A 102,506-nucleotide genomic window follows, 5' to 3' on the forward strand; every position below is an offset into this window, starting at 1 on the left:
TAAGGACCAACACAAGCAGCATGACTCTTCAAATACTGATTTCCCAAATCACCATCTTTTTCGTGTTTCATAATCGTGTTACGATCAAGCAAAGCTGTTGCAGGACTTGCAACAATATTATTAAGAATAAGTTCTGCTGGATAAGGTTTATCAAATTTCATCACAACTGTTTTCTTATCAGGAGCTTGCAAAGCATCATCAACATTTTGTTCTACAATTCCATATTCATTAAAAATTGCCGCATTACCCATCTTCAATTTGACAACCCGCTTCATACCCCAAACAAGATCATTGGCATTGGCTGATCTGCCATTATTAAACTTCAAACCATCACGCAAATGAAAAGTAATCATCGTACTGTGATCATCACCTGAAACATCCCAATGCGTTGCTAAAGCAGGAACCATTTTAGCAGGATCATCTGTCGCAGTACTCACCAAGTTATCACAAACATTGCGAACAATTTCACTTCCATAAACATCATTGAGCTGCGCAGGATCAAACGTACTGATTGCATCAAGATTCCAAGCCATCACAAGGGTATCAGCCGGTGTTTTTGCTGAAACCTGTTGTCCAACTACCCCCAGTGCAATAAAAGCAGAAACAAGAAAGCTGCTCCCTTTCAATATTTTTTTCTTCAAGTTCATAACTTTTCCTTTTAAATAAAGTTTATTATATAAATTTCCCACGCAACAAGAACATGCTTAATCATAAGGTTAGACGATCCATAGGCCCCTAAAACAAAGTATTAAAACTTTCAAACAGCACCACTTTCCAACCTTTTCTCCTGTCCATACTTAACAAGCCCCCAATATGCACCGAAAAGCAATTTAATATATGATGAATGACATAACCCATCACAAATCTATTGATAATATTACAACGTCTACCATTGAACGCGATAAGACAAAGACTTCTTCTCTATTATCAGGCAAGCTTGTCACTTCTTTCTTCTAGCGTTTTTATGCCATCAAAGGGCTCTCCCCTGTTAACTCAAGCGCCTTAATAACGAAGAACCCTAATAATAATTTGATATTTTAACAAAACAGAAAAATTCACCCATCGGCTAACATGAAACACCTCTACCCCTTCTGCAAGAGGAATTTTGAATTTTTCCATAATTCCCCACTAAATAACCGCTTCTAATTATATCTTATTTCCAAATAAAAGGAGCACGGGCACCACAAACCTCTTACATTCCCTCACGCGGATATACATAACAAAACTTTTTTCAATATCGTATTTTTAATATCTTTGCTCCTTTAACAACACTCAATTCATTGCTTATCATTGCTTACATTTTTTCAGAAAAAAAGATCTTTTCAATGCACCAAGGTTGAAATATCTAAATATAATACTTATATAAGCACACCCTTATTAGAATAGATAGTCTTTTTTTAAGTAAACTGTCTTGAAATATTATTTCTATACACGACAATAATAAGTTCGTTACAAAATCTTCAATATACTAGAACTCTCACTCTGATGTGAAATATCGAAACGTTATAAAATTTCTCTACAAATTCTCAGAAACGAAAGAATATCCCTTTATTTAATAAAAAAGGGCCATGAAAATATCGCAAAAAATGCAATAAAACATGTGTATATTTCAAAAACCAGCACCGTTAACCAGACTAAGGTGATAAACTCAAAAAGTAAGAAAAAATAAAAAAATGTTTTTCCTTTATGATAATAACATCGCTGTACCATGATAATACAATAAAAAACACGATCTTTGAAAGTATATTAAAATGAAGCGAAAAAAAAAATTATTAGATTCTTTTCATGCGTTTCTTGGAGAAAAATCAAGCCGCGTTAGTCTAAAATTGCTTATCCTTTCATTCTTCATTGGTATCGTAATGAATTTTTTGGGATGGACACCTCGAAACCTCATACAAAAAATAGTCGATTTTTTTCAATCACTATGGGAAGCAGGATTTATAACGCTTACAAATTTCTTCCATATAACTATGACAGGAGCTATTGTTGTTGTGCCTATTTTTCTTATCTTACGAATTTTTCATAAAAAATAAAAGCCTTAACATTTTCCTTGCGTTAATCTTTTCGAAAAATCAAACGACACAAAAATCCTGTAGTAATAGCAATAATCACTGCAACAATACCATATAAAAAACGATACTTGTGCGCTGCATAAAAAATTGTATAGGTGATATGTGCTTTAACAATTTCAAGAGTCGTTGTTGCACTATCAATAAACTGTCCATCACGAAAAAGATAAGCACGAACTTTATAATGTCCAACCGGGATATTTGCTGGCAAACGAAAATGCGCTGTGAAAAGTGTGTCAGAACCAAAACGAACCCCACCCACTTCCTCATAATAAAGGCTTTTAGCTTTTTGCAATTTTATAAGTTCATCGCGAAAGATTTGTATTTTTTTCTGATCTTGTTCATCCGTCTGCAATGGCAAATAGAGTAATCCTAACCCTAAGCGTTTATAATCTTCAATGCTCGTAATATCGTCAATTTCACGTGTTGTGACCATAGAGTAAAAAAGAGGAACCTTTTTAAAAATAAGAGAATCTGTATTGACCCATACACCGGCATTGCGTTTTTTTTCTCGCATCACCATTGTCCGATCTTGTCCCTCCAAGCTTACAACAATATCATAACGGTTCTGTCGAGAATATAACGGATCAATATTTTCCAAAACACCAGCAATATAAAGATCACGACCAGCAAAATTTGCATCCACAGTAATCGTATTCGTTGTTACAATAATTTGGACAGTTTCGTGGTCAACTTGATCAATGAATGTAGCTGGCGTCCCAACATGTGACCATGTAGAAAAAGAAATAAAACAAAAGCAACCTGTAATGATGTATAAAGAAAATAATCTACCCATTTTTATCTCATAAGAATATCCAGAGAGAAAAGATTATCAGGGCGTATAAATAATTGAAAAGCAAGACGCATACACACAATCAACACTAAAAATGCAAGTGCCATACGCAATTGTTCAGCCTTTAACTTCCGTCCAACCCGTGTTCCATATTGCGCACCAATACTTCCTCCAAGCATTAACAAAAAAGCCAAGACAATATCAACGGACTGATTAGTCATACTTTGCAAAACTGTCGTGAAAGAAGACACAAATGTAATCTGAAAAAGTGAAGTCCCAATCACCACACTGGTTGGAACACGCAGAAGATAAATCAATGCTGGTATCATAAAGAACCCCCCACCAATTCCCATAATAGAAGACAACAACCCCACAATGAGACCAATCCCTAAAACTGGAATAATGCTAACATATATCATAGATGTCCGAAAACGCATTTTTAAGGGTAAGCGATGAATCCAATTATGTCGACCAGCAAGACGAATATTGGCTTTTCCTGCCTTACGCTTGCGCATCATATCATACCAACTTTCAACGATCATCAAGCTTCCTACACTTCCAAGAAGAATCACATAAAGAAGCGAAATCATTAAGTCTAATTGACCTAACTTTTTCAAAACAGAGAAAACCTGAATCCCGATTAAAGAACCAATCCCTCCTCCAATCGCCAAAAGAATACCAAGTTTAATATCGAGCGTACGTCTTCTAAAATGTGTAATTGCTCCTGTTACAGATGACGCAATCATCTGGTTAGCACCTGTTCCAACAGCAATAGCAGGAGGAATATTATAAAAAATCAATAACGGCGTGATGAGAAACCCACCACCGATTCCAAAAAGTCCTGAAAAAAAACCAGCAACGACTCCCATACCAATCAAGATCAGCATATTGAGTGACATTTCAGCAATTGGTAAATAAATACTCACTTACAGAACCTTCAAGATAATTTGAGTTTTTTTACAATTAGAGAATCCTTCTCCAATTATCCTCTTTTCCAATAATCTCTGTTGCGTGTTTAAAAGGATAATTTTAGTTGCTATAGCTTCCGCACAAACACGAATGCGCAATACATTTCACATCTATTAACATCAACATCATAAAAATTAAAAAAAACGAGCTCCTTTTAAAAAGCTATAAAAACATAACGTTATCGCTACCACAAATGCAACGGTTAAAAAACAAAGAACACCTTTTTTTAGCAAATAAGATAAAAACGACACATGTTCCCGAGACTGCGTCCTTAAAGAAGAAAAATCATTCTCAATACAATGATTAGATGCCTGAGCACCCATCATACCTTTTTCTTCTATCACAGCATGCTCCACTACCCCCTCAACCTTTTTAAAAGAAGATTTCAGAGCATCACTGGGCAAAGGGCTTCTATCTTCTTGCTGCACCGTATTTTCAACATTTGTTTGGAGTGAAATTATGCTGTTTTCTTTCGAAAAATTTTGCACCTTTTGAAGTAATAAGCGTTCTTGATTTCCCTCACATTCCATGTGAGCAAGTTTTTGTACAACAGAATCAGGTGATTTTGAACGAGACACCCGTCGTGTTACCGCTGCTTCTTCTAAGCTTTTTTTTTCACTCTGCAAACTTTGAACAATTGTTTTAATCTGCTCTAAAGACTGGAAAAGCTTTTTTTCTCTTTGACGACGTATATAATGTTCAGCCAAAATGGCCCGACTAATATCATCTAAGTAAGATTTAAAATGCTCTTCTACCGAACTCTGCTGCATTAAAGAACGAGGCGAATGCTTCATTTGCATTTGCGCATAAACGGTGCGTAATTTTTGAGCAATATCCGACATCGTTACTTCTACAGAAGTATCCATGCTCTCTTTCTGTTCAACAAAAGAAAAGACTTTATCGTTCCTAACCTGTTTGGTTGCCTGGCCGATCGTATGACCCTTCGTATTCACAAACGCCTACCCCTCATTAACCTTTTTGAAAAGAATCGCAATAAATGATGAGAAAGTGTGCTCTATTTTAGTAAATAGAGCTTTAAGAACTCCCAAAAACTTTTTTGTTAGAAATATTTTCCCCAATCTTTATCTAAAATATTTGAAAGAAAGATCTTTAATTTTTCTGTATTCAAGATTTGAAGAGAAAAATCATTCCCCCATTTTTATCTTTTTTACTTAATTTTTCATTGCATAAAGGACCTATTGCACCATCATAAACAAAGCATAAGGAACTAAAAAAATATTCTCACAAGACAAATTGATTTTTTTACTTTTTATTCAAGCAAATAGGGCAATTATGGCAATGCAAAAATATGAAGATTGAAAATGACGACGAGAAAGTACAAGTAAACGTAAAAAAAGCTTATATGAAAGAGAACACAAGTTATAAATTGAGACTTCATTCTAAACAATTTGGTTTCTTATGAGTATTGCTATAAACTTATGACATACAAACAAAGAGGATCATTATGAAGATAATTGTCGCTGTCAAACGTGTTGTTGATTATAACATCAAGATACGCGTCAAACCTGATAATACAGGCGTTGATCTGTCTCACGTAAAAATGTCTATGAATCCTTTTGATGAGATAGCCGTGGAGGAGGCCATTCGCCAAAAAGAATCCGGTAAAATTTCAGAAGTTCTTCTTGTTTCAATTGGCCCAGAAGCAGCCAAAGAAACTCTACGAACAGGACTTGCAATGGGAGCTGATCGCGCACTTCTTGTCACAACGGATCAAACACTTGAACCCTTAGCAATTGCTAAGGTTCTCAAAACCATTGTTGATGAAGAAAAACCTAATATGGTCTTTTTAGGAAAACAAGCAATTGATGACGATAGCAACCAAACAGGACAAATGCTCGCTGCTCTTCTTGGGTGGGGACAAGCAACTTTTGCCTCACATCTTAACATAGAAAATGGGCATGCTACAGTTACTCGTGAAGTTGATAATGGAACACAAACCCTTTGTCTTCCCCTTCCCATTGTTATGACCGCCGATCTACGGCTCAATGAACCGCGTTACACCTCTCTCCCCAATATCATGAAAGCAAAAAAGAAAATCATTGAACAAAAATCTCTTACTGATCTTGGCGTCGATACGAAAGCACGCTTAACAATTTTAAGCGTTGAAGAGCCAAAACCCCGTCAATCCGGTATAAAAGTGGCAAATGTAGTAGAACTTGTTAGAGCCTTAAAACAGAAGAACTGCATTTAATATTCTCACCACTAGAGTAAAAGCAACACTCACATAAAAGGGCAAAAACTTATGGCAATTCTTTTATTGGCCGATCATAATACAGAAGAAACAGCAAAAGCACTCACCGCTGCACGCGTACTCAGTAATGATATCGATATTCTGGTTTGCGGAGAAAAAATTCAAACGATAGCGGAAAATAGTGCTAAACTTAATGGTGTGCGGCAAGTTCTTATTGCAAAAGCAGACTATTTAGCCCATCAACTTGCCGAGCCTATGGCAGATACAATTCTCACGTTAGCAAATGATTATGATGTGATCATGGCAGCATCCAGCAGTACTGGGAAAAATGTGATGCCGCGCGTAGCAGCTCTTCTTGATCTTATGCAAATTTCAGATATTACCGCCATTCTTTCACCCAATACCTTCAAACGACCAATTTATGCAGGCAATGCATTTGAAACTGTCCGCACCAATGATTATAAAAAGATTATAACAGTTCGCACCGCTTCTTTCACCCCAACGCCTTCCCAAAATAATTCTGCTCCCATTAAAACAATAACACCAGCTCCCAATCCAAATCTTTCTTCTTTCGTAAAAGCAGAGACAAACAAAAGTGATCGTCCTGAGCTCACCTCAGCACGTGTTATTATATCAGGCGGGCGTGGTCTTGGTTCTCAAGAGAAATTTATGGCCCTGCTTCTTCCTCTTGCAAACAAATTAAATGCTGCTTTAGGTGCCAGCCGCGCAGCAGTGGATGCAGGCTATGCTCCCAATGATTGGCAAATTGGACAAACAGGAAAAGTCGTTGCCCCTGAACTCTATATCGCCGTTGGCATTTCCGGTGCAATCCAGCATGTAGCCGGTATAATGGATGCACAAATTATTGTTGCCATTAATAAAGATGAAGAAGCTCCCATCATGCAAATTGCCGATTACACCCTTGTAGGTGATCTCCACCAAATTATTCCAGAATTGGAGAAAGCTTTATAAGCCATGAAAGCACCTCTGCATGACCAACGTGAAAGTATGGAGTTTGATATAGTCATTGTCGGAGCAGGACCTGCAGGGCTTTCTGCCGCAATTCGTTTTAAACAAATTAATCCTGAGCTTTCTGTCACAATTGTTGAAAAAGGGACCGAAGTTGGTGCACATATTCTCTCTGGCGCAGTTGTTGACCCCATTGGTATCGATACACTCTTACCAGAATGGCGAAATGATAACGACCATCCCTTCACAACCCCTGTCACACAGGACCAATTTTTTTTTCTAAAGCCTCAAAAGTCCACAGTATTTCCCAATATTTTGCACCCTAAAATCTTATCAAATAACGGATGTTATATCGTTTCGCTTGGGAGCATCTGCCGCTGGCTAAGCAAAAAAGCTGAAGCGTTGGGTGTTGAAATCTATCCTGGTTTTGCAGCAACAGAACCCATCATCCAAAAAGATAACGGAGCTATTATTGGTGTTCTCACCGGAGATATGGGGCTTAACAAAGATGGAACCCCTGGAAAAAATTATATGCCTGGGATGGCTTTATTGGCAAAATATACTCTGATTGCGGAAGGAGCACGCGGCTCAATTGCAAAACAACTGATACAACATTTTAATCTTAGCAAAAATCGAGAACCACAAAAATTTGGTCTTGGTCTCAAGGAGCTCTGGGAAATTGCCCCCAACAAACACCAACGCGGTTTAGTACAACATTTCACTGGTTGGCCCTTAGACAATAATACCGGTGGCGGTGGCTTTATTTATCACCAAGAAAACAATATCATTTCTGTCGGTTTTGTTGTGCACTTAGATTACAAAAATCCTTACCTTTCTCCCTTTGAAGAATTTCAACGTTTTAAAACACATCCAAAACTCTATAAAATCTTTAAAGGTGCAAAGCGTCTTTCCTATGGTGCACGTGTTATCAGCGAAGGAGGTTGGCAATCTGTACCAAAACTCACCTTTCCTGGTGGGGCGCTTATTGGCTGCTCTGCTGGATTTGTCAATGTTCCTCGTATCAAAGGATCACACAATGCCATCTTATCTGGCATATTAGCTGCCGATAAAATTGCTACCGCTCTTGCACAAGGGCGTGCCCATGATGAGGTTAAAGAAATCGAAGAACAATGGCGAAAAGGGCTCATTGGAAAAGATCTTTATAAAGTGCGAAATGCCAAACCGCTTTGGGCAAAATATGGGACAAAATATGGAATTAAACTTGCTGGTTTTGATATGTGGTGGCAACAACTGTTCGGATTTTCCTTATTTAAAACACTCTCCCATGGAAAGGAAGATTATGCATGCCTTGAACCAGCAGAAAAATTTCAACCCATTTCTTACCCAAAACCAGATGGCGTTGTAACCTTTGATCGCCTTTCAAGTGTTGCCCTTTCCAATACGCATCATGAAAAAAATCAACCTTGTCATTTAAAAATAGCCTCATTAAAAAAACAAAAAGACTCTGAATATGCGATCTATGGAGGACCCTCTACACGCTATTGTCCCGCCGCTGTCTACGAGTGGCTAGAGGATAATGATCATCTGACTTATATGATCAACGCTTCAAATTGCATACATTGTAAAACATGCGATATCAAAGATCCAAACCAAAATATCACTTGGATCTGTCCGCAAGGCAATGAGGGCCCCTTCTATCCCAATATGTAATTCCCCAATGTATAATCATTGTTCATTTTCCTAAAATTGTAATATATAAAACACATTGAATAAAAATATTTCCCAGATCAGAAATCTATCAATCACCTTCCTTCATACGTTCTTTCACAATGTAAAAAGAACTCTATTCTCATATAAAATACTCTCTTCACCACATGACTTTTTTCAATAGAAAAACATAACATATTTTTATCAAAATTTTTTTATCTAAATGGCAAAACAATAATGAATATATTCTTGAAAATTCTGCAATAAAGGAAAAACCGCGGTTCTCGAAAATCTGAAAGGAAATAAGCCCGTTCTACTTTACCCCCTCTCCCACATGATCCAAAATGCTTTTAGCCCTCTCATAAGAAACATCAATCGTTTTAACTAGCCAAGAGCAAAACCTACGGAGGTACACTTCAAGTTTATTTTTTCTCCTACACTTGGCAAGTAATGCTCACTCAAGAAAACCACAAACAAATGTAGAAAAAACATTGCGAGATAAAGAGATAAAGAGCATGCTTGCTCAAGCCCTTTTTATGTTTCTAATGATAATGACACGAAAAAATCTTACATTAACCTTTTATTTTTGCATTAAAGATAATCGTCTTGCATCTAACCTTTACCAATATACTGCCCTTTACCAATATACTGCAATGAATGTATGCAAATACCGTAAGAATAAGCAGATACCAAGCCATGGAGACTATCGCTATTAGCAAAACATCTGATAAAAACCAAAATAGCTTTCATAACCACTCTATGACGCGTTTTATAGAGTTGTTTGTTTATAAAGCTTGTGCTTTCGCTGTTGCTTGTAAATCAACATCCAAATTGAACATAGTGGTATATTTAAAAGAAAGATTAAGATGAATGAAAGCTCTGCACGCCGTTCCAGATTTTGTAGCTAGAGCAAAAATATTGCATATTCTATTTGAGTAATCTCTGAAACGAAAATACAGTTTCATTTAGCAAGAATATGAAACCTGAAAGGAAAAAACCTGTTTTCCTCTTTACTATCATCTGTCCATTTGGTTTTTAAACTTTCAAAAGCATCACAATATCCTCTAAAAAGAAGAAATAACGTATTGTCCCCGCTTTTATTACTTAAGTTTTTTTATAGGAGCATATCCTTAAAAAAAATAAGGTATCCAAAATTAAAGCAGACTTGTGTTGTTCAATCATGGGCTTGTTTTTAAGAGATAGCTCTCATATCAAACAATTATTTCGCGACACTATCCGAAAAAGGTATAATACACTCCTGTGAACGAACAGTTCTATATTTACGAAATAAAAAGTACAAGCTAGCAGCATCATTTTCTCTGCGATCCCCAATGATGCGATAATCTTTGCTTTGAGAAAGTTTCAAGATGCACGAAAATAATTTTGATTAATGACTATAAGAAGAGCTGAGATAATGTTACGATATTTAAAGCTCCTAATTAATAGGCAAAATAATAAATTTTCCATTACAAATCAAATCTTTAAGATAAAAATTAGCCTTAAACGTTTCTAAGGTACTCATTATACTGTTAAAGCTATAGAGAATATGAAAAAATAAAGTATTTTGCTGATAAGAGCTTATATTTAATCAATAACAATACAGTCAGCTGCCAGTTAACTGTTTGTGCTTCAAAAGAGTCTGTTTATATTTGCTCAGAAAAACAGTTTGGATATCAATAGAATATTTGAAAAATCGGCATTATGAAAATAATCTAAAAAGCTTAGCTTTTAAAAGAGCATAACCAAGCATGAGATGATAACATGGGTAAAATTGTTTTTTGGTTCTCGAAGGAAAAACTTTATAGAAAATCATGGGGCTGATAGAATATTGATTACATTTGGAATTTGTTTTACTGGAAAAAATAATGCGGACCAAAATAGATAATAATGTTAAATTAAGACGTTAAATATGAAATTATCTTATTGTAGTGTAATCGATTATTCGAGTAAGGTAAGCCTTTGTAATGATAAAAAATGTGCTGGTAAAAAATAAGCCAAAATGGCTTATGAGTATGGATAAAAATCTTGTGGTGAGGAGAATTTAATGAAAAGAAAAGAGCATGTGTGAAAAAGCATATTTTATAGGTGCGCATGCTTATTCTGCACCCGTTATAGAATCAGGGCTTTATCTTGTGGCAACACCTATCGGAAATCTTGCAGATATTACGCTTCGTGCTTTGCAAGTGCTTGCAGGAATTGATATTTTAGCGTGTGAGGATACGCGAGTAACACGTGTTTTGTTAGAACGTTACGGTATTCAAAAAAAAACTTTTCTCTATCATGAATATAATGCGCAAAAAGCGGGTCCAAAGCTCTTAGCGGCTTTAGCAGAAAACAAAACAGTAGCACTTGTTTCAGATGCCGGAACACCACTTATTTCTGATCCCGGATTTCGATTGGTGGAAGAGGCCCGTAAAGCTGGTCATAAAATCATTCCTATTCCTGGAGCATCCGCTCTTTTAGCCGCTCTTATACCGACAGGGCTTCCTACTGATAGCTTTTTTTTTGCAGGTTTTTTGAGTGCACGAAAGCTACAACGCCGAAAACGGTTGGAACAATTAAAAGAGATTCCAGCAACTTTGATTTTTTATGAATCACCGCATCGTCTTGTTGAAACTTTACAGGATATGGTCACACTTTTTTCGGCTGATCGACCTGCTGCCATTTGTCGTGAATTAACAAAAAAGTTTGAAACAGTAGATGTTTCCAATTTGGGGAACTTGTTGGAAAATTACAGAAAACAAGCACATATTCGTGGAGAAATTGTTGTAGTTGTAGGAGAATCATCTTCTTCTTTAAATGTGATAAGTGATCAAGAAATTGATGAAATGCTACTAGAACGCGCACGGACATATTCTGCTGCTCAAGCGGCAGCTTTTGTTGCAAAAAAAACCGGTTTAAAAAAGCAGGAACTTTTTCAGCGATTAATCTTTTTAAAAAATGCATAAAATGATGCAAAAAAAACGCAGACAAAAGTCTTTTTATCGAGGGGTACGTGCAGAAAAATTGGCAGCTTGGTGGCTACGTTGCAAAGGGTTTCACATTGCCGAAAGGCGTTTTAAAACAAAATGTGGGGAAATTGATTTAATTGCACGACGCGGAAATCTTGTGTTAATCGTTGAAGTTAAAGCACGTTCAACGTTGGCTGAAGCAATGGAAGCGGTTTCCCGAATGAATGAAAGGCGAATTGAAGCAGCTGCCGATATTTGGCTCGCACGGCAAAAAGATTATGCCCTTTTGTCTGTGCGCTTTGATTTGGTTGCAATTTTACCTTGGCGTTGGCCACAGCATATCCCTGCATTTTTTACATCTGATCAATAAAAGACACCCCCCGTTTTAACCATATTCAATAAAAAACATTTCGTTTTTATGTGCATATGCGTTAAAAAGTGTGTAATAATTGAGCGCTATAAGGAGCAAAATATGGATGATTATGAAAAGTTTGCAACAGGTTTACTCATTATTTTTGGAGCGCTCATTATTGGTGGTTTAATGGCAATGCATATTGTGCTTATGAATAAACCAGGTTTTTTATTTGCATTAGCCGCAGCTGTTGTTGGTTGGTTTTCTGCTTTTGCCGTTCTCTTTGACAAGCCTAAAATCTATTTGGGCTTGATTATTCTTGCTATGTTATGTGTTGCTTCTTCAATTAGCGTTTATGTTAGTTAAAACACCTGAAATGTTGATTGAGATTCCTTTAAAAATATAAAACTGAGAAATAGAAATGAAACTTGGCTTTTTAGGAACGGGTACAATCAGTGCTTCAATGGTGAATGGCTTAATGACAAGCACCTTTGATGTTTCTTCCATTATTGTTTCGCCTCGCAATGCACAAACAGCAGAGCGCCTTTCACGCACCTATGATACGGTTATGATTGCTGAAAATAACCAAGCGTTGCTCGATGTTAGTGATTGTGTTTTTCTTTGCTTGCCCAATCAAATTGCAGAAGACGTTTTGCGCTCTCTTTGTTTTCGTCCAGAACAGCTGGTTATTTCCGTACTTGCTATGGCAAAAGCAGCAGAAATAGAAGAGTGGATTAATCATAAAGTTTATCGTGCTGTTCCATTACCTTTTGTTGCAGAATGCAAAAATTTGACACCAATCTATCCCGATCATCCCTTTTTACGCACTTTATTTGATGCATTGGGGGGCACATTAGTGCTGGATAAGGAAGAGCAGTTTAATCTTTTTATGACAGCAGGTTCACTTATGGGAGTATATTTTAATTTTATAGAAACTGCCCATCAATGGTTTATAACACAAGGGTTAAAAAAACAGCAATCAGCAGAATTCCTTACTATGATGTTTGGAAATCTTACGGATGAAATGCGTAAAATTACAGCAACGGATCATTCTGCATTTCTCGATTTTGCACTGCTTGAAAAAGAGTTTTCAACAAAGGGTGGAACAAATGAATTTTTGTCAAATTACTTTTCTCAACAAGGGGGAAGGAATGCTTTAACAACCGCTCTTGAGGCTACTTTGCAAAAAATGAATGCTTCTAAAAAGACTTGACCAATATTTTTATCATCTCAATAAGAAAAAACTAAATGTTGAAGATGTATATCAAGAAAACTCACATCGAAAAATGCTTTTTTACACCTGAAAAAATACTATTTTATGAAAAAATTGATTATTAAAATATTTTTTACAACCTTTTACAATTTTTCTAAATTACTTTTATTTTCTGTCTTCTTTTAGCCTCAAGTCCAATATTTTTTTCTACCTCACGGCTCCAACTCTTCAATTTGTGTCCCCTTCAGGTTATCCAAACGCATGAATAATTTTTTATTTATTTAACCTAATATACTCCATTCTCGCATTAAAACTTCTCCTTACAAAGAAGAAACTATTTTTATGTCTTTCATGATTGTGTTTTAATAAACTCTCTTAAAAAAACATTCAAAAGAGTTGATTTTTTATTTGATCAACAATTTTACGATATAGTTTAGCATGCTCTTCACTAGGCTTAGCAACAAAAATAGGGACCCCCTCATCTGAAGAAAATCTTAAAGCCGCATCAAGCGGTATTTCCGCTAAGAAAGGGACTTCTCGACGTTCCGCTTCTGCCCGTGCACCACCATAGCCAAAAATATCATAGCGTTTTCCTGTATCAGGAGCGATAAAATAACTCATATTCTCAATGAGTCCTAAAATAGGAACATTGACTTTCATGAACATTTCTATTGCTTTACGCGCATCCACTAAAGCAAGATCTTGGGGCGTAGAGACAACCAACGCACCTGTTAATTGTACCTGTTGAGCAAGCGTTAATTGTGCATCCCCTGTACCGGGCGGCATATCAACGACCAAAATGTCCAGAGGTCCCCATACAACATCTCGTAACAATTGCGTTACAGCTGCCATAACCATAGGACCACGCCATACTACCGGCTTTTCTTCCTCAACCAAAAATCCCATCGACATCAATTTAAGTCCGAATTTTTCAAGAGGTTGAATCTTTTTTTCTCCAATAAGCTGTGGTTTTTGATTAACAAGTCCTGTCAAACGTGGCAACGAAGGACCATAAATATCAGCATCCATCACCCCCGTCTTGAAACCAGAATCTTGTAAAGCTAAGGCGATATTTACTGCCATCGTAGATTTTCCTACCCCTCCTTTTCCAGAAGCAACAGCAATCACATGCCGCACACCTTCTATGGGCATTTTGATCGGTAAGAGATTTGCTCTCCGTCTAGGTACTGCATTTGTTGTTTTTTCTGCTGTAAGTGTGACAACAACAGATTTCACTCCTTCCAAGGCACATACCATCTTTTCAGCAGAACGACGCAATGATTCCCATTCTTGCACACCTCCATCAGGAACTGTAATAGAAAAGAAAACCTTACCATCAGCAATCAATATTTCTGAAAGAAGACCCAACGACACAATATCGCTTTCAAGATCTGGTCCTTTGATTGTACGTAATACGTTGCGGACAGCTTCACTTGTGATAGGATCCACGTTCTTTCCTCTCTATAAAAATACCAGCAAATACAAGCATAAGAACAAAAAATACTTACAGGTTTATCACCTGATAATTTTCTACTTTACTCAGCATTATAAAGTATACATTACTTATATCTTACTCTCTTTAAAAATATGAAATCATCCTTAAATAAAGAAGCTCAAACATAAAATCTGATATAAATCCTATTAATCATGTTTGTGCTACAACCACTTTAATGAATATTCTGATAAAAATTTTGTAAAAAAAACTCTTAATATTAAAGGATATTTTAAATTGAGCATACAGTAATCAGTCACACTTTCTTTAATTCTTTAACGCCCTAGCCATTTACGTTCTGTAGATTCAATTGTTATTTTCTAACACTCTTACAGTATTGTAAATAAAGTGTCACAGACAGTTATAAGGTGTTTTGTATTCTTTCAAGAGAGAGAAAAACAATCTAAGATTGACTTTTTTTATATTTTTCCTTATGGGTTAACAGCCGTATGATAGGATAAAATTATCCCTCTCGCGCATAACTGCTCATAAAACGAAGATTAAGAAGGGCCGCACTCCGCGGTATTTAAATAAATGAAACGTACTTACCAACCCTCTAAACTTGTCCGTAAACGCCGCCATGGGTTTCGTGCACGCATGGCTACAGCTGGAGGACGTAAAGTTATTGCTGCAAGACGTGCTCGTGGACGTAAGCGGCTCTCTGCCTAACCATTTAAATTTTCACAACCGTTGAGAATTGCTCATCATTTCTTCGTTGTGAAACTTTCATTATGAACCTCTAATGCCTGCTTGCAGGCATTTAGTGAAATTGCGAAATGTTCTTTTATGAAGAAAAAACATCCCTGCCGTATTCGCAAAAGAGCAGATTTTTTGGCTGCCCGTACAGGAGAAAAACGACGTGGTCCTTTATTTTTGCTCGAAGTTAAATCTCGTGAACAAACAACAGAAAGAAAAGATTCTCTTTTTGCACGTGTAGGCTTCACTGTTACTCGTAAAAACGGTAATGCTGTGAAACGTAATCGTATTAAAAGGCGCTTGCGTGAAGCCGTGAGAGTTGGTGTAACAAACCACATGGAAGCAGGAACAGATTATGTCATTGTAGCGTACCGTGATGTGTTACATGCGCCTTTTACATCCTTGATTAGTGAATTAAATCGGCGAATAAAACCAAAAATAAAACATCAGCAACAACAACAAGGGTGTACGGATGGAATATAACCGCAATTTCTTTATCGCTATTGGCTTATCTTTCGTAGTGCTCATCGCATGGCAATTTCTTCATGTTGCTCCCAAACAAGCAAAGTTACAAAAACAACATGTCATCACACAGCAATTGTCAAAACAACAATCAGCCCTTTCTACTACCACGACGGATTTTTCTGACGATACCTCAACGCATCAAGCAACATCTATCATCGAACAGCCAATGACACCTGAAATCCGGAAAGCTGTATTGGCCAAAACAGAGCGTATTGCGATCCAAACCAATGAACTGGAAGGCTCTATTAATCTTGTTGGTGCACAATTTGATGATCTTCACCTCAAAAAATATCGTTTAACAGTCGATAAAAAATCACCGGAAATCGATTTGCTAAACCCTAAAGGTTTCAAAACGACCTACCTTGCTGAATTTGGTTTTGCAAGTGCGTCTTTGCCAGCAAAAGCCTTGCCACAATCGGATACAAAATGGCAAGTAGAGGGAAACAATACAATCCTGACTCCTTCAACACCTATCACTTTAATTTATAATAATGGACAGGGACAAATCTTCCGACGGACCCTTTCTGTTGATGATCATTTCATGTTTACCATTGAGGATTCTATCAGCAATGAAAGTGATCAACCAATACATCTCTCGTCCTATGCCCGCGTTGCACGTGCTGCACCACCAGAACATACAAATGCAACCTATTTACTTCATGAAGGTATGATAGGTATTGCTGGAGATTCGCTCAAAACTGAAAAATATAAAACCTTAGCAGAGCTTGACCCAAATCCTGATAATGGGCAAAAGAGCGTGACTTTTTCCAAAGTAACAGGAGGTTGGATTGGTATTACCGATAAATATTGGGCTGTAGCAGTTATTCCCCCGCAAAATAAAGAATATACAAGCCGTTTTATTTATTTTGATCGTTTGCAAACACATTATCAGTCTGACTTGCTAGGGTCGCTTTTAACGATTGCCCCAAATGAAACAAAAACTGTTACAAATCGTCTTTTTGCTGGTGCAAAACAAGTTGAAATTATTAATAGTTATCAAAATGACCTAAAAATCAAAAAGTTTGCTCTTTTAATTGATTGGGGCTGGTTTGATTTCATCACCAAACCAATGTTTTCCCTCATTGATATTCTTTATAAACAAACAGGGAATTTTGGTATAGCCATCCTTCTTGTCACAGTGCTCTTAAAAACTCTTCTTTTCCCTCTAGCCAATAAATCTTATAAATCTATGGCACGCATGAAGCTTTTACAACCGCGGTTGCTAGAAATAAAAGAAAAGTATCCCGATGACCAAACCAAACAACAAAAGGCAATAATAGAACTATATAAAACCGAAAAAATAAATCCCCTTGCAGGCTGTTGGCCGATGTTGGTTCAATTCCCAATATTCTTTGCTCTTTATAAAGTTCTCTATATCACCATTGAAATGCGCCATGCCCCTTTCTTTGGCTGGATTAAAGATTTAGCGGCACCCGATCCAACTTCTCTTTTTAACTTGTTTGGTCTCTTGCCATATACAACGCCAACATTTCTTATGATTGGTGCATGGCCTTTGATTATGGGAATAACGATGTTTTTACAAATGCGTATGAATCCCGCTCCTCAAGACCAAACCCAAGCGATGATATTCACATGGATGCCTGTTGTCTTTACTTTTATGCTCGCCTCTTTCCCTGTTGGTCTCGTCATCTATTGGGCATGGAACAATATATTATCAATCATTCAGCAAAGTATCATGATGAAGCGCCAAGGAGTTAAAATTGAGCTTTTTGATAATCTGAAAGCCATCTGGAGAAGATCACCCAAAAAAGAAGTGCATGAATGACAAGAGATTCTTCCCTTTCTGGAATTTTTTCTCGCAATTGGATTTTTATTCGTGGTGTACCAGCAATACGCTTTCTCCCCCCCGAAGGACCACCAGAAATTGCATTTGCAGGACGTTCCAATGTTGGAAAATCATCTTTAATCAACGCACTCGTTCAACAAAAAAGCTTAGCACGTACCTCAAATACACCAGGACGGACTCAAGAGCTTAATTATTTTGTCCCCGATGGCTTCAGTGGGCAACTAGGAGACCTTCCCCCTCTAGCATTAGTAGATATGCCTGGTTATGGTTTTGCTGCTGCTCCTAAAAATCTTGTTGATGAGTGGAAAAATTTGATTTTTAGCTATTTACGGGGGCGCACAACGTTAAAACGTGTATATATCTTGATTGATTCACGGCACGGAATCAAAAATAATGATGAAGATGTTCTTGCTCTCCTTGATAAAGCAGCCGTTTCTTATCAAATTGTTTTGACAAAAAGCGATAAAATCAAATCAAATGCCTTGGAAAAATTAATTATGAGCACACAAACAAAGCTTCTTAAACGCCCAGCAGCTTATCCTGAGCTTCTTGTAACCTCTTCAGAAAAAGCTATCGGTTTAGAAGAATTACGTGCTGCCATTTTGCAAACCATCGCATAAGAGAACAATTCCTAGTCATTAACAATTTATTAATTATAATTACTAGCAGCTACTAATGATCTTGTACTTCTAGTCAAGCATCTTTATAAAAATGATTACTTGAAAGAATTCTCTTCAACTCTATTTGATAGTGTAAATTATGCTGACACTTTTTCACTCTCCCCTATCCGCTGCCTCGCGCTTCATACGCCTCATTCTTGGGGAATATGGTGTAACCACTCAACTGATTGAAGAATATGAATGGGCAAGAAGACACGAATTTCTAGCCCTCAATCCCGCTGGTCATGTTCCTGTTTTTCTCGATGAACACGAGGTTCCATTATCAGGTCCTCTTGTTATCTGCGAATATTTAGACGAAACACATGGAAGTTTACGACAAGAAAATAAGCTCTTTCCGGAAAATCCTTTAGATCGTGCGGAAGTACGCCGTCTCAATGACTGGTTCTTAAATAAATTCGAAAATGAAGCAACGCGCCATATCGTACGAGAACGAATCCATAAACGTGAAATGCCACTTGCCATTGGCGGTGGTGCCCCTAATTCACAAATTTTACGCAATGCACGTGCCAATATTTTACCACATATGAACTATCTCAATTGGCTCTGTGCCTCTCGCGATAGCTTAGTCGGTTCTGCCTTGTCCTATGCAGATCTAGCAGCAGCAGCCTCTATTTCTGTACTTGACTTTCTAGGGGAAATTGACTGGGAACAATCTCCTGCTGCCAAAGACTGGTATATGAGAATAAAATCACGCCCTTCTTTTCGTTCTCTTTTAACAGATCGCATCCGCGGAATTGTTGCAAGTGCTCACTATGCAGATCTTGATTTCTAGCCTTCTCTCACAAACAAAAATAAAAGTGATATTTTATCTAAAGGATATTTATAGGTTTATGAATTTTTATGCATGCGTATAAACGATATAATGATTTATAATCGTATTCAACAGGGAATAAGACCCATTATAATTGAATCAAAAAAAATACTTTCTTATCGTGTCACAAAAAAAGATTAGCACAGGAATAAAAAATATTTAAGAAAGCATTTTAACGACTCTCTTTAAATACAAGAGCTGTAGCATCATTAGAAGCTAGGCAAATAAAATAACAATACTTAACGCATGTTATCCTCAAGTCTCCCCAATATATGAAAAAACGCGTTGCATAACATATATACTATTTGCTCTATAATAAAAAAATCCTCATCATGCGTTTTTACAACATAACAATTTTTTAAACTGACTTTCCTAAAAGATGAAGAATCCGACCAACTCTCGTGTGAAAACAATCCAACTTCTTGTTAGCCCCTTGTTTTTATCCCCTTTTTACGTGATTTTATTTATGGATAACATATTGATATACAATGATAAATAATCGTTTTTTTACTTTAATCATCAATTCCAAATACCTTTTTCTCATTACCTTCATCACATTTAAAACAATCAAAATCGCTTTCTTATGCGTCACAAATGGAATTGGTAAATGAAAGAATATTAAAGAAAAGAATGAAAATGCCTAAGTGCCAAGAATTATTAAAACATTAAAGGCTAACAAAACGTATGATAATGCTAATTTTCTCTATTTATGAAGCATAAAGATAGTGGCGCAGAATAGATGTTATATTATTCATGGATACTCTCTCGTGATACCACTCACGAGCACTATCATAAAATAAGTTTAGAAGAATTGATAAATATTTCTTTAAGAAAAGCGCATGAATTGACAACATAGGTGTATTTTGTTTTGGAGATCTTGTTTTGCATGAAGAACGCTCCCCCCTTAAAGAACGAAAGAAACAAAAGCGTAAAGTAATACACAATCTCCTTTAGGTGACATAAGCAAACCTTACTTAGGAATATTCATCACACACTCTAACGAAAAACATCTCTATTTAAATTTGCAGATCTTATATCACTTGCTCTAAACAACAGTGTTTTACAGCACAACAAGATAAATTAAAGCAGGAAAAAATTTTTTCTATAAAGAAAAAGAACCATTGGAAAGAAGGCAAGAATTTGCCTATACTGCACAGTAAAGTATTATAAGGAGATAAAAATGCGCCTTACAGTTGTTGGTGCAAATGGAAGAATGGGACGTGAACTCATTACAGCAATCCAGCAGAGGAAAGATGTAGAGCTTTGTGCTGTTCTTGTACGCAAAGGCTCACCGTTTGTAGGAAAAGATGCCAGTGCCTTAATTGGTTCAGATTCTCTTGGGATTGGTATCACTGACGATCCCGAAAATGCCTTTTCTAATACAGAAGGTATTTTAGATTTTTCACAACCAGAAGCCAGTATTCTTTATGCTAACTACGCTGCTCAAAAAAGCCTTGTCCATATTATTGGCACCACAGGATTTAGCAAAACAGAAGAAGAAAAAATTGCAGATTTTGCGAAATATACAACAATTGTCAAATCCGGAAATATGAGCCTTGGAATAAATCTTTTAGCCAACCTTGTAAAGAAAGCCGCTAAAGCATTAGAAGCCGATGATTTTGATATCGAAGTTTATGAAATGCATCACGCTAACAAAGTTGACGCCCCTTCTGGAACAGCCCTTCTTCTTGGCCAAGCAGCAGCTGAAGGGCGCAATGTTATGCTTAAAAATGTGCGTGTCAACGAACGCAATGGTCATATAGGTAAACGCAAAAAAGGCACCATTGGCTTTTCCTGTTCACGTGGTGGGACAGTTGTTGGAGAACACAGTGTCATTTTTGCCGGCTCCAATGAGCGCATTGTTCTTTCACATACAGCGCAAGAACGCTCTATCTTTGCCAATGGCGCATTAAAAGCAGCTTTATGGGCACAAAATCATGAAAGCGGTCTTTATTCAATGTTCGATGTTTTGGGATTGAACAATGAATTTTAAACAATCAATAGAATAGAGGCAATTCATAATGGGACGCATACTTACACTAATTCGTCATGGACAAAGTGAATGGAATCTCAAAAACCTTTTTACCGGTTGGAAAGATCCTGATTTAACAGAAAAAGGTCATGCCGAAGCGATAGCAGCAGGAAAAAAACTAAAAGAATATGGTTTGAAGTTTGATATCGCTTATACATCAGCCTTACAGCGTGCTCAAAAAACCGCTCAGCACATTTTAGAGCAAATGGGACAATCAGATTTAGAAGTGATAAAAAATCCTGCATTAAATGAACGTAATTATGGTGATCTTTCTGGTTTAAATAAAGATGAAGTACGCCAACAATGGGGGCAAGAGCAAGTGCAAATGTGGCGCCGCTCCTACACAATTGCACCCCCGAATGGAGAAAGCCTACGCGACACCGGTGCGCGCATCTGGCCTTATTATCTTTACCATATCCAGCCTCATATTTTGCGCTCCCAAACTGTTTTAATCGCAGCGCATGGAAATTCTCTTCGTGCTCTTATTATGGCGCTTGAAGGTCTCTCCGGTGAGGAAATTATATCTCAAGAATTAGCGACCGGTATTCCTATTATTTACACATTTAATCCGGATTCAACAATTTTATCAAAGAAAGTCCTCACACCTTAAACTTCTAAAATCATGATCTCCCCAAAAATTCAATTCAATCGTTTTAAGCTGAAAAAATAAATTCTATAATTTTATTGACAGAATTGCGTCATGCGCTTAGATGAATTTTATGAGCCCAGATGGCGGAATTGGTAGACGCGCAGGTTTCAGGTACCTGTGCCGTAAGGCGTGGAGGTTCGAGTCCTCTTTTGGGCACCATTTTGTATCTTTAATATATTCAAATATATAGATTTTTTCTTTAAATAGCCATTTTTAGACCACCTTCTACAGTTTATATAATTTTATCTAATTTGTTTTTATTTGCTCCTTATTTTTCTTTGGAGTGAAGGTTAAGATCTCTTTCTTTTCTCCACCTCACTGCTCTCCCTAGCTTATATGGCTCCGAGAAACACCCCCTTGAAGCACCCAATTGCGAATCGTTGTTGTGGATACACTAAAAAGCTGTACACACTCACGTGTCGTTACATAATAATTATATTCTTAAAATAATATAAGAACTTTATCTTATATTATTTTAAAATTCCCATCTATCTCCATCATCAAATATCATCTCATTACCTTTCTCTTTTTTATATTAATTAAATGGGTGGGGGTGCTTAGGAAAGAGGAGAAGGAGAGAGCACCCCCATAGGTTTAAGCGGCTTTTGTCAAAATCTTTTGCATCTCTTGTTCTATTTCCCCTAAAAAGATTTCGACCGCTTTATTAATCTCTTCAATGTGTTTCTCATCACGGAGAATGCGTTCTATTTTCATTCTCAAACCAGTAGATTTGCCTACAAAGTTTGGATTATAGCTCATGAAATCACACCATTTGCGTCCAGTGCATGCCATTTGGAATTGCATTTGTGCGTGATATTCTGGTTTGATTTCGTCATACATAAAAAAACGCAAATGCGTGGTTGATTGTGGATATTTGACTTCGATTAAACCGTCCTCTCCAATCAACCCATCAGGACTAGCCCCCGCCATTTCCATTTTTGGGTGTGGGATAAACCCGCATCTTGTGACTTCTGCGTCATAAATGAATTCATATTCTCTTAAGGCATTCTCTTCATGTTCAATGCCCCATTGCATAGCAGGTGTTGTATAAGATTGACTTATTTCCTCTATTAAGCGTTCTGTCATGAGTTTCGTTTTGTAGTCTTCATATTTGCTTGTAGGCAAACCTTTTGCTGTCTTACTGAGTACGTTGTAGACATTAGATGCGGTGACTTTCCCTAACCTTGCTTGAAAACATTCTGCTGTTCTTTGTCCATCTCACACCGCCGTTTGTTGCTCTTATTGTGCTTGATTCATTTGCGAGCATTGCTTTTTTTTCAAAGAAAACAAAGCGATCTTGGCTTGTTTATAAGACATATCTGTTAGATTTTTTTGCTCCTATGAAGGCATCCTCTAATAAAATCTTTAGGTGTATTAAAATATTCACTTGCATCAAATTTAGTAATTTCCATGTTTTATTTTCTTTACTAATTGAAGAGCTTTTTCGATATCCTTTTGTTGTATAGATTTATCACCAACATTCAGTAATAAGATAATCTCTTTATCTTTATTTGAAAAAATAAACACGATAGCCTGGTTCGTGATTTAGTTTTAATTCTCCAATTTCACGAAAATATTTCATATCACCTAAAAGACCATATTCAAGGCGAAAAATACGTGCAGCAACCTTCTTTTGCGCTTGTTTGTCTTTTAATGAATCTAACCACTTTATAAAATATAGTGTTTTTTTGACAACAAACATCTGTGTTTATATGCTACATAGATTTTAACAAGCTATCTTTCCGAATGAGAAAGATGTCAATTTTTTAATCCAGCTCTGCTTTTTGCGGAGCTTTTTTTATGGAGAATCACATGCAAAAAATATCATCAGAAGGACTAGCACTTATTAAACAATGGGAAGGTTTGCGTTTGAACGCCTATAAAAATGCCATTGGGGTGTGGACAATAGGTTATGGACATACAAACAGTGCTGGAAAACCTTTTGTTCACAAAAGCATGACAATCACTGAAAAGCAAGCAGAAGAACTTCTTTGCCAAGACTTAAGACAATTTGATAATGCTGTTGAACGCGCGGTTACAGTTTCATTAACGGATGAACAATTCGCGGCGTTAGTGTCCTTTTGCTATAATGTAGGAACAGGAGCCTTTTGTAACTCGACACTGTTAAAAAAGCTCAATCAAGGTGAATATGAAGCTGTCCCTGCCGAGCTACAGAAATGGACCAAAGCAGGCGGTAAGCGTCTTGAAGGTCTAGCACACCGGCGTGCGGCAGAAACAGGCTTATGGGCGAAAGGGGCTTTTGTTTCCTCCAATTATCAAACAGTAGAAACGCAAGCATCAACGGGGGTTTTCAAAGCCGAAGCCCTTGCACCGATTATTGGTTCTTTTTCTGGGCTTGGAGGCTTATTAGCAGGAAATGGACCAATCCAATGGGCTTTGGCCACCATTATGATTTTAGCCGCATGTGCTGGTATTTTCTTTGTTGCTAAACGCTTTCAGGAGCATCGTCTATGATCTTATGGATGAAAAGAAATCTGATGCTAACAGGTGCGGCTTTAGCCGCTTTTTTTATTGCCTTGGCAAGAGCTTTTACTCTTGGGAAAAAAGCAGAGCAACAAAAGCAAACAGAAAAAGCTTTAAAAGCAGCCACAACACGGCTGGAGGTGGAAAGTGAAGTTAATCAAAAAAGTGATGCTGATGTGCGTGCTGCTCTCTCTGACTGGTTGCGCGACAAATAAATATGTTTCTTCTTGTGTTGGCTGGTTGCCAATTTATTTAAGCCAGCAAGATCTGAACGCCTTCAGTTTAAACTTAGCCAGAGAGATCTTAAAGCACAATAATCTAGGTGAACGCTTGTGTGGTTGGAAACATGGTTAGAAAAAAAACACAAGACGATATAGAAATTACAGAAGCAGAAAAAAAATCCTTCAAGAAATCATCATGACCTACAAAAGTGTAAAAGTGATGTCACGTTATACAAAATGGATTGTATTCATCCTCTTTTTGCTTATCCTTGATTTTGCTCGTCTTATGGATGTGATAGACAATGTCTGTGCACGTTTAAAACAGTGACTAACCAAAAACTGAAAGCTTTACCCTTCCCCGCTTTTAACACAAGGAATGAGAGATTATATCGTAATCTATCCGCTAATCGCTTAAGTGTTTCTTAGACACCTGACTTGATAATAGACATATTATCAAGCCTCTCCTGATATAAAAGACGCCCATTGTTCTAAGGGGACACGGCGCTGTTCTAAAAAATCCGTCCGCATGTAAGCCTTTGTCACTGACTTCTCAACTGAATACGCAAGAACAGATTCTGCAATTTCAAATGATGTTGACGTTGTCTCTGCTATCCAGTCCCGCAGAATCGATCTGAAACCATGAAGTCTATAATCAAAACCTTTGTCTTTCATGAAGTTAGAAAGTGCTACATCCGATATAGGCTTTCCAGAACTCTCAGCAAATAAAAAAACATTTTTTTGCTTTTTCAATAACAGCAAGCGCTTCAGCTGTAAGCGGCACATGAAAGTCAGAAACCTTTCCAACAATTCTCTTCATATTTTCTTTTGGGATAATCCATATTGATCTATAAATCTCTTCTGACCGAATATGCCTGATTGGAATAGAACGCCCTCCCCCCGTCAAAATAAGAAGTGTTAAGGCTAGATTTGATACAAGCTCATCATTTTAAGATTGAAAAAACTTAGGCATTTTTTCCATGGCATTGCTGGATATTTTTGGTATTTTGAATAAACTTTTCTAATAAAGCTTTTGCTTTTAATTGCATATCCACATCTATACCAAGTGCCGCCGCATGTTTTATAGCTATATTCAAGTGGGATAGAGTTTTACTTGCTGTTTCGTTTTTTGTCTTCCAAATGGGAGAAATGCATCCTTTTATATCAATTTGCGTCAGTTCAGTAATTGGCGTATCATCAAATTTAGGAAAAACATGTTACTCAAGAGGTATTAGCCACCTTGCTGCTTTTCCTTCATTTTTCAATTCGTTTTTTTGCTTAAAACGCACTGGAGGCAATTTCTCGTAAAGAAATACCACCCCTGCCCGACGCAAATTTTCTTTTTGTTTTCGGCAAATTGGGTCAATTCCTTGATCCAAAAGATCACAACAAGCTGAAGTTTTGAACCATGCTTCTTTTAAAGGTATCTTGCTACAAGAGCCTAATCCCATTTCTCGTCGTCTTTTATTGAGGTAAAATCTAAAAAACTATCATCCTTGATCTGGTGTAGTTTTGATAAGCCATAAACCAGCTTTGTCAGCATATTTGCCTTTAGATAGATACAGATAAGACAGACAGTCTATCACGTGTTCTTGTTCTTCGAACCACCTTTTAAAAACCATCTTTTGAATCGCACTTAGAGCACTTTCATCTGGTACAAAGATTATATATAAAAGGCAATTTAATAAATAAAATAAAAACAATGAGTTATTAAATAGAACAAAGATAAACCGCGCTATCAGATGATATTGTAGAGAGTTCTAAGGGAAGAAAAAATTGGTGCACAAACGTGCACGCCGCCCGCATCGCTCTATGTGAATTTTCTTTATTTTCTCATTACTTAGATAGTAAAAACTCTCTTTAAATTTACTGTTTGCAACTCTATAACGATATTATAAAATGATAACTGTAATAATATGAAAGACGAATTAATCCTTCTTTGCTAACAAATATTTCAACCACACCTCGTGAACTAAAAATTTTTCATTCTTAACAATTAAGAATCTGAGTAACTCTTCCTTACCTCCTCATTCTCACTCAAAGTCAAAGCTCCCTTTTTTCACCATAAAATAGTATTTGCAATGCATAAAATTAAAAAATAAAGGCCCTATCAAAGAAATAGGACCTCTTAAATTTAAGCTCCTTTATCCTACAAAACTAGAATTTGTAAGCTATTCCTGCGCGAAAATCATTCGTCTTATACTTAACTTCAATCTCGTCTTTAAATTTCTTTTTACCAAAATCTGAGTAACGGTATTCCGCACGCACAACAAAATGGTCTGTCATTGCAAAATCAACACCACCACCGAGAGTATAACCCATCATCGTTTTTGTTACATCCGATGTCCTATTAAATGGCTCACTTCCCGTAATTACTGTCGACAAAATATCTTGAAACTGTCCATAAGCAACACCACCAGCAATATAAGGCATCACACGCCCTGCAGAAAACCCAACACGCACCCGTGTAGCACCTGTCCATTTTTGTTTTAACGTATGATTAAAAGTTAAACTGTCTTTCTCTTCTTTAGCCTCTGTAGCAGAACGAGAAAAGCCTCTACCCTGTCTCCTGACAAGTTTTGCCCTTTTTTGACTTTTTTTTTCTGTACTTGCATCAGTATCACTACCCGATTCTTTAGTACCCAATCCTTCAGTGTCCTTTCCATCAGTATCAGTCCCACCAGCACTCGATTCATCAGCCTGAAATTTTGTTTTTGTATCCTTTTTTTCCGTTAAAACGATATCCGTATCAACCCCCATAATAAAATTATTACCGAGATCAAAATTAACACCCGCATAAAAACCACCTATAAACCCAGAAAGATCGGGCAGATACTGTTTCTCGATGGGGATCCATGGTTTACTTTTACTCTCCTCATCAGGATGGAGAGGAATATCAACATGAGGCGTTATTGCAGAAATTTTACTTGAAAATCCCCCAACTTGCCCCCCAAAATAAAAACCTGCCCAAGAAAAAGGTGAAGAAGCAACAACTTCTGAGGCAACATGTACTGGCTCTTCGTGAGCTACCACATCTGCAGCCTGTACTATAGAAGGTGAAATTAACGAAAAAACAGATGCTGTTATAAATTTTGTATTCATAAAATTATACCCCATTGCTAAATTTAAATATAATCAAAAATCACATTTAGAAAAACAAAGTTTTATAAAATCTTATGCCGCAAAATCGCATGTACTCCTTTATAGTTACATTTAAATCTATCACTATACTAATATATCATTACATCAAAATTTAATATTATCAAATAAATTTTAAAATATTATAATAATCAATACTTCATATAATAAATATTTAATAAAAAAACCTATTATATTTTTAAAAGGAAAAAATATAAAACATTTTGTACCAATAATACTGCAAAAAAATCACAAAATAGTACATTTTATGCATTTTTTATGAGAAAAAATTCTAAAAATGATGTAATAATTTTTAGAAAATTGATATCCATTAAAAATATTATAAATACCTCAATAATCTTACATCAAAAATGCATAACTGTAGATTCTACATAGTATAAAAAATCACACCTATTTTATACTAAAATCATACCTTTTTTCTACCATTTTCTAAAGGATGAGATTATTAATTACGCACAATATCATTATCCTTCTAAATCTTGTCCCCAAACAAAAATTCTCAATTATTTTATTTAAAAATTGCTCTTCCCCTATTGATTTCTATATTATCATCTGCCTTTATTGCAAAACGGTCTTTATTAGGAAAAGTTATAAAACATCCCTTCATACAAATTGTAATTGTTTGATGAGTATTTAAAGAAATTTTTGAAGGTATACTTCCTTCAACAACAATGAGAGATTGTATCTTTAAATCAGTATTCTTCACTGTTGCAGCAAAAGCTGTTATGGTAAAAATACTTAACAGAATAACTGTAATCAAAACATAAGTATATTTCAGCATTCTAAGATTCCTTCCTCAGCAAAACGCTTATATAGGCTAAATCGAAGAGCGTTGGTTATATGAGAAGGTGAAATAATATTAGGCACATAAATAGCTAAATTAAAGGAAAAACTCTTACGATCAAATGCCGTAAAACTCACCTGTGGGATAGGATTTTTTAAAACGCCTTCTGTCGAAGAAGCAATCTCTAACAAAATTTCAACAACATGCTCTGGAGTAACCTTAGATGATACAATAACTGGTATATCAATTCGTCCTACTTTATTGCGTCGTGTCCAATTACTAACATTATTATTAATAAGGCTTGAATTGGGAATAATAATCGTCTTACGCTGAATAGTCTCAAGTTCCGTTGCACGCACACTAATACGCTTAACAATACCAGCTACTGATCCAGATTCTATATAGTCTCCTATTTTAAATGGTCTTCCAACTAAAATAATAAGTCCAGAGACAAAGTTTTGGACAATATTCTGTAAACCAAAACCTATACCCAGTGAAAGTCCTCCAGCAATAAGAGCGAAATTTCTAAGATCCAAACCTGCCATTGATAATCCCGTCAAAGCAGATACAACAATGCCTCCATAACTTATCACTGTTTTGATAGAATTACGTATACCAGAATCGAACTCTCCATGAACCAACACCACACTATCTAACCAACCAATAAATCGGCGAATAAGAAACCAGCAAACACAAAAAGAAATCATTCCTGTTACAAGAGAAATCAAAGAAAGAGTAATATTTCCAATCTGAAAACCGGTCACCGATTGCCACAAAACTGCTTTTAAATCAGAATAGGAAAATCCAAACTGTACAGCAATTGGTATTGCACAAAATATAACAACAAATAAATTGAGAAAAACGCTCACAAAAACTCCCAATTGATTCATCGTTTTTTCTTCTAAATGAAACCTCTGCATCAAAAGGTGACCAACCGTTGTTTTCATAAATTGGTCTTTAGTTCCAAGTGCTTGAGCGCTTTGTATTCCTAAATACATGAGAACTAAAAATGCTCCATCAATCATAATTTGCTGCATAATAAAACGCGCAAGACCAACATAACCTAAAAAATTCAACACAAAGAGCAGTAATCCCAAGCCAATAAGAGGAATGCGTATGTAAAATGGACAAAAGTATGGCTCTTTTTTTTCTCCTTGAAAACGCCTACGTCTAAACCGCAAAGGTACAAATGATATTATAAACAGCAATATTGCTACAAGAAAAACAGCAATAAAACTTTTAGCAATTGTCAAAGATAGAGGCGCTGAAATGATTTCATAAATACTATCAAGAACAGCGTCAAATGCCAAAACACCCCCTAAAGAAGTGAGTAAAATCACTAATTGATAAGCAGATGATGGTGCAACACTGAGAAGACGCACATGGGGCATATTCGATGATAAAAGAACAATCGCTAAGCGATTGATTAAAAATACTAAAATAATTTGACAACCTATCATATCAAAAACTGTTGTAAGCTTACCTAGATCTAAGTTAAAACTACGAAACAAAAATAACACAAGATAAACGCAAAGAATACATACAAGTGAAGGTAAGAGAACTGAAATAAAGGCAATCAATAAGCGTTGTAAATAAGATATTTCCTCATTAGACTTCGTAAAGTGGCAATACACATGAACAAGAACTTTTTGAGAAAAATACGAAAGACCCAAAGTAATAAAAAGTGGAATTAAAAAGCAAAGAAATAGTTGTAAAAACTTGAAATAAAATATAAAATTCCACCAAGAATCTAACAACAAAAGAAAATCTGATGAAGCCTCTTTTGTTTTTTGGGCGAGATTTTTAACCATCGGAATCGAAAACTCAAGCCTATACGTAAGCGTGCGTTTAAAAAGCTCCCGAGATTGAGAAATAGAAAGTTCAGCTATTCTATTTGCTGCTAAGAAAATTGCTTCAAAACGAAGCACGATACTGTTAATTTTAGCTTTTTGCTCTATCAAGTAAGAATATTCCTTCACTGAGCTTTTCAGTTTTTTCACGTCACGATGGAGCTCCGTTAATTGATCAAGAAGTGTATTAATCTCATTAAGAGGAGGACGCAAAACAAATGCTGCCTCAATAGCACGTTCACTGATATCTTGTGCACGTAACCGCAATTCTTCTAAAGCACGCTCATCTTCTGGCTTTCTGTCAAAATCTCTTTTTAAAGTTTCAGTATTTTCTTCAAGAGTCTCAATAATCAACAGTTGTTGTTGAATAATTTCATCAACTGAATAAGAAGCTATCGTTTGTTCCACAATTGTATTTTGTGCCCCCCTATTCCCCCATGCACCAGAATTAAATACAAAGATAATCCCCAAAAGGAGGAAAAGTATGTGGATGTTTTTTCTACAAAATGAATACATATCTACCTTACAAGCACAAAAAGGATTTTATTCCTCTCTTTTAAATATGGTATAAAGCAGCTATTTTCAACTTTTATAGAATAATCTTATAAAAGCTTTCCCTTATCCTATAATACTGATAATAAGATAAAAGAATAATAAATAATATGAACTCAATAAGATTAACGAAGGCACTCTAGCATGTTTTTTTTGCACCTTTATTGCAAAAAAGAAGATTTTCTTCCTTTGACAACCTGGATTTTTCTATCCAGTTTAGGTGTATTCTTGACGAGTACCTTAGGAACGCGTGCTTACTTAATCAAACAATCACACACCAATAATATCATTAAAACGAATAGATTTGATTTACAAAATAAGTGTGATCAGTTGAATGCTACCACAACTGAAAACAAAAAACTTGTAACACCCCATGCAGAATCTATTTTTATGAGAACCGTTCAAAGAATCCTAACATTGGATTTCTTTTTAATAAAGATTCCAGCTGTTGACACACGATTTCGTAACGTTAAAACGCAATATTTCTCAAATAAACGCGCTCCTCCCAATGAACATACTTAATTCTCTTCCTTGAATTATAAAAACGATCATCTTATTTTACTTGTGCTTTTAACTTTGAATAACTGTTAGATTGCCTATTAGCGGAATATATCATGCGTACACCTGGTTGGTTAACTACCCTTTATTGTTTTATTCTTTTAAGCAGCATTTATGTTGCCTTACCCAATTTATTTTCACAAGAACAAGTTAAAAACTCGAAATTCTTACCCGACACCCGCGTAGCACTTGGTCTTGACCTTCAAGGAGGCTCTTCTCTCCTGCTCGAGGTTGATAGCAAAACGTTAAAACGCGATCAGTTACATATAGTTTTAAGCAATGTGCGCAATGTATTGCGTGAAAAACAAATCCGCACCTCAAGTGTGCGTATCGTTGAAGATAGCGTTATTGCCCTTATTTCTGACCCATCGCAAACTGAAAAAGCACTCTCTGCTTTGAAAACATTAATAACCCCCATACACAGTAGCTTTGGCACAACAGAACATAACATCACGATCAGTGCTCAAAATGAAACTCTCCGCGTCACATTAACGGAAGCTGGTATAAAAGACCGTGTAAGCAATGCTATTGAACAAAGCTTAGAAATCATCCGTCGTCGTATAGATCAAGTTGGTGTTTCAGAACCAGCCATCCAAAAGGTTGGAAATGATCGTATTATGGTCCAATTGCCTGGCCTACAAGATCCAAAACAACTGCGTGATCTTTTAGGAACAACCGCTAAGATGAGTTTTCATCTTGTTCCTTCTAATGTGGATCCCAATAATCCCCCTATAGGTGTTTCTATTCTCCCTGGATACACTGATGCAACACAACATTATGCAATTTATGATCAAATTGCTTTAGATGGAAATGTCCTGAAAGATGCCCGTGCAGGTTTTGACCCCCAAATACCAGGACGTTCCATTATTTCATTTACTCTAGATTCCGCTGGCGCAAAAATATTTGCCGATATAACACGACAAAATATTAACCGTCCTTTTGCCATTGTTCTGGATAATAAGGTTTTAACCGCTCCGACCATCAATAGTGTCATTCCCAATGGACAAGGTCAAATTACAGGAAACTTTGACCCCAAAGAAGCCTCAACTCTGGCTGCTCTGCTTCGTGCTGGTTCCCTCCCCGCACCACTCACGGTCATTGAAGAGAGAACCGTAGGCCCAAATCTTGGTGCTGATGCCATCCAAATGGGACTTTACACCGGCATAATTGGCTTTATTCTTGTTGCAATTTTTATTTTTCTTCTCTACCGTATTTGGGGATTAATTGCCAATATAGCACTAGCTCTGCACACGATTTTAACATTTGCTGCACTGAGTCTTTTGGGAGCTACGCTTACGCTGCCTGGTATTGCTGGTATTATTTTAGGCATCGGTATTGCTGTTGATGCTAATATCCTTATCAATGAACGTATCCGTGAAGAAAGTCGAAAAGGTGTGGGTGCTTTTGCAGCCCTAGATCGTGGATTTAAACACGCTTTTGCAACCATTGTTGATGCAAATGTTACGGCAATTATAGCGACTGTCTTACTATTTTGGTTCGGCACCGGTCCCGTTCGTGGTTTTGCCGTAACAATGTTGCTTGGTATTATCATCTCCATGTTTACAAATATCACCATTGTACGCATCATCATGATTTGGATCGTTCGTAAATGGAAAATTAAAAAGTTGCATATTCACTCTGCTTTCAACATCATGCCACAAAACACAACTTTCCACTTTATGAAAGCACGCTTCATTGGTATTGGCGTCTCAATTGTTTTATCAATGGCTTCAGTTTTTCTCTTTTTTAAGCCTGGATTGAATTTTGGTATTGATTTCATTGGCGGAAGCCAAATGAGTATTACCACGAAAGCACCAGCAGATCTAGCAACTCTGCGTTCCAAGCTTTCTACTCTTAATGTTGGTGAAGTTTCCTTGCAAAATATTGATAACGAAAACACCGTATTAATTCGCATGCAGAAACAAAGCGGTAGCGAAGCACAACAAACCATCGCCATTGATAAGGTTAAAACAGCTGTACAAAATATCTATCCCGATACCACATTCGATCAAATAGAAGTTGTGGGTCCCAAAATTTCAGGCGAGCTTGCCACAGCTGCTTTTACTGCTGTTATTCTTGCGGCTATTGCCATGTCTCTCTATATATGGTTACGCTTCGAGTGGTTCTTTGCCGTTGGAGCAATTATCACTCTCATTCTAGACACCACAAAAATGATTGGCTTTTTTGCTTTATTTCAATTTGATTTTAATTTAACGGCTATCGCTGCGCTCTTAACAATTGTTGGATATTCTATAAATGATAAAGTTGTCGTCTATGATAGGATGCGCGAAAATATGCGTCTTTATAAAAAAATGCCGTTGCGCGAGCTGATTGATCTGTCAATTAATCAGGTTCTTGTACGTTGTTTTTTTACATCAGCTACAACAATTCTTGCGATGCTCCCCATGGCGATATGGGGTGGAAGTGCTGTTCATAATTTTGCATTACCCATGGTCTTTGGGATTATTATTGCAACATCATCCTCTATCTTTATTGCTGCTCCTATTTTACTCCTGCTAGGAAATTGGTGGCGTGAGCGAAATAATCGTGCAAATATCAAAGTGAAATAAAAATGCCCTTTAATGCGTATGGTACATCTCGCCTCTCTTCTCATAGAAATATAGTCGTTTTCATTCATTCGCTTTTTGATCAAGAATAGTAAATAATCCATGCTCCACGACACACCACTTATCACAACTATTGTTGCAGGCTTATGTTTAGCATTTCTCTTGGGAATGATTGCGAGCCGTTTACGTATTTCACCACTTGTAGGCTATTTATTAGCTGGTGTTATTGTGGGACCCAATACAGGCGGATTTAAAATAGATTCCGTCATCATTAATCAACTTGCTGAAATTGGTATTATTTTGCTGATGTTTGGTGTTGGGCTCCACTTTTCATTAAAAGACCTTTTATCTGTCAAAGCTATTGCTGTCCCTGCTGCTATTGCACAAATGGCATTTTCTACTTTTCTAGGTTTGTGCCTTGGTCTGATTATGGGATGGGGCTTCAGTGGTAGTTTGATCTTCGGTCTTGCTTTATCCATAGCAAGTACTGTTATCCTGCTACGTGCTTTGCAAGAGCGTCATCTTATTGAAACAGAAAAAGGACGCATTGCCGTTGGATGGTTGATTATTGAGGATTTAGCAATGGTCCTTATACTTGTCCTCATCCCTTCCTTGGCAAGTGCTCTCAGCAATACCAAAAAAGAAGCGTTGGATCCTCTTGTTCAATGGTTGGATTTAAGTATTTGGGGTATTTTTGGTCTCACCATCCTGAAAGTAATTGTATTTATTGCACTTATGCTCGTCATTGGGCGACGCGTTATCCCATGGCTTTTAAAAATGAGCGCACAATCGGGATCACGTGAATTATTTCGTCTTAGCGTCTTTGCTATTGCATTAGGAGTAGCTTTCGGAGCTGCTCATTTATTTGGTGTTTCCCTTTCTCTTGGTGCTTTTTTTGCTGGTATGGTCATGAGCGAATCAGAATTAAGCCACCGTGCCGCGGAAGAATCTTTACCACTGCGCGATGCTTTTTCTGTTCTCTTTTTTGTTTCTGTAGGCATGTTATTTGACCCCGAGAAACTCTTAACTCATTTTTTCCCTCTCTTAGCAACCTTATTCATTATCGTAATCGGAAAATCTGCTGTTGCCTTTTTCATCGTTAAGGCTTTTCGCTATTCTAATGCAACAGCTTTGACTATTTCTGCAAGCCTTGCCCAAATCGGAGAATTTTCCTTTATCCTCGCTGGTTTAAGTTTAAGCTTAGGACTTTTAAACAATGACGCTCATGATTTAATTCTTGGAGGAGCAATTTTTTCTATTTTGCTTAATCCTCTTGTTTTCATTGCCTGTAATAAAATTAAAAAACGTTTAGAAAAAAATTCTGCATCTTCACAAAATACCCAAACAATTATTGATATTGATCCACAAGATCCTGACCAAGATTTTTTACCGATGACCTTAAAAAATAACCATATCGTAATTATTGGCTATGGTCGTATCGGTAAGTGTGTTGCATTATCTTTAATAAATAGAGGTGAACCTATAGTGATCGTAGAAGAATCAAAACGCCTCTCTGATAAAGCGATTGCAGATGGCTTTGAGGCTATTTGCGGCAATATCATTCAACAAGAAATAATGAACGCAGCAAATATAAATAATGCACATAAAGTTGTTATTACAATGCGAAGTACCATTGAAGTAGGAGAATGTATCGTGAATATCCGTGATATGAAGAAAGATATCCAAATAATCACACATGCATTATCCGACACAGAAACAACATATCTCATTGATTTAGGTGCTGATGTTGTAGTAACAGATGATGAAGAAATTGCCAATGGCATTATAGAGTATATAACAGAACGAAGATCTGTAAGGAATATGCTCAATCATGAAAATTTACAGAAAACATAAAATGGATACAGAATCGTGAAAATAAAGCAATTTATATGGCCATTGATTGGTATCTTAGCAATGCTGGTATCTATTCGAATTCTTTACATGAAGCTCTCTGCCATTTCATTTGGGGATGTATTGGAGCGCTTGAGCAATTTAAATGCACAGCACTGGTTATTAGCCTGTTTATGTTCTCTCCTAGCTTATGCTGCTCTTGCTGGATATGATCGAATTGCATTGCAACATCTAGGCCATAAAATTTCTTGGATTTTTATCGCTATATGTTCATTTACAACCTATGCTCTTTCACACAATATCGGTGCTTCAGTTTTTTCTGGTGCCGTTGTACGCTATCGCGCCTATAAAATGAAAGGGTTAAACGGAACAGAAATCGCAATATTAGTAGGTTTTTGCTCTTTTACTTTTGTAATCGGTACAATCTTACTTTTGGGAATCGTTTTGGTGCTGCAACCCGAAATTATCACCCTCATTCATAAAGAACTTCCTGAATGGCTAGGAACAGCAGCTGGAGCAATTTTACTCAGCTGTATAGCACTTTATACGTTTGGCAGCTGGCTTCAGTTAAAACCCTTACGCTTGGGTAAGAAAATTCAACTTTCCTATCCACGGCTGAAAATTGTTATTCAACAGCTTCTCATTAGCCCTCTAGAACTTTTAGGAGCAGCAGGAATTATATATGCTGTTCTCCCACACAACGCAGATATTCATTTTATCTCTGTTCTTGGTGTTTTCCTAGCATCTTTTACGATAACTCTTCTCTCTAATGCTCCAGCAGGAGGAGTAGGAGTTCTTGAAGCTCTCTTCATCACAGGCATGCCCAATATAAATCCAACCGATGTTATTGCAGCACTTATTGTCTTTAGAATGTTTTATTTGATTATACCGCTCATCATTTCATTATTTGTGGTCGCCATTTTTGAAGCGCAACAATATTGGAAAAGAGCCCCCAAGACACCACCTGAATAAATAAAAGGTTATCAATTACTTCTTTTTGTGTGCCTATATAAGAACAGGACACCATCGTGTTACCAATTTACATATTTTTTTTAAGAAAACTCTCTCAGTGCTCTTCCCCATTACACAACAATACCCGTGAATGGTATAATAATAAAGTCATTGTTGCAACATCATCTTTATACTTAATAAAAGAGTAAGCCTGCACCATTATACTATTTTCCCAATGTTGTGATAATTTTTGGCGCCTAAGAACGTTAATAAGAATCATTTTTATGCTTTTCTTCAATAGTCTTTATCCGCACGTTAATCCCATTTATAATGCAAAAATAATAATTTTAATTGATTCATTATAAGAGGGATTGAAACAAAAGAAGTTTATGATAGTAAAGTTTAAAAAAAGAATAATTAATCATTATAAATCAATATATTATAATGATTCTGAGCGGCTTTCTTAATATTTATATTTTTAGAGGTTAAGCTAACGGAAAGACAGCATAGCATAACTTCATAGTTTAATATTTTTAAACTTGAAGCCTCATTAAAGCCTATTGTCTTTCGTTTAACAGGTACTAGTTTTAAACAATTAAACTGATCTAATTTTATTCCTGTTATGTCCGCTAAATACTTTATTTTATCTTGATTTACCCTCTTGGAATACTGATGATTATTACAGAAGTTTTTTGTTTAAGCGGGAGAGTTATCAAAAAATATCCACGCTGCTAATACAACTAAAGTGCAAAGTTTCTTCTGTCTTTAAACAATATGCTAAAAATCCAAAAAAAATTTAATCAATTTATATTAAAAGAAGTGAAAACTGTTGATTTTTATACCCCTTTAAATAAGATAATTGTCGGTAAGAAGCTTCTCCTTACCAATTGCGACTTTAAAAAAAGAAACAATACGCATTAAAAGATCTTTAAATGTCCTTTGGAAGTTTTTTGTGTCCCCTAAAAAGTACAAAAACCGATGACTAAGCTATATCAACAATCTTCACTTTTAAACAAACAGATATGGGGAAATCCTACTGCCCAATTTTATTTAGAAACTCGTATCTTAAAAAAAATTTACGCAATCAATGAGTTATTTACGGTATAAAATAGAATGGTGGGTGATGAGGGGATCGAACCCACGACCCGCTGATTAAGAGTCAGCTGCTCTACCGACTGAGCTAATCACCCATAAGCTTCTCAAAAGACGAGAATGAGCGTTTCTATAACGCTCCTAAGGATGGATGTCCAGATATTTTGTTGTTTGTTATATAAACTCATTGTCTGTAAGGTTAAAAATATGATATTCACCACTTGATCTTATATAAAAATAAACCCATTATAAGAAGCTTTATAAATAAATGTTCTGATTGTTACACAGAACCTATAGTTAGAGGATTATCGAGCATAATGCCCGAGCAAAATTTAGAGGGACCTTCTTGTGGTTGTAAGCGGGATGGGGCATCATTTTGTTTTATCAGCAATCACATGCATTCAAGCAATATTGTGTTGTTTTTTTCTTTGAATATAAGTTTTCTTACATACAATGTTCATGATCCAATATACGAATAAAAGCCTATGAATTTTTTTTGTCAATCGCGCGCTTTTAAGCTTATAAAAGGTAAGGAATGATGGAATGGATCACTGATCCCCATGCGTGGTTTGGTTTGATCACGCTGGTTTTTCTCGAAATTGTTTTAGGAATAGATAACCTTATCTTTATTGCAATTTTAGCTGAAAAATTGCCACTGCATTTGCGTGACCGCGCACGCTTTATAGGTCTTACTTTAGCATTAATTATGCGGCTTTTCCTTCTTACAGTTATTGGATGGGTTATGAGACTCGATAGGGTCATTCTTTCACTTTCATCTTTTGTATTTAGTTGGCATAGCTTTATTTTAATCGGTGGTGGAGCCTTTTTGCTAGCAAAGGGAACGCTAGAATTACATGAAAGGTTAGAAGGGGTATCACATGAAAGAAAAACAGGCCTTGGTTATGCTGTTTTTTGGCAAGTAATCGTCCAAGTCGTGGTGCTGGATGCCGTTTTTTCACTAGACAGTATTATTACCGCAACAGGTATGATTGCAAAAGAGCAGGCAGCAGTTATGTATATCGCAGTCATAGCTGCTATGGGAGTAATGATGTGCGGATCTGGTGCTCTTATGCGTTTTATTAATCGTCATCCCACTATTGTAATCCTTTGTCTTGGTTTTTTGATGATGATTGGTTTTACTCTCATTGTTGAAGGGTTTGGTTTTCATATTCCAAAAGGGTATTTGTATGCTGCTATTGGTTTTTCTGTTCTCATCGAAGTTTTTAATCAAATTGGACGTCGTAACCGTGAAAAAATGATTAAAACGAATGATCTACGCAGTAGAACAGCTGATGCTGTTTTGAGGCTCTTAGGAGGAGGAAGCAAAGATAGTCACCTTGCTGAGACTGTAGATGTTATTGCTGAACAGGCCGCAGCATCTGAGTTGTTTAGACCAGAAGAAAAGGAGATGATTCGTGGTGTTCTCGATTTAGCTGATCGCCCTGTTCGCTCTATCATGTCGCCGCGTAATGAAATTGAATGGTTAGATTTAAATGCTGATGAAAATGAAATGCGTGAAGAATTACAAAAGGTTAAACATAGCCGCTTAATTCTTGCGCGTGAAAAAGTGGATGAATTTGTTGGCGTTGCGTTGACAAAAGATCTTCTTTTGAATTTGGCTGAGGGGAAAAAGATTAATTGGAAAAAAGCTATGCGAGAACCCCTCGTTGTTCATGAAAACACAAGTGTTTTACGATTGATGGAGCAATTACGTCATTCTTCGATTCAGCTTGCAATTATTGTTGATGAGCATGGATCTTTTGAAGGAATTGCAACACCAACCGATATTCTTGAAGCTATTGCAGGAGACTTTCCTGATGACGATGAAGAACTCATGATCGCAGAACAACTTGAAAATGGCAGTCTTCTTGTTGAGGGATATGCTGATATCCGCCGTTTAAGTGGTTATCTTGGGCGTAACCTTGTGGATGAAGCAGATCGTTATACGACTCTGGCAGGCTTTATGCTTTGGCAGTTTGGTCATTTACCAAATGAGGGAGAAAGCTTTGAAACTGATGGTTTACACTTTAAAGTGATTGAAATGGAACGCCGAAACATATCTAAAATCCTTATTTCTCCACTTGTATCACCAGAAAAAAACTAATTCTTTTTATCAGCAAAATAAATAAAAAGATTTTTTTATGATTAAAAATTGAAAAGAATAAGCAGTTGATAACTCAATTGCATTTCATTATTTTTATATTTTTTTAAGCGTAAAATAATGACATACAAAAGTTATATATCAATGAACTTTCCATTATAAAAAATTTTCATTGATGATTGACGAAAAGCTGGAAGAGAGAAAATGGTGCAAAATTATTTGTCAATGGTCATTAATCTCAAAACAATGAATATATACAACATATTGATTTATAATAATTATTTATTACAATATTACCTTTATATCAAGAAAGCCTCTTTCAAACATCAGATTTCCGCCAATGGATAAAACTCCACCATTGTTGAGTTCACTCAACTGATGATGGCATCTTTAAACTAGACTCTGGCTCCTATAATCTTTTTAGATCTTCTTGATATTTCTTAAGGAGCTATTCCTTATCTTTTGTTTCGATAAATTTAGCTATTTTTTTCCTTCCAAGAATGAGACTCAACCTCTCTGGAAAGGCCCTTATTAAGAACTTTGTTTTTCTTCTAAATAGCTCATATTTTTGCTACTTTTTAATTAAAGCGTAGCTGAGCTGCTTAGATTTCACCACTTCTTTGACTAAAGCCAATGCACGTTCAGATGAATCTGTTGGGTATTTTCATCAAAGCCTAAATGATCCTCTGCACTGAAACTTTGATAATAAGATTGTAAGGTTGCAACATCACCCAATAAAGACAGTGCACCAATATGAAGTAAGCTATAATCTGCATCATATACCTTGATAACCTTTATGTGCCTCCAACTTCACTCTATCGCCAAGGTGGTGCTCCATATCTGGAATAAAAGCATTTATGAAGATCAATTTTTTCTATCGCCTATTTCAAGACATAATCAAGCTTAATTCCAACCAATCTGCATTATATTTCTTCTTCACAAACTCTCCACCCCTTTTTATCAAAATCAAGCTGTAGATCTTGTAAGTGCTGAGAATTGATAGGGATCAATTACCACGCAGGCAGCAGCTAAAATACCAGTCGTAATCGAAACTCCAAAATCAAATTGCGGATAACCTTTGATAATTGCGTCATTATAAAGAATTTGTACTTCACAATCTGGTAGTTTGTAACGTGCTGAATAATTATCTACCTCTTTAATTTTTTCAACAGACCAATCAAGATTTTTGAAGAACACTTTTGTACTCTCCATGATGAAAAAATTCTTTGCTCTACCTCAAAAGAGGTTGTATCCATATCAAAAGTCAAAAGCGAAGCAGATTTTTGCAAACAAAAGTGATAACGCCGTGTAAGAGAAGAATCTTATCAATAAGGTCTTTGGTGATTTCTTTTGCGACGTCTAAACGAGATGGAATCTTATTCATAAAAAAACACAATAAAGTCAATAGGTTTTGTGCAATTATTTTATATAAATCCCATTTAAAATCTACACTTTTATACGTGATTTAATTGACCATTTTTTATAAACAATTACCATGTATGAATAGACCACAAAAAGCAAATCATGATGCAAATGTTATAACGCATGTAAACATTCAAATGAAGTGAAAAGCAGCTATCATTCATAACAGTTCATAAATTTTATGATACGTTTTTATCACACACAAATCGTATTGTTAAAAACGTAATCGTTTGAAATTATCGATAAACATAAATTGCATACGTTTAAAGAATGGTATGGGGTTTACTCTTTTTTTGAGCTAAACCTTAAAAAAATAATCATTTGAAACTATCATAAGATAGGTTTTAATTCATTAAGGGCACATAAAAGGATTTAAAGACAAGTCAATTTTAAAGCACCACTTACTAAAAAGTTAGTAAATGATAGGCAGACATTATGGAGATACTATCATCACAACAAGTCTTGCATTGCCATATACATTACCTCTAATCACGATATAATCAGGAGATCTTGACATTGCCATAAACAGAGCCGTAGACCTTAGTATGACACCCCACACTAGCATTGCCCTAAACCTTGCCTAAACAACCGCATGATCATAAACCGCGGCATTGCTATAAATACGTACACTACCGGATAATTTTTCATTCCCATAAACCCACGCATAATGATAAACTCAACCGTTATAAAAAAGATGAGCATTGTCATAAACATGAGCACCAAAATACACATAGGTTTTATCACATATAAGGGTATTGCCATAGACATAGCCCCCAATGGCAGTATTGCCATAGCCCCTTGTATTTTCATAAACACGACTAGATTTTACAACACGGCATTATCAGCAACCCAGTAATTGCCATCATGAGAGAGGTTGCTTTCAATTTCAATAAAAGCATCTAGACCGCCTTTCTTACATCACCAAAATCTCTTAAAGTACGAATGCGATATAATGCCAGTCACGAAATCCATTTGATTGATCTATTCATATTTTGGATGGTTTTTTCTGATTAACAGGAGCGGTTTCATTTGCAATGAAAGAAATAACGGAGGTGTTTTTTGATATAGTTGTTATAATTAAACCTATATGTTTTTAAAAATTTTGAACAGACATTAAGCTAACTCCAAACCAAATGTTTGTTGAATCAAGTGCTCTGTTCAAACTAATAATAACATATTCATTACCTAGTAGTAGAATATCAACTCCTACACCTGCATAAAGCGAAGCAATAATCCGCCCATATGGCTATGCTGTATGACTATAATAGAACCAAAAATCATCATTGCTGCACTCGCAACACCAGCAGCAAAACGGATCAAAAGGACTAAGTGTTAATGCTATGAAAATAATAAGTGCACTCATTACTATAGCTGCATAAGATAGCATACGAGGAGCAAGAAATATATTCCAAATTCTGCCAAACGTAAAGAACATACTCCCAACTAAATAACCATCATAATTAGCGCTTGGTATATAAGAACGTTGATTAAAGGTAAACAATCCCTCATCCAACATAACTGGCAATATTGGTGTATAGAGAAATCACCAAATACCCATAGCAAAACCATACCGAATACAGCATTTTGAAACAATTCAAATCTTGAAGGTTGTTTTTCCTCCTTATTGTTCCTTTAACTGGTGATATTTCTCATCCGCGTTCCATCTCACCATAACAGCCTTTAGCTCCAAAAATAGAATAAAAGAAAATTTAGCTATCTATTTTAATGCTCAAAACAATATATTTAGCGATCTACTATCAACATTGCCAGATCAGTTGTACAATAACATATTGAATTAATATGTATTTTTATGTTATAAATGTTTATAGTTAAATTGAAAGCATATTTAGATAATCTTGTTTTTTATCTCGATATTCAAAATGACTAACCGAAGAATTATATACGCAGCCGTAAATTTTGCTTCTCTTAAAATCATTTGCTTATTCGCTAAAAAACTTAATAAACAACTCAAATAACCATTTTCATAAAAGAGGAAATTGGCTTCTTTTTAGGTAATATTGTTATTTAGGATAATATGAAGTTGAAAAATTTGGTGCACCCGACAGAATTCGAATCTGTGACCTCTGCCTTCGGAGGGCAGCGCTCTATCCAGCTGAGCTACGGGTGCTTCACACTGATTATTAAAATCAGTTATGGTCTTTTAACTAATCATACTCTTAGCTTCAATGCTAAATTATCATTCTAATAAAAAAATTACTTGTTTGTGATTTATCTAACGACGCACTCCTTTTACTTTTTAATGATACTTTACCTTGAAATAACTTCTCTTTATTCAATGCTCTTTTTATTATAAAAAGAGCTTTTATTACAACTTCAAAACTCTCATAAATAAGTTACAACATAAATTATAAGTATCAGGATAATTTTTAAATGGCTACATTACCAAGTCGCTTTCATTTTATTTCCGCAGAAACTGAGGAGGCTATCAAAGCTACCCATAAATTAATTTCCGTTTATGGTCATTCTTCTCTGGAAGAAACTGATATTGTTGTTGCAATCGGTGGTGATGGGACAATGTTACAAACCGTACGAGACGTCATGAACACAGGCAAACCTATTTATGGCATGAATCAAGGTTCTGTAGGATTTCTTATGAATGAATTTCATGAAAAAAAATTGCCCAATCGTATTGCTGCCGCACATAAAAAAGAAATCCATCCCCTGCGCATGATTGCAAAATCTGAATGTCAAGATTCTATCGAGGCGCTTGCAATTAATGAAGTATCCCTCTTTCGGCAATCTTATCAAGCCGCAAAAATTCGCATCACCATTGATAACAACGTACGCATGGAACAATTAAGTTGTGATGGTGTCCTCGTCGCTACACCAGCTGGATCAACCGCCTATAATTTATCAGCACAAGGACCTATCTTACCTCTTATGGCTCCCCTTATGGCCCTCACTCCTGTTAGCCCTTTTCGCCCTCGGCGTTGGCATGGAGCTTTGCTTCCCAATACAGTAACAGTGCGCTTTGATATGCTTGAACCTGACAAACGCCCTGTAAATGCTGCTGCAGATAATATTGAAGTTAAATCTGTCCATTCAGTTACTATTTCAATGGCAACAGAAGTAACAGCTTCAATCCTTTTTGACTCAAATCATTCATGGGATGAGCGCATTTTATCAGAACAATTTCGCTATTAATGATTGTATTATGCGTTTTATGTGTATATGATTGTTATAGTTAATTTTTTGTAAAAACATCTTAACACTTTTAAAGAGTGTAGAATATTGGTTATAATTATCATTTAGATAACGCAGTTAAAATCACAGAGCAGTTGATAAAAAAATGATACCATCTTTAAACAGTTTTGATGATTTAGGTCTTTCCGCAAAGGTTATTAATGCGGTGAAATCAGCGGGGTATACAGCTCCAACACCTATTCAAAGCGAAACAATTCCGCATGTCCTTCAAAGAAAAGACGTTTTAGGAATCGCCCAAACGGGAACAGGTAAAACTGCCTCTTTCGTATTGCCTATGCTCACTCTCCTTGAAAAAGGTCGTGCAAGAGCACGAATGCCCCGTACGCTCATCTTAGAACCAACAAGAGAAATTGCAGCTCAAGTTGAAGAAAATTTCGATAAATACGGAATAAATCATCGTTTAAATGTTGCTCTTTTGATTGGTGGAGTTTCTTTTGAACTCCAAGATCGCAAACTTGAACGGGGAGCTGATGTTCTTATAGCAACACCAGGGCGCCTTCTTGATCATTGCGAGCGCGGTAAACTGCTCCTGATGGGCGTTGAAATCCTTGTGATTGATGAAGCTGATCGCATGTTGGATATGGGCTTTATTCCTGATATTGAACGCATCTGTAAGCTAACTCCTTTTACGCGTCAAACTTTGTTCTTTTCTGCAACAATGGCGCCAGAAATTACAAAACTAACGAAACAATTTTTACATTCTCCTGTATCTGTTGAAGTTACAAAAGCATCCTCAACTGCAACCACAATTACACAGCGGCTTGTCAAATCTGGAAATAAATCATGGGATAAAAGAGCGGTTTTACGAGAGCTTATCCAAAATGAAGGTGCAGAGCTTCAAAATGCAATCATTTTCTGTAATCGAAAGAGAGATATCTCTGAACTTTTTAGATCGCTCATCAAACATAACTTTAATGTAGGGGCACTTCATGGAGATATGGACCAATATTCGCGCATGAACACCCTAGCTGATTTTAAAAATAATAAACTTACACTTCTTGTTGCTTCTGATGTTGCTGCCCGTGGACTCGATATTCCAGCTGTAAGTCATGTATTTAACTATGATGTTCCTACACATGCTGAAGACTATATCCATCGAATTGGTCGTACAGGGCGTGCAAATCGCAGCGGAAAAGCTTTTACAATTGTCACAAAAGCTGATCAAAAATATATCAATGCCATCGAAGAAATGAGTAATGAAAAAATTGAATGGCTCAATGGAGATCTCTCAACTTTAATAGCTGATGATCAAACAGAAGATATTGTTGTAAAGAAAAAATCTTCAAAACCATCAAAGAAAACTGCTCCAAAAGAGCCTGTTGTTCACACTAAAAAATCTGTAGAAGAGAATAAAATAGAATATATCAAAAATGCAAATAATAAGGAGAAGCCATCTGAGCAACAACGCTCACGAAAAAATAAGAATTACACACCCATTGGATTTGGTGATGATATTCCTGCTTTCATGCTTATAAAAACGTGTAAATAAACCCGTTCTTTACTCTCTTTAAGAGTGAAATGAACGAAATACTTTAAAAAAATCCGCTCTTATTTCCTAGAGAGCCTTTCCGTTACCTTTTCACGCCCTAAAAGCTGCAAAATTTTTCCCATTTCAGGTCCATGATCCATGCCCGTAAGTGCCTGACGTAATGGCATAAATAAAGCTTTTCCTTTTCGACCTGTTTTTTCTTTTAATGCTGTTGTCCAAATTTTCCAACTTTCCTCATTCAAAGCACCTTCAGGTAAGAAATCGAGTGATTGGTGCACAAAAGCACGATCCTCTAGTGCTACTGTATCAAAATTCTGTTCATCATGAATGATTTTCCACCAAAAAACAGCATCATTGACTTTATTAATATTGCTTCTTATCGCGTTCCAGAAATATTCCGCCTTATCTCCCTCAATAGAAAGTTTTTTAAGGCGCATTTTTACTTCCTCATAGGTTAACTCATGGACAAGATGACTATTCAAAGCAAGAAGATCAGCAATATCAAATTTTGCAACGGATCTTGACGTATCTTGGAGATTAAAATGCTCTAAAAGCGCAGCTTGATTGGGATAGGGATGCACATTTTGCGATGTCCCAATCAAAACGGCAAGGCATTGAACAGCTATAGATTCAAATCCTTCTTCCCGTAGAGAACGAATAGAAAGATCATTATTACGTTTTGAAAATCCTTTTCCTAAAACTGTCGCCAATAAATTGGTATGAGCAAAAACCGGTAATTCTGCATTAAGAGCTTTAAAAAGAGCAATTTGAGCGCCTGTATTTGTAATATGATCATCCCCACGAATAATATGCGTAATAGCCATATCTACATCATCAACAATAGACGGCAATGTATAAAGATAGGTTCCATCTTCACGAATAAGAACAGGATCTGAAAGAGAAGCTAAATCAATCGTCTGCTTTCCCTTTATTGCATCATTCCAGCAAACTTCTGTTCGCTTTGTGTGTAAAGGATCACTTTCAAAATTAGGAAGAAGAAAACGCCAATGGGGTTTACGACCTTGTGATTCAAAGTTTTTTCTCTCTTCTGTTGTCAACTTCAATGCTGCACGGTCATAAACAGGAGGCAATTTGCGTGAAAGCTGGATTTTACGACGCCGCTCTAATTCCTCTGTTGTCTCATAACAAGGATAAAGAAGACCACGTTGTTTGAGAATTTCTGCCACTTCATCATATCGATTAAATCGCTTGGATTGGTAATAAATTGCATCTGGTTGAATACCAAGCCATTCAAGGTCAACAGCAATAGCATCGATATATTCTTGTTTAGAACGTTCAATATCTGTATCATCATAGCGTAAAATAAATTCTCCCTTATACGCTTGCGCATAAAGCCAGTTGAAAAGCGCAATACGGATATTGCCAATATGAATATAACCTGTTGGAGAGGGAGCAAAACGAACTTTAACCATAAAATAATACTCAATTTTTATCGCGAAAATGATTGACTATGGGATAGCGACGATCGCGTCCGAAATTTTTGTAACTGATTTTTACACCAGGCGCAGATTGACGCCTTTTATATTCGGCACCATAAAGAAGCTGTTCAACTTTCGCAACAGTTTCTCGTGAGTGTCCACGTTTAACAATATCACAAATACTCATGTCATTTTCTACAAGAGATTGTAAGATATCATCTAAAATAGGATAAGGCGGAAGAGAATCTTCATCTTTTTGATTTTCTCGCAGCTCTGCAGAAGGCGCTTTTTCTATAATATTGGATGGAATGACAATCCCTTCTGGTCCTCTTAAATTGTGCAAGTGATTTTTATTGCGCCACTCAGCTAATGCATAAACCTGCATTTTATAAATATCTTTTATAGGATTAAACCCGCCATTCATATCCCCATACAGTGTTGCATATCCTACAGCCATTTCTGACTTATTGCCTGTCGTTACCACCATTGAACCGAATTTATTTGAAAGAGCCATTAAAACTGTACCGCGTATACGACTTTGAAGATTTTCCTCTGTGACGTCAGAGGGTAACCCTGAAAAAACAGGTGCCATTGTTTCAAGAAAAGCTTCAACAGCTTGCTCAATCGGTATGATTTCATAACGACATCCCAAAAGATCAGCACATTCTTTAGCATCTTTTAATGATTCTTGCGAAGTATAATGATAGGGCATCATAATGGTGCGAACCCTCTCAGCACCAAGAGCATCCACCGCCATTGCCGTACACAGGGCTGAATCAATTCCTCCTGAAAGACCAAGAATAACATCCTTAAAGCCGTTTTTATTAACGTAATCTTTCAACCCCAAAACACAAGCTTGATAATCAGCCGCTAATCCATTGAGAAGACTTTCATTAGGACCTGAAATACAGTGCCATCCCGTCGTTGTTTTTTGCCAATGGCTTAAAGCAATATGGCTATCAAAGTGTTTCATTTGAAATATCTTTTTGCCTTGTCCATTCAAGGCAAAAGACCCACCATCAAAAACGAGCTCATCTTGACCACCTACTTGATTAGCGTAGATAATTGGCACTCCAGATTGTAGAGCTTGCGTATGAATAACATCTATACGTTTTAAAGTTTTATTACGATAGTAGGGAGATCCGTTAAGGACAAGAATAATTTCCGCTCCTTTATCTTTAAGCTCTGTACTCAGAGAGGAATCATTCCAAAGATCCTCACAAATGACTATTCCTAATTTGATTCCATGATAGACAATAGGCTGAGGACGTGGACCTGAAGAAAATAAACGCTTTTCATCAAATTCAGCATAATTAGGTAAATCAAACTTCAAATTTTCGGCAATGACTCTCCCTTCATCAAGAACCATGACAGCGTTGTAAATATTACCATTGCGCCTTAATGGAAGACCAATGACAATTCCTGGTCCGCCTACGGTTATCTTTGCTAATTTCTCAACAGTCTCTTCACATGTTTTTGTAAAAGCAGGTTTTAGAACAAGATCTTCCGGCGGATAAGCGCTTATAAAAAGTTCCGTGAATAAAACAAGATCAGCCCCCTCTTCTTTGGCCTTTTGATGCGCCATGACAGCTAAAGAAAAATTCCCCTCAATATCACCGACAATAGGATTTAATTGGGCAATTGATACCCGAAAATCATTTTTCATAAGCCTTTGTATCATTTCATCAGTTTAGCAACCACAACTTTATTCCTCATCATCGGAAATATCACTTTTTTAAAAATTCTCTTCTGCCATAATGACCTAAAAAAAATATTAAGTAAATTTTTGCCTACCCCTCAGCAGCAATTGCTAACGAGTCAGTCGCACGATTTTTTTTAAGGAGTTCAGCAACAAGAAAAGCCAATTCTAACGCTTGATCTGCATTTAGCCGAGGATCACATTGCGTATGATAACGATCAGATAGATCGTCCACAGAAATGGCATGCGCCCCTCCTGTACATTCAGTAACATCACGACCTGTCATCTCAATATGAATGCCCCCTGGATAAGTTCCTTCTCCACGATGCACTGCAAAAAAATTCTCTACTTCTTTTAAAACATAATCAAAGGGACGCGTCTTATAACCATTGGCAGTAATTGTATTGCCATGCATTGGATCACATGACCATATAACCGCACGCTTCTCGCGTTCAACGGCACGGATGAGTTTAGGCAGATAACGTTCAACTTTATCATAACCAAAGCGCGTAATGAGAGTAAGCCGCCCCAACTCGTTTTCAGGATTTAAAATATCAATTAATTTTAAAAGCTCATCAGACTCAATGGAAGGACCACATTTTAATCCTATAGGATTTTTAATGCCGCGACAATATTCAACGTGAGCATGGTCAATCTGACGCGTACGGTCACCAATCCATAGCATATGACCAGATGTTGCATACCAATTTCCTGAAGTTGAATCAATCCGAGTCAAAGCCTCTTCATAACCAAGCAACAGTGCTTCATGACTGGTATAAAAAGATGTTTCACGCAATGAAGAATGTGTTTTGGATGTAATCCCTATAGAACGCATAAAATCAATTGCTTCAGAAATACGCTCTGCCAATAATTCATAACGTTCCCCCTGCGGACTGTTAGAAACAAAACTCAACATCCATGTGTGAACATTTTCTAAATTAGCATAGCCACCTTGTGAAAAAGCACGCAATAGATTAAGTGTTGCCGCAGATTGGCGATAAGCCATAGACATCCGTTGCGGATCTGGAATACGAGAACCGGCTTCAAATTCAATGCCATTAATAATATCCCCACGATAAGCAGGAAATTCAACCCCCTCTTTTCTTTCTATATCAGAAGAGCGAGGCTTTGCAAATTGACCAGCAATACGACCAATTTTAACAACCGGTTTAGAACTACCAAAGGTTAAAACAATCGCCATTTGCAAAAATACGCGAAAAAAATCACGGATATTATCAGCTTCATGTTCTGCAAAGCTTTCGGCACAATCACCACCTTGTAATAAAAAAGCTTGGCCTTTCGCAACGGCTGCTAATTCATTTTTTAAATCACGTGCTTCACCGGCAAAAACTAAAGGAGGATAGCTTCTCAGTTTTCGCTCAACATCTTCTAACATAGACTTATCCGGATAAGTCGGAACTTGTTTAATTGGCCTTGTTCTCCAAGTGTCAGGCGCCCATTCTTTTATCATTACACTCTCTCTAAAGATTAAGCTTAAAGATTAGCATCTCAAAAACTTTTTACCATAATATATGCTGTTTAACTTTCTATTTTCTTCCCATTTTCATATATATAACTTGGTTTATACATTGTTACCAATTCTTCTGCCATCGTTGGATGCACTGCCATCGTCTCGTCAAAGATATCCTTCGTCAGCTTACCCTTGAGAGATATCCCTATAAGCTGTGCCATCTCACCAGCATTTTCCCCTAAAATATGAGCGCCCACAACAATACGGCTTTCACCATCAACAATGAGTTTCATAAGCATTTTCTCTGAACTACCAGAAAGAACATTACGCATAGGACGAAAAACTGTACGATAAATTTCAAGACGCTTATAACGCTTTACCGCCTCTTCTTCTGAAAGACCCACCGTTCCAATCTCTGGCTGTGAAAAAACTGCTGTTGTAATTAAATCATAATCAGGTGTTGTGGGAATATTCTCAAATGCTGTCTTAACAAAACACATTGCATCATGAATCGCAACAGGTGTTAATTGAATATGACCTGTTACATCACCAACAGCCCAAATATGGGGGATATTTGTTGTCATTTTCTCATCAACAACAACTGCACCAAATTCATCCACTTGAACACCTGCCCTATCAAGTCTTAAACCCGTTGTATTTGGTACACGCCCCGTAGCCAACATAATCTGATCGGCACTGATTATTTTCCCATTTGATAAAACAACTTCATAACAATTTTCTGCAGCCTGCACTTTAGAAATTGTTATTCCGTAGAGAATAGAAATCCCTTTTTCAATCATTGCATCGCTGAGCAATTGCCGCAAATCATGATCAAAATTACGAAGGATTAAATCACTCCGATGGAGAAGTGTTGTTTTTACACCTAATTCATGAAAAATATTAGCAAATTCAACACCAATATACCCTCCACCAACAATGACTATTGATTTTGGGAGTTGATCAAGGTCAAAAATCTCATTAGAAGTAAGGCAAAATTCACCACCTTCTATGGGAGTATTTTGTGCAAATTTTGCTCCCGTTGCAATCAAAATTTTTTCTGCACTTACCCGCTCACCCGTGGCAGAAAGCTCTAATGTGTGATCATCTATAAAAGTAGCACGACTTTCATAAATATGCACATTGTTATTTTCTAATCCCTTACGATACAGCCCTTCTAACCTTGATATTTCTTTATTTTTAGCTGCAACCAACTTTTCCCAGCTAAAAATTGGATCCGCATATTCCCACCCAAAACCAACACTTTTCTTAAATTCTTTTACATATTGTGATGCATAAACATAAAGTTTTTTGGGAACGCAACCACGAATAACACAAGTGCCCCCTATACGATATTCCTCTGCTATAGCGACCCGCTTGCCAAGACCTCCAGCAAGCCGTGCTGCACGCACTCCACCAGAACCACTTCCAATAACAAATAAATCAAAATCAAAAGAGCCCACGAATTATTCCTTCTTATATAGCTGCAAGAGTAGGCTAAGGTCTTTTATTATCAAATGAAAGTCTTTTTTTCTTTTGAAGAAGCATTTTTTATAAAGCAGTATTCTAAAAAGACCTACTCTCATTAAAATATTAAAAACGGCGGGAAAACCGCCGCTATAAAAAAAATCAGAAATTGCCCATTGTTGTCATGATATCGATCAAGCTATTTTTTATTTTCTGAAGATTCTGATTTTATTGGCATATTTGTAGGCATAGTAAAATTATTCAAATTAAGTGTTTCAGACATCTCTTTTTTCACATTTTCTACAAGATCCCGCATAAGAGCAGTACGCCATATATCAAATGCTGAATAAGAATCACGTGCAATATTGGGGACTTCTGTCAAAAACTTTTTACCGGTATCAGAATTATAAAATGTTGTTATCGCATCAAGCTCTTTTTGAGTAAAATATTTTGCATATACATGAGCAATCTCTTTTTCTAGATCAGAGCGCCTTTTAATTAAAGCAAGCGCCTGCTTATCAACAATATCAGAAATAGCTGTTGCTAAATTCGGATCATCGCTGATCAGTTCATTTTTGAAATCATGGACCGCATTTGGTAAAAAACTATCAAATTGATCCGTTGCATGAATAGCTCTGATTGCCTTTCGCGCTGAATCCAAATGTTGATCACTCACACCTTGTGCATAAACCGTTCCAACATTTACAAAAAAAATAGCAATTACACCAAAATATACGACAAAACGCTGAAAAGAAAATATTATTTTCATTTAATGATTACCCCGATAGCTAATTATAATTTTAATTCGTTATTCTACCTAAAATCTTTAAGACCCTTTATTTACTGTGCTAACATATCATCATGTAAATGCCTTTTCTAAAAATCAAACGGTTCTAAAACTTTTATTTGACCATCAGCCATAGCGACAATTGCACGTGAAGCCAACCCCAAAAAAAGGCCATGCTCAACAACACCAGGAATAGCAAGAAGTGCATCCGATAATGGTTTTGGTTGCAAAATGCAGCCCCAAAATGCATCAAGAATAAAATGGCCACCATCTGTTTCAAAAGGATCTTTTCCATTCATTCGCAATGAAATTTTCCCAGAAAGCCCTAAATCATCAGCGACTTTTTCAATGGCTCTGCATGTTGTGTGGATACCAAATGGATTAACTTCAATTGGTAGTGCAAAAGCACCAAGTCTTTTTACCACCTTTGTTTCATCCGCAATGACAAGCATTGCACGAGATGCCGATGCTACAATTTTTTCATACAACAATGCTCCCCCTCCCCCTTTAATGAGCATCATCTCAGGACCAATTTCATCTGCTCCGTCAATATCAAGGTCCAGCTCAGGTATTTGTTCTAAAGTGCTAACAGGCACTCCAAACTTATGACAGAGTTGTTCAGAATATCTTGAAGTAGCAACACCAGTCACACGCAAACCATCCGCAACACGCTCACCTAGAAGACGAATAAATTCATTGACTGTCGAACCAGATCCGATACCAAGCCGCATACCATCTTCAACAAACTCAAGCGCTTTAATAGCTGCCATTTTTTTTAACTGCTGAACATTCATGAATGACTTTGCCTTCTATCCGTATAAGCAGCATTTATCACCCCTATTACCACCGATAATAATGATAATAAAAGATAACCTCTTGACGCAATCTATTTAAATTTACCATCATCTTTTGCTTGAAGAGATGTTACCCGTTATAGAAATATATGATAAGAATAAAATAGAATAATCAACAATTATCTTTTTTATTTCTTTGAGAAGATTTGTTAGCATTTTTTTCATTCAATAAGAATTTTTGATTTATCTTGTGCTATCAATAGGATGCACAAAGATGCACATATCAATTTTTTTGAAAAAATTAAAATGATCAGATATAAAAAATCATCTATTTCTAGAAAACTGTAGATTATTATCTCGTTTCAATGACGTTGATAAAATTACCAATCTAAATACCGTAAAATATTATGAGAAAAGTCTTCTGTTATTTTTTGTTTTGTCATTATCCAAATGTGAAGCAAAATATGACCGATTATATGTTTTTATGAATGCTGTCTGTGCATATTCCATGGTCTATGAAACCCTAGAGAAGACCAAATAATATCTCCACCTTTGGTCATCATAACGCTTCCTCGTGATAACAATTGTTGAGGCATAAATATTATTTTTGCCTTCTTGTAACAAGTTGGATTATGCATCACAAATGTCTGAATGAGAATATCTGCCTCTACACATTGATCTGTTTCTCTCTGTAAAACGATCACTTTTAATCCATTATCCAATAAAGATGTACATACATGATAATCACAAATAAATTGTCCGTGCAACGAAGGACCATATTTTGTTGGTTTAATCGTTTCATTCACACGAAATGACTTTTTCCATATGGATGTCGTGAACTTAGAAATATGGTAACGATCAATATATAATTTTTTATCATGGATAACGCCCACGAGACGCATATTATCTGCTATAATCAGTTGTACAGGTGAATGCATTACACAAATAGAAATACCTGTCAAAATAAACAAACTAAAAAAGAGTCGGATGGGTGTTTTGCAAAAAGTCAGTCCAACCAAGCCTATACTCAATAAAACTAACGCTGATAACGGCATAAAACCAGGATTCAAATCAGGAGAAATAGCCTTGATAGCATGTGCAATCTTTATTACAAGATCAACTCCAAAACCCATAATTTGAAGAGGAAGCCATTCGAATCCTCCTAACATTGCAAGAACTGCGATTAATCCAAAGGGAATGACAAAAATTGAGATGACAGGCAAAGCAAAAGCATTACTAATAATGCTCAAAGATGCCATATTAGAAAAATGATAAGCAGCATAAATTCCACTTGCACTCCCTGCAACAAAGGAAGAAGCACATGTTGAAAGCATCGATGAGAAAACAAAATTTATCACTCCTCCTCCAACATAAGAGGGAGTTGTTTTTCTTTTACGAAAAAATGATCTTCCACTCCACCAATCAAAAAAAGCGATCAAAGCAGCAGTCGCAGAAAAGGACATTTGAAAGCTAGGACCTAATATTTCATGGGGTGTCATCGCTAGAGTTATCAACCCTGCAATGGAAAAATTACGCATTGTTATAGCAGAGCGATTACACAATATAGCAACCAACATAACAGCAATCATCACAAAACTTCTTTGCGCTGATATTGCTAAGCCCGACAATAACAAATAAAAAGCTGTTATCATAAAAGCAACGATAGCAGCAAATTTTTTACTGGAATAATAGGAAGAAAAAACTGGAAAAAATGCTAAAAAACTACGGATACTCAAAAGAACTATGCCGCTTAACAACGCCATATGTAAACCTGATATTGATAAAATATGAGCTAATCCAGCTGTACGTAATGCTTCATTTGTCTCATTTGAAATACCAGCACGCTGCCCTGTTATGAGGGCAGCTGCAACACTCCCCTTTTCTCCTTCAAGGGCTATATGGATTCTTTGTGTCATCTTCGTGCGTAAATTTTCAATTTTCTGTAGAATGATAGCGAATATTCCATCAGGCTGCGAAACGAATATTTTTCTTGGTTTTTCTAAATAAACGCCTTGTGCTCCAATTCTTTTAAAATAATTATGAAAACTAAAATCGTAGCCTCCTGGACGCACAGGCCCAGAGAATGCACGAATCTTAACTTTTCCATGCAGTCCATCACCAATCGCTAAGCCAGATGGCAAATATCTTGCCGATAAACGAACACGATGAAGACTATGGCGTAATACAGGATTTTCTGTATTCAAAATCTCCAAAACTAAACGAAATCCTCCTTTGGCACCTGACTCAATAGAAACAATTCTTCCCGTCAATGTAGTGACAATGTCACTGCTTAGCATGGGTGTTGCAATACGCCATGTTTCTATTTTTGCCGCTAAAGCACCCAATATAATACAAAACAGAAACCCCACGGGAATCCATATTTTTCGATAAAAACGTGCAACATAGAATATTCCCAGAAAAATACTGACCAACGCCCCCAATTGTCCCCAACTTGGTTCCCACTCTAAATGAAAATAGAAAATGATTCCTAGGGCAAAAAAGACTAAAATCAGCGAAAAAAGGATACCAAAAGAAACTTCTTTATTGATACAATCTTCTAACCATTTGCGAAAAAAAATGATTACTTCTTTTAAGAGTGTCAATAAAAAAAGTTTTTGTTGGTTATAGCTACCGTTCTTTGCATCATCATATCTAGAAAAAACACTCTGCCCTACCTGACATGGCTTTTTTCCTTCTGTAACAGATTTTTCGGATAAACCCTCTTTACTTTTATAAAACATCAGTCCCCCACTTTAACTCGCAATACGGCTATTGCACGCCCCATCACTTATGCTAACATGACTTTTCTATAAAATTCCATAAGTAATATCTTAGTTTAAAGGAAAATATTCGTGTCTGTTATTACTCGTTTTGCCCCTTCACCCACTGGCTTCCTTCATATTGGTGGTGCTCGTACTGCTCTTTTTAATTGGCTTTATGCAAAACATACCGGTGGAAAAATGCTTTTACGAATTGAAGATACAGACCGAGAGCGTTCAACAGAAGCAGCTGTAAAAGCCATTATAGATGGCTTGCACTGGATGGGTCTTAGTTACGATGGCGCCCCTATTTCGCAATTCGAACGTGCAGAACGTCACCGCCAAATCGCTGAACAGTTGGTCAAGAATGGTAAAGCATATTATTGTTATGCTTCACCTGAAGAGTTAGCTGAAATGCGTGAAAAAGCCCGTGCAGAAGGGCGCCCACCACGTTATGATGGACGTTGGCGCGACCGTGATAGTTCTGAAGCTCCTAAAGGTGTTAAGCCTGTTATTCGCATCAAAGCCCCTCAAGATGGAGAAACGATTGTACATGATCGCGTTCAAGGTGATGTCCGTTTTCCTAATAAAGATCTCGATGACTTCATTATTTTGCGTTCTGATGGTTCGCCTACCTATATGCATGCTGTTGTCGTTGATGATCATGATATGGGCATCACACATATTATACGTGGTGACGATCATCTTACCAACGCAGCCCGACAAACGATTATCTTTAAAGCAATGGGATGGGACATTCCTGTTATGGCCCATATTCCTCTTATCCATGGTGAAAACGGTGCAAAATTATCAAAGCGACATGGTGCGCTCGGTGTTGATGCCTACCGAACAATGGGATATCTTCCTGCTGCTTTGCGCAATTACCTTGTCCGTTTAGGTTGGAGTCATGGTGATGACGAACTGATGTCACTTAAAGATATGATTTCTTGGTTTGATATTGAGGATATTAACAAAGGTGCTGCTCGTTTTGATCTCAAAAAGCTCGATTCCATCAACGGACACTATATGCGTATGAGTAATGATCAAGAACTTTTTGATGCCGCTCTTAATATTCTACCAGAAACCGATAGGGGAGCACAAATTATTGAAAAACTTGATGAAAAACGCCGTGTTCAATTTTTAAAAGCAATCCCGCATTTGAAAGAACGTTCAAAAACACTGTGCGAACTGATTGACAATGCCTCCTTCATTTTTACGCAACGACCTTTACAACTTGATGAAAAAGCTCAAATACTCTTAGATAAAAATGGACGAACCATTTTAAACGATCTTTATCTTGCTCTGAAAGCTTGCCCCTCTTGGGATACAAAAACTCTAGATGAAACACTTCGCTCTTTTGTCCAAACACAGAATCTCAAATTTGGATCTATCGCCCAACCACTTCGCGCAGCTCTTACAGGATGTGCAACATCACCAGGTGTTTTGGATATTCTTATTTTATTAGGACGCGATGAATCCCTTCATCGCATCAAGGACCAACTTATCACAACAATATGCCCATGATGTGCACTGAGTATATTTCCTCAAATAAGGATCTATACAGATATCTCAACGCGCCCTAAAAGAGTTTTTTATGTTATATCATTGAAATACATTTCTTATTGAGTAATAATGATCAATAAGGAAATATTTTTAGATTGCATGTACTCACTTTTAGAGGCAATCTACCCTTAATATAAGTAAGAAAAGCTTCAGTTATACATCCCCCACTCTGATGAAGCAGAGTCTTAATTTTTAGAAGTGAAGGATCTGAAAGGAATACCGAATGTCTGAGAATAACGCATATATTATTGTGAATGATAAAAAAGTAGAGCTTCCCTTGCGTAAAGGCACGAGTGGACCTGAAGTCATTGAAATTGCTTCTCTCTACAAAAAAACCGATATTTTTACTTATGATCCTGGTTTTACTTCAACAGCTTCTTGTGAATCAAAAATTACTTATATCGATGGTGATAAAGGTATATTGCTTTATCGTGGTTATCCTATTGATCAATTGGCTGAAAAAGGAGACTTTCTCGAAAGTTGTTATCTTTTACTTTATGGTGAACTCCCAACACAGCAAGAAAAAAATGAATTTGATCGATGTATTATGCAGCATACCATGGTACACGAACAGTTTGCACGCTTCTTCCATGGCTTCCGTCGTGATTCTCATCCTATGGCCGTCATGGTTGCCTGCCTTGGCGCTATGTCTGCGTTCTATCACGACTCTATTGATATTACAGATCCTCACCAGAGAATGATTGCTTCTGTTCGTCTTATCTCAAAAGTTCCAACGCTTGCTGCTATGGCCTATAAATACAGTATCGGACAAGCATTTGTTTATCCACGTAATGATCTTAATTATGCTGCAAATTTCCTCCATATGTGCTTTGCAGTTCCTTGTGAAGAATATAAAACAAACCCTGTGCTTGCTCGGGCGATGGATCAAATCTTTATCCTTCATGCAGATCATGAACAAAATGCTTCTACATCTACGGTACGTCTTGCTGGATCCTCGGGTGCTAATCCGTTTGCCTGTATTGCAGCAGGAGTTGCATGCCTTTGGGGACCAGCACATGGTGGTGCCAATGAAGCATGTCTAAAAATGCTACAAGAAATAGGTTCTATTAAAAGAATTCCTGAATTTATTGCACGTGCAAAAGATAAAAATGATCCTTTCCGCCTTATGGGCTTTGGGCACCGTGTCTATAAAAATTATGATCCACGTGCAAAAATCATGCAAAAAACCTGTCATAAAGTTTTAAAAGAACTCAACATTCAAGATGACCCTCTTCTTGATATTGCAATAGAGCTTGAAAAAATTGCCTTAAGTGATGAATATTTTATTGAGAAAAAGCTTTATCCCAATGTTGATTTCTATTCCGGCATTACATTAAAAGCTCTAGGTTTTCCAACTGAAATGTTTACTGTCCTTTTTGCATTGGCGCGCAGTGTCGGGTGGGTGGCACAATGGAAAGAAATGATTGAAGACCCTGCACAAAAAATTGGTCGTCCTCGACAACTCTACACAGGCTATGCTATGCGTGACTATGTTCCTATAGATGAACGTGCAAATTAAAAAAAGAGATCAATAAAGCTTCAATTTACTGAAGCTTTATTGAGAGTAATCAAAAAACATCCTTTAAGAATTTTTATAAAACGTGATTTTAAAACTCTTTCTACAGAGATAACATCATCATAAAAATTTACTAAAAAATTCTAAGTTTTAGCTCTGTAAAGAAATTGAGAATACTTTTCTGCGAATTAGCCAAACATTTAGCAAAAAGAAATTGAAAATTTTACCTTATAATCCTCATTATCTTTAATAGAAATGTATTCCCTATCATTCCCCCATGTTTAAAAGCCCTATTACATATTAAAATCTAGCAATGTCAGAATTTTTCTTTCTATCTTCTTCAGATAAAATTGCAAAAGGCTTACATTAAGTGCTTTTCTAAGATGCCAAAACTTCTTATCCCTCTTCAAATAGATTCGAATGAAAATACTTTACATTTTGTCCTGTTAAGAGCTGAAATTTTCTTTGTATTTAAGTTAATAGTTTTTCTTTTAAAGATAAATTATTGATTTTTTTAAGTAAAATCATTAAATCATATAATCAATAGAGGTATCCTTCTTTCCTGTATTTTTTATTCCCATACTTGATAAAAAGAAATTATTTTTTGACAATGATATTCAGCATAATGATAGCAAAATGACCACAGATAAATTTTTTACATTGCTCCAAAAGAGCTTACAGATTATAAAAATTCATGATGGTTTCATATTTGCCAGCTTATCTAATAGGAGAACATAATGAAATTATTAGCAGGAGCTCTTATAATAAGCGCGACACTATTTACCCTATCGGCCAATTCTCAAACGCTGAAAATTGCAAGCGATGCTTCTTATCCGCCATTTAGTTATATTGACTCAAATAACGAACTTCAAGGGTTTGATATTGATATATCTTATGCTCTTTGCAAAAAAATGAATGTTGAATGTACTATTGTCACACAAGACTTCGAGGGGATGATTCCCGGTCTTCTTGCCAAAAAATACGATGCTATTGTTTCTTCCCTTTCTCCTACAAAAGAGCGCTTACAAAAAATTGATTTTACAGATCCTTACTACAATACAGCACTCGCTGTTATTGTTACCAAAAATTCGGAAATTAAAGAAATCTCAACACAAGCCTTTAGAGGTAAAAACCTTGGTGTACAATCAAATACAACACAAGCTGCATATGCGGAAGATCATTATGCCTCTGAAGGAGTTAATATCAAACTTTATCCTACAGCAGCAGAAGTTAATCGTGATCTTTTAAGCCATCGGCTTGATATCATCATCTTTGATAAATTAAAAGCATTAAATTGGCTTGAAAATGAAGGAAAAGACTGCTGTCTCCTCTTGGGAACTCTAGAAAAAACAAATTTTCCTATTGCAATTGCACTCCGTCAAAATAATAATGATCTTAAAAACAGTTTTAATAAAGCAATAGAAGAAATCCGCGCCGATGGAACCTATGAGAAAATTATGAGAAAATATTTTACTTTCGATATCGATTAGATCTCACTATGAATTAAAATTCAATCTGTATATTTAAGGAGTATCTTTAACTCTTTATTGGACATGCAGGTATAATTGGAAATTCGGCATTTCTATAAGAAAATTTACATTTATCAAAATAATTTTTAATTGTTCCTCAATATTTAAACACTTTATAGAATCTAATGACAACGATAAAGTTGTATTTTTATCGTATCAAAATCTAATTTTTTGATACTAATGCCCAACATAATGATCTAAAATAAGCATCAATAAATTTTTGAATTGCTCCCAAAAAGCTTACAGATTATAAAAACATAATGATTTCATATTTGCCCGCTTATCCAATAGGAGAACATCATGAAATTATTAGCAGGAGCTCTTATAATAAGCGCCGTACTATTCACCCAATTGGCTGATGCGAAAACATTAAAAATTGCGAGTGAAGGCACCTACCCTCCCTTTAGTTATATTGACTCAAATAATAAATTGCAGGGACTTGATATTGATATATCTTATGCACTTTGTAAAAAAATGAATGTTGAGTGTACTATTGTTACACAAGACTTCGAGGGAATGATCCCTGGACTTATTGCAAAAAAATATGATGCTATCATTGCTTCCCTCTCTCTCACACAAGAGCGCTTACAAAAAATTGACTTCACAGATCCTTACTACGATACAGCACTGGCTGTTATCGTTACCAAAGCTTCGGGAATTAAAGAAATCTCGACACAAGACTTTAGAGGTAAAAATCTTGGTGTGCAATCAAATACAACACAAGCTTTCTATGCAGAAGATCATTATGCTTCTAAAGAGGTGAAAATCAAACTCTACCCTTCCACAATAGAAGTGAATCGTGACCTTTTAAATCATCGACTTGATGTGATTATTGTTGATAAATTACAAGCATTAAATTGGCTTAAAAATGAAGGAAAAGATTGCTGTCTCCTCTTGGGAACTCTAGAAGAAACAAGATTTCCTATTGCAATTGCAGTCCGTCAAAATAATAATGAACTTAAAAATAAGTTCAATAAGGCGCTAAAAGAAATCCGTTTGGATGGAACTTATGAAAAAATTATGAGAAAGTATTTTACAGGTGATGTTTATTAAATATCGATATGATATTTAAATGAAACCTACTGGTTATTGCTAAAAAATATTATCGAACTCTTTCATGAGGAACACAGGAATGATTGAAAATTTAGCATTGCTATCATTTAGCAATGGTGGATGGGGAGTGGTTATACTTTCCAGTGCAGGAATGACTTTGTCATTGGCATTATGTTGTGGCTTTCTAGGATTTCCTCTAGGACTTCTCAATGCAGTGATGATTCGATCCAATATTAAGATGGCCAAAGCTATGGCACGCCTCTTTTCAACAGTATTCCGTGGGCTACCAGAGCTTTTAACTTTGTTTTTAGTTTACTACGGATTACAAAGCCTTATTCAAAATTTATTTGACTATTTTAATTTTGAAATCATGTTCAGTATCAATGCATTTGTTGCTGGTGTTCTTGCACTTAGTATGGTTCTTGCAGCTTTTTCTTGTGAAGTTTGGCTTGGAGCATTTAATATTTTTGATAAAGGTCAATATGAAGCGGCTAAAGCTTTAGGACTTTCACGGTCAACCACATTTTTTCGTATTGTCTTCCCTCAGCTCATCCGAAATGCCTTGCCAGGACTTTCTAATAATTGGCTTACTTTACTGAAAGATACATCCCTTGTTTCTACCATCGCGCTTGTTGACCTCATGCGACAAACGAATTTAGCTGTCGCTGCTACCAATAAACCCATGCTATTTTATTTTGTAGCATGCTTACTCTATTTGTTATTTTCAGCGGTTTTTACTGCAATCTTACGCCATTTGGAAACATACACTCAAATAGGCTATAAAAAGGTGCTAGGTCAATGATTCCTGAGTGGCTTTATTTCCTTTTTAATCCTGATCTTTTAAGCCATTATGGACCCAAATTTATTAATGGCTTTATTGTTACTGTTGAGCTTGTTTCTATCTCTTGTTCTCTAGGTCTTTTTCTTGGTATGCTTATCGCTTTTGCTCGTCTATCAAAGAATACATTTTTACAATATTTTGCAAATGCTTATGTCTATTTTTTCCGTGGCTCTCCTTTATTAGCTCAACTCTTTCTTTTTTATTATGGGCTTGGTTCAATGAATAGTTTTTGGCAACAGGTGGGACTATGGTGGTTTTTTCAAAACGCGTGGTATTGTTGTCTTTTTATTTTTACACTCAATTCTGCTGCCTATCAATCTGAGATCTTTAAAGGAAGTTTTTTATCCGTAACAACTGGACAGCGTGAAGCATCAAAAGCTTTAGGTTTAAGTAACTCTGTCACATTTTTTAGAGTTATTCTTCCACAAGCAATGATTGTAGCATTACGCCCCCTAGGAAATGAGTTGATTTTAATGATTAAATCCAGTGCTGTTGCCTCACTTATTACTGTTTATGATTTAATGGGAGTTGCTAAACTCACTTATTCACGGACTTTTGATTTTCAAGTTTACGTTTGGGCTGCTCTTATCTATCTCTTTATCGTTGAACTCATTCATCGTTTTATTGTTTTTATCGAACAGCGCCTCACTCGATATTTACGTTAAATAAAATGATCATAAAAAACTTTACCAAACCAAAATGTTGAATTAATCACGTTATTCATCAATGAAAGAATAAAATAAGATGAATTTGAAAAATAATAAATTGATCTCTCCCAATAAAAAACCAGTGATCTCTATTCAAAATCTAAATAAATGGTATGGAAACTTTCAGGTCCTACATGATATCAACTTTAATGTTCAAGCTGGTGAACATATCGTTATTTGTGGACCATCCGGATCAGGAAAATCAACGTTAATTCGTTGTATTAATCAATTAGAACAAGCACAAAAAGGTTCAATCTGTATCCATAACGTTGATATCCATACCGCTCCTATACAACAGCAAAAAAAAGTTCTTCGTAAGATAGGAATGGTCTTTCAGAATTTTAATTTATTTCCCCACATGAGCGTTATACAAAATTGTATTTTAGCACCTATGACCGTTCAAGGGCTTTCCAAACAACAAGCACAAGAACGGGCAATTCGTTACTTAACACATGTTGGTATTGAAAAACACTGTGAAAAATATCCTTTACAACTTTCTGGTGGGCAACAACAACGTGTTGCGATTGCCCGTGCACTTTGTATGGAACCTGAAGTCATGCTTTTTGATGAACCAACCTCTGCTCTTGATCCAGAAAGTGTGGGAGAAGTTTTGGAAGTGATGGCTCGATTGTCCGACACAGGGATCACAATGCTTTGTGTTACCCATGAAATGGGCTTCGCACGTAAAGTCTCAGAAAGAATACTCTTTCTAGAAAATGGAAAAATTGTTGAAGATACAGCCTCTGAAGAATTTTTTACCAATCCTAAAAGCCAACGTGCTTGTAATTTTCTTGCTAAAATTAAATATTAATCATTAAAATATTGCTTTATTTATACAATTTTATTCTTGTTTTTTTAAAAGAGCGATAATTGTTTGTGCGCCAACAACCCCTGATGGTACTTCAGTTTTCATTTTCTGTTCTACCATCTCAAAGGCATCAAGTTGTGCCTGTCGCAATAAAGGATTAGCCAAAAGTTGTTCTACTTGTCTTGCTAACATACCAGGACGGATTAATTCATTCAAATATTCCGAAACAATAGGCTTATCAGCAATAATATTTGGAAGAGCAGCACTCCATAACATCATTTTAGGAAAAATAAATAATTTAGAAAAACGATCAAGTTTATAGCAAAGAACCATAGGAATTTTTGCTAAGGCTAATTCAAGTGAAACAGTTCCATGTGCCGCAAGAGCAACATCTGCTTGTGCAAAAGCACGCCATTTTTCATCTTCACCAACGACAATTTCTATCTTGCTTTTCCAGCCTTGCACAAAATCACGGATTCTATCTACCAAATGAGGTAAGGTTGGTAAAATAATACGTAAATGAGGAATACGTTGTACAAGAATCTCTACTGTTTCTCGAAAAATAGGCATTAAGGAACGAATTTCTAAATTGCGTGATCCTGGCAAAATAACTAATGTAGGCGATGATATTTGTGTATCGATCAAATTTCTTTGTTCTAATTGGCTTTTTTTTTCTGACTGAACTCTCAAAAGGGGAGGATATGTCAAAAGACGATGTCCAACATAGGTCGTGGCAGGACCTCCCAAATCTTGCATAATCTTTTCTTCAAAAGGAAAAACCGCTAAAACATGATCAACAAATCCACGCATAGCTTTTGCACGCTCTGGCCTCCATGCCCAAACGGTTGGTGCAATATATTTAATGATAGGAATAGAAGGCGCTAAAGCACGTACCTTTTTTGCAATACGATGTGTAAAATCAGGACTATCAATAATAATTAAACAATCAGGTTGTTCTTGTGCAATAAATTTGGATAAATTGCGAATATGTAGCAACAACAATGGTAGTTTTTTCAATACTTCCTTTAAACCTATTAAAGCAATATCATGGGAATCAAAAAAGCTTTTTAAACCTAATGCCTTTAAATGCCTCCCCCCAACACCAATCAAATGAATATTGCATCCTATCTGTTGTGATAAACAAGTAATTAAATCGGCCCCAAGTAAATCACCAGATTCCTCACCTGAAACCACAGCAATCTTTAAGAAACAATTATTCATGACCAAACCTTTCAAATGTCTCTATAAATAGAGAATATTTGTTGGCTTTTTCTATTGTTGTTTTCACCGATAATATTAGACTTCTATTTGCCTCCACCGCAACACCAGATAAACCACTCTTTGCAATATTTATTATTGTCGCTGGCCCAATTGATGGCAAATCAACGCGATTATCCTGTTGTGGTTTTGCACATTTTACAAGAATGCCACCTTTAAGGGGAATTTGCCCTCTTTCTCGCATTTCACAAACACGCCACAACATATTATCAGTTCCCTCAGCACCCTCCAGAGCAACCACCCTTCCTTGGACAACGACAACGGCTTGCCCGATATCTAATTGACCTAAAAGCTTTGCTGCTTCTACTGCTAAAAAAATATCTTTTTTCTCTTTTGGAGTAGCGCGCCGTACTGTTAAATTAAATTCTATGGGAGCTAAAAGATCTGGGACTATTTCGTGAGCACCGATAACACAAAAACCGTGTGCTTCAATAACCCGTATAAAAGCTTTTAATAACGCATCGTCTCCCCTCTTCAAAGCTCCGATTAACTTAGGAAGAGCTAAAAATGTTGTCCAGTCCAGTCGCAATTGTTTAAGAAGTGGACGCTTTTTCACACCACCTGCCAAAACAACATTATATACACCAGCCTCTTTTAAAATTTTAACGAGTCGCGCTAACTCTACAATTGATAGCTCGCAATGCTCATAGCGATAAAGAACAGAATCTGCCTCACCATGCAAAAGCACAAGAAAAGGATTTTCTCCATTCTTCTCAAGAGTCTGCGCAACAGTAATCGGTAGAACACCATTTCCTGCTATAATAGCAGTACGGCCGGAAAGAAAACTTCTGGCTCCCCAAATAGGCATTTTTAATCCTTATGTTCTTTTATTTTATCACCTTCAAATTTTGGTGTACAATAAAAACGCTTTCCTTCTTCTTTAATAAAATTAACAACTTCAGAAACAGACTGAGAAGAAGAATAAAAAGAAGCAACATCACTAACACGCTCTTTAAATGGTTTGCTATGATCAAAAAGCATGGCAACTGCATGACGGAGTGCATGAATATCTTGACGCTCAAGTCCTGCACGCTTCATGCCAATAATATTGAGGCCGGCAAGTTTTGCCTGCACACCAACAGCTGTTCCATAAGGTATCAGATCACCAACCAGTGCAGATACGCCGCCGATAAATGCATGATGTCCAACACGAACAAATTGATGAACAGCAGCACCACCACCAATAATCACATAATCACCAACAGTGACATGACCAGCAATCATTGCGTTATTGGCAAATGTTACATGATTGCCTACATAACAATCGTGAGCGATATGCGCATAACAAAAAAATTGGCAATTATCACCAACAACTGTCATTCCTACACTCGAATCGGAACCCCTATGCATTGTTACACCTTCACGAATCGTACAATTCTTACCAATAAAAAGAGTTGTAGCTCCTCCTTTATGTTTATTATTTTGCGGATCTGCCCCCAAAACAGCATGAGAAAATACTTTACTCTTGGCTCCTAATGTTGTCTTTCCCATTATTACAACATGACTTGTCAAACTACATTCATCACCAATAACAGCCTCTGAACTAATATGGCAAAATGGTCCAACGCGTACATTCTCACCAAGCTGCGCTCCCTTCTCCACAAGAGCAGTTGGATGGATTTTCGTACCGGACATTTTTAAATTCCCATCAAATATCGTTTATTCTTCTTCGACAATCATCGCAGCAATTTCTGCTTCAGCGACGCGGACATCTTCTACTTTTGCAACACATGAAAAACGTCTCATACCAGATCTTTTTTTCAAAAGCTGAACATGAATCTTGAGCTGATCACCAGGCATAACCGGCTTACGAAATTTCGCATTATCAACCGTCATAAGGTAAACTAAATTTGTTTGCTTATTGCCTAAATTTAAAAGTGCTATTGCTCCTGCCGTTTGTGCCATAGCTTCTAAAATCAAAACTCCAGGCATAACAGGCTTTGCGGGAAAATGTCCCGTAAAATGTGGCTCATTAATCGTTATATTTTTAATACCAATCGCTTCTTGTTCACCATCAATATCAACGATACGATCAATCAATAAAAATGGATAACGGTGCGGTAATATTGATAATAGTTTTTCAATATCGACAGCCTCTAAGTTTTTAGTTTTTTCACTGCTGATCATATCAGCGTTTCTCCTTTTTAACTTTTCCCATACTGCGCAACGCCGCTACTTCACGAAACCATTGTTTAAATGGTCGCGCTGGACTACCTCCCCATTTTTCGCCATCCGGAATGTCATTCATAACACCACTACGAGCAGCAATCTGAACAGATTTACCTATTATGATGTGATCAGCTACTCCCACACTTCCGCCAAGCTGAGACATATCCCCTATAGATGTACTTCCCGCAATGCCACATTGAGCGGCAATAAGACAATAGCGGCCAATTTTTACATTGTGGGCAATTTGTACAAGATTATCAATCTTGCTTCCTTCACCAATAACAGTATCTTGAAATGTCCCACGATCAATTGTCGTGTTCGCACCAACTTCTACACCATCCTCAATAATAACACGACCAAGCTGTGGAATTTTCTCGATTCCAACTCCGCCTCCAACATAACCAAAACCATCTTGTCCAATGCAAACGCCAGGATAAAGCTGAACCTTATCACCTATTATAGAACACTGAACTGTTACCTTAGGAGCAATATAGCAGTCACATCCAATACGGCAATTTTCACCGATAACAGCTGTGGATGAAATAAGAGTTCCTGCACCAATCTCAACATTTTTACCAATAACAGCTCCAGCTTCAATACACACATCATGTGCCAACTTAGCCGTTGGATGAATATGCGCATGTAATGAAATCCCCTTCTGCCCCAACCAAGGCATTGGCTTGACAGAATCTGGAAACAAAATACGACCAATCTGAGCAAAGTCACGCTGTGGTGTGGATGTCACCAAAATTGCCATAGTTTCGGGAACTTTAAAAACAATCTCATTCGTACACAAAACAGCAACAGCAGAACTGTCCAGTAAAGCATCAGAAAACTTCCGATGCTCTACAAAAACAAGCGAACCTTCCACCGCACTCTCAAGTGAAGAAAGAGTATTGATAACTTTATGAGAAAACTCTGGATTAAGAAGCTTTGCACCCGTCAACTCAGCAGCATTTGCAACTGTCAATCGTCGGGACGGCGTAAAAAAAAATGTATCCGCCATCAAAACACTTTCTCTCCCAGCTTAAGCTATTCTCTTCAAATTTTTCCTTCTTAAAATCGCTCAAATCAGAACTTCGTAGAAATACCAAAGTTCAATTGTTGCAAACGATCACCTTCCTGCTTCGTTATTGGCCAAGCATAATCAAAACGCAAAGGACCAAACGGAGAATCCCACATCAAACTCACACCTGCAGATGAACGCCAAGCACTTTTGGTATTGGTAACAGACGGTTCACCCTGAAAAACGGCTTTATAATTATTGCCATAAAGCGTGGCAATATCCGCAAATAAAGCACCGCGCAACCCGAATCCTTCAGGCACAACAGGGATAGGAAACTGTACTTCAGCAGTCGCATTCATATATGTCGTTCCCCCCAAGAAATAAACCTCACCCTTACTGGAAACCTGGCGCGGACCTATTCCATTATATTTGAACCCTCGAATCATATCAGAATTTACTTTAAACATATCGAAAATACGAACACCTTCTTTGCCTACTTCATGGATATAACCACCCCCAAAGGAAAGCAAACCAACGATATCCTTCTGGTCAGAAAGAGTCTTGTACATCATCGCCTTACCCGTGGTCTTCAAGAACTTTGCACTCCCACCAAGCCCTGCATATTCCTGAAGCAGATGCACGTACCACCCATCATGGGGGGATCTCATATCATCAATCGTATTATAGGTGAAACCATAACTAATTGATGAACGTTTCCAAGGGCTGTGTTTTGCAGCTTGAACAATCGCACCAGAATATTTCCCATATAATTCTATTATGTCACCCTCTTTGTCAAAATCATACTCTCCGCCAAAATCATATTCTTCCTGCACATAAGAATAAGCTACATTAGCAGATAATTGATTATTAATAGGTAACGAAAACCGCAGCGATCCACCTGTCTGCCGTACATCATAGGCTTTATCAGCACGATAAGTACTACGAAAAACATCAACGCCAGCAGATAAACGATATCCTAAGAAATAAGGATCAACAAATGATAAATTATAATTACGAGATTTTTCTTGCCCCGCACCTAATCCTAAACGAACATATTGACCACGTCCCCCAAGATTACGTTCAGTAACAGAAACTTCAAGTGACATACCAGGACTTGTTCCCCCTGTTGTATACCCTCCAGAAAGAGAGAGATCTCCTGTTGAAGCTTCAACGACATCTATTACCAAAACAACTTGGTCAGATTGATCTGTGGGAACCATTGAAATATTAACGGCTTTGAAGAAACCTAAACTTTCTAGACGACGTTTCGCCCGCTGTAGTAAAGTTTGATTGTAAGCATCTCCTTCATTTAAATCAATCTCACGGCGAATGACGTAATCACGCGTTTTCTCATTGCCACGTATATCAATACGTTGAATATAAGCACGTGTACCCTGTTCAATATTATATAAAATTGAAATTGTATGATTTGCTAAATTACGATTTCCCCGCGGTTCAACTTTAGCAAAAGCATATCCCGAATCAGCAACTTTGTTATTAATAGTTGCAACAGACTGTTCAATATCTTCTGCACTATAAACATTACCTGGCTGGGTTTTAAGCACCCTTTTCACAGATTGAACGTCAATTCCATCAACATCACTTTCAACCTGAATATCGCTAATTTTATAGAGCGCACCCTCATCAAGAACGAAAGAAATTTTATACGTATTGCTTGCTGCATCAAAAGTTGCTTTAGAAGAGACTACACGAAAATCTGCATAACCACGGTTATAATAAAAGCGACGTAAAGCTTCTTCATCAACAGCGAGGCGCTCTTCACTGTAAACATCACCTCCCAACAACTTCGAAAAAATTCCTGAAGTTTTTGTTGAAATCACATCACGCAAACGGCGACTTCCAAAGACACTATTGCCCTTAAAAGTGATATCACCAATCTTTGTTTTTTTCCCTTCAACGACATTAAATACCACATTAACCCGCCCTTTTCCAAGGTTAATCGTTTGAACGTTAACAGTGATATTATTACGACCAAGAGTTTTATAAGCCTCACGAATTGTATTTATATCAGCAGAAAGCTTAGCAGAATTAAAAGGCTCATTCGGTTTTAAAGAAATAAACCGCTTAAGATCTGGGTCTTTAAAAGATTTATTTCCTTGAAACAATATTTGATTGACAACCTCATATTCTTTTACGAATACAACCAATTTATCACCCACCGGATTTATTTTAACATCATAAAATAAACCCAATTCGAAAAGGTTCTTCACAGCACTATCAACATCACCACTGGAAACACCTTGCCCAACCTTAATCCCCATATTGTCTCGAATCGCCTGAGAACTTACAAACTTATTCCCACGAACCTCAATAGAGCGGACTACAGACGCTTGTATTTCTCCGACCGCAGCAATTGACATAAAAACCGTTGCTGGGGCAATCATCCCCATCTTTAACACCAATACAGATGCTGCATTTAAAAACTTTGAATTCGTAGTCATTGGCTTTTTTACCTTACTCTCGTTCCTTGGACATGATGCCTTAAAAAGCTAACTGCCATAACAACCTTTTTACAGCTTTACAGCGAGACTTTTCATTCCTTAATTACTCATTATAATCTACAACGCCACAACATTTTGTAGACATGGTAAACAACCTTAAATTTGTTTTTGCTATTATTACTTAATTTATAAAGCGTTTTCCATAATTTAATTAGCTAAACCAACAAAAATAATCATTAAAAAAGACAAAGATCATAAAAAGGAGAAGAATGGAAAAACCTAAACGAAAAACAATTCCCTGAATTTTGGTAGATATTCTCCTCCCAGTAATGACCTCAATGACATGCAATAAAAGATGCCCACCGTCAAGCGGTAGAATCGGAAAAAGGTTAATAAGCCCAACACTTATTGAAAGAAAAGCTGCCAAATTCAACAAAGAGATAAAACCTGTCTCGCTCACTTTCCAAGCAATTTTAACGGTTTTAGAAGGTCCACTTAGCCGACAACGATCCTCTTTTCCTCCTATTAAACGACTCATAAAAAGAACAGTTTGAGTGGCGATAAACACAGTACGGTCTGACGCTTCTCTTACAGCTGTTACAAAACCATAGCGAATATGTTTTATATAAGTTGGATCTAAATGTGCTGGATTATTTAAATCAACAGGAACACCTACACCTATCATAGCACTTCGTGTTCGATTACCAAATCCATCATCTCGCTCAACGACTTTCGGGGTAATCATCGTTGTAAAGACTCGCCCCATGCGTTCTATTTTAAACTCTATGGGTTCTCTTCCATGAAAAGCTACATAATTCATCAAATCTTCAAAGCTTTCAACCCGTCGTCCATCCATTTCAACAAAACGATCACCTAATTCCAAACCGGATTGAAGAGCAGGGCTATCTTTTACCAAAGAACCAACAACGGGCTCAATGGCTACACGACCATAGATAAAGAAAAAAAATGTTAGAATAACAACAGTAAAAAGGGCATTGAAGAAAGGACCGGCAAAAACAGTTGCTGCTTTTTTCCAAGCATGCGCACTAGCAAATGAACCATCAACAATCAGAGATGATTGGAATGATTCCGTATCGATTTTTTCCTCATCCCCAACAAATTTTACATAACCTCCTAAGGGGATAAGTGCTAAACGCCACTTCGTGCCATGCTTATCTGTATAACTCGCTATTTCTGGTCCAAATCCAAGCGAAAAAATTAACGCCTTAATACCACACCACCGACCAATGAGATAATGCCCAAATTCGTGCACAAAAATGATAATCATAATGATGAAAAGAATACTCAAACTTCTTAAAAGAAAATCACCCATAGTGACGATATGATTTAAAAGTTCCAAACGATCTTCTCCCAATTAGATCATACTAAAAAGATTAAAAGGCGCATCCATATCAGACATAAATGAACCAATTAAATAAAGAAGAAAAGCTGCCCCTACCAATCCATCTATACGATCCATAAAACCACCATGTCCAGGCAATAAAGAACTAGAATCTTTAACAGAAAACCGTCTTTTGAGCCACGATTGCCCTAAATCACTCAATTGTGAAACAATTGATAAAACAAGTGTAAGGAGTGGCACAAAAAAACTAGCTAAATTTATATCAAAAAATCCAAAAGCAACCCATATACCACCGAAAACTCCGACAAATGTACCACCAAGTGCTCCTGACCATGTTTTATTAGGAGAAAATTGTGGTGCTAATTTAGGGCCCCCTAATGCACGTCCGATAAAATAACCACCAATATCTGTTCCCCACACTATCGTAAATAAGAAAATAACAACTTGGAACCCCAACATTTCATGATCCCGTAGAAAGCATAAAGCAACAACAGGAAAAGATGCATATAAAAAACCACAAAAAACCCAACCACTCTTTTTTATAGATATAATAGCCAACACCGCAGCCAAAACGATTAAAACACAAAAAATCAACGGAGCAGATACACTCAACACTAAAAAAAAGCCAAAGATCAAGTAAAAGATACTTGCTAATATTTTTTGTAAAACACACCACTTCTCTTTAGTAATACTCATCCACTCATAAAGAACAAAACCGCCAATACACCATACAAATAAAAAAAAGAAGTTTCCTCCCAACCATGTTAGATACAACGCAATAACGCCAAAAACAAAAGCTGTCAGAATACGATAAACCAAATTAGACAAAACAACATCCAAACAATAAAAATAGAAAATACAAGCCCTGAAATTAACGCAAGAAAAATTCCCCTACGCAGTGTTTTTATCTCATACCTGTATAATTTCTCTTATAATTTATCATAAATAATTCAGTCTACTAAGATAGCGCTTATGAGACTAATAATCAATGAAAACAGCTTCAAAAATCTCAGTCAAGATTAATCCTAAATATTTTTTTAATATTTTCTCAAATATAAAATGAAAAAGCAGCTACCTCTGCCCCATACAAATTAACTAATATAGGTTTCGTATAAAAACACTTTTCTATCAACTATTCGTCATTAAAAAACGAATTACGCCACATAACATCTGCTTGATCGATCATACCCACATGTTTTATAATGAGAAATAAGAGAAAGGTTAGGCTTAATATTCTTTCCCCAACCTTCATCTTAGAATATTTGAATAATTTCTAATAATGCTTTCATTATGCAGTTTAACAAAGACGTACTCAACTAAAAGCCCACACTATGCTGTTAAATAGTGTCTTCCAGCAAAGGGCATGATTTACCACGCAGATTAAAAAATTTAAACATCTGCCCTTTCAAATCAGTCTCTCCCATATCAAAATGATAGAATACCTTCCTGCATCACACCTTGCTATCACAGAACACACCACCCCTCCTATTATCCCTAGAAACAATTTACAGGCTTGGGAGTGTAACATCCTTTTTCTAGCGACAAAACCGTCTTAAACGTGCATAATTTCAGATTCCTTTACGGCTAAAATTTTATCAATATCAGCAATAGTTTCATCTGTGAGTTTTTGAACTTTTTCAGACAAACTATGGGCTTCATCTTGTCCAATTTCACCATCTTTTTCTAACTTTTTCAAATTGTCCAAACCATCCCGACGGACATGACGTGTAGCAACACGCGCTTGCTCTGCATAGTGATGCGCAATTTTTACAAGTTCTTTACGGCGCTCTTCATTCAACTCAGGCAAAGGAATACGTAGATTCGTACCATCAGTTATGGGATTTAAACCAAGACCAGAATCGCGAATAGCGCGCTCTACAGCTCCGACCATCGTTTTATCCCATACAGAAACAGAAAGCATCCGAGGTTCGGGAACAGAAATATTAGCAACCTGATTTATATGCACAACAGAACCATAAGATTCAACGGTCAACGGCTCTAATAAACTGGCCGATGCACGTCCAGTCCGCAAACCACCTAATTCATGTTTAAAAGCCGTAATGGCACCATCCATGCGACGTTTCAGATCATCCATAATTGATGTAACATTCATATTTCTGTCTCCTTCAATTGTCCTTTGAAGCTTACCCTTATTCCGATACTATTGTAAAGCGTCCTGTTCCATTCAAGACCTTAGCCAAACCGCCTTTTTCATGAATGGAATACACAATAATCGGTACATTGTTCTCACGTGCTAAAGTGACCGCCGTTGAATCCATAACAGATAATCCCCATTGCAAAACTTCAACATGTGTTAATTGGTCAAAACGCTTAGCCGTAGGGTCTATTTTTGGATCTGCTGAATAAATACCATCAACTTGTGTTCCTTTAAGAAGGACATCCGCACCAATTTCTGCTGCACGTAAAGTAGCAGCAGAATCAGTGGTAAAAAATGGATTTCCTGTACCACCTGCAAAAATAACAACTTTTCCCTGATTCATATAAGCTATTGCTTTACGTTGCGAGAAACTTTCACAAATTTGTGGCATAGCAATCGCAGAGAGTACAACAGTTTCAACCCCTAATTTTGTCAAAGATGTTCGCAATGCTAAAGAGTTAATAGCAGTTGCAAGCATTCCCATATGATCACCTGTCACTCGGTCCCCACCATGCGAAGCAACAGCAACGCCACGAAAAATATTTCCCCCACCGATAACAACCGCAACTTCTATCCCCATTGTGCGCACTTCTGCAATATCAGCGGCAATACGGTCTACAACAGAAACATCAATGCCAAAATTCTGCCCTCCCATAAGAGCTTCACCAGAAGCCTTTAAAAGAATACGTTTATACGGAAGTGCTAATGCCATTAATAATCTCCCCAAAAGCCTATTTACTTTTTGCTTTTGACATCACGAAGGGCACCACTTTTTTCACGTGACGCCCTCTCAACAATTACATTGTTCCCCTCAGAGATTCTACAACCAACGATATGACTTTAAATCTCTGTTCAAGAGTTTGCAATAACTAGCCTTTTACAGCAGCAGCAACCTCTGCAGCAAAATCAGACTCCTCTTTTTCCACACCTTCACCTAATGCAAAACGAATAAAGCCTGTAATTTTTGCTGGAGCACCAATTGATTTCTCAGCATCCTTTAAAGCGGCCTCAACAGTTATATCAGGATTCATAACAAAAGCTTGAGAAAGCAAAACAACCTCTTCAAAAAACTTACGCATACGTCCTTCTACCATTTTTTCAATGATATTTTCAGGTTTTCCAGACTGACGTGCTTGATCTGAAAAAATTGCTTTTTCACGCTCAACAGCAGCAGCATCAACATCTTGAGCTGTAAGTGCTAATGGATTGGTTGCCGCAATATGCATCGCGACCTGCCGACCAAAAGCAAGAGCAGCTTCCTTATTTCCTGTTGTTTCAATCGCAACCAAAACACCAAGTTTTCCAAGCCCATCAGCCACACTATTGTGTATATAAGTCGCAACAACACCATTCTCAACAGACAATTTAGCGGAACGACGAAATGTCATATTTTCGCCAATTGTACCAATTGCATCTTTAATCGTAAGCTCTACAGTCTTCTCAGAGCCTGGATAAAGAGAAACAGAAACAGATTCAACATCCCCTGGCGTATCTAAGGCAGCAGTTGCTACTTTACGCACAATGTCTTGGAATCCATCATTGCGTGCAACAAAATCTGTTTCAGAATTAATCTCAACCAAAACTGCATGTGAATCTTTTGATACGACTCCGATTAATCCCTCAGCTGCTGTACGACCAGCCTTTTTATCTGCTTTAGCTATTCCTTTTTTACGAAGCCAATCAACAGCAGCTTCCATATCACCATTGGTCTCTGCTAGAGCGGCTTTACAGTCCATCATACCAGCGCCAGATAGTTCTCGAAGTTCTTTTACTTGTGCAGCAGTAATGCTCATATTTGCCTCTTTATTTTGTAACAGTGAAAGCGTGCAAAATCCCTCTGCACGCCTATAACTTCTTTTTTAGACAATAAAAGTACCTTAATTAGGCGTTTTATATTATTCAGAAACTTCTGAAACTGCATTTTCTTCCAAAATAGGCTCCACAGGTGCATCAACTTGAGCTCCTAAATCGATACCCATTGCTCCTTGCTGGCGTGCAATACCATCAAGAGCTGCACGGGCAAAAAGATCGCAATAAAGAGAAATTGCACGTGAAGCATCGTCATTACCTGGTATTGGATGTGTTACGTCATCGGGATCACAATTGGTATCAATAATAGCAATCACTGGAATACCTAAACGTTTTGCTTCTTGGAGTGCAATATTTTCTTTATTCGTATCGATAACAAAGATAAGATCTGGAACAGAACCCATATCTTTAATACCACCAAGCGCACGATTAAGCTTTTCACGATCACGTTCAAGATTTAAACGTTCCTTTTTGGTAAAGCCTTGCGCTTCAGCAGCAAGAATTTTATCAAGCTTCCGCAAACGATGGATCGAATTGGAAATCGTTTTCCAGTTTGTGAGCATGCCGCCAAGCCAACGTGCATTAACGTAATACTGGGCGGAACGATTCGCCGCATCTGCGATAATGTCAGATGCTTGCCGTTTCGTACCAACAAAGAGAATACGACCACCACGCGCTACAGTATCTGAAACAAGTTTAAGCGCTTGGTGTAAAAGTGGAACGGTCTGAGCAAGGTCAATAATATGGATATTATTACGCTGACCATAAATATAGGGAGTCATTTTGGGATTCCAGCGATGAGTCTGGTGACCAAAATGCACACCGGCTTCTAAAAGCTGGTGCATAGTAAAATCGGGTAGTGCCATAAATCTTATCCTTTCCGGTTCAACCTCCGCGGAAAAAGCAGAAAGACCTGCTACCGGCGGATGCTTGCTAGAATTTTCTCACAGATCATTTGCAAACACCCAGACTCCGCGTGTGGAATAGCGCAAACATACTAATATTTGATTCTTTTTCAAGTTATTTTCTTTAATCATTTAATATTTGCATTTTCACATTGATTAAGATCTTTTCCAAGTTCCAAGAATTCGAGACTGTTCAATTTTGCACGCACTGAAAAAGTTCCATAATCTATATGAAGATCACGCATGACACCATTCTCATGTAAGAGAAAACTGCTACGATAAACCGGCAAACCATCTTTATTTTCTCCATCATCAAAATAAGAAATTGTAACAGGCCAATATTCTTCTTCATCCAATTTTCTTACTTTTTCCGTTTCGCTATCAGATAAAAGCGTCTTCTTTTCCCCTATGACGATACTTTCTTTTATAACTTTATCTGCTTTATTTGTCCCATCAAATACAGTAACATTGTAAAAATGATCTCCTGCTTTTGCATGGCGGATAATATTTTTTAGTTGCATTATTGGAAATTCAGCCATTGCAAGCTTATACTCTTTTTCCTTTGGCTTTTTTAAGGTAACTGTAATACCATCTTGAGTACGCTCCGCAACCCCCTCGGCACGATGCACAACCTCTTCTCCCTCTTGATCTGTGATATTAAAACGAAATGTACGGCTGTCTCCTGTCTCATAACTCGTCGTCTGTTGATCCGTCAAACGTACTGGCATATCTTCAATGTGAACACGGCTAATGAAACGAAAACGTGTGCTATAGCCTTGGCATGCCGAACCAGTAAGCTCGTAAACCATTCGTCCTGACATCGCAGAAATTGTCATTTCATGAGAAACACTATCGAGATGAAAATCATAAATTGCTCGATGAGGCACAATAAAAATGGGCTCTTCAGCTCTCGCAGTACATAAAAAAACAATATATAAAATTATTATAAATAATGATCTAATCATTCCCAACTTCCGAACTTTATCCCCGTTGCATAACATCATACAATAAGGCAAAAAAGGCTAATTTCTCAATTAACCACACATTTTCTTAAATCAAAAAATAGATTATGCAATGAATATATTATAGAGCAGCTATGGAGTTAACATTATGACCAATATGATTGAAAAAAACTTAGAGAAGTTCGGAATCACTCTTCCTGAAGTAATCTCCCCCCTTGCCAATTACATCACCACTTCACAAAGTGGCAATCAACTCTTTATTTCTGGACAACTCCCTCTTATTAATGGAAAACCAATAGCCATCGGTAAAGTTGGTGCAACTGTGAATACCGAACAAGCCCAAAAAGCATCCGAAGCTTGCGCTCTCAATATTCTCGCGCAACTCAAGGCAACTCTGGGTGACTTAAATAAAATAAAACGTGTGGTAAAAATTACTGTTTTTGTGGCTGTAGATTCTCATTTTACCGATATTCCTTTTGTTGCCAATGGAGCTTCTAATTTATTCGTCAATATCCTTGGTGAAATTGGAAAACACGCCCGTTCTGCTATTGGTGTTACCTCTCTTCCTATGGATGTTCCTGTAGAAGTTGAAGCCATCATAGAAATCTAAACCTTCATTAAGACAGTGCACCATCCTAAATATAACTGAAGTCAAAATACTTCTTTGTCTTACACTCTGATAAACCTTGCATTTTTTCGTTTTTAAATTAGAATCTTAAAATTACAATAAAAGGAAATATTTGTATGAAACAAGCTTACGACAATAACAATATTTTTGCTAAATTGATTCGCAATGAAATCCCTTCTGTTCGTGTCTACGAAGATGATGATGTTATTGGATTTATGGATATCATGCCACAGGCACCAGGTCATACGCTAGTCATTCCTAAAAAAGGCTCAAGAAACTTACTTGATGCGGATACTGAAACATTATTTCCTGTTATTAAAGCTGTTCAAAAAATTGCAAATGCCGTCAAAAAAGCCTTTCAGGCAGATGGCATAACTGTCATGCAATTTAATGAAGCAGCTAGTCAACAAACCGTTTATCACCTCCATTTTCATATTATACCACGTATGGAGGGAATAGAACTTACCCCTCATAATGATATGATAACGCCTACAGAAATACTTGAAGAGAATGCAAAAAAAATCCGTGCTGCCTTATAACACACTCTTAAGTTGTTGAGCTTTTTTTTCCTACACGTTTTTTTGTAAAATTTTCCATTTTACTTTTCTTTGAACTTACAGATATATCGGAAGATGAAATTTCTAACTGTAAGCTTTCTTTTTTACCATTTGATTTTTGTGTCAATACGCGAACGGTACCACCATTGCGTAACTTTCCAAATAAAATTTCATCAGCTAATGGCTTTTTAATATATTCTTGTATAACACGCCCTAATGGGCGTGCTCCCATCTGAGAATCATATCCTTTATTGGAAAGCCATAAAGTTGCTGAAGGGCTTAATTCAAAACAAATTCCCCGATCAGCTAATTGTGCTTCAAGCTGAAAAATAAATTTTTGCACTATCTGATTGATGATTAAATGAGATAAAGGTGCAAACGGAATAATTGCATCTAACCGATTACGAAATTCTGGTGTAAATAACCGATTGATTGCTTCTATATCCTCACCATCACGATGTACTTTCCCAAATCCAATAGCTGATTTTGCCATATCTGAAGCACCCGCATTGGTCGTCATAATCAAAATAACATTGCGGAAATCAATTTTCTTACCATTATGGTCTGTTAATCTACCATAATCCATTACCTGCAATAAAATATTAAATAACTCTGGATGCGCTTTCTCAATCTCATCTAGCAATAGAACTGCGTGAGGTTTCTGATCAACGGCATCTGTAAGGAGACCTCCTTGATCAAACCCTATATAACCTGGAGGTGCTCCGATTAAACGTGCTATCGTATGCCGTTCCATATATTCTGACATATCAAAACGCAATAATTCAATGCCTAAAGATGATGCAAGCTGTTTTGCAACTTCAGTTTTTCCTACACCTGTTGGTCCTGAAAATAAATAACTTCCTATTGGTTTATCCGGTTCGCGTAAACCTGCTCGCGCCAATTTTATGGATGAAACTAAGACGGAAATTGCCTGATCTTGACCATAAACAACATGTTTGAGTTCTCTTTCAAGCTTACTCAGTATCTTCTGATCATTCCGAGAAACTGTTTTTGGTGGAATTCTTGCAATTGTAGCAACAGTCGCTTCAATTTCTTTAACACCTATACTCTTCTTGCGTTGTTTTTGTGGCAAAAGCTTTTGCGCTGCGCCACTTTCATCAATAATATCAATTGCTTTGTCAGGTAACCTACGATCAATTATATAACGTGAAGATAATTCTACAGATGCCTTCATCGCCTGATCTGTATATTTAATCTGATGAAAATCTTCAAAGTAAGGCTTCATCCCTTGCAAAATCTTAATCGCATCTGTAACAGAAGGTTCATTAATATCAATCTTCTGAAAACGACGCTCTAAAGCACGATCTTGTTCAAAGAATTTGCGATATTCTCTATAAGTCGTCGAACCAATACATCGCATAGTTCCAGAAGATAATACAGGTTTCAAAAGATTTGCTGCATCCATATTTCCCCCTAATGTCGCTCCTGCTCCAATTAAGGTATGAATTTCATCAATAAATAAAATAGCATCTGGATACAGCTCAAACTCTTTAATAACTTGCTTTAAGCGTTCTTCAAAATCACCGCGATAACGTGTACCTGCAACAAGTCCCCCCATATCAAGAGAAAATATTGTTGCATTTGATAAAACTTCAGGTACTTGCCCATCAACAATGCGTTTTGCCAATCCCTCAATTATAGCGGTTTTCCCCACTCCAGGATCACCAACCAAAAGCGGATTGTTTTTCGACCTTCGACATAAAATCTGAATCATGCGTGAAATTTCTATTTCACGGCCAATTAATAAATCAATTTTTCCATTACGTGCTTTACAATTGAGATCAACACAATAATTCGTTAAAGCACTTGTTCCTCTTTCACCATTATCCGAAATCTGCTGATCTAATTGCTCTTCAAGTCCTTCAAGTAACATGGATAACCCATCATCACGCGTGACACCCTGTGAAATAAAACGTACAGCATCATAGCGTGTCATTCCCATCTCTTGAAGAAAATATGCTGCATGGCTTTCACGTTCAGAAAAAATTGCAACAAGAACATTTGCCCCCGATACTTCATCTTTTCCAGCCGATTGTGCATGAATCACCGCACGTTGGATAACACGCTGGAAAAAAGCTGTAGGCTTTGTATCCTCATCAGCTCTAATCTGTTCATCTAACTCTGAGCGAAGATAATTGGTTAAGCGCTCTCGCAATTCCTCCACATCTACTTGGCAAGCCTGAATAACGGAATTTGCATCGGCATCATCTAACAGCGCAAGTAGAAGATGCTCTAATGTTGCATATTCATGCCGTGCTTGAGTAGCAATTGTTAATGCACGATGTAAAACCTCTTCAAGACTAGGTGTAAAAGATGGCATAGCTCCTCACTTCCATTCCATTACACATTGTAACGGATGTTCATTTTGACGCGCACATTCTCTCACTTGTAATATTTTCATTTCAGCGACTTCATAAGTATAAGTCCCACATTCTCCTATCCCATTGTGATGAACATTTAACATTATCCGCGTTGCCTCTTCGAAACTTTTTTTAAAAAAGTTCTTCAAAACAAAAACAACAAAATCCATAGGTGTGTAATCATCATTAAGCAAAAAAACTCGACATAATTTAGGTTTTTCGAGTTTTTCTCTAGCCTTAGGCATTATAACCGCACCATGCCTACCTTCATCCCAATTCTTGCCCTTTTCATTATGCATAATATGAGCTATAGAGTTTATTATGAGCGTCTGTCCCATTATCGTTTTCCATGCAGCACATTTTTTATTAATTTTAAATTCTTTCATAACTATTGCAATACCTGTTTGTATTAGAAAAAAATTTCCCTCTATGGTTAGACTTCAATCACTCACTCATAAAATAACTTCTGTAAACAAATTAGTAATACCATTCGTCTAAATTGCATCAACAAATTACAGAAAAGGAAGCTTTATAGAAGTTTTTCAGGATAAATGGAGAAATAGGATACTGCAAGTGTATATTAATTATCAAAAAATTATGCGCTACTGTAAAACAATAGCAATTTCTTTTGTTGTGTTAGCTTTTTCTTACTGTTGGGCATCAGCCACACCTCAAGGCGCCTATCCTGATAAGTATGCAGCTATTGTTATAGATGCTACTACGGGAAAAACTCTATTTCAAGCCAATGCAACACTGAAACGTTATCCTGCTTCTTTAACAAAAATGATGACATTGTACTTACTCTTTGAAGCTATGCAGATGCGTCGTGTGACACCCAATACACCAATTCCTGTTTCACATTATGCAGCAATGCGTCCACCGACAAAAATTGGGTTTAAAGCAGGCCAAACAATTTCTGCAGAATCAGCAGCTAAAGCACTCATTACAAGATCTGCAAATGATGTTGCTGCTGCCATTGCAGAATATCTTGGAGGTAGTGAAAAAAAATTCGCTCAAATGATGACAGCAAAAGCTCATAAACTTGGCATGAAACATACACATTTCGCAAATGCTTCAGGACTTCCGGATGTGCGCAATTATTCTACAGCACGAGATATAGCGACTTTGTCCTTAGCTTTACGTAAACATTTTCCCAAACAATATAAATTGTTCAAAACAAAAAGTTTTAATTTCCGTGGACATAAAATTAACAGCCACAATAAACTTGTTAAAATAATGAAAGGTGTCGATGGAATTAAAACAGGATACACACAAATGTCAGGTTCTAATTTAGCAACTTCGATGCGTCTTGAGGGGCGCTCTATTGTCGCTGTTGTTATGGGAGGAAAATCATCTACTGCACGTGACGAGCATATGGCTAGCTTATTGAATCAATATTTGCCCAAAGCAAGCCAAATGAAAAGTGGTGAACGTTTAATAGCTTCTGTACGCTATCACTTACCCACTGGCGCCAATACTCCTATACCAACCATTAAAGATGATTTAAGTAATTTTGACGATGAAATTTCGACTATGTTGACAGCATTTGCAGAACAACCTAAAAACTCCAACATCGCAATAACGGCTGTAAATAAGGTAATTATACCAATACCGAACCCTCAAAAAACTATACCGGTTAAGACTCATAAAATTGTAACAGCCTCTTTGTCCGAAAATGCCGGATGGGCTATCCAAATAGGTTCTCTTCCTAGTGAAGAACAAGCAAAAACTCTACTTTTAAAAGCAAAAAATATAGCTTTTTCTACTTTAAAGCACGCATCTTCACATATGCAACTGTTTGAAAAAAATGGGCAGCGTTATTACCGGGCGCGCTTTACAGGGTTTCAATCAAAAAAAGCTGCATTTGATGCTTGTTCTACATTAAAGAAAGCAAATTTTAACTGCTATACTGTAGCCTACTAAAAAATTTTGAATTCTGCGTTAAGGATAGTATTATGACAGATAATGCTTTTGCTTCATTCCATAAAAAAGAAATTTTATTGAAGCAATCATCCCTCCTTTCATTGCGTTCTCTTCACGATGCTGCTGCAAAACTTACTGGTTTAAAATATAATTCGACTGCATTAGATACACAATCTCTTGTTAACCTTCTCATTTGCCAAACAATGCGCAACCGTCGTCTCATAATGCCTCCTGTACGCATTCATTTACGCGTTGCGAGCCAAACTGGTAATGTGCCTATTAAAATCCGTCTAGGAGCAACAAATATTTAATTCTACAGACCATCTCTAAAAAACTATTTTATTATTAACCATTATCTATAGCCTTAGAAAACCCTTTGATAAACATACTTTTTTCTTAAATTGTGGAATTGTTTTGACAGCTTTTCCAACTATCCAATATCTCCAAGCCTTCAATAAAACCATTGTTAAGAACATAAAAAACATCCAATATTTTTCCACTTTTGGATTTAATATAAAAAATTATCCTTGATATCTTTTTGGAAAAATGAATAGCTTCATTCGATGAAAGCTTATCATTTTAGGAATTATTCTAAACGTTCAATAAAGAAAGTCCCTCTTACTAATGCTCCCCTGACAACATAAACGCTGTAAAAAATAATCTCACTCCTCTTACTTGCATTTCTTTCAACAGACAAAGCAAATTGGAAAATAAAAATACTACCGATGAAAAAACGTAAAAGAAATTATCAGATTAAATATTATGATAACGATTTCCATAAGATTTTAATTTATAATTATAATTTATTTTTTGCATATTGAATAAGAGATTTTCGTAAAATTCTCTTATTTTCCTTCTTATATTGAATCAGTCAAAATCGTCCGCCTGCTCATCACGAGAAAGATTGGCATATAAACTATTTAAAAAAGGAATCAAATATCCCTTATGAATTATTTCAAGTACGAGGATCTTTTGTAACATTGAACGTTGAAAAAAGGATGATAGTGCTGGTTTTCTCCCTTTATAAATAAAGATGCTAATACTCTATAGATTTTATACCATTCATGGAATGACTTACATTATACTACTCATATTCAAGATGCTGATTTATAAAGATAATTCATTATTTTGCATGTTAGATGATAATCTCGAATATCGTAAGATTCTCTCATTTGAAACTTGTTTATGTTGAATTAATAAAAACCGTTCTCTTGCATGTTATGGGCGAGATTAGTGTGTGGCGTAAAACTGTACCCAAAATACTCAAAATACCTATAATGAACCATTTCAAATGCTAAGGGCTTTGATCCCTGTACGGGGGGGCTTGGCAAAGTGTGCAATCATGCCCAGCGTACTCTTTTTATTAAGCATAAAGATGGGACAGCTCAATGGATTTACCGTTATTATATCATTCACGGGTGCCATCGCGAAATGAGCTTAGGAGCATTGAGAGATATTTTTTAAACGAACTCACGAACAAGTAACACGATAATGTTCTATTGTGTGCATTCTATTCTCATGAAAATTTTTATAAATATTTCCTAATGTATACGTTATTATTTATTTTAATTTTTTTGTCGGTACAGAATTTATAAATAAAAAAGATATTCCCAATATATCTTTAATTATTGTAAATTAGTGTTTCTTTTCAAGATATTTTTTACCATATAGGTAGCAAAAAACTTCACTTTTAAAAAATTAAAATCTTTAAAAATCTCTCTTTATCATAATTATTCAGATTTAAAATAAATTTTCCTTGGATACTCAGGTATAATCTTCCATTACTTAAAAGATATGGCTATGGAAACTTTTTAAAACCATAAAACCCAGCTAAAAAATAATGGTAAATTGATCACTAATTTTACTTTACGCTTTTTTATTTTTTCCATTTTAGGACAAATCAAACATATATCAACAATACACTCTCTCCAAACTTGCATCAACAGCTACTATTCGTTAAGAAAGCACTGAGCCATCTCAAATTTATTTTAAGCATGCTGCTGAATTAATTTGGAGTTTTGATTTATAAGGAACAAAAAACATAAGCTTTATCAGGAAATACGATTCTTCTCCAAAACGTCCAGTTATGGATTGAAAAATGTTCTAGCTCTTAACAAGATATTGCATTGACTGCAAGACCACCTTTACTTGTCTCTTTATAGCGTTCACTCATATCATGACCAGTCTGGCGCATTGTTTCTATACAAGCATCAAGAGAAACAAAATGATCTCCATTACCATATAATGCAAGAGAAGAAGCCGTTACCGCCTTAACAGCTCCCATTGCATTACGCTCAATACAAGGAACTTGTACAAGACCTGCAACAGGATCACATGTCATTCCCAAATGATGTTCAAGCGCAATTTCTGCCGCATTTTCAATTTGAGCTGGTGTTCCACCTAATGCTGCGGTCAACCCTGCTGCGGCCATTGAAGATGCCGTTCCAACTTCACCTTGACACCCAACTTCTGCACCAGAAATAGAGGCATTATGTTTGATAACACCGCCTATAGCTGCTGCCGTTAATAGAAAATTATGTATTCCCTCTCGATCTGAATCATCATTAAATTGAAGATAATAACGCAAAACGGCTGGGACAACACCAGCTGCGCCATTTGTTGGTGCTGTAACAACACGACCACCTGCTGCATTTTCCTCATTGACTGCTATAGCATATACCGAAAGCCAATCATTTGCCCAAAGTGGATAATTGTGATTTTTCCTTTGATTTTCCAAAAGCGTTTCATGCAGCTTTTTAGCACGCCTTAGAACACGCAATCCACCAGGCAACTCACCTTCTTGTGAAAGACCTCTATCAATGCAATTTGTCATCGCTGAAAAAATTTCATCAAGCCCTACATCAAGAGAAGAACGCTCTATCTTTGTTTCTTCATTTAAGCGCTTCATTTCAGCAATTGAAAGTCCTGATTTTTCTGCCATTGATAACATTGTACAAGCAGAATCGAATGGATATGGTACCTCAAATGCTTCTGGTTGTATATTATCATTCATATGGCTTAATTCATCCTCAGTCACAACAAAGCCACCACCGATAGAATAATAAATCTGCCGCAACAGAACATTCCCATCAGTATTAAGTCCTTCAAAGGCTAGTCCATTTGTATGTCCAGGGAGGATTTGCTTTCGTTCAAAAATAAGATCACATTGCACATCAAACTGATAAGCGGGATGGCCTTCTGGTTGCACTTTTTTTTCACGTATAACTTTTTCTAACAGAAACCCCATGCTATCAGGATCAACAGTAGAAGCTTTTTCTCCTAAAAGTCCTAATATGATAGCCCTATCTGTTGCATGACCAATACCCGTGAAAGCTAAAGAACCATAAAGATAAACACGTATACGAGAAACTTGAATATCAGACGACTGAGAAAAATCTCCTATCTTTTGCAAAAACATATTAGCAGCTGTCATCGGTCCCATCGTATGTGAGCTAGAAGGACCAATCCCAATTTTAAAAAGTTCAAAAACAGATAGAAACACGTATCACCTCAAAACTATAGTACAGCTTGAGCATATATGCTTTTTCATAACGTTTCTCCCGTTTAAAATCAAATTGCGAGATAAACTAAAAAAATAACAGCAATAAACACGAATGTCGCTCGTCTTGCTACCACCCAACACTTTCTTTCTATAGTGTTTTCCATTAGCCAACCTTCAAAACGGGCAATGCCCCTAGAGTCACCACTCCTAATGTTCCAAGCGTAGTAAAATAAGTGTTAATATGCAATATTAAAATTCAATAAGGATGAGAAATCTTATCGGAAATATTTTTCATAATGCACTAAGTTCTTCAAAACGTATGCTTAATTGTATGAAATATTTTATGGGTATGTTTCAATGAAACGTACAAAGTTTTCTAACGATTCTCGTTCTGTCTCAAACTTGTTTTCTGGAGCACTCATATCGCGATAACCAAGTGCCATACCACAGATAATATGGCGATCAGAAGGAATAGATAAAAGCGTACGAATCTGTTTATGATAATCAGCAAAAGCAGCTTGAGGACAGGTATCTAATCCAAATCCACGTGCAGCTAACATAATGGTCTGCATAAACATACCCAAATCAAGCCAACTCCCCATTTCCATGTCGTGATCCATTGTAAATAAGAGTCCTACAGGTGCATCAAAAAATAAAAAATTTCGCGCCTTTTGATGAAGTATTTTTTCTTTATCTCCTTTTTGAATTCCAAGACTCTGATAAAGATCCAAACCAACTTTTCGACGCCTTGAAATATAAGGCTCACGCCACTGACGTGGATAATAACTATATTCACGCTCTCCTTTTACACCTGAAAGCACAAGTTGTGAAAGCTCTTGCCCTACTTTCTGTAATACACTTCCTGTAAGCACAATCACTTGCCATGGCTGAATATTTGTTCCAGATGGTGCACGTGCTGCAAGTTTTAAGATTTCTTTGATTGTTTCCAAACTAACTGGCTGATCAGTAAAAGCGCGAATTGACTTTCGTGACAAAATAGATTGAAAAACACTCATAGGAGAAACTGTCATTGTTTTTACTTTCTTTATGAAAAATAATTTTTTCTTATCAAGGACAATATACTGCGAAAATACCTTTGCAGCTTTTTCAAACACTCTATTTCTTTAAATGACTTACACATTTCACGCAGTGTTAAATATCCCCCTTAGAGATAGTATAACCTATCCCTTTTAAGAGAAAGAAAATTGTCTAAAAGTAGACAAAATAAATTTTATAATCAATGACTAACCCCCAACTCCGCTAAGCTCTCAAAAAAACTCTCCTCAATTCTTTCTAAATCCTGTAGAAGATCATCAACATCATGCTGCATCTGCTTTAAATCAGCTCGTTTTTTATGAATTCCTGCAATTAATTTCTTAAGCTTTTTCTCATCATCTGGTGGTTTTCCAACTATTGTCAACATATCAGATATTTCAGACAACGAAAATTTAACTCTTTTAGCACGCAGTATTTGCTTTAACTTATGACGATCCGTTTGTGTATAAAGCCGTGTACTTCCACGCCGAAAAGGACTAAGAAGTCCCTCTTCTTCATAATAACGCAAAGTTCGAGCTGTTATTGAAAACTCACGTGTTAATTTTCCAATTGAATAATATTCGTACATTTTATCATTCTGTCTGCATAGATCACATTGTTATAAGAAATGTGTCTATTTTTTATAAAAAACTTAGTAAGCACCCTAATCTCTACTTTCCTGCATTCTAATTTATAAGAAAATACATTCTTATCATACAAGCATTGTATAGTAGAGAATCAATTATTTTTTAGATTACAGAAAAGACTATTGACCTTTCATGATAAGTCCTTTTAAATCTTTATAGAAGATATCAATCAAAAATTTTCCTAAAATTCAAAATCAATCATTATTTGATTTGTAGATAATCACTCTTTTCCTTGAATATGGCTTTTGAGTTTTACATATTTTGGAAAAATTCTATACTGCTTTTAGAAATTAAGAAACTTTAAAATAAAGTAACAAAAAAGATAAACATCATTACAAAATAATAAGCTACTAAAGACGTTCCAAATAACTGTCGCCTTATAATTTTTGACATTTTCAAGAAAATACGCAACTTCTGCATTTTGAGATAAAAAAACGTCTGAACTTTCTATTCAGACGTTTTTATATTATGTGATGTTGTATTTAAATTATTCAGCAACGGCCCCAGTTGTCATATTTGTCAACATAGCCTTAGCCACTTCGTTATTACTAGACTTACGCTGCTCATCTACAATCAAATCATCACGAACCGCAGCAATACGACGGATTTGAGAAATCGTACCACCTGTACCTGCTGGAATAAGACGACCGACAATAACGTTCTCTTTAAGTCCTTGCAAAGTATCAATTTTACCAGAAACTGCTGCTTCAGTAAGAACACGTGTTGTTTCCTGAAACGATGCCGCCGAAATGAAAGAAGGCGTTTGAAGAGAAGCTTTTGTAATTCCAAGAAGAATGGGATTACCAGATGCTGGTTTCTTCCCTTCTGCAATCAAATTATCATTGATTTCATCAAGTTCAATACGATCAACATTATCACCTGGAATATAACCAGAATCTCCAGATTCAGTAATTTCAACTTTTTGCAACATTTGACGAACAATCACTTCAATGTGCTTATCATTAATAAGAACTCCCTGTAAACGATAAACCTCCTGAATCTCATTAACAAGATAAGATGCCAAAGCTTCAACCCCCTTAATTGCCAAAATATCATGAGGTACTGGATTACCATCAAGGATATAATCTCCCTTTTCAATTTGATCGCCTTCTTGGAAGTGAAACAACTTACCTTTTGGAATCAAATATTCTACTGCCTCAAGAGTTTCATCATTTGGTTCAATAATGATACGACGTTTATTCTTATAACCACGGCCGAATCGAATCGTGCCACTTACTTCAGCAATAATCGCATGATCCTTTGGACGACGCGCTTCAAAAAGCTCAGCCACACGTGGTAAACCACCCGTAATATCTTTCGTCTTGGCACTTTCCATTGGCAAACGAGCAATAACATCACCAGCCTTAACATGAGCACCAAGCTCAACAGAAAGAATAGTTTCCACTGACATCATATAACGGGCTTCACCTCCCTTATACAATTTAGCAATGGATTCACCTTCTTTATCTGTGTGAATAATAATGGCTGGTTTAAGATCCGCACCACGTGGATTAGCGCGCCAATCAATCACTAAACGCTTCGTAATACCCGTAGATTCATCAGCTGTTTCAGTGACAGATAAACCATCAATCATATCTTCAAACCCCACATAACCTTCAACTTCCGTTAAAATTGGACGTGTATAAGGATCCCATTCTGCTATACGTTGGCCACGTTTAACCACATCACCATCATCAACAAAAATATGAGCACCATAGCTAACACGATGTACAACGCGCTCTTTTCCTAACTCATCCTTAATAAGGATAGCCATATTACGCCCCATAACAACCAATTGGCCTTCAGAGTTACGAACCACATTACGATTACGAATCTCCACCTTACCTTCATAAGATGCCTCTAAATACGATGAATCAACAACCTGCGCAGTTCCTCCTAAGTGGAAAGTACGCATAGTAAGCTGTGTTCCCGGCTCACCAATGGATTGAGCAGCAATAACACCAACGGCTTCTCCCTGATTAACAGGTGTTCCACGCGCCAAATCACGACCATAGCATTTTGCACAAACACCAAGACGTGTTTCACATGTTAAAGCAGAGCGAATTTGAACAGATTGAATCCCAGCTGCTTCAATCTTCGCAACATCAGCTTCCTCAATCATTGCTCCACCTTCAAGGATAACCTCTCCAGAGACAGGATGTAGAATATCAACAAGCGCTGTACGACCAAGAATTCTTTGCCCAATGGAGGCAACAATTTGTCCTGCATCAACAATCGGCTGCATGGTAAGCCCTTTTGCGGTACCACAATCAACTGCTGAAATAATAGCATCCTGTGCAACATCAACAAGACGCCGTGTTAAATAACCAGAGTTCGCCGTCTTTAACGCAGTATCAGCAAGTCCTTTACGTGCACCATGCGTGGAATTGAAGTACTCATTAACAGTTAGACCTTCTTTAAAATTTGAAATAATAGGCGTTTCAATAATTTCACCCGATGGTTTTGCCATTAATCCACGCATACCGGCCAATTGTCTCATCTGGTTAGCAGAACCACGAGCACCAGAGTGCGACATCATATAGATCGAATTCATCGGCCGTTGACGACCTGTTTTAGGATCAAAATCGACGGCTTGAATACGTTTCATCATTTCATCTGCAACGCGATCTGTACATTTACCCCAAGCATCTACAACCTTATTGTATTTTTCACCTTGTGTAATCAAACCATCATTATATTGCTGTTCGTACTCCTTAGCCAAAGCTTCTGTTTCTGCAACTAAACGAGACTTACTATCAGGAATAACCATATCATCCTTACCGAATGAAATTCCTGCACGACAAGCATAAGAAAAGCCAAGCTGCATAATACGGTCACAAAAAATAACCGTCTCTTTTTGTCCACAGTGCCGATAAACATGATCAATCATTTTAGAAATATTCTTTTTCGTCATCTCTTGATTGACAATATCAAATGAGATATCCGCACTTCTTGGCAAAAGCTCACCGATAATCAAACGACCAGGTGTCGTATCATAAAGTTTAGAAACTTCTTTTCCATCCTTCCCAATATTCTTAACACGGCCTTTAATCTTCGTATGAAGCGTTACAACCTTATTTTCCAAGGCATAATGAAGCTCACCTATATCAGAAAAGGCCATTCCTTCACCTGGTTCTTTTTCAGAAACAATTGAAAGATAATAAAGACCAAGAACCATATCCTGTGAGGGAACAATAATGGGAGCACCATTGGCCGGATGAAGAATATTATTGGTGGACATCATCAAAACACGGGCTTCAAGCTGTGCTTCAAGAGAAAGCGGAACGTGAACCGCCATCTGATCACCATCAAAATCTGCATTAAAAGCAGTACACACCAGTGGATGAAGTTGAATAGCTTTGCCTTCAATTAAGATAGGTTCAAAAGCCTGAATCCCCAAACGGTGCAATGTTGGCGCACGGTTGAGTAAAACAGGGTGTTCACGAATAACCTCATCCAAGATATCCCAAACTTCTGGATGTTCTTTTTCAACAAGCTTCTTTGCCTGCTTTACCGTTGATGAATAGCCTTTTGCATCAAGCCGCGCATAAATAAAAGGCTTAAATAATTCAAGAGCCATTTTTTTAGGAAGACCACATTGATGCAATTTTAATTCAGGACCCGTCACGATAACAGAACGCCCCGAGTAATCAACTCGCTTCCCAAGTAAGTTCTGACGAAACCGTCCTTGCTTGCCCTTCAACATATCTGATAGAGACTTGAGAGGACGTTTATTGGCTCCAGTAATCACACGCCCACGCCGTCCATTATCAAACAATGCATCAACAGCTTCTTGTACCATACGCTTTTCATTGCGCACGATAATTCCAGGAGCACGCAATTCAATCAGCCGTTTCAAGCGGTTATTACGATTAATAACACGCCGATAAAGATCATTCAGATCTGATGTCGCAAAACGCCCACCATCAAGCGGAACCAATGGACGCAAATCCGGTGGAATAACCGGAATTGTTTTCATTATCATCCACTCTGGCTTATTTCCAGATTCAAGAAAATTTTCAACGATTTTAAGTCGTTTAATCAATTTTTTCTGCTTTAACTCTGAAGTTGTTTCAGCTAATTCGAGACGCAAATCATTAGCGATTTTATCTAACTCCATACTAGCTAAAAGCTCGTAAATAGCTTCAGCGCCAATCATAGCTGTAAATTGATCTTCTCCGAACTCATCAATAGCAAGCATATATTCTTCTTCAGAAAGAAGCTGATGGAGCTTAAGAGATGTCAACCCTGGTTCGGTTACAATATAATTCTCAAAATAAAGAACCCGCTCAATATCTTTTAAAGTTAAATCTAAAAGTGTAGAAATACGACCTGGTAATGATTTAAGAAACCATATATGTGCAACAGGTGCCGCAAGTTCAATATGCCCCATACGCTCACGACGTACGCGCGAAAGAGTAACCTCTACACCGCATTTTTCACAAATAATGCCCTTATACTTCATGCGTTTATATTTGCCACATAGACACTCATAGTCCTTAATAGGGCCAAATATACGTGCACAAAAAAGACCATCACGTTCTGGTTTAAAAGTCCGATAATTAATAGTCTCAGGCTTCTTAATCTCACCATACGACCAGGACAAAATTTTCTCAGGACTCGCAATAGAAATACGAATAGAGTCAAATGTCTGCGCTGGCGCTTGAGGATTGAAAAGATTCATGACCTCGTGGTTCATGCTGTTCTCCTTCAAAGATTCTTAGAACCTGTTGTAATATCTCATTTATTTTATAACAGATCTTCTTTAAAAGACATTTACTTTTAAAAACGACCTGTATAGCCTTAATAAGGTTATTGAGCCTCTTAAAGTAATAAGAGCGCAGCCTTTTTCCAGTGCGCTCCTTGAATTATTACTCTGCCGTATCAGACAATGCCCGCTGTGCAATAAGTTCACGCGCATCATCAAGCTCCACATTAAGAGCAAGTGAGCGCATTTCTTTTACCAACACATTAAAGCTTTCGGGTATCCCTGCCTCAAATGTATCATCACCACGCACAATTGCCTCATAGACTTTTGTCCGCCCAGCCACATCATCTGATTTTACTGTTAGCATCTCCTGCAAAGTGTATGCAGCACCATAAGCTTCAAGTGCCCATACCTCCATTTCACCAAAACGCTGACCACCAAACTGTGCCTTACCTCCTAATGGCTGCTGCGTCACAAGTGAATAGGGACCTATAGAACGTGCATGAATCTTATCATCAACAAGGTGATGCAATTTCAACATGTAAATATATCCCACCGTTACTGGACGATCAAAAGGCTCCCCAGTACGACCATCATAAAGCGTAACCTGCCCTGAACTATCTAAGCCTGCGTCTTCCAGCATCATGTTAATATCAGACTCATGTGCTCCATCAAAAACAGGCGTTGCAATTGAAACCCCTTTTTTCATCTGTAATGCCAATTTGTAGAGGCTTTCATTATCATACTGACGGACTGGTTCATTATGATTATCATCAGGCATAAGATTTTCAATACGCTGACGCAGCGGCAATATATCCCCAGTCTCTTGATACAACTCTAACAAATCACCAATCTTCTTGCCCATCCCCGCACATGCCCAACCAAGGTGCGTCTCAAGAATTTGTCCAACATTCATACGACTAGGCACACCAAGCGGATTCAAGACGATATCAGCATGGGTCCCATCTTCAAGAAATGGCATATCTTCTACGGGAAGAATACGTGAAACAACACCCTTATTTCCGTGACGTCCCGCCATCTTATCACCTGGTTGGATTTTGCGCTTCACAGCCACAAAAACCTTCACCATTTTCATGACACCAGGAGGCATTTCATCACCTCTTTGGACCTTTTCAACTTTATCCATAAAGCGACGTTGTAATGCTTCCTTTGATTCATCATATTGCTTGCGCAAAGCTTCAATTTCATTTTGAAGTTTTTCATCCTCAACAGCAAATTGCCACCACTGGGATCGTGGATAATGCCCCATCACTGTACTATCAAGCTTTTTGCTGCCCGAAAAGCCTTTCGGACCTTCTACAGCAACTTTACCTGTCAACATATCGGTGAGGCGCGAATAAACATTGCGATCAAGAATAGACTGTTCATCATCACGGTCTTTTGCTAAACGCTCAATTTCTTCACGCTCAATTGCCATCGCACGTTCATCTTTTTCCACGCCATGGCGATTAAAAACGCGAACTTCAACAACAGTACCAAAAGTCCCAGGAGGCATACGCATAGAAGTATCACGAACATCGGATGCCTTTTCCCCAAAAATCGCACGCAGAAGCTTTTCTTCCGGCGTCATGGGACTTTCACCTTTTGGTGTAATCTTTCCAACTAAAATATCACCCGGTTGAACTTCAGCACCAATATAAATAATGCCAGCTTCATCAAGATTTCTTAACGCTTCTTCCGCAACATTAGGAATGTCGCGCGTAATTTCCTCAGGCCCAAGTTTTGTATCGCGTGCCGCAACTTCAAATTCCTCAATATGAATTGAAGTAAACACATCATCAGCAACAATGCGCTCGGATAACAAAATAGAATCTTCATAATTGTATCCATTCCAAGGCATAAAGGCTACGAGAACATTCCGCCCAAGAGCCAAATCACCAAGATCCGTGGATGGACCATCTGCAATGATATCACCTTTTTCTACCCTATCACCAACATTTACAAGAGGACGCTGATTAATACAAGTGGACTGATTAGAACGCTGAAATTTCTGTAAGCGGTAAATATCAACGCCTGATTTTGAAGGATCTAAATCTTCTGTTGCACGGATAACAATACGGGTAGCATCAACTTGATCAACAACACCACTACGTTTTGCACTCACAGCAGCTCCTGAATCGCGCGCAACTATGGATTCCATTCCCGTCCCAACAAATGGTGCTTCAGCGCGTACAAGAGGAACTGCCTGACGCTGCATGTTTGATCCCATAAGTGCACGATTCGCATCATCATTTTCCAAAAAAGGAATAAGCGCTGCTGCAACTGAAACCAACTGTTTTGGTGAAACATCCATCAAATCAACATGATCACGCGGCGCCATTAAAACTTCACCAGCATGACGGCAAACAACAAACTCTTCTATAAAACGACCTTCGCTATCTAATGAAGAATTAGCCTGAGCGACATAATGCTTTGCTTCTTCCATCGCTGAAAGATAAATAACTTCTTTTGTAACTTTTCCATCAATAATTTTTCGATATGGACTTTCAATAAAGCCATATTTGTTAACTCGCGCAAATGTTGCTAAGGAGTTGATTAGACCAATATTAGGGCCTTCTGGTGTTTCAATCGGACAAATACGACCATAATGCGTAGGATGTACGTCACGGACTTCAAAACCCGCACGTTCACGAGTCAAACCGCCTGGACCAAGAGCAGAAAGACGACGCTTATGGGTAATTTCCGACAATGGATTGGTTTGATCCATAAACTGCGACAATTGTGAAGACCCAAAAAACTCACGAACTGCTGCTGCAGCAGGCTTTGCATTGATCAAATCCTGTGGCATAACTGTATCAATTTCAACCGATGACATACGCTCTTTTATCGCACGCTCCATACGAAGAAGACCAATGCGATATTGATTTTCCATCAACTCCCCAACGGAACGAACGCGACGGTTGCCAAGATTATCAATATCATCAATTTCACCACGTCCATCACGCAATTCAACCAACATCTTAACAACAGCAAGAATATCCTCTTGGCGTAAAATGCGAACTGTGTCTGGACAATCAAGATCCATACGCAAATTCATCTTAACACGCCCAACAGCAGAAAGATCATAACGCTCTGGATCAAAAAACAATGAATGGAACATTGCTTCTGCTGTATCGATTGTTGGAGGCTCACCTGGACGCATTACTCGGTAAATATCAAATAACGCATCCTGCCGACTTTCATTTTTATCCACCTTCAAAGTATTGCGGATGTAAGCGCCAATATTCATGTGATCAATATCAAGAATATTGATTTGATCAGCACTAACATCAAGCAAAATTTTTAATACTTTTTCGTCAATTTCATCACCAGCCTCAAGGTAGATTTCACCTGTTTCGTAATTGACGATATCTTCAGCTAGATAACAACCTAATAAATCATCTTCACTAACTTTAACCGCTTTAAGTCCTTTTTCTGCCAAAGACTTCGCAGTACGAACTGTTAATTTTTTACCAGCCTCCGCAACGACTTCACCACTATCTGCATCTATAAGGTCAGAAATGAGCTTCATTCCTTTAAAGCGATCAACAGAATAAGGAACTCGCCATCCTTCTCCATCACGCTCATAAGTCACTTTATCATAAAACGTTGATAAAATATCTGACGCATCCATACCTAATGCCATCAAAAGACTTGTAACAGGAATTTTGCGCCGTCGATCAATACGCGCATAAACGATGTCCTTAGCATCAAACTCAATATCAAGCCAAGAACCACGATACGGAATAACACGAGCAGCAAAAAGAAGCTTTCCTGATGAATGGGACTTTCCTTTATCATGGTCAAAAAAGACACCAGGAGAACGATGCATCTGAGAAACAATAACACGCTCCGTACCATTAACAACAAAGGTACCATTCGTCGTCATTAAAGGCATATCGCCCATATAAACGCCTTGCTCTTTAATGTCTTTGATATCTTTGGAGCCAGTATCCTCATCAACATCAAAAACAATCAAACGCAATATGACCTTTAATGGGGCAGCATAAGTTAAATCACGTTGACGGCACTCTTCAACATCAAATTTTGGTAAATCAAATTCATAACCTACAAACTCAAGCATAGCTGTACCGGAAAAATCTGAAATAGGAAAAACAGATTTAAAAACAGCTTGCAAACCTTCATCTGGTCGTCCACCTTTCGGTTCCTCAACCATGAGAAACTGATCGTATGACGCTTTTTGAACCTCAATAAGATTCGGCATTTCTGCTACTTCAGGAATCTTACCAAAAAATTTGCGTACGCGCTTACGACCATTGAATTGAGACATCATTGCGTGAGTCTGAGCCATCGTCGCTCCTTGATCTTTACTCTTCAAGGTAGACCAACCTTGAAAGCCTTATATCATTAACCTGCATATGCAGACCAGTTCACTTGACACTCAATAATGAGCATCATTAACTTTCCCCACCAACATAAGCCATTTATCTCTTTGACTCTATGATGAAGGAGTAAGTAATCTAAACCTATCCCATTCCTGTTACGAAACCATTAGGAAAAGGTTTTTTACTCATTATTTTCCCTCTTTGTATTAAGAGAAAGAAATCGGCGAACATAAATGCCCGCCGATAAAATTAAATTTACTTAAGTTCCACTTTAGCACCAGCAGCTTCAAGTTGAGATTTAATTTTTTCTGCTTCTTCTTTAGAAGCAGCCTCTTTAATAGGCTTAGGTGCACCTTCAACCAGATCTTTAGCTTCTTTAAGACCAAGTCCAGTAAGAGCACGAACTTCCTTAATAACATTAATTTTTTGTGCGCCACCTTCAACAAGAATAACATCAAATTCTGTTTTTTCTTCAGCAGCTGGAGCAGCAGCACCAGCAACAGCAGCGACAGCTACAGGAGCAGCAGCCGAAACTCCCCACTTTTCTTCAAGTAACTTAGAAAGCTCAGCGGCTTCCAAAAGGGTTAGATTAGAAAGGTCTTCTACGATCTTCTCTAGATCAGCCATTTTTAAATTCCTTCAATTAAAAGATTTGAACCATTATTAAATTTTATCCAAAAAAACAGAAAAGCATTAAAGCTCTTCCATAAACGTGAATACAAACAGCCTTAAGCCGCCTTATCCTCCTGAGCATATGCTCCAATGACACGTGCAACCTGACCAGCAGGGGCATTAACAACCTGTGCAATACGGGTCGCAGGGGTAGAAATCATACCCACAAGTTTTGCACGCAACTCGTTTAATGAAGGCAATGAAGCCAATGACTTCACAGCATCTACAGTTAAACTTGTTGCACCCATTGAACCGCCAAGTATGACAAATTTGTCATTGCTTTTCGCAAAATCAACAGCAACTTTCGGTGCTGTGATTGGATCTTCTGAATAAGCAATAAGTGTTTGTCCAGTAAACAAACCCACTATCGATTCAGATTCCGTGCCCTGAAGAGCGATTTTAGCAAGACGGTTTTTGGCGACTTTAACGGCACCGCCAGCTTCACCCATTTTCGAACGCAGATCATTCATCTGTGAAACTGTCAGACCGGAATAATGTGCAACAACAACAGAACCAGACTTCCGAAAAGCCTCGTTAAGCCATGTAACAAATTCGCGTTTTTCCGCTCTATTCACTGTCTCTCTCCATTTAACAGATTTACTTAAAACAAACCTGTTGGTTACCTTTGATAACATAAAATACTTCATGTCACCGATGAGGATCCTGTCCCCTTTTTCACGCACAGCGTTCAAAGGCAACCTTGGCTCAAACCCTTTAAGTCTTTTAACTCTCAGTTTTTACCCCAGTCTCATGCAGGTTTTTTTTGATTAAGATACTTAAAAGTATCACCTACAATCTCGGACAGGATATTCCGGAATTTCTCCCGGCACAACCTAAGCCCTATAAAGCTTAGATAGCTAAATGCTGATCAAAACCAGCACTTTAAAATACAATTTTGATATTCCCATACCCCAAAAAACAAAATCATAAATCAGCTTACATTAACTCTGAACGAACCGTTGCTGGATCAACTTTAACACCAACTCCCATAGTCGACGAAACAGCAACGCGTTTAATATATTCACCTTTTGCACCTTGCGGTTTAGCTTTAATAACTGCACTTGCAAAGGCTTTTATATTTTCTACGATTTTTTCAACACCAAAAGAAGCCTTACCAATACCAGCATGCACAATACCAGCTTTTTCCACACGAAACTCAACAGCACCACCTTTAGAAGCTTTGACAGCACCGGCGATATCAAGTGTTACAGTACCAACCTTCGGATTTGGCATCAAACTCCGTGGACCAAGAATCTTACCAAGACGACCAACAAGAGGCATCATGTCTGGCGTTGCAATACAACGATCAAAGTCTATAGTCCCTCTATTAACGCTTTCAAATAAATCTTCGGCACCCACAATATCAGCTCCTGCCGCCTTAGCTTCCTCAGCCTTATCCCCACGAGCAAAAACGGCAACACGAATATTTCTCCCTGTCCCATTAGGCAAATGAGCAACGCCTCGAACCATTTGATCAGCATGACGCGGATCAACACCCAAGTTCATTGAAATTTCGATTGTTTCATCAAACTTAGCAACAGCACGCTCCTTAACCATTGAAACGGCATCTTTTAAAGCGTAAAGTTCATTAAAATCAATATCTTTTCGGATATTTTTTATTCTTTTTGCTACTTTTGCCATAATATTAGCCCACCACTTCCAAGCCCATCGAGCGAGCAGAACCTTCAACCATACGCATTGCTGCCTCAATGTCATTCGCATTAAGATCTTTCATCTTTGATTCCGCAATCGAACGAATTTTATCGCGAGAAATGCTTCCTACAGACACTTTACCAGGCTCTTTTGAGCCAGATTTCAGGTTTGCTTCCTTCTTTAAAAAGAATGATACAGGAGGCGTCTTGAGAGAAAATGTGAAAGACTTATCTTGATAATACGTAATAACAACTGGAATCGGCGCTCCCTTTTCCATTTCTTGTGTAGCTGCATTAAACGCCTTACAAAACTCCATGATATTAATACCACGCTGCCCAAGAGCTGGACCAATCGGTGGAGATGGAGTAGCAGCTCCTGCAGGAACCTGCAACTTAAGCTGACCTATACTTTTTTTTGCCATAACAATCTGCCTTTAATTTCACTGGTATACTGACAATTCACCTTGCCCGTTACCCGCTGCAGTCACGTGGTTCGGATCATTAAGCCGACAAAAGCTATAAATCACCTCCCACTCCTTCCTTAAAGTAATTAAAACTACTCTAAGTTTAATCAGAGTTTTTCAACCTGACCAAATTCCAAATCAACAGGCGTAGGACGCCCAAAAATAAGCACTTCAACCTTAAGACGAGAGCGCTCTTCTTCAACCTCTTGAACAATTCCATTAAACGAAACAAAAGGACCATCAGCAACGCGAACTTGCTCTCCAACTTCAAACAATACAGAGGACTTTGGAGACTCAACCCTTTCCTGAACTTGTTTGAGAATTTGCTCAACCTCTCGATCAGAAATAGGAACAGGACGCGCATCCGATCCTAAAAAACCTGTCACTTTAGGCGTATTCTTAATAAGATGATAAACTTCATCTGTTAACTCAGCACGAACAAGAACATAACCAGGAAAAAACTTTCGCTCAGTATCAACTTTGCGTCCACGACGAACCTCTACAACACGCTCTGTTGGAACAAAAATCTTTTCAAAAAGATGATCAAGTCCCTTTTGCTTTGCCTCCTTATCAATAGCTTCCGCTACTTTCTTTTCAAAATTTGAATATGCCTGAACAATATACCAACGAGCTGCCACAGTCACACTTCCTTACATTCTCAACTAAAAAGATATTTCAGAAGATCAATAACCCGCCAAACACCAAAATGCATAACCTGATCCACAATAAAAAAGAAAGCTGAAGCCAATGCAGTTACCAACAAAACCATAATAGTAGAAATAACCGTCTCACGACGTGTAGGCCATTTCACTTTAATTGTTTCTGCATAAACCTGCTTCAAAAAGGTAATCGGATTGGTTTTAGATGCCATCGTCACACTATACTCTCTCTAGTCCTATTGTGTTTTATAGAACAAAATAAACAGGAAAAAATGCAAAAGCCAACTTTCAGACTTATGCAATTTCCTTACTTTCTATTCAATACCGTTTCACACACAAAAAAACAAGCCCCATATCAAAAAAAGCGAAAAAGGCAGCAAAATCCACTCCCTTATATGTAAAATCCCCCCTTTGGCAGGGGCAGCAGGACTTGAACCCGCGACCTGCGGTTTTGGAGACCGCCGCTCTACCAACTGAGCTATACCCCTAACTCTCAAAACTAAAACACTTTTAACACCCTTTAACAAGCATTATTTATTCAATGATCTTAGAGACGATACCGGCACCAACAGTACGACCACCTTCACGAATAGCAAAAC

Annotated in this window: 82 protein-coding genes, 4 tRNA genes and 5 pseudogenes; 37 read left to right on the forward strand and 54 right to left on the reverse strand. The window is 37.1% G+C overall.

From position 1 onward, the window contains the following. Positions 1-647: ABC transporter substrate-binding protein (locus ACFIJZ_RS04925; RefSeq protein WP_375631208.1), on the reverse strand; the 647-nt coding region annotated here is incomplete at its 3' end. A gap of 1,104 nt (positions 648-1,751) precedes the next feature. Here ACFIJZ_RS04925 and ACFIJZ_RS04930 point away from each other — a divergent pair. Beyond that, positions 1,752-2,033 (forward strand): DUF6460 domain-containing protein, encoded by a 282-nt coding sequence (locus tag ACFIJZ_RS04930; protein ID WP_273790723.1) that lies wholly within the window; start codon positions 1,752-1,754, stop codon positions 2,031-2,033. A 22-nt stretch (positions 2,034-2,055) separates the two neighbouring features. Here ACFIJZ_RS04930 and ACFIJZ_RS04935 read toward each other — a convergent pair whose 3' ends face one another. From ACFIJZ_RS04935 to ACFIJZ_RS04945, 3 genes are all read right to left on the reverse strand, one after another. Beyond that, the gene (locus ACFIJZ_RS04935) at positions 2,056-2,865 is read right to left on the reverse strand and encodes a TIGR02186 family protein (RefSeq protein WP_273790722.1); all 810 of its coding nucleotides are present in this window, start codon (positions 2,863-2,865) and stop codon (positions 2,056-2,058) included. A gap of 2 nt (positions 2,866-2,867) precedes the next feature. Beyond that, entirely contained in the window at positions 2,868-3,788 is a 921-nt protein-coding gene (locus tag ACFIJZ_RS04940) for a sulfite exporter TauE/SafE family protein (protein ID WP_375613503.1), read from the reverse strand. A gap of 177 nt (positions 3,789-3,965) precedes the next feature. Beyond that, a complete protein-coding gene (locus ACFIJZ_RS04945) occupies positions 3,966-4,784 on the reverse strand; it encodes a hypothetical protein (RefSeq protein WP_375631209.1) in 819 nt (272 codons plus the stop codon). Positions 4,785-5,296: 512 nt separating this feature from the next. Between ACFIJZ_RS04945 and ACFIJZ_RS04950 the strand changes: the two genes are divergently transcribed. From ACFIJZ_RS04950 to ACFIJZ_RS04980, 7 genes are all read left to right on the forward strand, one after another. Next, on the forward strand, positions 5,297-6,043 hold the full coding sequence (locus ACFIJZ_RS04950) for an electron transfer flavoprotein subunit beta/FixA family protein (RefSeq protein WP_273790719.1): 747 nt from the start codon (positions 5,297-5,299) through the stop codon (positions 6,041-6,043). 51 nt (positions 6,044-6,094) lie between these two features. After that, the gene (locus ACFIJZ_RS04955) at positions 6,095-7,015 is read left to right on the forward strand and encodes an electron transfer flavoprotein subunit alpha/FixB family protein (RefSeq protein WP_273790718.1); all 921 of its coding nucleotides are present in this window, start codon (positions 6,095-6,097) and stop codon (positions 7,013-7,015) included. A 3-nt stretch (positions 7,016-7,018) separates the two neighbouring features. Then, complete coding sequence (locus tag ACFIJZ_RS04960; protein ID WP_375631210.1) at positions 7,019-8,683, forward strand: 4Fe-4S dicluster domain-containing protein; 1,665 nt, start codon at positions 7,019-7,021, stop codon at positions 8,681-8,683. Between the two features lie 2,057 nt (positions 8,684-10,740). Continuing rightward, positions 10,741-11,628, forward strand: a complete 888-nt coding sequence (gene rsmI, locus ACFIJZ_RS04965; RefSeq protein ID WP_273790716.1) for a 16S rRNA (cytidine(1402)-2'-O)-methyltransferase — start codon at positions 10,741-10,743, stop codon at positions 11,626-11,628. A 4-nt stretch (positions 11,629-11,632) separates the two neighbouring features. After that, positions 11,633-12,001, forward strand: a complete 369-nt coding sequence (locus ACFIJZ_RS04970) for a YraN family protein (protein WP_273790744.1) — start codon at positions 11,633-11,635, stop codon at positions 11,999-12,001. 102 nt (positions 12,002-12,103) lie between these two features. Beyond that, positions 12,104-12,349 (forward strand): hypothetical protein, encoded by a 246-nt coding sequence (locus tag ACFIJZ_RS04975; RefSeq protein WP_273790715.1) that lies wholly within the window; start codon positions 12,104-12,106, stop codon positions 12,347-12,349. 55 nt (positions 12,350-12,404) lie between these two features. Next, positions 12,405-13,196 (forward strand): pyrroline-5-carboxylate reductase, encoded by a 792-nt coding sequence (locus ACFIJZ_RS04980; RefSeq protein ID WP_375631211.1) that lies wholly within the window; start codon positions 12,405-12,407, stop codon positions 13,194-13,196. Between the two features lie 387 nt (positions 13,197-13,583). On the opposite strand, the gene ACFIJZ_RS04985 is transcribed toward ACFIJZ_RS04980, so the two are convergent. After that, on the reverse strand, positions 13,584-14,645 hold the full coding sequence (locus ACFIJZ_RS04985) for an Mrp/NBP35 family ATP-binding protein (protein WP_273790713.1): 1,062 nt from the start codon (positions 14,643-14,645) through the stop codon (positions 13,584-13,586). A gap of 577 nt (positions 14,646-15,222) precedes the next feature. Here ACFIJZ_RS04985 and rpmH point away from each other — a divergent pair. The 8 genes from rpmH to ACFIJZ_RS05025 all read left to right on the forward strand — a co-directional run bounded on the left by rpmH (position 15,223) and on the right by ACFIJZ_RS05025 (position 22,047). Beyond that, positions 15,223-15,357 carry a 50S ribosomal protein L34 gene (rpmH, locus tag ACFIJZ_RS04990; RefSeq protein WP_005864709.1) on the forward strand — a complete coding sequence of 45 codons (135 nt, stop codon included), beginning with the start codon at positions 15,223-15,225 and terminating at the stop codon, positions 15,355-15,357. Between the two features lie 117 nt (positions 15,358-15,474). Continuing rightward, positions 15,475-15,867 carry a ribonuclease P protein component gene (rnpA, locus tag ACFIJZ_RS04995; protein WP_273790712.1) on the forward strand — a complete coding sequence of 131 codons (393 nt, stop codon included), beginning with the start codon at positions 15,475-15,477 and terminating at the stop codon, positions 15,865-15,867. After that, positions 15,857-17,695 carry a membrane protein insertase YidC gene (gene yidC / locus ACFIJZ_RS05000; RefSeq protein ID WP_375631212.1) on the forward strand — a complete coding sequence of 613 codons (1,839 nt, stop codon included), beginning with the start codon at positions 15,857-15,859 and terminating at the stop codon, positions 17,693-17,695. Before rnpA ends, yidC begins: the two co-directional genes overlap by 11 nt. Beyond that, positions 17,692-18,336, forward strand: coding sequence for a ribosome biogenesis GTP-binding protein YihA/YsxC (gene yihA / locus ACFIJZ_RS05005; RefSeq protein WP_273790710.1), 645 nt, complete (start codon positions 17,692-17,694; stop codon positions 18,334-18,336). Before yidC ends, yihA begins: the two co-directional genes overlap by 4 nt. A 139-nt stretch (positions 18,337-18,475) precedes the next feature. Continuing rightward, complete coding sequence (locus ACFIJZ_RS05010) at positions 18,476-19,168, forward strand: glutathione S-transferase family protein (protein ID WP_375631213.1); 693 nt, start codon at positions 18,476-18,478, stop codon at positions 19,166-19,168. A 1,219-nt stretch (positions 19,169-20,387) separates the two neighbouring features. Further along, positions 20,388-21,200 (forward strand): 4-hydroxy-tetrahydrodipicolinate reductase, encoded by an 813-nt coding sequence (gene dapB / locus ACFIJZ_RS05015; RefSeq protein ID WP_375631214.1) that lies wholly within the window; start codon positions 20,388-20,390, stop codon positions 21,198-21,200. A gap of 28 nt (positions 21,201-21,228) precedes the next feature. Further along, positions 21,229-21,849 carry a 2,3-bisphosphoglycerate-dependent phosphoglycerate mutase gene (locus ACFIJZ_RS05020; RefSeq protein ID WP_273790707.1) on the forward strand — a complete coding sequence of 207 codons (621 nt, stop codon included), beginning with the start codon at positions 21,229-21,231 and terminating at the stop codon, positions 21,847-21,849. A gap of 113 nt (positions 21,850-21,962) precedes the next feature. After that, positions 21,963-22,047 (forward strand) — tRNA-Leu (locus tag ACFIJZ_RS05025). Between the two features lie 87 nt (positions 22,048-22,134). Here ACFIJZ_RS05025 and ACFIJZ_RS05030 read toward each other — a convergent pair. The 3 genes and pseudogenes from ACFIJZ_RS05030 to ACFIJZ_RS05040 all read right to left on the reverse strand — a co-directional run. Next, positions 22,135-22,317 (reverse strand): annotated as a pseudogene (locus ACFIJZ_RS05030) (helix-turn-helix transcriptional regulator); the annotation flags it as partial. Positions 22,318-22,482: 165 nt separating this feature from the next. Continuing rightward, positions 22,483-23,100: pseudogene (locus ACFIJZ_RS05035) on the reverse strand (lambda exonuclease family protein); the annotation flags it as partial. A gap of 295 nt (positions 23,101-23,395) precedes the next feature. Beyond that, positions 23,396-23,590 carry a hypothetical protein gene (locus tag ACFIJZ_RS05040; RefSeq protein ID WP_375631215.1) on the reverse strand — a complete coding sequence of 65 codons (195 nt, stop codon included), beginning with the start codon at positions 23,588-23,590 and terminating at the stop codon, positions 23,396-23,398. Positions 23,591-23,700: 110 nt separating this feature from the next. Here ACFIJZ_RS05040 and ACFIJZ_RS05045 point away from each other — a divergent pair, with 110 nt between their 5' ends. From ACFIJZ_RS05045 to ACFIJZ_RS05055, 3 genes and pseudogenes are all read left to right on the forward strand, one after another. Beyond that, positions 23,701-24,363: a lysozyme gene (locus tag ACFIJZ_RS05045; RefSeq protein WP_375631216.1), complete on the forward strand. Its 663-nt coding sequence runs from the start codon at positions 23,701-23,703 to the stop codon at positions 24,361-24,363. Continuing rightward, positions 24,360-24,587 carry a hypothetical protein gene (locus tag ACFIJZ_RS05050; RefSeq protein WP_375631217.1) on the forward strand — a complete coding sequence of 76 codons (228 nt, stop codon included), beginning with the start codon at positions 24,360-24,362 and terminating at the stop codon, positions 24,585-24,587. The genes ACFIJZ_RS05045 and ACFIJZ_RS05050 overlap by 4 nt, the downstream gene beginning before the upstream one ends. A 131-nt stretch (positions 24,588-24,718) precedes the next feature. Then, positions 24,719-24,921, forward strand: a pseudogene (locus ACFIJZ_RS05055) (hypothetical protein). A gap of 125 nt (positions 24,922-25,046) precedes the next feature. Here ACFIJZ_RS05055 and ACFIJZ_RS05060 read toward each other — a convergent pair. The 5 genes from ACFIJZ_RS05060 to ACFIJZ_RS05080 all read right to left on the reverse strand — a co-directional run bounded on the left by ACFIJZ_RS05060 (position 25,047) and on the right by ACFIJZ_RS05080 (position 30,899). Beyond that, entirely contained in the window at positions 25,047-25,376 is a 330-nt protein-coding gene (locus ACFIJZ_RS05060) for a hypothetical protein (RefSeq protein ID WP_342753367.1), read from the reverse strand. A 179-nt stretch (positions 25,377-25,555) separates the two neighbouring features. Then, entirely contained in the window at positions 25,556-25,777 is a 222-nt protein-coding gene (locus ACFIJZ_RS05065; RefSeq protein ID WP_375631243.1) for a hypothetical protein, read from the reverse strand. Between the two features lie 970 nt (positions 25,778-26,747). After that, a complete protein-coding gene (locus ACFIJZ_RS05070) occupies positions 26,748-27,692 on the reverse strand; it encodes an outer membrane protein (protein ID WP_375631218.1) in 945 nt (314 codons plus the stop codon). A gap of 565 nt (positions 27,693-28,257) precedes the next feature. After that, on the reverse strand, positions 28,258-28,530 hold the full coding sequence (locus ACFIJZ_RS05075; protein WP_273790700.1) for a hypothetical protein: 273 nt from the start codon (positions 28,528-28,530) through the stop codon (positions 28,258-28,260). Beyond that, on the reverse strand, positions 28,524-30,899 hold the full coding sequence (locus ACFIJZ_RS05080) for a mechanosensitive ion channel domain-containing protein (protein WP_375631219.1): 2,376 nt from the start codon (positions 30,897-30,899) through the stop codon (positions 28,524-28,526). The genes ACFIJZ_RS05075 and ACFIJZ_RS05080 overlap by 7 nt, the downstream gene beginning before the upstream one ends. Positions 30,900-31,079: 180 nt before the next feature. Here ACFIJZ_RS05080 and ACFIJZ_RS05085 point away from each other — a divergent pair, with 180 nt between their 5' ends. From ACFIJZ_RS05085 to ACFIJZ_RS05100, 4 genes are all read left to right on the forward strand, one after another. After that, entirely contained in the window at positions 31,080-31,457 is a 378-nt protein-coding gene (locus ACFIJZ_RS05085) for a hypothetical protein (RefSeq protein WP_375631220.1), read from the forward strand. 92 nt (positions 31,458-31,549) lie between these two features. Continuing rightward, positions 31,550-34,063, forward strand: a complete 2,514-nt coding sequence (gene secD, locus ACFIJZ_RS05090) for a protein translocase subunit SecD (protein WP_375631221.1) — start codon at positions 31,550-31,552, stop codon at positions 34,061-34,063. Between the two features lie 99 nt (positions 34,064-34,162). After that, positions 34,163-35,914 (forward strand): YbaL family putative K(+) efflux transporter, encoded by a 1,752-nt coding sequence (gene ybaL / locus ACFIJZ_RS05095; protein WP_375631222.1) that lies wholly within the window; start codon positions 34,163-34,165, stop codon positions 35,912-35,914. 15 nt (positions 35,915-35,929) lie between these two features. Next, complete coding sequence (locus ACFIJZ_RS05100) at positions 35,930-36,883, forward strand: YbhN family protein (RefSeq protein ID WP_273790695.1); 954 nt, start codon at positions 35,930-35,932, stop codon at positions 36,881-36,883. A 1,093-nt stretch (positions 36,884-37,976) separates the two neighbouring features. On the opposite strand, the gene ACFIJZ_RS05105 is transcribed toward ACFIJZ_RS05100, so the two are convergent. Beyond that, positions 37,977-38,052: transfer RNA gene (locus tag ACFIJZ_RS05105), tRNA-Lys, on the reverse strand. Positions 38,053-38,489: 437 nt separating this feature from the next. Here ACFIJZ_RS05105 and ACFIJZ_RS05110 point away from each other — a divergent pair. Then, entirely contained in the window at positions 38,490-40,058 is a 1,569-nt protein-coding gene (locus tag ACFIJZ_RS05110; protein WP_273790694.1) for a TerC family protein, read from the forward strand. Between the two features lie 621 nt (positions 40,059-40,679). Here ACFIJZ_RS05110 and ACFIJZ_RS05115 read toward each other — a convergent pair. The 5 genes and pseudogenes from ACFIJZ_RS05115 to ACFIJZ_RS05135 form a co-directional block, all read right to left on the reverse strand. Then, positions 40,680-40,853 (reverse strand): DUF6990 domain-containing protein, encoded by a 174-nt coding sequence (locus tag ACFIJZ_RS05115; protein WP_375631244.1) that lies wholly within the window; start codon positions 40,851-40,853, stop codon positions 40,680-40,682. Between the two features lie 168 nt (positions 40,854-41,021). After that, positions 41,022-41,267 carry a hypothetical protein gene (locus ACFIJZ_RS05120; protein ID WP_375631223.1) on the reverse strand — a complete coding sequence of 82 codons (246 nt, stop codon included), beginning with the start codon at positions 41,265-41,267 and terminating at the stop codon, positions 41,022-41,024. 768 nt (positions 41,268-42,035) lie between these two features. Next, a complete protein-coding gene (locus ACFIJZ_RS05125; RefSeq protein WP_375631224.1) occupies positions 42,036-42,269 on the reverse strand; it encodes a hypothetical protein in 234 nt (77 codons plus the stop codon). A gap of 414 nt (positions 42,270-42,683) precedes the next feature. Beyond that, positions 42,684-42,993, reverse strand: a pseudogene (locus tag ACFIJZ_RS05130) (YbfB/YjiJ family MFS transporter). Positions 42,994-43,528: 535 nt separating this feature from the next. Continuing rightward, a tRNA-Arg gene (locus ACFIJZ_RS05135) sits at positions 43,529-43,605 on the reverse strand. 263 nt (positions 43,606-43,868) lie between these two features. Between ACFIJZ_RS05135 and ACFIJZ_RS05140 the strand changes: the two genes are divergently transcribed. After that, positions 43,869-44,642, forward strand: a complete 774-nt coding sequence (locus tag ACFIJZ_RS05140; protein ID WP_273790691.1) for an NAD kinase — start codon at positions 43,869-43,871, stop codon at positions 44,640-44,642. A gap of 145 nt (positions 44,643-44,787) precedes the next feature. Beyond that, positions 44,788-46,191 (forward strand): DEAD/DEAH box helicase, encoded by a 1,404-nt coding sequence (locus ACFIJZ_RS05145; protein ID WP_375631225.1) that lies wholly within the window; start codon positions 44,788-44,790, stop codon positions 46,189-46,191. A gap of 59 nt (positions 46,192-46,250) precedes the next feature. Here ACFIJZ_RS05145 and gltX (ACFIJZ_RS05150) read toward each other — a convergent pair whose 3' ends face one another. The 7 genes from gltX (ACFIJZ_RS05150) to ACFIJZ_RS05180 all read right to left on the reverse strand — a co-directional run bounded on the left by gltX (ACFIJZ_RS05150) (position 46,251) and on the right by ACFIJZ_RS05180 (position 56,586). Next, positions 46,251-47,624: a glutamate--tRNA ligase gene (gene gltX / locus ACFIJZ_RS05150; protein WP_273790689.1), complete on the reverse strand. Its 1,374-nt coding sequence runs from the start codon at positions 47,622-47,624 to the stop codon at positions 46,251-46,253. A gap of 10 nt (positions 47,625-47,634) precedes the next feature. Beyond that, a complete protein-coding gene (locus ACFIJZ_RS05155; protein WP_375631226.1) occupies positions 47,635-49,296 on the reverse strand; it encodes an NAD+ synthase in 1,662 nt (553 codons plus the stop codon). A 124-nt stretch (positions 49,297-49,420) separates the two neighbouring features. Next, entirely contained in the window at positions 49,421-50,800 is a 1,380-nt protein-coding gene (locus ACFIJZ_RS05160; RefSeq protein WP_273790687.1) for a class II 3-deoxy-7-phosphoheptulonate synthase, read from the reverse strand. Between the two features lie 68 nt (positions 50,801-50,868). After that, positions 50,869-52,260, reverse strand: a complete 1,392-nt coding sequence (gor, locus tag ACFIJZ_RS05165) for a glutathione-disulfide reductase (protein WP_273790686.1) — start codon at positions 52,258-52,260, stop codon at positions 50,869-50,871. A gap of 203 nt (positions 52,261-52,463) precedes the next feature. Beyond that, on the reverse strand, positions 52,464-53,033 hold the full coding sequence (locus ACFIJZ_RS05170; RefSeq protein ID WP_375631227.1) for a DUF2059 domain-containing protein: 570 nt from the start codon (positions 53,031-53,033) through the stop codon (positions 52,464-52,466). 107 nt (positions 53,034-53,140) lie between these two features. After that, positions 53,141-53,845: a ribose-5-phosphate isomerase RpiA gene (gene rpiA, locus ACFIJZ_RS05175; RefSeq protein ID WP_273790684.1), complete on the reverse strand. Its 705-nt coding sequence runs from the start codon at positions 53,843-53,845 to the stop codon at positions 53,141-53,143. 482 nt (positions 53,846-54,327) lie between these two features. Continuing rightward, positions 54,328-56,586, reverse strand: coding sequence for a ComEC/Rec2 family competence protein (locus ACFIJZ_RS05180; RefSeq protein ID WP_375631228.1), 2,259 nt, complete (start codon positions 56,584-56,586; stop codon positions 54,328-54,330). A 111-nt stretch (positions 56,587-56,697) separates the two neighbouring features. Here ACFIJZ_RS05180 and gltX (ACFIJZ_RS05185) point away from each other — a divergent pair, with 111 nt between their 5' ends. From gltX (ACFIJZ_RS05185) to ACFIJZ_RS05215, 7 genes are all read left to right on the forward strand, one after another. Further along, positions 56,698-58,128: a glutamate--tRNA ligase gene (gene gltX / locus ACFIJZ_RS05185; RefSeq protein WP_375631229.1), complete on the forward strand. Its 1,431-nt coding sequence runs from the start codon at positions 56,698-56,700 to the stop codon at positions 58,126-58,128. Between the two features lie 262 nt (positions 58,129-58,390). Further along, entirely contained in the window at positions 58,391-59,686 is a 1,296-nt protein-coding gene (gene gltA / locus ACFIJZ_RS05190; RefSeq protein ID WP_273790681.1) for a citrate synthase, read from the forward strand. A 734-nt stretch (positions 59,687-60,420) separates the two neighbouring features. Further along, complete coding sequence (locus ACFIJZ_RS05195; protein ID WP_375631230.1) at positions 60,421-61,173, forward strand: transporter substrate-binding domain-containing protein; 753 nt, start codon at positions 60,421-60,423, stop codon at positions 61,171-61,173. Positions 61,174-61,512: 339 nt separating this feature from the next. Next, complete coding sequence (locus ACFIJZ_RS05200) at positions 61,513-62,265, forward strand: transporter substrate-binding domain-containing protein (RefSeq protein ID WP_375631231.1); 753 nt, start codon at positions 61,513-61,515, stop codon at positions 62,263-62,265. A gap of 79 nt (positions 62,266-62,344) precedes the next feature. Further along, positions 62,345-63,067, forward strand: a complete 723-nt coding sequence (locus ACFIJZ_RS05205) for an ABC transporter permease (protein WP_273790678.1) — start codon at positions 62,345-62,347, stop codon at positions 63,065-63,067. Beyond that, the gene (locus ACFIJZ_RS05210; RefSeq protein ID WP_273790677.1) at positions 63,064-63,771 is read left to right on the forward strand and encodes an ABC transporter permease; all 708 of its coding nucleotides are present in this window, start codon (positions 63,064-63,066) and stop codon (positions 63,769-63,771) included. Before ACFIJZ_RS05205 ends, ACFIJZ_RS05210 begins: the two co-directional genes overlap by 4 nt. A 79-nt stretch (positions 63,772-63,850) precedes the next feature. Further along, entirely contained in the window at positions 63,851-64,624 is a 774-nt protein-coding gene (locus tag ACFIJZ_RS05215) for an amino acid ABC transporter ATP-binding protein (protein WP_375631232.1), read from the forward strand. 30 nt (positions 64,625-64,654) lie between these two features. Here ACFIJZ_RS05215 and lpxB read toward each other — a convergent pair whose 3' ends face one another. The 13 genes from lpxB to ACFIJZ_RS05280 all read right to left on the reverse strand — a co-directional run bounded on the left by lpxB (position 64,655) and on the right by ACFIJZ_RS05280 (position 78,736). Then, positions 64,655-65,842, reverse strand: coding sequence for a lipid-A-disaccharide synthase (gene lpxB, locus ACFIJZ_RS05220; protein WP_375631233.1), 1,188 nt, complete (start codon positions 65,840-65,842; stop codon positions 64,655-64,657). Next, positions 65,835-66,707 (reverse strand): LpxI family protein, encoded by an 873-nt coding sequence (locus ACFIJZ_RS05225; RefSeq protein WP_273790674.1) that lies wholly within the window; start codon positions 66,705-66,707, stop codon positions 65,835-65,837. Before ACFIJZ_RS05225 ends, lpxB begins: the two co-directional genes overlap by 8 nt. 2 nt (positions 66,708-66,709) lie before the next feature. Further along, complete coding sequence (gene lpxA, locus ACFIJZ_RS05230) at positions 66,710-67,534, reverse strand: acyl-ACP--UDP-N-acetylglucosamine O-acyltransferase (RefSeq protein ID WP_273790673.1); 825 nt, start codon at positions 67,532-67,534, stop codon at positions 66,710-66,712. 24 nt (positions 67,535-67,558) lie between these two features. Next, positions 67,559-68,026, reverse strand: a complete 468-nt coding sequence (fabZ, locus tag ACFIJZ_RS05235) for a 3-hydroxyacyl-ACP dehydratase FabZ (protein ID WP_273790672.1) — start codon at positions 68,024-68,026, stop codon at positions 67,559-67,561. 1 nt (position 68,027) lies between these two features. Next, positions 68,028-69,074, reverse strand: coding sequence for a UDP-3-O-(3-hydroxymyristoyl)glucosamine N-acyltransferase (lpxD, locus tag ACFIJZ_RS05240; RefSeq protein ID WP_273790671.1), 1,047 nt, complete (start codon positions 69,072-69,074; stop codon positions 68,028-68,030). A gap of 65 nt (positions 69,075-69,139) precedes the next feature. Further along, positions 69,140-71,536, reverse strand: a complete 2,397-nt coding sequence (gene bamA, locus ACFIJZ_RS05245) for an outer membrane protein assembly factor BamA (protein ID WP_273790670.1) — start codon at positions 71,534-71,536, stop codon at positions 69,140-69,142. Between the two features lie 211 nt (positions 71,537-71,747). Beyond that, on the reverse strand, positions 71,748-72,896 hold the full coding sequence (locus ACFIJZ_RS05250; RefSeq protein WP_375631234.1) for an RIP metalloprotease: 1,149 nt from the start codon (positions 72,894-72,896) through the stop codon (positions 71,748-71,750). Positions 72,897-72,911: 15 nt separating this feature from the next. Beyond that, entirely contained in the window at positions 72,912-73,727 is an 816-nt protein-coding gene (locus tag ACFIJZ_RS05255; protein ID WP_273790668.1) for a phosphatidate cytidylyltransferase, read from the reverse strand. A gap of 724 nt (positions 73,728-74,451) precedes the next feature. Then, positions 74,452-75,012: a ribosome recycling factor gene (gene frr / locus ACFIJZ_RS05260; RefSeq protein WP_273790667.1), complete on the reverse strand. Its 561-nt coding sequence runs from the start codon at positions 75,010-75,012 to the stop codon at positions 74,452-74,454. 37 nt (positions 75,013-75,049) lie between these two features. Beyond that, complete coding sequence (gene pyrH, locus ACFIJZ_RS05265; protein WP_273790666.1) at positions 75,050-75,769, reverse strand: UMP kinase; 720 nt, start codon at positions 75,767-75,769, stop codon at positions 75,050-75,052. Positions 75,770-75,926: 157 nt separating this feature from the next. Beyond that, positions 75,927-76,850 (reverse strand): translation elongation factor Ts, encoded by a 924-nt coding sequence (tsf, locus tag ACFIJZ_RS05270; RefSeq protein ID WP_375630041.1) that lies wholly within the window; start codon positions 76,848-76,850, stop codon positions 75,927-75,929. Positions 76,851-76,952: 102 nt separating this feature from the next. After that, positions 76,953-77,732: a 30S ribosomal protein S2 gene (gene rpsB, locus ACFIJZ_RS05275; protein ID WP_273788135.1), complete on the reverse strand. Its 780-nt coding sequence runs from the start codon at positions 77,730-77,732 to the stop codon at positions 76,953-76,955. A 167-nt stretch (positions 77,733-77,899) separates the two neighbouring features. After that, on the reverse strand, positions 77,900-78,736 hold the full coding sequence (locus ACFIJZ_RS05280) for a cell envelope integrity EipB family protein (RefSeq protein WP_273790664.1): 837 nt from the start codon (positions 78,734-78,736) through the stop codon (positions 77,900-77,902). A gap of 145 nt (positions 78,737-78,881) precedes the next feature. Between ACFIJZ_RS05280 and ACFIJZ_RS05285 the strand changes: the two genes are divergently transcribed. Both ACFIJZ_RS05285 and ACFIJZ_RS05290 read left to right on the forward strand, forming a co-directional pair. Next, complete coding sequence (locus ACFIJZ_RS05285) at positions 78,882-79,343, forward strand: RidA family protein (RefSeq protein ID WP_375631235.1); 462 nt, start codon at positions 78,882-78,884, stop codon at positions 79,341-79,343. 134 nt (positions 79,344-79,477) lie between these two features. Next, positions 79,478-79,900: an HIT family protein gene (locus tag ACFIJZ_RS05290; RefSeq protein WP_375631236.1), complete on the forward strand. Its 423-nt coding sequence runs from the start codon at positions 79,478-79,480 to the stop codon at positions 79,898-79,900. A 7-nt stretch (positions 79,901-79,907) separates the two neighbouring features. Here the strand turns inward: ACFIJZ_RS05290 and clpA are convergent, their stop codons facing one another. Next, complete coding sequence (gene clpA / locus ACFIJZ_RS05295) at positions 79,908-82,259, reverse strand: ATP-dependent Clp protease ATP-binding subunit ClpA (RefSeq protein ID WP_375631237.1); 2,352 nt, start codon at positions 82,257-82,259, stop codon at positions 79,908-79,910. Positions 82,260-82,265: 6 nt separating this feature from the next. Continuing rightward, positions 82,266-82,637: an ATP-dependent Clp protease adapter ClpS gene (gene clpS / locus ACFIJZ_RS05300; RefSeq protein ID WP_273790742.1), complete on the reverse strand. Its 372-nt coding sequence runs from the start codon at positions 82,635-82,637 to the stop codon at positions 82,266-82,268. Positions 82,638-82,872: 235 nt separating this feature from the next. On the opposite strand from clpS, the gene ACFIJZ_RS05305 reads away from it, so the two are divergent. Next, positions 82,873-84,222, forward strand: a complete 1,350-nt coding sequence (locus ACFIJZ_RS05305) for a D-alanyl-D-alanine carboxypeptidase (protein WP_375631238.1) — start codon at positions 82,873-82,875, stop codon at positions 84,220-84,222. Positions 84,223-84,254: 32 nt separating this feature from the next. Next, a complete protein-coding gene (locus ACFIJZ_RS05310) occupies positions 84,255-84,533 on the forward strand; it encodes a hypothetical protein (protein WP_273790659.1) in 279 nt (92 codons plus the stop codon). A 1,799-nt stretch (positions 84,534-86,332) separates the two neighbouring features. Here the strand turns inward: ACFIJZ_RS05310 and ACFIJZ_RS05315 are convergent. From ACFIJZ_RS05315 to ACFIJZ_RS05375, 13 genes and pseudogenes are all read right to left on the reverse strand, one after another. Next, positions 86,333-87,724: an L-serine ammonia-lyase gene (locus ACFIJZ_RS05315; protein ID WP_375631239.1), complete on the reverse strand. Its 1,392-nt coding sequence runs from the start codon at positions 87,722-87,724 to the stop codon at positions 86,333-86,335. Positions 87,725-88,065: 341 nt separating this feature from the next. After that, complete coding sequence (locus ACFIJZ_RS05320; RefSeq protein ID WP_375631245.1) at positions 88,066-88,755, reverse strand: nitroreductase; 690 nt, start codon at positions 88,753-88,755, stop codon at positions 88,066-88,068. Positions 88,756-88,961: 206 nt separating this feature from the next. Next, positions 88,962-89,348 carry a MerR family DNA-binding transcriptional regulator gene (locus tag ACFIJZ_RS05325; RefSeq protein WP_375631240.1) on the reverse strand — a complete coding sequence of 129 codons (387 nt, stop codon included), beginning with the start codon at positions 89,346-89,348 and terminating at the stop codon, positions 88,962-88,964. Positions 89,349-89,893: 545 nt separating this feature from the next. After that, positions 89,894-94,105, reverse strand: a complete 4,212-nt coding sequence (rpoC, locus tag ACFIJZ_RS05330; protein ID WP_375631241.1) for a DNA-directed RNA polymerase subunit beta' — start codon at positions 94,103-94,105, stop codon at positions 89,894-89,896. A gap of 172 nt (positions 94,106-94,277) precedes the next feature. Continuing rightward, positions 94,278-98,426 carry a DNA-directed RNA polymerase subunit beta gene (gene rpoB, locus ACFIJZ_RS05335; protein WP_273790655.1) on the reverse strand — a complete coding sequence of 1,383 codons (4,149 nt, stop codon included), beginning with the start codon at positions 98,424-98,426 and terminating at the stop codon, positions 94,278-94,280. A gap of 289 nt (positions 98,427-98,715) precedes the next feature. Continuing rightward, positions 98,716-99,087 carry a 50S ribosomal protein L7/L12 gene (gene rplL / locus ACFIJZ_RS05340; RefSeq protein WP_273790654.1) on the reverse strand — a complete coding sequence of 124 codons (372 nt, stop codon included), beginning with the start codon at positions 99,085-99,087 and terminating at the stop codon, positions 98,716-98,718. A 101-nt stretch (positions 99,088-99,188) separates the two neighbouring features. Next, positions 99,189-99,707 (reverse strand): 50S ribosomal protein L10, encoded by a 519-nt coding sequence (gene rplJ, locus ACFIJZ_RS05345; RefSeq protein ID WP_012755027.1) that lies wholly within the window; start codon positions 99,705-99,707, stop codon positions 99,189-99,191. A 361-nt stretch (positions 99,708-100,068) separates the two neighbouring features. Further along, complete coding sequence (gene rplA, locus ACFIJZ_RS05350; RefSeq protein WP_375631242.1) at positions 100,069-100,773, reverse strand: 50S ribosomal protein L1; 705 nt, start codon at positions 100,771-100,773, stop codon at positions 100,069-100,071. 4 nt (positions 100,774-100,777) lie between these two features. Continuing rightward, positions 100,778-101,206 (reverse strand): 50S ribosomal protein L11, encoded by a 429-nt coding sequence (gene rplK, locus ACFIJZ_RS05355; RefSeq protein WP_273723157.1) that lies wholly within the window; start codon positions 101,204-101,206, stop codon positions 100,778-100,780. Between the two features lie 149 nt (positions 101,207-101,355). Then, the gene (nusG, locus tag ACFIJZ_RS05360) at positions 101,356-101,886 is read right to left on the reverse strand and encodes a transcription termination/antitermination protein NusG (RefSeq protein WP_273790740.1); all 531 of its coding nucleotides are present in this window, start codon (positions 101,884-101,886) and stop codon (positions 101,356-101,358) included. Positions 101,887-101,906: 20 nt separating this feature from the next. Further along, positions 101,907-102,119: a preprotein translocase subunit SecE gene (gene secE / locus ACFIJZ_RS05365; protein WP_273790652.1), complete on the reverse strand. Its 213-nt coding sequence runs from the start codon at positions 102,117-102,119 to the stop codon at positions 101,907-101,909. A gap of 200 nt (positions 102,120-102,319) precedes the next feature. Then, positions 102,320-102,395, reverse strand: a tRNA-Trp gene (locus ACFIJZ_RS05370). 46 nt (positions 102,396-102,441) lie between these two features. Further along, positions 102,442-102,506, reverse strand: a pseudogene (locus ACFIJZ_RS05375) (elongation factor Tu); the annotation flags it as partial.

The sequence above is a fragment of the Bartonella sp. CL70QHWL genome (assembly GCF_042194855.1).
Lineage (GTDB): Bacteria > Pseudomonadota > Alphaproteobacteria > Rhizobiales > Rhizobiaceae > Bartonella.

Excerpts from the sequence above, each read along its gene's own strand:
- ACFIJZ_RS04930 (WP_273790723.1), top strand. The coding sequence starts at position 1,752 with ATGAAGCGAAAAAAAAAATTATTAGATTCTTTTCATGCGTTTCTTGGA.
- ACFIJZ_RS04935 (WP_273790722.1), bottom strand. The coding sequence starts at position 2,865 with ATGGGTAGATTATTTTCTTTATACATCATTACAGGTTGCTTTTGTTTT.
- ACFIJZ_RS04950 (WP_273790719.1), top strand. The coding sequence starts at position 5,297 with ATGAAGATAATTGTCGCTGTCAAACGTGTTGTTGATTATAACATCAAG.
- ACFIJZ_RS04955 (WP_273790718.1), top strand. The coding sequence starts at position 6,095 with ATGGCAATTCTTTTATTGGCCGATCATAATACAGAAGAAACAGCAAAA.
- ACFIJZ_RS04960 (WP_375631210.1), top strand. The coding sequence starts at position 7,019 with ATGAAAGCACCTCTGCATGACCAACGTGAAAGTATGGAGTTTGATATA.
- rsmI (WP_273790716.1), top strand. The coding sequence starts at position 10,741 with ATGTGTGAAAAAGCATATTTTATAGGTGCGCATGCTTATTCTGCACCC.
- ACFIJZ_RS04970 (WP_273790744.1), top strand. The coding sequence starts at position 11,633 with ATGCAAAAAAAACGCAGACAAAAGTCTTTTTATCGAGGGGTACGTGCA.
- ACFIJZ_RS04975 (WP_273790715.1), top strand. The coding sequence starts at position 12,104 with ATGGATGATTATGAAAAGTTTGCAACAGGTTTACTCATTATTTTTGGA.
- ACFIJZ_RS04980 (WP_375631211.1), top strand. The coding sequence starts at position 12,405 with ATGAAACTTGGCTTTTTAGGAACGGGTACAATCAGTGCTTCAATGGTG.
- rpmH (WP_005864709.1), top strand. The coding sequence starts at position 15,223 with ATGAAACGTACTTACCAACCCTCTAAACTTGTCCGTAAACGCCGCCAT.
- rnpA (WP_273790712.1), top strand. The coding sequence starts at position 15,475 with ATGAAGAAAAAACATCCCTGCCGTATTCGCAAAAGAGCAGATTTTTTG.
- yidC (WP_375631212.1), top strand. The coding sequence starts at position 15,857 with ATGGAATATAACCGCAATTTCTTTATCGCTATTGGCTTATCTTTCGTA.
- yihA (WP_273790710.1), top strand. The coding sequence starts at position 17,692 with ATGACAAGAGATTCTTCCCTTTCTGGAATTTTTTCTCGCAATTGGATT.
- ACFIJZ_RS05010 (WP_375631213.1), top strand. The coding sequence starts at position 18,476 with ATGCTGACACTTTTTCACTCTCCCCTATCCGCTGCCTCGCGCTTCATA.
- dapB (WP_375631214.1), top strand. The coding sequence starts at position 20,388 with ATGCGCCTTACAGTTGTTGGTGCAAATGGAAGAATGGGACGTGAACTC.
- ACFIJZ_RS05020 (WP_273790707.1), top strand. The coding sequence starts at position 21,229 with ATGGGACGCATACTTACACTAATTCGTCATGGACAAAGTGAATGGAAT.
- ACFIJZ_RS05040 (WP_375631215.1), bottom strand. The coding sequence starts at position 23,590 with ATGTTTGTTGTCAAAAAAACACTATATTTTATAAAGTGGTTAGATTCA.
- ACFIJZ_RS05045 (WP_375631216.1), top strand. The coding sequence starts at position 23,701 with ATGCAAAAAATATCATCAGAAGGACTAGCACTTATTAAACAATGGGAA.
- ACFIJZ_RS05050 (WP_375631217.1), top strand. The coding sequence starts at position 24,360 with ATGATCTTATGGATGAAAAGAAATCTGATGCTAACAGGTGCGGCTTTA.
- ACFIJZ_RS05060 (WP_342753367.1), bottom strand. The coding sequence starts at position 25,376 with ATGTGCCGCTTACAGCTGAAGCGCTTGCTGTTATTGAAAAAGCAAAAA.
- ACFIJZ_RS05070 (WP_375631218.1), bottom strand. The coding sequence starts at position 27,692 with ATGAATACAAAATTTATAACAGCATCTGTTTTTTCGTTAATTTCACCT.
- ACFIJZ_RS05075 (WP_273790700.1), bottom strand. The coding sequence starts at position 28,530 with ATGCTGAAATATACTTATGTTTTGATTACAGTTATTCTGTTAAGTATT.
- ACFIJZ_RS05080 (WP_375631219.1), bottom strand. The coding sequence starts at position 30,899 with ATGTATTCATTTTGTAGAAAAAACATCCACATACTTTTCCTCCTTTTG.
- ACFIJZ_RS05085 (WP_375631220.1), top strand. The coding sequence starts at position 31,080 with ATGTTTTTTTTGCACCTTTATTGCAAAAAAGAAGATTTTCTTCCTTTG.
- secD (WP_375631221.1), top strand. The coding sequence starts at position 31,550 with ATGCGTACACCTGGTTGGTTAACTACCCTTTATTGTTTTATTCTTTTA.
- ybaL (WP_375631222.1), top strand. The coding sequence starts at position 34,163 with ATGCTCCACGACACACCACTTATCACAACTATTGTTGCAGGCTTATGT.
- ACFIJZ_RS05110 (WP_273790694.1), top strand. The coding sequence starts at position 38,490 with ATGATGGAATGGATCACTGATCCCCATGCGTGGTTTGGTTTGATCACG.
- ACFIJZ_RS05120 (WP_375631223.1), bottom strand. The coding sequence starts at position 41,267 with ATGGAGAGTACAAAAGTGTTCTTCAAAAATCTTGATTGGTCTGTTGAA.
- ACFIJZ_RS05125 (WP_375631224.1), bottom strand. The coding sequence starts at position 42,269 with ATGGCAATACTGCCATTGGGGGCTATGTCTATGGCAATACCCTTATAT.
- ACFIJZ_RS05140 (WP_273790691.1), top strand. The coding sequence starts at position 43,869 with ATGGCTACATTACCAAGTCGCTTTCATTTTATTTCCGCAGAAACTGAG.
- ACFIJZ_RS05145 (WP_375631225.1), top strand. The coding sequence starts at position 44,788 with ATGATACCATCTTTAAACAGTTTTGATGATTTAGGTCTTTCCGCAAAG.
- gltX (WP_273790689.1), bottom strand. The coding sequence starts at position 47,624 with ATGGTTAAAGTTCGTTTTGCTCCCTCTCCAACAGGTTATATTCATATT.
- ACFIJZ_RS05155 (WP_375631226.1), bottom strand. The coding sequence starts at position 49,296 with ATGAAAAATGATTTTCGGGTATCAATTGCCCAATTAAATCCTATTGTC.
- ACFIJZ_RS05160 (WP_273790687.1), bottom strand. The coding sequence starts at position 50,800 with ATGATAAAAGAATGGGCGCCTGACACTTGGAGAACAAGGCCAATTAAA.
- ACFIJZ_RS05170 (WP_375631227.1), bottom strand. The coding sequence starts at position 53,033 with ATGAAAATAATATTTTCTTTTCAGCGTTTTGTCGTATATTTTGGTGTA.
- rpiA (WP_273790684.1), bottom strand. The coding sequence starts at position 53,845 with ATGAATGTTCAGCAGTTAAAAAAAATGGCAGCTATTAAAGCGCTTGAG.
- ACFIJZ_RS05180 (WP_375631228.1), bottom strand. The coding sequence starts at position 56,586 with ATGTTTTATAAAAGTAAAGAGGGTTTATCCGAAAAATCTGTTACAGAA.
- gltA (WP_273790681.1), top strand. The coding sequence starts at position 58,391 with ATGTCTGAGAATAACGCATATATTATTGTGAATGATAAAAAAGTAGAG.
- ACFIJZ_RS05195 (WP_375631230.1), top strand. The coding sequence starts at position 60,421 with ATGAAATTATTAGCAGGAGCTCTTATAATAAGCGCGACACTATTTACC.
- ACFIJZ_RS05200 (WP_375631231.1), top strand. The coding sequence starts at position 61,513 with ATGAAATTATTAGCAGGAGCTCTTATAATAAGCGCCGTACTATTCACC.
- ACFIJZ_RS05205 (WP_273790678.1), top strand. The coding sequence starts at position 62,345 with ATGATTGAAAATTTAGCATTGCTATCATTTAGCAATGGTGGATGGGGA.
- ACFIJZ_RS05210 (WP_273790677.1), top strand. The coding sequence starts at position 63,064 with ATGATTCCTGAGTGGCTTTATTTCCTTTTTAATCCTGATCTTTTAAGC.
- ACFIJZ_RS05215 (WP_375631232.1), top strand. The coding sequence starts at position 63,851 with ATGAATTTGAAAAATAATAAATTGATCTCTCCCAATAAAAAACCAGTG.
- lpxB (WP_375631233.1), bottom strand. The coding sequence starts at position 65,842 with ATGAATAATTGTTTCTTAAAGATTGCTGTGGTTTCAGGTGAGGAATCT.
- ACFIJZ_RS05225 (WP_273790674.1), bottom strand. The coding sequence starts at position 66,707 with ATGCCTATTTGGGGAGCCAGAAGTTTTCTTTCCGGCCGTACTGCTATT.
- lpxA (WP_273790673.1), bottom strand. The coding sequence starts at position 67,534 with ATGTCCGGTACGAAAATCCATCCAACTGCTCTTGTGGAGAAGGGAGCG.
- fabZ (WP_273790672.1), bottom strand. The coding sequence starts at position 68,026 with ATGATCAGCAGTGAAAAAACTAAAAACTTAGAGGCTGTCGATATTGAA.
- lpxD (WP_273790671.1), bottom strand. The coding sequence starts at position 69,074 with ATGGCGGATACATTTTTTTTTACGCCGTCCCGACGATTGACAGTTGCA.
- bamA (WP_273790670.1), bottom strand. The coding sequence starts at position 71,536 with ATGACTACGAATTCAAAGTTTTTAAATGCAGCATCTGTATTGGTGTTA.
- frr (WP_273790667.1), bottom strand. The coding sequence starts at position 75,012 with ATGAATGTTACATCAATTATGGATGATCTGAAACGTCGCATGGATGGT.
- pyrH (WP_273790666.1), bottom strand. The coding sequence starts at position 75,769 with ATGGCATTAGCACTTCCGTATAAACGTATTCTTTTAAAGGCTTCTGGT.
- tsf (WP_375630041.1), bottom strand. The coding sequence starts at position 76,850 with ATGAGCATTACTGCTGCACAAGTAAAAGAACTTCGAGAACTATCTGGC.
- rpsB (WP_273788135.1), bottom strand. The coding sequence starts at position 77,732 with ATGGCACTACCCGATTTTACTATGCACCAGCTTTTAGAAGCCGGTGTG.
- ACFIJZ_RS05280 (WP_273790664.1), bottom strand. The coding sequence starts at position 78,736 with ATGATTAGATCATTATTTATAATAATTTTATATATTGTTTTTTTATGT.
- ACFIJZ_RS05285 (WP_375631235.1), top strand. The coding sequence starts at position 78,882 with ATGACCAATATGATTGAAAAAAACTTAGAGAAGTTCGGAATCACTCTT.
- ACFIJZ_RS05290 (WP_375631236.1), top strand. The coding sequence starts at position 79,478 with ATGAAACAAGCTTACGACAATAACAATATTTTTGCTAAATTGATTCGC.
- clpA (WP_375631237.1), bottom strand. The coding sequence starts at position 82,259 with ATGCCATCTTTTACACCTAGTCTTGAAGAGGTTTTACATCGTGCATTA.
- clpS (WP_273790742.1), bottom strand. The coding sequence starts at position 82,637 with ATGGGACAGACGCTCATAATAAACTCTATAGCTCATATTATGCATAAT.
- ACFIJZ_RS05310 (WP_273790659.1), top strand. The coding sequence starts at position 84,255 with ATGACAGATAATGCTTTTGCTTCATTCCATAAAAAAGAAATTTTATTG.
- ACFIJZ_RS05320 (WP_375631245.1), bottom strand. The coding sequence starts at position 88,755 with ATGACAGTTTCTCCTATGAGTGTTTTTCAATCTATTTTGTCACGAAAG.
- ACFIJZ_RS05325 (WP_375631240.1), bottom strand. The coding sequence starts at position 89,348 with ATGTACGAATATTATTCAATTGGAAAATTAACACGTGAGTTTTCAATA.
- rpoC (WP_375631241.1), bottom strand. The coding sequence starts at position 94,105 with ATGAACCACGAGGTCATGAATCTTTTCAATCCTCAAGCGCCAGCGCAG.
- rpoB (WP_273790655.1), bottom strand. The coding sequence starts at position 98,426 with ATGGCTCAGACTCACGCAATGATGTCTCAATTCAATGGTCGTAAGCGC.
- rplL (WP_273790654.1), bottom strand. The coding sequence starts at position 99,087 with ATGGCTGATCTAGAGAAGATCGTAGAAGACCTTTCTAATCTAACCCTT.
- rplA (WP_375631242.1), bottom strand. The coding sequence starts at position 100,773 with ATGGCAAAAGTAGCAAAAAGAATAAAAAATATCCGAAAAGATATTGAT.
- rplK (WP_273723157.1), bottom strand. The coding sequence starts at position 101,206 with ATGGCAAAAAAAAGTATAGGTCAGCTTAAGTTGCAGGTTCCTGCAGGA.
- secE (WP_273790652.1), bottom strand. The coding sequence starts at position 102,119 with ATGGCATCTAAAACCAATCCGATTACCTTTTTGAAGCAGGTTTATGCA.